The sequence below is a fragment of the Pseudomonas sp. AC355 genome, from assembly GCF_979258205.1.
On the sequence record NZ_OZ409843.1, the window covers coordinates 3291978 to 3406424 of the forward strand.

At 62.1% G+C, this 114447-nt stretch carries 104 protein-coding genes, 1 pseudogene and 1 riboswitch (1 of these 106 cut by a window edge); of the genes and pseudogenes, 51 read left to right on the top strand and 54 right to left on the bottom strand.

The window, feature by feature from the left end; all coding sequences use genetic code 11:
- Positions 1-30: 30 nt before the first annotated feature.
- A complete protein-coding gene (locus tag ACZ0AI_RS15590; RefSeq protein WP_463562648.1) occupies positions 31-303 on the bottom strand; it encodes a hypothetical protein in 273 nt (90 codons plus the stop codon).
- Positions 304-600: 297 nt separating this feature from the next.
- Here ACZ0AI_RS15590 and ligB point away from each other — a divergent pair, with 297 nt between their 5' ends.
- The gene (ligB, locus tag ACZ0AI_RS15595; protein ID WP_463562649.1) at positions 601-2268 is read left to right on the top strand and encodes an NAD-dependent DNA ligase LigB; all 1668 of its coding nucleotides are present in this window, start codon (positions 601-603) and stop codon (positions 2266-2268) included.
- A gap of 37 nt (positions 2269-2305) precedes the next feature.
- On the opposite strand, the gene ACZ0AI_RS15600 is transcribed toward ligB, so the two are convergent.
- Positions 2306-2695, bottom strand: a complete 390-nt coding sequence (locus ACZ0AI_RS15600) for an acyl-CoA thioesterase (protein WP_463562650.1) — start codon at positions 2693-2695, stop codon at positions 2306-2308.
- A gap of 213 nt (positions 2696-2908) precedes the next feature.
- A riboswitch (S-adenosyl-L-homocysteine riboswitch) is annotated at positions 2909-3060 on the top strand.
- 88 nt (positions 3061-3148) lie between these two features.
- Between ACZ0AI_RS15600 and ahcY the strand changes: the two genes are divergently transcribed.
- The 5 genes from ahcY (at position 3149) to ACZ0AI_RS15625 (ending at position 10200) form a co-directional block, all read left to right on the top strand.
- On the top strand, positions 3149-4543 hold the full coding sequence (ahcY, locus tag ACZ0AI_RS15605; protein ID WP_073263875.1) for an adenosylhomocysteinase: 1395 nt from the start codon (positions 3149-3151) through the stop codon (positions 4541-4543).
- 57 nt (positions 4544-4600) lie between these two features.
- A complete protein-coding gene (metF, locus tag ACZ0AI_RS15610) occupies positions 4601-5443 on the top strand; it encodes a methylenetetrahydrofolate reductase [NAD(P)H] (RefSeq protein ID WP_463562651.1) in 843 nt (280 codons plus the stop codon).
- A 377-nt stretch (positions 5444-5820) separates the two neighbouring features.
- Entirely contained in the window at positions 5821-7194 is a 1374-nt protein-coding gene (gene ppnN, locus ACZ0AI_RS15615; protein WP_463562652.1) for a nucleotide 5'-monophosphate nucleosidase PpnN, read from the top strand.
- Positions 7195-7380: 186 nt separating this feature from the next.
- Positions 7381-8127, top strand: a complete 747-nt coding sequence (locus ACZ0AI_RS15620; RefSeq protein ID WP_463562653.1) for a siderophore-interacting protein — start codon at positions 7381-7383, stop codon at positions 8125-8127.
- 228 nt (positions 8128-8355) lie between these two features.
- Complete coding sequence (locus tag ACZ0AI_RS15625; protein ID WP_463562654.1) at positions 8356-10200, top strand: DEAD/DEAH box helicase; 1845 nt, start codon at positions 8356-8358, stop codon at positions 10198-10200.
- 146 nt (positions 10201-10346) lie between these two features.
- Here ACZ0AI_RS15625 and ACZ0AI_RS15630 read toward each other — a convergent pair whose 3' ends face one another.
- Together ACZ0AI_RS15630 and ACZ0AI_RS15635 are read right to left on the bottom strand one after the other, a co-directional pair.
- On the bottom strand, positions 10347-10925 hold the full coding sequence (locus ACZ0AI_RS15630) for a YceI family protein (protein WP_463562655.1): 579 nt from the start codon (positions 10923-10925) through the stop codon (positions 10347-10349).
- A 61-nt stretch (positions 10926-10986) separates the two neighbouring features.
- Complete coding sequence (locus tag ACZ0AI_RS15635; protein ID WP_463562656.1) at positions 10987-11532, bottom strand: cytochrome b; 546 nt, start codon at positions 11530-11532, stop codon at positions 10987-10989.
- Between the two features lie 244 nt (positions 11533-11776).
- Here ACZ0AI_RS15635 and ACZ0AI_RS15640 point away from each other — a divergent pair, with 244 nt between their 5' ends.
- Positions 11777-13180, top strand: coding sequence for an adenosylmethionine--8-amino-7-oxononanoate transaminase (locus ACZ0AI_RS15640; protein ID WP_463562657.1), 1404 nt, complete (start codon positions 11777-11779; stop codon positions 13178-13180).
- A gap of 44 nt (positions 13181-13224) precedes the next feature.
- On the opposite strand, the gene ACZ0AI_RS15645 is transcribed toward ACZ0AI_RS15640, so the two are convergent.
- A complete protein-coding gene (locus ACZ0AI_RS15645; protein ID WP_463562658.1) occupies positions 13225-14535 on the bottom strand; it encodes an OprD family porin in 1311 nt (436 codons plus the stop codon).
- Positions 14536-14907: 372 nt separating this feature from the next.
- Between ACZ0AI_RS15645 and ACZ0AI_RS15650 the strand changes: the two genes are divergently transcribed.
- Together ACZ0AI_RS15650 and ACZ0AI_RS15655 are read left to right on the top strand one after the other, a co-directional pair.
- Positions 14908-15627 carry a 16S rRNA (uracil(1498)-N(3))-methyltransferase gene (locus ACZ0AI_RS15650; RefSeq protein WP_463562659.1) on the top strand — a complete coding sequence of 240 codons (720 nt, stop codon included), beginning with the start codon at positions 14908-14910 and terminating at the stop codon, positions 15625-15627.
- Positions 15628-15796: 169 nt separating this feature from the next.
- Positions 15797-16321, top strand: coding sequence for a cytochrome b (locus ACZ0AI_RS15655; protein WP_463562660.1), 525 nt, complete (start codon positions 15797-15799; stop codon positions 16319-16321).
- Between the two features lie 145 nt (positions 16322-16466).
- Here ACZ0AI_RS15655 and ACZ0AI_RS15660 read toward each other — a convergent pair whose 3' ends face one another.
- The 8 genes from ACZ0AI_RS15660 to pilG form a co-directional block, all read right to left on the bottom strand.
- Positions 16467-16937: a chemotaxis protein CheW gene (locus tag ACZ0AI_RS15660; RefSeq protein WP_463562661.1), complete on the bottom strand. Its 471-nt coding sequence runs from the start codon at positions 16935-16937 to the stop codon at positions 16467-16469.
- Positions 16938-16987: 50 nt separating this feature from the next.
- A complete protein-coding gene (locus ACZ0AI_RS15665; RefSeq protein WP_463562662.1) occupies positions 16988-18007 on the bottom strand; it encodes a chemotaxis protein CheB in 1020 nt (339 codons plus the stop codon).
- Complete coding sequence (locus tag ACZ0AI_RS15670; RefSeq protein ID WP_463562663.1) at positions 18004-25563, bottom strand: hybrid sensor histidine kinase/response regulator; 7560 nt, start codon at positions 25561-25563, stop codon at positions 18004-18006. Before ACZ0AI_RS15670 ends, ACZ0AI_RS15665 begins: the two co-directional genes overlap by 4 nt.
- Before the next feature lie 14 nt (positions 25564-25577).
- Positions 25578-26426 carry a CheR family methyltransferase gene (locus ACZ0AI_RS15675; RefSeq protein ID WP_463562664.1) on the bottom strand — a complete coding sequence of 283 codons (849 nt, stop codon included), beginning with the start codon at positions 26424-26426 and terminating at the stop codon, positions 25578-25580.
- A 68-nt stretch (positions 26427-26494) separates the two neighbouring features.
- Positions 26495-28543, bottom strand: a complete 2049-nt coding sequence (locus tag ACZ0AI_RS15680; protein WP_463566156.1) for a methyl-accepting chemotaxis protein — start codon at positions 28541-28543, stop codon at positions 26495-26497.
- An 85-nt stretch (positions 28544-28628) separates the two neighbouring features.
- A complete protein-coding gene (locus ACZ0AI_RS15685) occupies positions 28629-29165 on the bottom strand; it encodes a chemotaxis protein CheW (protein WP_463562666.1) in 537 nt (178 codons plus the stop codon).
- Positions 29166-29207: 42 nt separating this feature from the next.
- Positions 29208-29573, bottom strand: coding sequence for a twitching motility response regulator PilH (gene pilH, locus ACZ0AI_RS15690; protein ID WP_225837492.1), 366 nt, complete (start codon positions 29571-29573; stop codon positions 29208-29210).
- Positions 29574-29621: 48 nt separating this feature from the next.
- On the bottom strand, positions 29622-30029 hold the full coding sequence (gene pilG / locus ACZ0AI_RS15695) for a twitching motility response regulator PilG (protein ID WP_225837490.1): 408 nt from the start codon (positions 30027-30029) through the stop codon (positions 29622-29624).
- 228 nt (positions 30030-30257) lie between these two features.
- On the opposite strand from pilG, the gene gshB reads away from it, so the two are divergent.
- The 8 genes from gshB to ACZ0AI_RS15735 all read left to right on the top strand — a co-directional run bounded on the left by gshB (position 30258) and on the right by ACZ0AI_RS15735 (position 36413).
- Positions 30258-31220 (top strand): glutathione synthase, encoded by a 963-nt coding sequence (gene gshB, locus ACZ0AI_RS15700; protein ID WP_463562667.1) that lies wholly within the window; start codon positions 30258-30260, stop codon positions 31218-31220.
- Between the two features lie 105 nt (positions 31221-31325).
- Complete coding sequence (locus ACZ0AI_RS15705; protein WP_463562668.1) at positions 31326-32222, top strand: energy transducer TonB; 897 nt, start codon at positions 31326-31328, stop codon at positions 32220-32222.
- 71 nt (positions 32223-32293) lie between these two features.
- A complete protein-coding gene (locus ACZ0AI_RS15710; protein ID WP_463562669.1) occupies positions 32294-32863 on the top strand; it encodes a YqgE/AlgH family protein in 570 nt (189 codons plus the stop codon).
- Positions 32863-33306: a Holliday junction resolvase RuvX gene (gene ruvX, locus ACZ0AI_RS15715; protein ID WP_463562670.1), complete on the top strand. Its 444-nt coding sequence runs from the start codon at positions 32863-32865 to the stop codon at positions 33304-33306. The genes ACZ0AI_RS15710 and ruvX overlap by 1 nt, the downstream gene beginning before the upstream one ends.
- Positions 33307-33334: 28 nt before the next feature.
- Complete coding sequence (gene pyrR / locus ACZ0AI_RS15720) at positions 33335-33856, top strand: bifunctional pyr operon transcriptional regulator/uracil phosphoribosyltransferase PyrR (RefSeq protein ID WP_463562671.1); 522 nt, start codon at positions 33335-33337, stop codon at positions 33854-33856.
- The gene (locus ACZ0AI_RS15725) at positions 33853-34857 is read left to right on the top strand and encodes an aspartate carbamoyltransferase catalytic subunit (protein WP_463562672.1); all 1005 of its coding nucleotides are present in this window, start codon (positions 33853-33855) and stop codon (positions 34855-34857) included. The genes pyrR and ACZ0AI_RS15725 overlap by 4 nt, the downstream gene beginning before the upstream one ends.
- Positions 34857-36128 (top strand): dihydroorotase, encoded by a 1272-nt coding sequence (locus tag ACZ0AI_RS15730; protein ID WP_463562673.1) that lies wholly within the window; start codon positions 34857-34859, stop codon positions 36126-36128. Before ACZ0AI_RS15725 ends, ACZ0AI_RS15730 begins: the two co-directional genes overlap by 1 nt.
- A 42-nt stretch (positions 36129-36170) precedes the next feature.
- Positions 36171-36413, top strand: a complete 243-nt coding sequence (locus ACZ0AI_RS15735; RefSeq protein ID WP_463562674.1) for a helix-hairpin-helix domain-containing protein — start codon at positions 36171-36173, stop codon at positions 36411-36413.
- A gap of 147 nt (positions 36414-36560) precedes the next feature.
- On the opposite strand, the gene ACZ0AI_RS15740 is transcribed toward ACZ0AI_RS15735, so the two are convergent.
- Positions 36561-36959: an NINE protein gene (locus tag ACZ0AI_RS15740; RefSeq protein WP_463562675.1), complete on the bottom strand. Its 399-nt coding sequence runs from the start codon at positions 36957-36959 to the stop codon at positions 36561-36563.
- Positions 36960-37099: 140 nt separating this feature from the next.
- Here ACZ0AI_RS15740 and ACZ0AI_RS15745 point away from each other — a divergent pair, with 140 nt between their 5' ends.
- Together ACZ0AI_RS15745 and ACZ0AI_RS15750 are read left to right on the top strand one after the other, a co-directional pair.
- A complete protein-coding gene (locus ACZ0AI_RS15745; RefSeq protein WP_463562676.1) occupies positions 37100-38311 on the top strand; it encodes a putative DNA modification/repair radical SAM protein in 1212 nt (403 codons plus the stop codon).
- Positions 38311-39168 (top strand): TIGR03915 family putative DNA repair protein, encoded by an 858-nt coding sequence (locus tag ACZ0AI_RS15750; RefSeq protein ID WP_463562677.1) that lies wholly within the window; start codon positions 38311-38313, stop codon positions 39166-39168. The genes ACZ0AI_RS15745 and ACZ0AI_RS15750 overlap by 1 nt, the downstream gene beginning before the upstream one ends.
- 52 nt (positions 39169-39220) lie before the next feature.
- On the opposite strand, the gene ACZ0AI_RS15755 is transcribed toward ACZ0AI_RS15750, so the two are convergent.
- On the bottom strand, positions 39221-40366 hold the full coding sequence (locus ACZ0AI_RS15755) for a PilT/PilU family type 4a pilus ATPase (RefSeq protein WP_463562678.1): 1146 nt from the start codon (positions 40364-40366) through the stop codon (positions 39221-39223).
- Between the two features lie 108 nt (positions 40367-40474).
- Entirely contained in the window at positions 40475-41509 is a 1035-nt protein-coding gene (locus tag ACZ0AI_RS15760) for a type IV pilus twitching motility protein PilT (protein ID WP_070880353.1), read from the bottom strand.
- 136 nt (positions 41510-41645) lie between these two features.
- Here ACZ0AI_RS15760 and ACZ0AI_RS15765 point away from each other — a divergent pair, with 136 nt between their 5' ends.
- From ACZ0AI_RS15765 to ACZ0AI_RS15815, 11 genes are all read left to right on the top strand, one after another.
- A complete protein-coding gene (locus tag ACZ0AI_RS15765; RefSeq protein WP_463562679.1) occupies positions 41646-42332 on the top strand; it encodes a YggS family pyridoxal phosphate-dependent enzyme in 687 nt (228 codons plus the stop codon).
- Positions 42333-42369: 37 nt separating this feature from the next.
- On the top strand, positions 42370-43188 hold the full coding sequence (gene proC, locus ACZ0AI_RS15770; RefSeq protein ID WP_463562680.1) for a pyrroline-5-carboxylate reductase: 819 nt from the start codon (positions 42370-42372) through the stop codon (positions 43186-43188).
- An 11-nt stretch (positions 43189-43199) separates the two neighbouring features.
- Entirely contained in the window at positions 43200-43790 is a 591-nt protein-coding gene (locus tag ACZ0AI_RS15775) for a YggT family protein (protein ID WP_463562681.1), read from the top strand.
- A 4-nt stretch (positions 43791-43794) separates the two neighbouring features.
- A complete protein-coding gene (locus tag ACZ0AI_RS15780; RefSeq protein ID WP_463562682.1) occupies positions 43795-44091 on the top strand; it encodes a DUF167 domain-containing protein in 297 nt (98 codons plus the stop codon).
- A 110-nt stretch (positions 44092-44201) separates the two neighbouring features.
- Positions 44202-46184: a dynamin family protein gene (locus ACZ0AI_RS15785; protein WP_463562683.1), complete on the top strand. Its 1983-nt coding sequence runs from the start codon at positions 44202-44204 to the stop codon at positions 46182-46184.
- A 159-nt stretch (positions 46185-46343) separates the two neighbouring features.
- Positions 46344-47483, top strand: coding sequence for a homoserine O-succinyltransferase MetX (gene metX / locus ACZ0AI_RS15790; RefSeq protein WP_463562684.1), 1140 nt, complete (start codon positions 46344-46346; stop codon positions 47481-47483).
- 2 nt (positions 47484-47485) lie between these two features.
- Positions 47486-48106, top strand: a complete 621-nt coding sequence (gene metW / locus ACZ0AI_RS15795) for a methionine biosynthesis protein MetW (protein WP_463562685.1) — start codon at positions 47486-47488, stop codon at positions 48104-48106.
- Between the two features lie 15 nt (positions 48107-48121).
- A complete protein-coding gene (locus tag ACZ0AI_RS15800; RefSeq protein ID WP_463562686.1) occupies positions 48122-48526 on the top strand; it encodes a DUF4426 domain-containing protein in 405 nt (134 codons plus the stop codon).
- Entirely contained in the window at positions 48523-49116 is a 594-nt protein-coding gene (gene rdgB, locus ACZ0AI_RS15805; protein WP_463562687.1) for an RdgB/HAM1 family non-canonical purine NTP pyrophosphatase, read from the top strand. The genes ACZ0AI_RS15800 and rdgB overlap by 4 nt, the downstream gene beginning before the upstream one ends.
- 44 nt (positions 49117-49160) lie before the next feature.
- Positions 49161-50357, top strand: a complete 1197-nt coding sequence (hemW, locus tag ACZ0AI_RS15810) for a radical SAM family heme chaperone HemW (protein WP_463562688.1) — start codon at positions 49161-49163, stop codon at positions 50355-50357.
- A gap of 54 nt (positions 50358-50411) precedes the next feature.
- Complete coding sequence (locus ACZ0AI_RS15815) at positions 50412-50735, top strand: DUF3392 domain-containing protein (RefSeq protein WP_463562689.1); 324 nt, start codon at positions 50412-50414, stop codon at positions 50733-50735.
- A gap of 7 nt (positions 50736-50742) precedes the next feature.
- On the opposite strand, the gene ACZ0AI_RS15820 is transcribed toward ACZ0AI_RS15815, so the two are convergent.
- The 3 genes from ACZ0AI_RS15820 to rph form a co-directional block, all read right to left on the bottom strand.
- Positions 50743-51750, bottom strand: coding sequence for a hypothetical protein (locus ACZ0AI_RS15820; RefSeq protein WP_463562690.1), 1008 nt, complete (start codon positions 51748-51750; stop codon positions 50743-50745).
- A gap of 130 nt (positions 51751-51880) precedes the next feature.
- Positions 51881-52255, bottom strand: a complete 375-nt coding sequence (locus tag ACZ0AI_RS15825; protein ID WP_463562691.1) for a DUF4870 domain-containing protein — start codon at positions 52253-52255, stop codon at positions 51881-51883.
- Positions 52256-52281: 26 nt separating this feature from the next.
- Positions 52282-53004, bottom strand: a complete 723-nt coding sequence (gene rph, locus ACZ0AI_RS15830) for a ribonuclease PH (protein WP_463562692.1) — start codon at positions 53002-53004, stop codon at positions 52282-52284.
- Positions 53005-53191: 187 nt separating this feature from the next.
- Between rph and ACZ0AI_RS15835 the strand changes: the two genes are divergently transcribed.
- The 5 genes from ACZ0AI_RS15835 to ACZ0AI_RS15855 all read left to right on the top strand — a co-directional run bounded on the left by ACZ0AI_RS15835 (position 53192) and on the right by ACZ0AI_RS15855 (position 57797).
- Positions 53192-54055, top strand: coding sequence for a YicC/YloC family endoribonuclease (locus ACZ0AI_RS15835; protein WP_225837440.1), 864 nt, complete (start codon positions 53192-53194; stop codon positions 54053-54055).
- A 56-nt stretch (positions 54056-54111) separates the two neighbouring features.
- The gene (gene gmk, locus ACZ0AI_RS15840; protein ID WP_463562693.1) at positions 54112-54732 is read left to right on the top strand and encodes a guanylate kinase; all 621 of its coding nucleotides are present in this window, start codon (positions 54112-54114) and stop codon (positions 54730-54732) included.
- Positions 54733-54923: 191 nt separating this feature from the next.
- Entirely contained in the window at positions 54924-55187 is a 264-nt protein-coding gene (rpoZ, locus tag ACZ0AI_RS15845; protein ID WP_463562694.1) for a DNA-directed RNA polymerase subunit omega, read from the top strand.
- 60 nt (positions 55188-55247) lie between these two features.
- Entirely contained in the window at positions 55248-57356 is a 2109-nt protein-coding gene (gene spoT, locus ACZ0AI_RS15850) for a bifunctional GTP diphosphokinase/guanosine-3',5'-bis pyrophosphate 3'-pyrophosphohydrolase (protein WP_463562695.1), read from the top strand.
- A 60-nt stretch (positions 57357-57416) separates the two neighbouring features.
- Positions 57417-57797 carry a RidA family protein gene (locus ACZ0AI_RS15855; RefSeq protein WP_463562696.1) on the top strand — a complete coding sequence of 127 codons (381 nt, stop codon included), beginning with the start codon at positions 57417-57419 and terminating at the stop codon, positions 57795-57797.
- 41 nt (positions 57798-57838) lie between these two features.
- Here ACZ0AI_RS15855 and ACZ0AI_RS15860 read toward each other — a convergent pair whose 3' ends face one another.
- The gene (locus tag ACZ0AI_RS15860) at positions 57839-58696 is read right to left on the bottom strand and encodes an SDR family oxidoreductase (RefSeq protein WP_463562697.1); all 858 of its coding nucleotides are present in this window, start codon (positions 58694-58696) and stop codon (positions 57839-57841) included.
- A 636-nt stretch (positions 58697-59332) separates the two neighbouring features.
- Between ACZ0AI_RS15860 and exbB the strand changes: the two genes are divergently transcribed.
- The 6 genes from exbB (at position 59333) to ACZ0AI_RS15890 (ending at position 65834) form a co-directional block, all read left to right on the top strand.
- Positions 59333-60013, top strand: a complete 681-nt coding sequence (gene exbB / locus ACZ0AI_RS15865; protein ID WP_463565952.1) for a tonB-system energizer ExbB — start codon at positions 59333-59335, stop codon at positions 60011-60013.
- Between the two features lie 4 nt (positions 60014-60017).
- Entirely contained in the window at positions 60018-60446 is a 429-nt protein-coding gene (exbD, locus tag ACZ0AI_RS15870; protein WP_225837417.1) for a TonB system transport protein ExbD, read from the top strand.
- Positions 60443-61189: an energy transducer TonB gene (locus ACZ0AI_RS15875; protein ID WP_225837415.1), complete on the top strand. Its 747-nt coding sequence runs from the start codon at positions 60443-60445 to the stop codon at positions 61187-61189. Before exbD ends, ACZ0AI_RS15875 begins: the two co-directional genes overlap by 4 nt.
- A 138-nt stretch (positions 61190-61327) precedes the next feature.
- Positions 61328-62251 (top strand): hydrogen peroxide-inducible genes activator, encoded by a 924-nt coding sequence (locus ACZ0AI_RS15880; protein ID WP_225837413.1) that lies wholly within the window; start codon positions 61328-61330, stop codon positions 62249-62251.
- A gap of 8 nt (positions 62252-62259) precedes the next feature.
- Positions 62260-64335, top strand: a complete 2076-nt coding sequence (gene recG / locus ACZ0AI_RS15885) for an ATP-dependent DNA helicase RecG (protein WP_463562698.1) — start codon at positions 62260-62262, stop codon at positions 64333-64335.
- A 95-nt stretch (positions 64336-64430) separates the two neighbouring features.
- Positions 64431-65834: an HDOD domain-containing protein gene (locus ACZ0AI_RS15890; protein WP_463562699.1), complete on the top strand. Its 1404-nt coding sequence runs from the start codon at positions 64431-64433 to the stop codon at positions 65832-65834.
- 54 nt (positions 65835-65888) lie between these two features.
- Here the strand turns inward: ACZ0AI_RS15890 and ACZ0AI_RS15895 are convergent, their stop codons facing one another.
- The 10 genes from ACZ0AI_RS15895 to glcD all read right to left on the bottom strand — a co-directional run bounded on the left by ACZ0AI_RS15895 (position 65889) and on the right by glcD (position 76887).
- Entirely contained in the window at positions 65889-66278 is a 390-nt protein-coding gene (locus tag ACZ0AI_RS15895) for an SCP2 sterol-binding domain-containing protein (protein WP_463562700.1), read from the bottom strand.
- 189 nt (positions 66279-66467) lie between these two features.
- Complete coding sequence (locus ACZ0AI_RS15900) at positions 66468-66740, bottom strand: HU family DNA-binding protein (RefSeq protein WP_225837397.1); 273 nt, start codon at positions 66738-66740, stop codon at positions 66468-66470.
- Between the two features lie 171 nt (positions 66741-66911).
- Complete coding sequence (locus ACZ0AI_RS15905) at positions 66912-68060, bottom strand: FAD-dependent oxidoreductase (RefSeq protein ID WP_463562701.1); 1149 nt, start codon at positions 68058-68060, stop codon at positions 66912-66914.
- A 35-nt stretch (positions 68061-68095) separates the two neighbouring features.
- Positions 68096-68263 carry a rubredoxin gene (locus tag ACZ0AI_RS15910; protein ID WP_463562702.1) on the bottom strand — a complete coding sequence of 56 codons (168 nt, stop codon included), beginning with the start codon at positions 68261-68263 and terminating at the stop codon, positions 68096-68098.
- A gap of 140 nt (positions 68264-68403) precedes the next feature.
- Positions 68404-70104, bottom strand: a complete 1701-nt coding sequence (locus ACZ0AI_RS15915) for an L-lactate permease (RefSeq protein ID WP_463562703.1) — start codon at positions 70102-70104, stop codon at positions 68404-68406.
- Between the two features lie 265 nt (positions 70105-70369).
- Positions 70370-72553 (bottom strand): malate synthase G, encoded by a 2184-nt coding sequence (locus ACZ0AI_RS15920; RefSeq protein WP_463562704.1) that lies wholly within the window; start codon positions 72551-72553, stop codon positions 70370-70372.
- Positions 72554-72632: 79 nt separating this feature from the next.
- A complete protein-coding gene (locus tag ACZ0AI_RS15925) occupies positions 72633-73031 on the bottom strand; it encodes a heme-binding protein (protein ID WP_463562705.1) in 399 nt (132 codons plus the stop codon).
- 60 nt (positions 73032-73091) lie between these two features.
- The gene (gene glcF, locus ACZ0AI_RS15930; protein ID WP_463562706.1) at positions 73092-74309 is read right to left on the bottom strand and encodes a glycolate oxidase subunit GlcF; all 1218 of its coding nucleotides are present in this window, start codon (positions 74307-74309) and stop codon (positions 73092-73094) included.
- 2 nt (positions 74310-74311) lie between these two features.
- The gene (gene glcE, locus ACZ0AI_RS15935) at positions 74312-75388 is read right to left on the bottom strand and encodes a glycolate oxidase subunit GlcE (RefSeq protein WP_463562707.1); all 1077 of its coding nucleotides are present in this window, start codon (positions 75386-75388) and stop codon (positions 74312-74314) included.
- Complete coding sequence (glcD, locus tag ACZ0AI_RS15940) at positions 75388-76887, bottom strand: glycolate oxidase subunit GlcD (protein ID WP_463562708.1); 1500 nt, start codon at positions 76885-76887, stop codon at positions 75388-75390. The genes glcE and glcD overlap by 1 nt, the downstream gene beginning before the upstream one ends.
- A 252-nt stretch (positions 76888-77139) precedes the next feature.
- Here glcD and glcC point away from each other — a divergent pair, with 252 nt between their 5' ends.
- The 6 genes from glcC (at position 77140) to ACZ0AI_RS15970 (ending at position 83019) form a co-directional block, all read left to right on the top strand.
- Positions 77140-77910 (top strand): transcriptional regulator GlcC, encoded by a 771-nt coding sequence (gene glcC, locus ACZ0AI_RS15945; protein ID WP_463562709.1) that lies wholly within the window; start codon positions 77140-77142, stop codon positions 77908-77910.
- A gap of 82 nt (positions 77911-77992) precedes the next feature.
- Positions 77993-78547, top strand: a complete 555-nt coding sequence (locus tag ACZ0AI_RS15950) for a chorismate--pyruvate lyase family protein (protein ID WP_463562710.1) — start codon at positions 77993-77995, stop codon at positions 78545-78547.
- Between the two features lie 29 nt (positions 78548-78576).
- Positions 78577-79467, top strand: a complete 891-nt coding sequence (gene ubiA, locus ACZ0AI_RS15955; RefSeq protein WP_463562711.1) for a 4-hydroxybenzoate octaprenyltransferase — start codon at positions 78577-78579, stop codon at positions 79465-79467.
- A gap of 88 nt (positions 79468-79555) precedes the next feature.
- Positions 79556-80245, top strand: coding sequence for a phosphate regulon transcriptional regulator PhoB (phoB, locus tag ACZ0AI_RS15960; protein WP_463562712.1), 690 nt, complete (start codon positions 79556-79558; stop codon positions 80243-80245).
- Between the two features lie 51 nt (positions 80246-80296).
- Complete coding sequence (phoR, locus tag ACZ0AI_RS15965) at positions 80297-81604, top strand: phosphate regulon sensor histidine kinase PhoR (protein WP_463562713.1); 1308 nt, start codon at positions 80297-80299, stop codon at positions 81602-81604.
- Positions 81605-81675: 71 nt separating this feature from the next.
- Positions 81676-83019 (top strand): hemolysin family protein, encoded by a 1344-nt coding sequence (locus tag ACZ0AI_RS15970; protein WP_463562714.1) that lies wholly within the window; start codon positions 81676-81678, stop codon positions 83017-83019.
- Between the two features lie 21 nt (positions 83020-83040).
- On the opposite strand, the gene ACZ0AI_RS15975 is transcribed toward ACZ0AI_RS15970, so the two are convergent.
- Together ACZ0AI_RS15975 and ACZ0AI_RS15980 are read right to left on the bottom strand one after the other, a co-directional pair.
- Complete coding sequence (locus ACZ0AI_RS15975) at positions 83041-83874, bottom strand: citryl-CoA lyase (protein ID WP_463562715.1); 834 nt, start codon at positions 83872-83874, stop codon at positions 83041-83043.
- Positions 83871-85070, bottom strand: coding sequence for a CaiB/BaiF CoA transferase family protein (locus tag ACZ0AI_RS15980; protein WP_463570037.1), 1200 nt, complete (start codon positions 85068-85070; stop codon positions 83871-83873). The genes ACZ0AI_RS15975 and ACZ0AI_RS15980 overlap by 4 nt, the downstream gene beginning before the upstream one ends.
- 150 nt (positions 85071-85220) lie before the next feature.
- Between ACZ0AI_RS15980 and ACZ0AI_RS15985 the strand changes: the two genes are divergently transcribed.
- Positions 85221-85898 carry an IclR family transcriptional regulator gene (locus ACZ0AI_RS15985; RefSeq protein WP_463562717.1) on the top strand — a complete coding sequence of 226 codons (678 nt, stop codon included), beginning with the start codon at positions 85221-85223 and terminating at the stop codon, positions 85896-85898.
- Positions 85899-85904: 6 nt separating this feature from the next.
- Here the strand turns inward: ACZ0AI_RS15985 and ACZ0AI_RS15990 are convergent, their stop codons facing one another.
- Together ACZ0AI_RS15990 and ACZ0AI_RS15995 are read right to left on the bottom strand one after the other, a co-directional pair.
- Positions 85905-86600: an RraA family protein gene (locus ACZ0AI_RS15990; RefSeq protein WP_463562718.1), complete on the bottom strand. Its 696-nt coding sequence runs from the start codon at positions 86598-86600 to the stop codon at positions 85905-85907.
- The gene (locus ACZ0AI_RS15995; RefSeq protein WP_463562719.1) at positions 86597-87586 is read right to left on the bottom strand and encodes a hydroxyacid dehydrogenase; all 990 of its coding nucleotides are present in this window, start codon (positions 87584-87586) and stop codon (positions 86597-86599) included. The genes ACZ0AI_RS15990 and ACZ0AI_RS15995 overlap by 4 nt, the downstream gene beginning before the upstream one ends.
- Positions 87587-87685: 99 nt before the next feature.
- Here ACZ0AI_RS15995 and ACZ0AI_RS16000 point away from each other — a divergent pair, with 99 nt between their 5' ends.
- Positions 87686-88588, top strand: a complete 903-nt coding sequence (locus ACZ0AI_RS16000; protein ID WP_463562720.1) for a LysR family transcriptional regulator — start codon at positions 87686-87688, stop codon at positions 88586-88588.
- Positions 88589-88623: 35 nt separating this feature from the next.
- Here ACZ0AI_RS16000 and ACZ0AI_RS16005 read toward each other — a convergent pair whose 3' ends face one another.
- From ACZ0AI_RS16005 to ACZ0AI_RS16025, 5 genes and pseudogenes are all read right to left on the bottom strand, one after another.
- Positions 88624-89655, bottom strand: coding sequence for an AbrB family transcriptional regulator (locus ACZ0AI_RS16005; protein ID WP_463562721.1), 1032 nt, complete (start codon positions 89653-89655; stop codon positions 88624-88626).
- A 4-nt stretch (positions 89656-89659) separates the two neighbouring features.
- Positions 89660-91177, bottom strand: coding sequence for a tripartite tricarboxylate transporter permease (locus ACZ0AI_RS16010; RefSeq protein ID WP_463562722.1), 1518 nt, complete (start codon positions 91175-91177; stop codon positions 89660-89662).
- 3 nt (positions 91178-91180) lie between these two features.
- A complete protein-coding gene (locus ACZ0AI_RS16015) occupies positions 91181-91654 on the bottom strand; it encodes a tripartite tricarboxylate transporter TctB family protein (protein WP_463562723.1) in 474 nt (157 codons plus the stop codon).
- A 72-nt stretch (positions 91655-91726) separates the two neighbouring features.
- Positions 91727-92991 (bottom strand): annotated as a pseudogene (locus ACZ0AI_RS16020) (OprD family porin).
- A gap of 139 nt (positions 92992-93130) precedes the next feature.
- Positions 93131-94105, bottom strand: a complete 975-nt coding sequence (locus ACZ0AI_RS16025; RefSeq protein WP_463562725.1) for a Bug family tripartite tricarboxylate transporter substrate binding protein — start codon at positions 94103-94105, stop codon at positions 93131-93133.
- A 419-nt stretch (positions 94106-94524) separates the two neighbouring features.
- On the opposite strand from ACZ0AI_RS16025, the gene ACZ0AI_RS16030 reads away from it, so the two are divergent.
- Positions 94525-95280 carry a hypothetical protein gene (locus ACZ0AI_RS16030; protein WP_463562726.1) on the top strand — a complete coding sequence of 252 codons (756 nt, stop codon included), beginning with the start codon at positions 94525-94527 and terminating at the stop codon, positions 95278-95280.
- On the opposite strand, the gene ACZ0AI_RS16035 is transcribed toward ACZ0AI_RS16030, so the two are convergent.
- The 6 genes from ACZ0AI_RS16035 to ACZ0AI_RS16060 all read right to left on the bottom strand — a co-directional run bounded on the left by ACZ0AI_RS16035 (position 95277) and on the right by ACZ0AI_RS16060 (position 102676).
- The gene (locus ACZ0AI_RS16035) at positions 95277-96908 is read right to left on the bottom strand and encodes a GMC family oxidoreductase (protein WP_463562727.1); all 1632 of its coding nucleotides are present in this window, start codon (positions 96906-96908) and stop codon (positions 95277-95279) included. The genes ACZ0AI_RS16030 and ACZ0AI_RS16035 overlap by 4 nt on opposite strands.
- 1 nt (position 96909) lies before the next feature.
- Positions 96910-97713 (bottom strand): ABC transporter ATP-binding protein, encoded by an 804-nt coding sequence (locus tag ACZ0AI_RS16040; RefSeq protein WP_463566270.1) that lies wholly within the window; start codon positions 97711-97713, stop codon positions 96910-96912.
- A gap of 17 nt (positions 97714-97730) precedes the next feature.
- The gene (locus tag ACZ0AI_RS16045) at positions 97731-98534 is read right to left on the bottom strand and encodes an ABC transporter permease (RefSeq protein WP_463570039.1); all 804 of its coding nucleotides are present in this window, start codon (positions 98532-98534) and stop codon (positions 97731-97733) included.
- A 113-nt stretch (positions 98535-98647) separates the two neighbouring features.
- Positions 98648-99634 carry an ABC transporter substrate-binding protein gene (locus ACZ0AI_RS16050; RefSeq protein ID WP_225837376.1) on the bottom strand — a complete coding sequence of 329 codons (987 nt, stop codon included), beginning with the start codon at positions 99632-99634 and terminating at the stop codon, positions 98648-98650.
- A gap of 136 nt (positions 99635-99770) precedes the next feature.
- Positions 99771-101144: an aspartate aminotransferase family protein gene (locus ACZ0AI_RS16055; RefSeq protein ID WP_463562728.1), complete on the bottom strand. Its 1374-nt coding sequence runs from the start codon at positions 101142-101144 to the stop codon at positions 99771-99773.
- 41 nt (positions 101145-101185) lie between these two features.
- Complete coding sequence (locus tag ACZ0AI_RS16060; protein ID WP_463562729.1) at positions 101186-102676, bottom strand: aldehyde dehydrogenase; 1491 nt, start codon at positions 102674-102676, stop codon at positions 101186-101188.
- Positions 102677-103316: 640 nt separating this feature from the next.
- On the opposite strand from ACZ0AI_RS16060, the gene ACZ0AI_RS16065 reads away from it, so the two are divergent.
- A complete protein-coding gene (locus ACZ0AI_RS16065; protein WP_463562730.1) occupies positions 103317-104060 on the top strand; it encodes an endonuclease/exonuclease/phosphatase family protein in 744 nt (247 codons plus the stop codon).
- Positions 104061-104117: 57 nt separating this feature from the next.
- On the opposite strand, the gene ACZ0AI_RS16070 is transcribed toward ACZ0AI_RS16065, so the two are convergent.
- The 9 genes from ACZ0AI_RS16070 to ACZ0AI_RS16110 all read right to left on the bottom strand — a co-directional run.
- Entirely contained in the window at positions 104118-105014 is an 897-nt protein-coding gene (locus ACZ0AI_RS16070) for a peptidoglycan DD-metalloendopeptidase family protein (RefSeq protein WP_463562731.1), read from the bottom strand.
- Positions 105015-105203: 189 nt separating this feature from the next.
- On the bottom strand, positions 105204-107177 hold the full coding sequence (locus tag ACZ0AI_RS16075; protein WP_463562732.1) for a GGDEF domain-containing protein: 1974 nt from the start codon (positions 107175-107177) through the stop codon (positions 105204-105206).
- A gap of 1 nt (position 107178) precedes the next feature.
- Positions 107179-108039: an endonuclease/exonuclease/phosphatase family protein gene (locus ACZ0AI_RS16080; RefSeq protein ID WP_463562733.1), complete on the bottom strand. Its 861-nt coding sequence runs from the start codon at positions 108037-108039 to the stop codon at positions 107179-107181.
- Positions 108040-108063: 24 nt separating this feature from the next.
- Positions 108064-108693 (bottom strand): thiol:disulfide interchange protein DsbA/DsbL, encoded by a 630-nt coding sequence (locus ACZ0AI_RS16085; RefSeq protein ID WP_463562734.1) that lies wholly within the window; start codon positions 108691-108693, stop codon positions 108064-108066.
- Positions 108694-108846: 153 nt separating this feature from the next.
- Positions 108847-109452, bottom strand: a complete 606-nt coding sequence (locus tag ACZ0AI_RS16090; RefSeq protein WP_463562735.1) for a c-type cytochrome — start codon at positions 109450-109452, stop codon at positions 108847-108849.
- Between the two features lie 440 nt (positions 109453-109892).
- Entirely contained in the window at positions 109893-110771 is an 879-nt protein-coding gene (tagQ, locus tag ACZ0AI_RS16095; RefSeq protein WP_463562736.1) for a type VI secretion system-associated lipoprotein TagQ, read from the bottom strand.
- Positions 110772-110927: 156 nt separating this feature from the next.
- Positions 110928-112628, bottom strand: a complete 1701-nt coding sequence (locus ACZ0AI_RS16100) for a formylglycine-generating enzyme family protein (protein WP_463562737.1) — start codon at positions 112626-112628, stop codon at positions 110928-110930.
- Entirely contained in the window at positions 112621-113817 is a 1197-nt protein-coding gene (locus ACZ0AI_RS16105) for an FtsX-like permease family protein (RefSeq protein ID WP_463562738.1), read from the bottom strand. The genes ACZ0AI_RS16100 and ACZ0AI_RS16105 overlap by 8 nt, the downstream gene beginning before the upstream one ends.
- Positions 113817-114447, bottom strand: the 3' portion of a protein-coding gene (locus ACZ0AI_RS16110) for an ABC transporter ATP-binding protein (RefSeq protein WP_463562739.1). 86 nt of this gene lie beyond the right edge of the window; only the last 631 of its 717 coding nucleotides appear in the window; the start codon falls outside the window, past its right edge; the stop codon is at positions 113817-113819. Before ACZ0AI_RS16110 ends, ACZ0AI_RS16105 begins: the two co-directional genes overlap by 1 nt.

Below are 114447 nucleotides of genomic sequence, written 5' to 3' on the forward strand. Positions count from 1 at the left end.
TTCATATCAGCACAGCAGATAGGCTTACGACTATTTGCCGAACAGCGAACCCAACCCTTTCAGGGTTTCAGCAGCAGCGGTGATGTTATCAGCCGTGCCGTTGCCTTGCGTTTGCGCGACAGCCTCACCGGACGTGCCGGCATTGGCGCCCAACTGACCGCAACCACCCTCCACCTGAGCGAGAGTGTCGTTGGCCTGCTGGTTGCCAAGCAGGCCGGCCAGTTGTTTGACCTGCGCCAGCTTCTCGGCGTTGGCGGAGAGCTTCTGATCGCACTTGGCCTGCATGTCATCAGCCGCCTGCACGAAGAGACTGCTGCATGCCAACGAAACAGCACAGAACAAAACGGAAAGACGCATTTAAGTAGACCCTTGAGAGATTAGGCCCGGCAATTGAATCCCGCCGCCGAGCAATTCCATTTGATACGCGGGAAGAAGCAGAACTTTATCACCCACAAATTGTATCGACCAAACTTGAAATAACCAAAATGTCGGCCAGTCGCTACTTACGACTCGCCCGCAGCCCTGAAGCGCTACGTTTGCGGCATGAGCGATCTGCGACTAGCCTGCAGAAATTATCGCCCGAGCAAGGATGCTCCGCCCATGAAACACTGGATCGCTGCTGCCCTTCCTGCCCTGCTGGTCGCGCTTGCCCAAGCCGACGAATGTCCCAAACCGACAACCGCACACAACCGTCAACTCAATGAGCTCTCCGCCCAGATAGCCCAATGGGATGACGCCTATCATCGCCAAGGCCGCTCGCTGGTCAGCGATGAACTCTACGATCAAGCCCGCGCCCGTCTGGAGCATTGGCAAGGTTGCCTGAGCGACACGCCCACGGCGAACCCTCTGAACGGCGCGGGCGGCCCAGTGCAGCATCCGGTGACCCAGACGGGCCTGCGCAAGCTGGCGGATGAACACGCCGTGAACCGCTGGATGGCTTCACGTCAGGCCTTGTGGATTCAGCCCAAGGTCGATGGCGTCGCGGTCACACTGATCTACCACCGCGGCTATCTGCAGCAAGCGATCAGCCGCGGCGACGGCAACACCGGCCAGGACTGGACATCACGCGCCACACGGATTGCGGCCATTCCCAAGCACCTCACTGATGACAGCGAACTAGTGCTGCAAGGCGAGCTGTACCTGCAGCGCCCTGCACACATTCAGGCCAAGCACGGCGGCGCTTCGGCGCGCAGCACGGTCGCCGGATTGATGGCACGAGAGGATTTGCAAGAAGCCCAAGCGAACGATATTGGGCTGTTCGTTTGGGACTGGCCCAATGGCCCGGACGATATGCAGCAACGTCTCGACCACCTGGCGCAGTTGGGTTTTGACGACAGCCGCCACTACAGCCACCCCGTCATTACCGCCACCGAGGCCAGGCAATGGCGCGAGCGCTGGTACCGTAATCCACTGCCCTTCGCTACTGACGGCGTGGTTCTGCGCCAAGGCCAGCGCCCATCCGGCGAACGCTGGCGCGCCGAGCCGCCACACTGGGCAGCGGCTTGGAAATACCCGGCCAGCGAGGCCCTGGCGCTGGTCAACGGCGTCGAGTTCAGCATCGGCCGTAGCGGTCGCATCACCCCGCTGCTGCGTCTACACCCAGTGAAACTCGACGACCGCACCATTCGCGTAGTCAGCGCGGGCTCACTGGAACGCTGGCAGCAACTGGATATTCGCCCGGGCGATCAAGTCGCCATCCGCCTTGCCGGGCAAACCATTCCGCAACTGACTGACGTGGTAGTGCAGACAGCAAAACGCCACGAGCTCGACGTTCCGTGCCGTGACGATTACCACGCGCTGAGTTGCCTGCGCGCCTCCGCTCCCTGCACCAGCCAGTTCCACGCCCGCCTTACCTGGCTCAGCAGCAAACAGGCACTAAACCTGCCTGACATCGGCGCTGGAACGTGGGAGAAGCTTTTGCAGGCCCAGCGTATCGACAGCCTGCTCGACTGGCTGGAGCTCAGCGAGGAGCAGCTACTCGCCGTACCGGGCATCGGCCAACAGACTGCTACCACGCTCAGAAACCGCTTCGCTGAAGCCCGGCAACGCCCATTCAATGCCTGGTTGCGCGCACTCGGCACACCCGTGAACCCGGACAGCCTGGCTGCCGCTGACTGGGCGCAGCTGCAGCAACGCAGTCTCGCCGACTGGCAGAAACTACCAGGGATCGGCCCAACCCGGGCCCTTCAACTGCAGGCATTCTTCCAGCATGAGGAAATCCAGGCGCTTGCCGAACAGCTGCGCCTGGCAGGGGCCAAGGGATTTTGAGCGATTAGGCTCGCAAGGATGCACAGTGCCCTTGGGCTCAATCCTTGAACTGATCCTTGATATAAGTGATCTCGGTTTTGCCGTGCGGCGCTGGCTGGCCATCCTCGCCGAGGTTGACGAACACCAGCTTGTCGATGGTCAGAATGCTCTTGCGGGTAATCTTGTTGCGCACTTCGCAGCGCATGGTGATCGAGGTGCGGCCAAACTCCGTAGCGGTGATGCCGAGCTCGATGATGTCGCTCTGACGGGCCGAAGCGACGAAGTTGATTTCCGAAATCAGCTTGGTCACCACGCGCTGGCTGCCAAGCTGGATGATGGCGTAGATCGCGGCCTCTTCATCGATCCATTTCAGCAGGCTGCCGCCGAATAGGGTGCCGTTGGGGTTGAGGTCTTCGGGCTTTACCCACTTGCGTGTGTGGAAGTTCATCTGCACTCCTTATCCATCGCTATCGTTCGCCGGCCATGATCGCAAAGCCCGGCGAAGGTTGTCGCGGCAACATTTTCAATCGGGCCGATAAAACCGGGCATTGAACACCTGTAAATAGCCGACAAGCGCGACGGAAAACCTTGGGCTCGCCCGCCGGCACGGCTATAATCGACAGGTTTCACACGCTCGGCACTGCCTGAGCGTTCCCGCCACCTGTCCGAGGGGCGCTGCAGCAACCTGAAAGATCTGTTTCGAATCCCAAGCCCCGCATTCCAGCAATGCTTCGCGGCAGATTCGAATCAGCCTTCCAGGCTGTCAGGCTCGGATGGGGCGTTATCCAAACGCATCAACGGCGCCCAATCGGACTGCGTGAAAACGTAGCGCGCCATGGCCATCGGCCTGGCACCGGTTTTCACCTATCTGATCACTGATCAACGATTGGAGAGCTTTTGCATGAGCGCTGCTTTTAACGACTTCAAAGTCGCCGATATTTCCCTTGCCGATTGGGGCCGCAAAGAACTGATCATCGCCGAGTCCGAAATGCCGGCACTGATGGGCCTGCGTCGCAAGTACGCCGCCAGCCAGCCGCTGAAAGGCGCGAAGATCCTCGGCTGCATCCACATGACCATCCAGACCGGCGTGCTGATCGAGACGCTGACCGCGCTGGGCGCTGAAGTTCGCTGGTCGTCGTGCAACATCTTCTCCACCCAGGATCAGGCCGCTGCCGCCATCGCCGCTGCCGGTATTCCGGTATTCGCCTGGAAGGGCGAGACCGAAGCCGAGTACGAGTGGTGCATCGAGCAGACCATCCTCAAGGACGGCAAGCCGTGGGACGCCAACATGGTGCTCGACGACGGCGGCGACCTGACCCAGATCCTGCATGACAAGTACCCGCAAGTGCTGGAGAACGTCCACGGTGTGACCGAGGAAACCACCACAGGCGTGCACCGTCTGCTCGACATGCTCAAGGCCGGCACCCTGAAAATCCCGGCGATCAACGTCAACGACGCGGTCACCAAGAGCAAGAACGACAACAAGTACGGCTGCCGTCACAGCCTCAACGATGCCATCAAGCGCGGCACCGACCACCTGCTGTCGGGCAAGCAGGCGCTGGTCATCGGCTACGGCGACGTGGGCAAGGGCTCAGCTGCCTCGCTGCGTCAGGAAGGCATGATCGTCAAGGTTTCCGAGATCGACCCGATCTGCGCCATGCAGGCCTGCATGGACGGCTACGAGCTGGTTTCGCCGTACATCGACGGCCGTAATGACGGCACCGACGCCTGCATCGACAAGGCCCTGCTGGGCAAGATCGACCTGATCGTCACCACCACCGGCAACGCCAACGTCTGTGACGCTGGCATGCTCAAAGCGCTGAAAGCCCGCGCCGTGGTCTGCAACATCGGTCACTTCGACAACGAGATCGACACCGCTTTCATGCGCAAGAACTGGGCATGGGAAGAGGTCAAACCGCAGGTGCACAAGATCCACCGCACCGGCGCTGGTCAGTTCGATCCGCGCAATGACGACTACCTGATCCTGCTGGCCGAAGGCCGTCTGGTGAACCTGGGCAACGCCACCGGTCACCCGAGCCGCATCATGGACGGCTCGTTCGCCAACCAGGTGCTGGCGCAGATCTTCCTGTTCGAGCAGAAATTCGCCACCCTCTCCGCCGAGAAGAAGGCCGAGCGCCTGACCGTCGAAGTGCTGCCGAAGAAGCTGGACGAAGAAGTCGCCCTGGAAATGGTGAAAGGCTTTGGTGGCGTGGTCACTCAGTTGACCAAACCCCAGGCCGATTACATCGGTGTTCCGGTCGAAGGCCCGTTCAAGCCAGACAGCTACCGCTACTGATTGGGTCGTGCACACCGCAGGCGCGCTGCCTGCGGTGTGCAGCCTCAAGGAACTCTCATGTCTCAGAAACGTGCAAACGTCAGTTTCGAGTTCTTCCCGACGAAGACCGATGCCGGCCACGAAAAACTGCTGAATACCGCGCGAGAGCTGGCCGGCTACAACCCGGACTTCTTCTCCTGCACCTATGGCGCCGGTGGCTCCACCCGCGACCGTACCCTCAATACCGTGCTGCAGCTCGATGGCGAAGTGAAGGTGCCGACCGCACCGCACCTGTCGTGCGTTGGCGACAGCAAGGCCGAGTTGATCGAGCTGCTCAATCTGTACAAGAGCAAGGGCATCACCCGTATCGTCGCTCTGCGCGGCGACCTGCCGTCAGGCATGGGCATGTCCAGCGGTGAGCTGCGCCACGCCAATGATCTGGTCGAGCTGATTCGCCAGGAAACTGGTGATCATTTTCACATCGAAGTTGCGGCCTATCCGGAGATGCATCCACAGGCGCGTAATTTCGAAGACGATATCGCCAACTTCGTGCGCAAGGCCAAGGCCGGCGCGAGCAGTGCGATCACTCAGTACTTCTTCAACGCCGACTGCTACTTCTACTTCGTCGAGCGCGTACGCAAGATGGGCGTCGATATCCCGGTGATCCCGGGGATCATGCCGATCACCAACTACAGCAAGCTGGCGCGCTTCTCCGACGCCTGCGGCGCCGAGCTGCCACGCTGGGTACGCAAGCAGCTGGAAGCCTATGGGGATGACACCCAGAGCATTCAGCGCTTCGGCGAAGAGATGATCACCGACATGTGCCGCCGCCTGCTCGACGGTGGCGCACCGAGCCTGCACTTCTATACCCTCAACCAGGCCGCCCCAAGCCTGGCGGTGTGGAAGAACCTGCAAGGCTGAGTAATGGGGTCTGTTGACGTCTCACGCACGGCCGCGCCGGAGCCCTGCGGGTTGTGCGGGAAATCTCGCCATGCGTCGTTGGAGGACTTGGCAAGGGAACAGCCATTCCCTGCGTCCTCCGCCTAGCCTGGCAAGATTTCTCGCGGCAACGCGGCTCGCGCTGAAACGGCAACAGACCCCTGACCGCGAAAGAGAGAACTTTCGCGGCCGGCCTCTTTCCTACCAGCGTGGCCTGTTGACCGAGCCCCCTCTGCTGGTCGACAGTACAGCGCCATTGCCCGCACGCCCCACTTTGGGTCGCCTTGCCGGGACTGAATTCTTTATCGCGCGATCAGCCAGGATCGGCTCGAGTTGTCGCGTTATCACGGGATGCCTGCATGCTCACTCGCCAAAAAATCAACGCTTCAGTCTCGCCCAAGGGCAGCCTGGAAACCCTCTCCCAGCGTGAAGTCCAGCAATTGCGCGAAACCGGTTCCGGGAGCGTCTACGCATTGTTCCGCCAGTGCGCCCTGGCGATTCTCAACACCGGCTCGCACAGCGACAACGCCAAGACCATCCTTGAGGCCTACCCGGACTTCGAAGTGAAGATCCACCAGCAGGATCGCGGTATCCGCCTGGAGCTGATCAATGCGCCGGCTGACGCCTTCGTCGATGGCGAGATGATCGCCAGCACCCGCGAGATGCTGTTCAGCGCCCTGCGCGACATTGTTTACACGCAGAGTGAACTGGAAAACAAACGCGTCGACGTGGACAGCTCCAGTGGCCTGACCGACTACGTTTTCCACCTGCTGCGCAACGCCCGCACCCTGCGTGCCGGCGCCGAGCCGAAGATGGTGGTGTGCTGGGGCGGCCACTCGATCAGCACCGAGGAATACAAGTACACCAAGAAAGTCGGCCACGAACTGGGGCTGCGCGCTCTGGACGTGTGCACCGGCTGCGGCCCGGGCGTGATGAAGGGGCCGATGAAAGGCGCCACCATTTCCCACGCCAAGCAACGCATCGCCGGTGCCCGCTACCTGGGCCTGACCGAGCCGGGCATCATCGCCGCCGAGGCGCCGAACCCGATCGTCAATGAGCTGGTAATTCTGCCGGACATCGAAAAACGCCTGGAAGCCTTCGTGCGCATCGGCCACGGCATCATCATCTTCCCGGGCGGCGCGGGCACCGCAGAAGAATTTCTCTACCTGCTTGGCATCCTCATGCACCCGGACAACGCCGAGCTGCCCTTCCCCCTCGTGCTGACCGGGCCGAAGAGCGCCGAAGCCTACCTGCAGCAACTGCACGCCTTCATCGGCGCGACCCTGGGTGTGGAGGCGCAGAACCGCTACGTGCTGATTCCCAACGACCCGGCCGAAGTGGCTCGCCACATGGCGGCAGGCATCAAGGCGGTGAAGCAGTTCCGCCGCGAACGCAACGACGCCTTCCACTTCAATTGGCTGCTTAAGATCGACGAGAGCTTCCAGCATCCCTTCGAGCCGACCCACGAAGCCATGGCCAGCCTCAACCTGACCCGCGAGCAACCCGTGCACGAGCTGGCCGCCAACCTGCGCCGTGCCTTTTCCGGCATCGTCGCCGGCAACGTCAAGGACAAAGGCATCCGCCTGATCGAGCAACATGGCCCGTACGAGCTGCGTGGCGACAAGACCATCATGCAACCGCTGGATCGCCTGCTGCAGGCCTTCGTCGAACAGCACCGCATGAAACTGCCGGGCGGCAGCGCCTACGAGCCGTGCTATCGGGTCGTCAGTTGAGAGCGCAAAGCGTGTCCACCTGAACCGTAGCCTGAGTTGAGCGAAGCGATACCCGGGTCGGATACCAAGGCTCGGGGATCGTGAAGAAGCAAGCGCCAGCGCCTCGCACTGGCAGCCACCGTCATTAAGTGATAATAATTCTCACATGAATGACGGCGATCACTGCCGTTGCAACAGGAGAGTTCAATGCCACGCCCTGCTCCCCGTACCTTGCGGGTCATTTCATCCACTCCCGTCACGCCGCACATGTTGCGCATCACCCTGGGCGGCGACGAAATCGACAGTTTTCCAGCCGATCAGGAAAGCGCCTACATCAAGCTGATTTTCCCAGCCCCAGGTAGCGACGGCACACTGATGCGTACCTACACAGTGAGCCACCAGCGTGCCGAGCAGTTCGACGTCGACTTCGTGCTGCACGACGACGCCGGCCCGGCTTCCCAGTGGGCCAAGGACGCCAGGCCGGGCGACAGCATCGTCGTCGGCGGCCCCGGCCCGAAGAAGCTGGTCGACAACAGCGCGGACTGGTTCCTGGTGATTGGCGACATGACGGCCCTGCCGGCACTCAGCGTCAACCTGGAACAACTGCCGGCTGACGCCCGCGGGCACGCCATCATCGAGGTGATCGACGAACGCGATATCCAGCCGCTGCAACATCCTGCTGGCGTCGAGCTGCACTGGCTGATCAACCCGCATCCCGGCGAAGACAGCCAACTGCTGGTCAGTCGTGTGCGCGAGCTGGCATGGCTGCCAGGCCGACCGAGCATCTGGGCTGCCTGCGAGTTCAGCAGCATGCGTGCCCTGCGCCAGCATTTCAGGGAGGAACGCCAGGTCGAACGCGGCAACCTGTACATCTCCAGCTACTGGAAGCTGGGCAACAGTGAAGATCAGCACAAACTTGCCAAGCGCGAGGATGCCGACGCCCTGGCCGATTGATCCACATCATCCCTCGCCGCGGAGTACGGGAAAGCCCGTATTCCGCCCGGTCGGCGGCAAGTTGTGCCGATTCTCACCAATCCTGTTACACTCGGGCCTTCCCGCCAGGCTTGCGCCCGGATGCTGACCCCAGAGGCCAGCAGTACCGGACGGGATTGCGCGCCCCACGTGCGATTCAAGCCAGGCACTACACCTATAGGGCCACGCCCTCACCAGACAGGATTGCACATGTCCTTTGCCTCCCTCGGTCTCTCCGAGGCTTTAGTCCGTGCGGTCGAAGCCGCCGGCTACACCCAGCCTACTCCGGTGCAACAGCGGGCCATCCCCGCCGCGTTGCAAGGTCGCGACCTGATGGTGGCGGCCCAGACGGGTACAGGTAAGACAGGCGGTTTCGCACTGCCGATCCTCGAGCGACTGTTCCCGAACGGTCACCCGGATCGCGAACAACGCCACGGCCCAAAACAACCGCGCGTACTGGTGCTCACGCCCACCCGCGAACTGGCCGCCCAGGTGCATGACAGCTTCAAGCTGTATGCCCGTGATTTGAAATTCGTCAGTGCCTGCATCTTCGGAGGCGTTGGCATGAACCCGCAGGTACAGGCGCTGGCGAAAGGCGTCGACGTACTGGTGGCCTGCCCCGGTCGACTGCTAGACCTGGCTAACCAGCGCGCTATCGACCTGTCGCACGTAGAAATCCTCGTCCTGGACGAAGCCGACCGCATGCTCGACATGGGCTTTATCCATGACGTGAAAAAGGTGCTGGCCAAGCTCCCTACGCAGCGTCAGAACCTGCTGTTCTCGGCGACCTTCTCGAAGGACATCACCGACCTGGCTGGCAAGCTGCTGCACAACCCAGAGCGCATCGAAGTCACGCCACCGAACACCACGGTCGAACGTATCGAGCAGCGTGTATTCCGCCTGCAGGCCAGCCACAAGCGTGCCCTGCTCGCTCACCTGATCACCGCGGGCGCCTGGGAACAGGTTCTGGTGTTCACCCGTACCAAGCACGGCGCCAACCGCCTGGCCGAGTACCTGGACAAGCACGGCCTGCCCGCTGTGGCAATCCATGGCAACAAGAGCCAGAACGCCCGCACCAAGGCCCTGGCCGACTTCAAGGCGAACAAGGTTCGCATTCTGGTCGCCACCGACATCGCTGCACGCGGCCTGGACATCGACCAGCTGCCCCACGTGGTCAACTTCGAGCTGCCCAACGTCGAAGAAGATTACGTGCACCGTATCGGCCGTACTGGCCGTGCCGGGCGTAGCGGTGAAGCGATCTCCCTGGTTGCTCCGGACGAAGAGAAACTGCTCAAGGGCATCGAGCGGATGACCAAGCAGAAGATCGCCGACGGTGATCAACTGGGCTTCGACGCCAGTAAGGTCGAGGCAGAACGCCCGGAAGTGCGTGAACCGCAGAAACCACGACCACCTCGCGGCGCCAAGCCAGAAGGCGGCGGTCGCAAGGACAAGGGTAAGGATGGCGGCAAAGCCAAGACCCAGAGCAAAGCCAGACCGGCTCGCGAGCAACAACCTCGTGGCACGGCCCGCGCCAGCGCACCCGCCGTGCCTGCATTGCCTCCGGATCGCGCCCCCGATGAGTTCCGCGACGACGAGATCGACAACTTCGGCAACCGTGCCGACTACGTGAGCCCGAACCAGAACAATGGTCAGGGTCGCGGCCGCCGCCCCGGCGCTGCCGCTAGCGGCCCAAGCGCCAGCAACGGCGTTGGCCAGGGTCCTCGCGGTCAAGGCAAAGGCCCACGCAGCGGTGGCGGCGCTGCCGGTGCTGGTGCCGGTAAACGACAAGGTCAGGGACAGGGCGCCGGCAAAGGCCGCAGCGGTGCGGGTAACCGTGGTCGTGGCCAACAGCGCGATACCACGACCTCGCTCAATCGTGATGAGCTGCCACGTCAGGAGCCAGCCGTGCGCAGCAGCCACGACAAGCAGCCCGTCATCGTGCACAAGAGCTCACGCAGCGATCGCCTGCCGACGCCCGAGCAGCTCGACCAGCTACAAAGCAGCCGCCCACGCGGCGAGAAGCCTGCCCTGCTGACCCGCAATCGCGACAGCTGAGCACTGGCTCATTGAAAACGCCGGCCTAGTGCCGGCGTTTTCATTTGTGCGGCCCAGACTTTTCACGTCGCAGGGTACAAGCCAGGAAAACAGGGCACAAAAAAACGCCGACTCAAGCGTCGGCGTTTTTCATGCAGCGCTCAGGCTTACTTACGCACGCCTTCCACGGAGATGATCAGCTCGACTTCCTGCGAAGCCGGGCCCAGATCCTTCTCGATGTTGAAGTCTTTCAGCTTCAACTTGGTGCTGCCTTCGAAGCCGGCACGGTAACCGCCCCACGGATCGTCGCCCTGACCCAGGAACTTGGCCGCGATGACTACCGGCTTGGTCACGCCGTTGAGGGTCAGGTTGCCGGTGATATCAGCGGTATCCTTGCCAGTCGATTTGACGGCGGTGGACGCGAAGGTTGCAGTCGGGTTCTTGCTGACGTTGAGGAAGTCGGCACTGCGGATGTGCTTGTCGCGCTCAGCGTGGTTGGTGTCGACGCTTTCGGTCTTCAGGGTAACGTTGACCTTGCTGGCTTCCGGGCTCTTCTCGTCGTAGCTGAAGCTGCCGTCGAAATCCTTGAACGTACCGTACAGCCAGCTGTAGCCCAGGTGGCTGATCTTGAAATTGACGAAGGCGTGTTGGCCTTGCTTGTCGATGGCGTAGTCAGCAGCCATTGCATGGCCAGCGCCCAACAGTGCGGTGCCCAGTGCCAGTGCAGCGAAAGTCTTCTTCAACATGGGAATTCCTTGAGAGATGAAATGAACAGCATTGCGGTGCAATGCCGAAACAGCTGAAGGATCAACGTCCGAAGATACGCAACAACGTGCGATCACGGTCGATGAAGTGGTGTTTAAGTGCAGCCAGACCATGCAGGACAGCAAAAATCACGATAGCCCAGGCTAGGTACTCGTGGATCAAACCGGCGACATCCCCCTGATTGGGGATGCTGGTCACGCTTGCCGGTACATCGAACAGCCCGAACACGCTGATCGGACGGCCATCGGCCGTGGAGATCAGGTAGCCGGAAATCATCAGCACGAACAGGCCGAGATAGAGAAAACTGTGGCCCAGCTTGCTGGCCACTCGCGTCAGCCGACCATGCTCAGGGAGCGCCGGTGGCGGCGGGCTGATCCAGCGCCATAACAAACGGGCAGCCATGACGATGAAAAGTAGGATGCCGATGCTCTTGTGAATATTCGGTGCAGTCTGGTACCAGCCACTGTAATAGCTAAGCCCGACCATCCAGAAGCCAAGCGCGAACAGACCGAATACGGCAATGGCGACCAGCCAATGCAGGGAGACGCTGACAAGACCGTAACGAAACGTTGAATTACGCCACTGCATGGCCTGATTCCAGAATGTGAGAGAACAGAGATTAGCAACAAACCTATCGACTTAAAGCAGAAATTGTTGCTTTGAAATATCGATAAAGGCGATATCTCCATGCGAATAAGCGGCGCAACCAGATTAGTGAAACGCCCACTGACAGAGTTCAACACCACCTACGCGAGCGGTTGATTGGCGGTGATCAACGGCCGCCGACCTGCATCTGGTAGGCTTGCCCGCTGATGATTGGGAGAGCAAGTCGATGAGTAACCAACACTGGATGCAGCGTGACCTGGAAGTTCTCTGGCACCCCTGTACGCAGATGAAGGATCACGAGCGGCTGCCGCTTATTCCCATCCGGCGTGGTGAAGGCGTCTGGCTGGAAGACTTCGAGGGCAAGCGTTACCTGGATGCCGTCAGTTCCTGGTGGGTCAACGTCTTCGGCCATGGCAACCCGCGTATCGGCGAACGCATCAAGGCGCAAGTCGATACGCTTGAACACGTGATGCTGGCGGGCTTCAGCCATCAACCCGTGATCGAGCTATCCGAGCGTCTGGTGCGCATTACGCCCGAAGGCCTGAACCGCGTGTTCTACGCTGACAACGGCTCCTCGGGGATCGAAGTGGCGCTGAAGATGAGCTTCCATTACTGGCTCAACAGCGGCAAGCCGGCGAAGAAGCGCTTCATCACCCTGAGCAACAGTTATCACGGCGAAACAGTGGCCGCGATGTCGGTGGGCGACGTGGCGTTGTTCACCGATACCTACAAGGCGCTGCTGCTCGACACCCTCAAGGTGCCCAGCCCGGACTGTTACCTGCGCCCGGACGGCGTGAGCTGGGAAGACCACTCGCGGACGATGTTCGCGGCGATGGAGCAAACCCTGGCCGATCATCACCACGAAGTCGCGGCGGTGATCGTCGAGCCGCTGATCCAGGGCGCGGGCGGTATGCGCATGTATCACCCCATCTACCTGACTCTGCTGCGCGAAGCCTGCGATCGTTATGGTGTGCACCTGATCCACGACGAGATCGCTGTCGGCTTCGGGCGCACCGGCACCATGTTCGCCTGCGAGCAGGCGGGCATCACGCCGGATTTCCTGGTGCTGTCGAAGGCACTCACCGGCGGCTACCTGCCGATGGCGGCCGTGCTGACCACCGATGATGTTTACAGCGCCTTCTACGACGATTACGCCACCTTGCGCGCCTTCCTCCACTCACACACCTACACCGGCAACCCGCTGGCTTGTGCGGCGGCCCTGGCGACGCTGGATATCTTTGAAGAGGACGGCGTGATCGAGGCCAACAAGGCGCTGGCCACACGTATGGCCAGCGCCACTGCACATTTGGTCGATCATCCGCATGTGGCTGAGGTACGCCAGACCGGTATGGCCCTGGCCATCGAAATGGTTCAAGACAAGGCTGGCAAGGTTGCCTACCCCTGGCAGGAGCGGCGCGGCCTGCAGGTTTACCAGCACGCCCTGAGCCGCGGTGCGCTGCTTAGGCCGCTGGGCAGCGTGGTGTACTTCCTGCCACCCTACGTGATCACCGAAGAGCAGATCGACTTCCTCGCCGAAGTCGCCAGTGAGGGCATCGATCTGGCCACTCGCACGTCGGTCAGCGTGGCCACTGGCGATACCCGCTACCCGGGCTTTCGCGACCCGGGCTGAGCGATGCGGCAGGCGGGTTTTCCCCGCCTGCCATCATGTCGCCCTCAGAGCACGCTCAGCGGATACTCGACGATGAAGCGCACCTGGTCGGAGTCCACATCCGAAGTTCCGGAGATGCGGTGCGTCGCCTGACGCAGACGGAACTTGAGATCCTTGGCCGCGCCACTCTGCACCACGTACTGGACGTTCACGTCACGCTCCCAGTGCTTCTCGTTGTCGGCGTAATAGGCGTAGGGGCTGGACGCATCCATCTTGCTGCCATCGACATTGTCGCCACGGATGTACGAGACGTAGAACGACAGCCCCGGCACCCCGTAACTGGCCAGATCCATGGCGTAGGTGGCACGCCAGGAGCGCTCGCCCGGCCCGTTGAAGTCCACCAGCTGCGAAGAGTTGGCCAGGTAGATGGAATCCTGCGCGCCGCCACCACCGAGCGTCAGGTAGTCGAATGGCTGATCGCCATGAACCCGCTGGTGGGCAATGGTGAAGGTGTGTGCGCCCACCGAGTAGGCGGTTGCCAGCGACCAGGCGGTGACGTCGATGTCGCCAGCCACGGACTTGCCCTCGTCCAGCGTACGGTAGATGTTGAAATCGAAATTCAGTGCCTGCTCGTCACTGAGCGGCAGGTTGTAGATGGCATTGCCGTAGTACTGACGCCACAGGTCTTCATAGCGCGAGGCGTAGGCGCTGAAGCTCAAGGCATCGGTGGCGACCCAATTGGCTCCCAGATAATCGACATTGCCGCCTTCCACACCCGGCGCGTAGGTACTGTAGAAGCCGTCGCGACTACCGGCCTGATTGAAATCCTTGGACGACGTGAAATGACCGGCGTCAATGATCAGCCCGTCGATCTCGGCGCTGGTCAGCTGGAAACCGGTGGCGGTGGCGGGTACCAGGCGGGCATCGGCAACCGCGATGACCGGGTTGTAGGGGCGCAGTTGGCCGTACTTGAGCTCCGAATTGGAGAGACGCATTTTCACCGCGCCGCCCAGAGTGCCGAATTCGTCATCGGCACGCCCGGTGGATGAATCCACCGGCAGCAGCCCAGATCCCGAGCGCCCGCGACCGCTGTCCAACTTGATGCCCATGTAGGCATTCAGATCGACACCGAAGCCGACGGTGCCCTGCGTGTAGCCCGAGCTGTAATTCAGATGAAAGCCCTGCCCCCATTCACGATTGTCTTGGGCGCCCGTGGCGTGGCGATCCATGTGCCAGTAGACGTTGCGAGCAAGCAGATCCAGCGTGCTGTCTTCGAGAAACCCTTTGGATTCGGCCTGGCTTGCCTGAGCGGTGGAAATGGCCAGAACGCTGGCGCTTAGCGCCATCAACGATAATCCGGTACGTTGCACTTTCATTATTATTCCCTATGCGTGGAATGTGTCGGCGGATACTCCGCCCTTGGAACGGGGCAGGCTGCAGCGCCCACGACGATGCACGGCAACAGGTCTCCCCAGCCTGACGTGCGTACGTGTGAGCCACCTACCCCTTTAATCAGCCCTGCCGTGTTGAAGCACCCCGGGAATGCAGCCCGGGAACAGAGCCGTTCTCTTTTTACCCTAGGGCTTATCGGCGCCTTACCGCAACCCCTGCACCAGCCGAAGAAGCCCTGATTGGTCTCTAATACGCCCCACCGCACGGTCTGTAGCCGCCCAGGAAAAATCTGCCGACCTGCAGAAAAAACCTCAGGCGGTTATGCTTGCCCACCCACAGCCATACCCATTACCGCCATGCGCCTCTCCCGCTTTTTTATCGACGCCCCTCTTGCCCTCGGCCAACACGAGTTGCCGGAAGCCCAGGCTCACTACATTGGTCGCGTGCTACGCCATTCAGCGGGCGATGCGGTGCAACTGTTCGATGGCAGCGGGCAGGAGTTTCGCGGCGAGCTGATCGAAGTCGGCAAGAAAGTGGTGCGTGTCGAGCTAAACGAACAATTTGACGGGCAGCCCGAATCACCGTTGCACATCCATTTGGGGCAGGGACTTTCCCGTGGCGAACGTATGGATTGGGCTATCCAGAAAGCCACTGAACTCGGCGCCCAGGTCATCAGCCCGATCATCAGCGCGCGCTGCGAGGTGCGTCTGAAAGATGAGCGCGCCGACAAACGCATGGCCCATTGGCGTCAGATAGCGATCAGCGCCTGCGAGCAATGCGGGCGTTCGGTGATCCCACTGATCCACTCACCCATTACCCTCGACGAGTGGCTGCGACAAAACCAGGCCGACCTGAAACTGGTACTGCACCCGGTCGCCGAGCCGCTGACCAGCCATGCCAGACCACAGTCGCTGGCTTTTCTGATTGGCCCCGAAGGTGGTCTGAGCGACGCAGAAGTCGAACATGCGCAGAACGCCGGCTTCCAGGCTGCCCGCCTCGGGCCGCGGGTGCTGCGCACGGAAACGGCCCCCGTGGCAGCACTGGCGATAGCCCAGCATCTATGGGGCGATTACTGAGGACTGACGCACCGCTCACTTTATCAAGCACAGGGCTGTCGCTTTGACAGCCCCCGGTTGCAGCCGCTATGAATCAATGGCGACAAAACCACAAAAAACGTCTGGCCAAATGGGTATGATCGCGCGGTCAGAGTCGGCACGCTGTGGGTGCCTGATGAGAGGCGAAACCATGAAAGATCGCTATTCGCGCACCCAGATCAGCCTGCACTGGCTCACTGCCGTGCTGGTGCTCTGCACGCTGTTCCTTCCCTATGGTCAGGATCTGGTCGCCGACTTGCTCGGCGGTACGGGCGGCGTGTTCACTCTGCATAAATCTCTGGGGCTGACCATTCTGCTGCTTACCGTGCTGCGCCTACTGGTACGCGCTCGCCACGGTACACCACACCTGCTGCGCGATAGCCCAGCCTGGCAGCGCCGCGCGGCCAAGACTGGTCACCTCGCACTCTACTTGCTGCTACTGCTGATGCCACTGAGCGGCCTGCTATTCGGCAGACGGCCCGTGGAACTGTTCTGGCTGGTGCAGATCGACCCGCTGCCCCTTTCCGACGCAGCACGGGCACTCGCCCGTCAGTTCCACCTGACGGCCAAATACCTGTTGTTCGCACTGATACTCGGCCACACCTTCATCGCGCTCTGGCACCACTATCGACTGCGCGATGGCGTGCTCAAGGCGGTGCTACCCCGCCGCGGCTGATACCCGCCCTGCGACTCGTTAAGCAGCCTGTCGGCCGGGTAACGCTCGGTAATCTCGTCGCCTTCAATAGGCTAGCGAGCGGCGACACTTAATTATGAGTCTTAGCGAGAAAGAGCAGACGATCTATCACCTGGCGTAAGCCTGACTAGATCAGCTCGGCGTCGGCAAGCAGCTGTTCCAGCCCTTCCAGGTCAGGGATGCGCAGCACCATGTCGTCCACCTTGACCGCAGCTAACTCCAAAGGCGCCAACGGCACATCCGCCCGTGGCAGATCCTCTGCAACCCGCAGCGAACGCGGAATACCCTGTACCAACAAGGCGATGAACTTGACGTTCGCACGCCCGCCCAACGCATTGAGAATAGCGATCCGTGGGCTATCACCGACGACCGCCTGGCCACCGGACGCCGCCTCGAACGACAGCAGTGGCAAGCTCAGGTCACGCCAGGCCACCTGACCGAGAAACCAACTGGGCAGGCCATGCATGGCTGGCGGGGCGCGGTAGGGAACCAGCTCGGCTACGGCCACGTTGGGCAGCAGCAGCGTGCGATCGGCCAGCGGCACGACCAGACCGGTCAGGCTGCTGACGCTGTTCTGGGTAACGACGGCTTGGCTCATGAAAAAATCCTGTTATGCAGCGAAAATCAATGAAGGGAAGCCGAAGCCTATCAACGGCACTGCTCGGCGAGGTAGTCGACCAACGCAGCGGCTAGCTCTCGCGGGTCAGCACTGAAGCTGCTGTAGCCACCCTCGCGCAGACTATCGGGCATGCTCGAGCACACGCAGCTGTCGGCACGCTGCGTCCAGATCACCCCACCCTGGCGTTTTACGTAGGCGGCTGCCGCGCTGCCATCGCTGCCCATACCGCTGAAGGCAATAACACCACTGCACGCAGCGTAGTGCTGGGCAAGGTTGAGCATCATCTGGTCGATCGATGGACTGTAAGGATCCGGCCAAGGGCGATCCGTGACCTGTAGATCGCCGTCATCGCTGAAGGTCAGCTCGTTACTGACCGGCACCACCACCACCTCGCCGCAGCGCACACTGTCGCCTGCGCGCACGGTACCGACACGCCACTGGCTGTGACGGCCGACGGCCTGGGGCAGCGTCGTTTCAAAGCTGGGATCGATATGCTGGGCGTAAAGGAAACCCACTGGCAGACCACCTGGCAATGCATCGAGAAAGGCTTTTACCGCCGCTGGGCCGCCAAGCGACGCCGCCAGCAACCAGACCTGCTTGGCCGGCTCACCAGCTTGCAGGGGCGTATTGGCCAGTACCGATGGCAACTCTATGCGCCCAGGGCGCTGCGTTTCAGCGAGCAGACCATCCAGGCTGGCACCCGCTGATAAAGCTGGATCACCCACCAGCTTTTTCAACTTCCCAACCAGGCGGCGCTCCCAGCGCGGATAGTGCTCAGAGCTGCGCTCAGGCGCATGGCCTTCACCGAACAGTACCGGCACAGAGGAGTCCGCCATCAGTGCATTGATCAATGGCAGATCATCGGACTGCGCCAGGTCGACCACCCACAGCTCGGCCTCGCACGTCCGCAGCGCTGCATCGTCAAGGCGCGCCGGATCGCTATTGAGTACCACCTGATAACCATTGCTGCTCAACGCCTGCTGCAGCACATGGCGCTGCAGCGACGTGTCGGCAATCACGGCGATACGGGCCGCGCTGCGCTCGCTCATGAGCGCTTGGTCCATTTTTCGATAGCGCCCAGCAACAGCGATTCCTGATACGGCTTGCCGAGGTATTCGTTGACCCCAATGCTCATCGCACGCTCTCGGTGTTTCTCACCGGTACGCGAGGTAATCATGATGATCGGCAGATCCTTCAGTCCTTCGTCGTGGCGAATCAGGTTGGCGACCTCGAAACCATCCATCCGCGGCATCTCGATATCCAACAACATGATGTCGGGGCGATGTTCCTGAAGCTGGGCGATAGCGTCGACCCCGTCCTTGGCAGTCAGCACGTTCATGCCGTTACGCTCCAGCAGGCGACTGGTAACCTTGCGTACGGTCACCGAGTCATCCACCACCATGACCAACGTTGGGCGCTCCACCTCAACCTCAGGGACTGCACCAAAATCGGCAGACAGCCGTGGCCGAACCAAGTGCTGCAAGTGCGCATGCAATTCACGGATGGTCGCCAGTAGATCGAGAATCACCACCACGCGACCGTCACCGAGAATGGTCGCGCCGGAAATACCGTGCACGGCGGCGAACTGCGGCCCCATGCTCTTCACCACAATTTCCCGCGAGCCCGCCAGGGAGTCCACCTGAACGGCCACCGCGTGCTCACTGGAGCGCACCAGAATGACCGGCAGTGGCAGGCTCTGGCCAACCAGTTTGGGATGCTGCCCGTTATTGAGTAGATCACCCAGATAACGCAGTTCGTAGGCCTGACCGGCATACTCGAAGCGCGGGGCGTCCGGCCCGTAGTAGGCCTCCAGCTCATAAGGCGACACCCGCACGATACCTTCGATGGTGTTCAGCGGAATGGCGTACAAATCCTCGCCGGACAGCACCATCAACGCACGGTTGACCGACACGGTGAACGGCAGACGGATGCGGAATGTAGTGCCCTGTCCTGCCGTGGAGTCGATGCTCATGGAGCCACCGAGCTGCTTGACCTCGGCATTGACGACGTCCATACCGACACCACGCCCGGAAATCTGCGTGACCTTCTCGGCCGTGGAGAACCCTGCCTCAAGGATGAACTGTAGAATCTCGTGCTCGCTAAGGTCGGAGCCGACATCCATCAGGCCCCGCTCGATGGCCTTACGGCGTACCGCATCAAGGTTGATCCCGGCACCGTCATCACTGAGAGTCAGTACGATATCACCGCCTTCGCGGGTAAGGCCCAGGCGGATATTGCCCTGCTCTGGCTTGCCGGCCTCACGGCGTGCGGCGGCGCCTTCAATGCCGTGGTCAACGGCGTTGCGCAGCATGTGCTCAAGCGGTGCAACGATGCGTTCGAGCACCGTACGATCCATCTCGCCGTCAGCGTTGCCGACGATGAATTCGACTTGTTTGCCCAGCTCGCTGGCGACCTGCCGGACGATACGCCGCAGGCGCGGCACCAGGCGGTCGAAAGGCACCATGCGCGTACGCATGAGGCCTTCCTGCAGTTCGGTGTTGACCCGCGCCTGTTGCAGTAACAGGGTTTCCGCATCGCGGTTACGCGAGGCCAGGGTTTCCTTCAAGTCCAGCAAGTCGGACGCCGACTCGAAGAGTGCACGCGAAAGTTGCTGCAACTGCGAATGGCGATCCATTTCCAGCGGGTCGAAATCTTCGTATCCCGCCCGCTCGGCCTCGGCCTGATAGCGGCTGAGAATCTGCGCCTGAGTCTCGGTATCGAGGCGGCGCAACTGATCGCGCACCCGGTCGATGGTCGCTTCCATCTCGCTCAGGGTGAAACCGAAGTCGCTGACCTGCTGCTCGACACGGCCGCGGAAGATCGAGGTTTCACCGGCCAGGTTGACCAGCCCCTCAAGCAGATCCGCCGGGACCTTGACCAGCTCCTGCGGGGCACGGCGAGATGCAGCCTCTTCAGCGGCTACCTCGGCACGCTTTACGAAGGGCAACACACGGCGTTGCGACTGCGCGGCGGGCTGCTCGCTAGCCGCGACGATGGAGGTCAGCGCACGAGCGGCAACGGGCTCCGGCTCGGCCGGGCGCTCGTCCAGCGGCTGTTGCTGCAGGCGCAGACGCAACTCGTCGAGGTTCTTCTGCAAGCCTTCGAAACCGGATTGCACATCGAGGTACAAACTTTCCGGCCAGGGCGCGCCCTGCGTCTGGGCTTCAGTCAGGTGCTGCTCAAGATCATGGCTCAGGTCACCCAGGTGTTTCTGACCTGCCAACCGTGCGCCGCCTTTCAGTGTATGCAACACGCGCAGTAGGTCATCGATGGCGCTGGCGTCATCACGGCGTTCTTCCCAACGACCGATCCCCTCCTCCATGGCTTCGAGCAGCTCATCGGCTTCCTCGAGGAAGATATCGAGAATGTCCTCCTCGGTATCGAACGCCTCGTCCTGAACGGCACGCAGCGGCACCGCTGTGGGCATGCTCAGTTGTTCATCGGGGTTGGCGCGCAGCCGGCGAATGGTTTCGATCAGTTCGTCGCCACCAGGTATCGGCCGATGAGCACGCACAGCATCGAGCATTTCCGCCAGGCGGTCATGGCAAGCCTGGAGCAGCTCGAACAGCATTGGGCTGGCGCGCAGGCGGCCATTGCCAAGATCCTCATAGAGGAATTCCAGCTCATGAGCCAGGTCACCAATCTCACGGATTTCGGCCATCCGCGCACCACCCTTGAGGGTGTGCAGATCACGCTGTAGAGATTCCAGATCGAGGCTGTTGTCGACGTCGTCCATCCAGTGCGACAGCGCCGCACCGGCACTGTCGATGATGTCGAAGCCTTCTTCGAGGAATATTTCCACCAGCTCGGGGTCACGATTATCGTCCACCGGAACCTGCTGCAACGGCGGGGTTGCTTCAGCCATGCTCAGTGGCTCGATGACCGGCTCGTCAACTACCGGTGCCTCAGCAACCGGCACGCTGTCCGGCTGCGTACCCGGCAGCTCGATCAGCTCGGGCAACACTGGCACGTCGTGCTCTAAGGGCTGTTCATCCTGCCCGCCACGCTGACGGAACTGGCGAATTGCCGCGACCAGCTCATCCGCATGCTGCGCGGGCTGACGCTGTTGCAGGCTGTTGAGCATGGTGACCAGAAGGGCATGACCCTGCTGCAGACTGTCGGTAACGAAGGGGGATACACCATAACGACGATCTACCAGGCCCTCGTAAAGCGCTTCGAGCTCATGGGCGAGCTCGCTGATCGGGGCTATCCCGGCCATGCTCGCGCCACCTTTGAGGGTATGCAAATCACGTTGTAGCGAGGACAGCGCGGTACGGTTTTCCGGCTCCGCCAACCAGCGCTCCAGGGCGCGACCGGCACTGTCGAGAATGTCCACGGCCTCTTCGAGGAAGATGGACACCAGCTCGTCATCGGCTGCGTCTACTGACGGTGCCGATTCGCTGACTTCATCATTGGCCGCGTCGACGACCAGCGACTCTTCAAGAGCACGAGTGGCTTCATCGAGCTCGACGATTTGCAGGCCGGACACGTCACCCGACAACAGGGCCAGCTTGGCGGGATCAAGGGCTTCGCCGAGCAACGCACGCAAGGCGGCGACACGCTCAGGACTGGCACTGACTTCCAGACCTGCAGCGACCTGATCCATCATGCTGACCAGCGCTTCATGAGCCTGCTCGGCTTCATCGAAGAAACGCTCGCTGACGGCCAGGCTACCCTCTTCTACTGCACCGTATAGATCAAGCAATGCCTCGCACAGCTCGTCGATCTGCGGCAGTTCGGCCATCTCCGCACCACGGCCGAGCGTGGTCAGCTCCTCCAGCAGAGCGCTGAGCTCCTGACGCTCGGACGGATGCTCGCGCCAGCTGCGCAGCAGATCTTCGGCGTCCAACAGGATGTCCATACCTTCGGCGAGGAAGATACTGATCAACTGAGGGTCGCGGCTTTCGCCTTGCATGTCCTGACGCTGGTTCTCGGCGTGTTCGAGGCGCTTGTTGTGTAGCTGCCGCACTCGCTCCAGGTAATCATCGATACCAGGAAGCGGCCGCAGTGGGTCGCTTTCCAACTGCGCCAGACCTTGGCCGAATAGCCCCTGCGCCTCGACGAGTACTTCGGCCTCGGCCAGATCCAACGGCAGCAGATTGGCCTTGAACTCCTTGACCATCTTCTCCAGCGGCGCGGCGACTTCCGCCATCGGCAGGATTCCGGCCATGTAGGCGCTGCCTTTGAGCGTGTGCAGAGCGCGTTGCAGGTCATCGGTCACCGGCTGCGGCAGTTCCCGAGCGCAATCGTCGAGAAACGCAGACAAGGTTTCGAGGTGGGCTTGCGCCTCGTTGCGGAAAATCTCCAGCAACTGCGGATCCAGCACTTCGCTCTCTTCGATTACCGGCGCGGCAGCCTCGATCTCGCCCGCGGGCTCGGCTACCGCAGCAGCCGGGGCGTCATGCTTTGGGAGGTTCAGCCCCTTGGCCAGCGCATGAGCATTGGCGGCAAGACGGTCGACGTCATCACGCTGACGCTGGGCCTGGGCGGCAAACTCGTCAACCAGTTCCGGCATCAAGGCAACGACCTGGCCGATCACCTGCTGTACCTCGGCACCCGGCTGGATGCTACGGTCGAGCACGCGATTGAGCAGGTTCTCGATCGACCAGGCCAGCTCGCCGATAACCAGTGCACGCACCATGCGACCACTGCCCTTGAGGGTGTGGAAGGCGCGCCGCACTTCGATTAGAGCGTCCTTGTCCTCGGTATTGGTAGACCAGCGCGGCAGGAACTCGGCGATGGTTTCCAGCACCTCGCCCGCCTCTTCGATAAAGACTTCACGCAGCTCTTCATCAATAGGTTCTTCGTCAGCGGGGGGCGGCAGCAGGCTCGGCGGCACATCCAGCGCGGGCGGGTTGATAGCCTGCACCGGGGCGGCCATCACATCGGCCATCGAGATGGCTTTCTCCACCGCTGGCTCTGCATCCGCGGCGGGCTCGGGCATGCCGGGCAGTTCGACTTCCGGCAGTTGCAGATCCGCCAGGTCGACTTCATCCCACTGCACGTCGCCGTCTGCGTTGAGCTGCAGCGATTCGAGATCGAGCGGCTGGTCTTGGAAGCCCTCGGAGGGCAGATCCAGAAGTGGCAATTCATTGGCAGGAGGGTCGATATCGACCAGATCCAACCGGGTCTCCAATTCCTCGAGCGACCACAACGTGTCGTCTGCAGCGCCTTGTGGCTGTTGCAGATCAGGTGTTTGCGATTGGGCTGTGGGTTGTTCTTCGAGATCGAACGACCAGTCGTCATCAGCCAACGACGGCTTTCGATCCGCGGCAGGCAGAGCGTCGAGCTCGCCAAGATCCACAGGCTCGGCTGCAGATAGCGGCGCGTCATCCAGGGTCAAGGGCACGCGAGCAGTCTCGTCGACGAGCAGATCACTGTCGTCCAGTGACCAGCTGTCGTCGGCGACCGACGCCTTCGCATCGGCGTATGGGTCTTCGTCCCGTTCGCCAAAGTCGATGGTCTCCAGAGCAGCCTCGGGCTCGACAGAAAGCGTTGCCTGAGGCAGCTCGTCGCTGTCCTTCGGCCAGTGGCTGTCGGCCACCGGTGCCTGCGCGTCAGCGTACGGATAATCAGTTTGCTCGTCCGATTCGGTGAGTTGCGTAGCGGGCGACTGCGCCACCTCGGGCTCAACGGAGAAAGGCGCCAGAGGCTGTGCGTCATCGCTCTGCGGCCAGCTGTCGTCGGCCACCGATGGGCTGCCGTCGGCAGGCGAAGCTGTGGTGGACTCGCCAAACTCGAGCGACTGGTCACCGGATACAGGCGCTTCGGCGCTCTGCGGCTCTTCGTAATGGGGTGAGGATTGATCTGCGACAGCGCTATCGAGAACTGGTGCGGCTAGCACGTCAATGTCGTGCAGCGGGTCATCGAGCGGCGCGGGCTCTTCCTCGCCCGGCGCGGCATCGAGAATCGATGGTTTTTCCTGCAGTGGGTAGCCAAGAGCGGCGAGGCTTTCTTCGGCGACATCGAGAATCAGGTCGCCCTGGGTCGCGTGATCCTCGGAGAGGCGCTCCAGGTAATATTCGACGCTGGTGATGGCGTCGGCCAGGGTATCGAGGCTCTGCCAGTTCGGCACTGCTTTGCGAGCCAGCAGTTGCTCCTGGATATAACGGTTGCAGGCATTGAGCAGTGCGGCGGCACGCGCCAGCGGAATCATTGCCAGCCCGCCGCGCACCTGGGTCAACAGCTCCGGCACACGGGCCAGGTGCTCGTGATTCCACTGCGAGGCGATGAATTCGATGATCGCGTCCTTGGCCTGTTCCAGGCCATTACGCGCTTCCTTGATCACCAGTTGGTGAATCTGCCCCACATCGGTGGTGGGCAGATGACTTTCTTCACGCTTGGCGCTGTCGTTTTGACCGACCATGCCGGTCAGTGTCGCCTCGACGTACAGCAGCGCACCGGCCACATCCATCAGCACCGCATCGCTGGGTTCCTGGGCACCCTGAGCCAGGGCACGAACCACATCAAGCTGGTCGACGATAACCTTGCGCGGCTGAGCGAAACCCAGCACGGCGAGGGTATCGGCGATCTGCTTGAGCGGTACCAGCAGGGCGTCCAGATCCGCGACCTGCGCGCGGTCACTGCGCACGAACAGATCGAGGCTGTCCTTGACCCGCACCAACTCTTCGCAGAGCGCGCCAACCACCGAACGCATCGCATCGCGATCCGGACCGGCCAGACGGGCACGCTCCTCATCGACGACATCGTGGTCAGGCAACGCGTCGTCAAGGCTGTAGCGGTCACGCAGCACGCGATTGCGCGGTGACTGCGACGATGCCTTGGCTACATAAAACAGTAGATTCTTGGTGAGTTCGTCCGGCGCGGGCTGGTTGATACCGTCGGCGCCCTGTTCGGCCAGACGTTTGAGCTCTTTGTCTACCTGGCGCAACAGGGTACGAACGGACGTACCGTTGGCCACGCTGCCATTGGAAAGCCCTTCGACGACGCCCGAGGCAATCTGCCAGAGCGACTCCTGCGGGGAGTCCTTGCACAAGGTTTCCAGGCGCGCGAAAACCCGTGCCATATAGCCGAGGTTAGTGGGTAGATCCTGCTGACGGATAACGCCAACCAGTGCAACCTGAAGCATCTGCCGCAACTTGCGCAGCAAGGCTGGCAGCTCGGCGGTGCGCAGCTGGGTTAACGACTCCGGCGACAACGCGACGGCTCGAGCAGACAGATCGGGAGAGAACAGGCTCGTTTCCGACAGCAGCTTCTCGCCCCGCGCAGCGCGCAGGTCGTTGAGCAACGGCAGCACGACCATCGGTAGGTCGCGACGGGCAGTCTGGATACGATCCAGATATACCGGCAGTTGCAGAATCGCCTGCATCAGCACTTCCAGAGCCTCGCCCTGGTTGGTCACACGACCGTCGATCAGCGCCTGGGACAGGTGCTCCATTTCCTCGGCGAGCAATGCCGCGCCGAAGAACTCGACCATCTGCAGAGTGCCGTGAACCTGATGCACATAGGTCTGGCAGAAACGCATGCGCGTCGAATCCTGCGGATTTTCGACGAACGCCTCCAGAGCCTGTCGCGCCTGCTTCAGGGTTTCTGCGATTTCGCCCTTGACCCACTCCAGGGCGACATAGTCGTGCCGATCACCCATACACACTCCGTCTCTTAGCCCTTGCGGGTATACGCCAGCACTCGCTCATCGGCCACCGGAAGCATGTCCGGGTGCTGCCAACCGACCACCTCGCCCACTCCGACCACCAGCAAGCCCCCAGGCGCCAGGCACTCGGCCAGGCGGTTGAGGATCTCGCGGCGCCGCCAGCGGCGAAAATAAATCAGCAAGTTTTGGCAAAAAATAACGTCCATACCGGTCATTGGCGCTTTATCCAATTCCAGCACATTGAGCTTGGCGCAACACAGTCGCGCGGCCAGCTCTGGTAATACCTTGAAGCGTCCATCGGCCTGCTGCTGGAAATAGCGTTCGCGCAGGCTTTCATCCATCTGCTGCAATCGGCGCTCGTCGTACAGCCCCTCTCGCGCCTTGCTCAGGGCACTGCGACTGATGTCTGTGCCGGTGACACCGAACAGCCCTTCAGCGCCCAGTACCTCACTGGCACCAATGGCCAGCGAGTAGGGTTCTTCACCACTGGAGCAACCCACACTCCAGATCGCCAGCGGCGCATTCAGCCCCTGCTCGTCGCGGCGGGCGACGTAGGCTTGGTAAACCTCGAACGAGGGCGGATGCCGATAGAAGCGGGTTTCCTGTACGGTCAGCCGATCCAGCAGATTCGCCCATTCCACCGCTCCGCGTGGGCCATCCGTGACTTGCCGGTAATAGCTGGCGTAATCACTGATGCCCAGTTCACGCATGCGGGTGCTGAGGTTGGTCTGCAGGAAGATCCGGCGCTGCTCGTTTAACACCATGCCGAGCCGCGACTCCAGCAACTGTTGCCAGTCACGGAACTCCGTGGCGGACATGTCCGCCAGCGGTTGCAGGGCCCAGACGCCTGACTGCATGTCGTGCACCTCGCTCACGCCTACGTCTGCCGCGCAGCGCATCGTTCAATGCGCCGCCCGGCAGTCGATCAGGCCTGCTCGCCGTCTTGTGGCAGGGTGAAGCCGGATACCGAGTTACGCATCTCACTGGCCATCTTGGCCAGGTTACCAATGCTCTTGGCGGTGGCCGTGGTACCGGACGACGTCTGCGAGGTGATCTCCTGAATCACGTTCATGGTGTTGGAGATGTGGCCAGCGGACGACGCCTGCTGACGTGCAGCGTTGGAAATGTTCTGGATGAGCGCCGCGAGGGTCTTGGATACCTTCTCGATCTCTTCCAGTGCCACACCCGCATCCTGTGCCAGTCGAGCACCACGTACCACTTCGGAGGTGGTCTGCTCCATGGAGATAACGGCTTCGTTGGTGTCGGTCTGAATGGTCTTTACCAACGCCTCGATCTGCTTGGTCGCGCCCGACGAACGTTCTGCGAGGCGCTGTACCTCGTCCGCTACCACGGCGAAGCCTCGGCCTGCATCACCGGCCATGGAGGCCTGGATCGCGGCGTTCAGTGCGAGGATGTTGGTCTGGTCGGCGATGTCGTTGATGAGGCTTACGATGTCACCGATCTCCTGGGACGATTCACCGAGGCGTTTGATCCGCTTCGAGGTGTCCTGGATCTGCTCACGGATGTTATCCATGCCGGTGATGGTGTTGTGTACGACTTCGTTGCCCTTGTTGGCGATGGCTACGGAACGTTCCGCTACCGCGGAGGACTCCGAGGCGTTCGCCGATACTTGGTCAATCGACACGGCCATTTCGTTGATCGCCGCGGAAGCACCGGCGATTTCCTGAGCCTGGTGCTCGGAAGCCTCGGCCAGGTGCATGGCCGTAGCCTGAGTTTCCTGGGCAGCGCCCGCTACCTGAACGGCGGTCAGGTTGATCGTGGCTACCAGGTCACGCAACTGGTCGATGGAGTAGTTGATGGAGTCGGCGATGGCACCGGTGAAGTCTTCGGTTACCGTCGCGGCTACCGTCAAGTCGCCGTCGGCGAGGTCGGCGATCTCATCGAGCAGACGCAGAATCGCAGTCTGGTTACGTTCGTTCTTCTCGGCGGTTTCGGCGAGACGGCGGTTGGTCTCACGCACCATCACCAAACCGATGATCAGAATCGAGCCCAGGGCCAGGGCACCCAGTACGTAGCCGGCGACAGTGTTCAGAGAGCGACTGCCCGCCAGGCCTTCGAAGCCTTCGGACAGCGTGGATGCCTTATCCAACAGGGTTTGCGACAGGGTGAAGATGGTGTTGGCCGATTCACGAACCTGAAACAGCTCTGGCGAGGTTTCCAGAATCTCGTCCACGGAACCGGAAACGAATTCGAACAGCTCGGAAATTTCCGCCAAGCGCTCGAGGGCTTCCTGGTCGCTCACCTTGGCGATTTCCATCGCCGCGTTACCTTCCTGCATGGCGCTGAGTACACGGCCGAACAGGCTGGCATCACGACCGAACATGTCGGCGGCCTGTACCGAATCCTGATCACCGGCCAGCACTTTATTCACCGAACCGAGAATCCGCTCGGCTAACAACGACTGACGCTGTGCCACCGAAACCTGGGCAGCCGGGGCACCACTTTCCAGCAGGATGTCGACAACCTCTTCGTACTCGACCTGCAACTGAGGGATGGTTTCCGCCAGCGTGGCGGCAACCTGGTGCAGCGACAGAACGGTCTGCTCGCTGGTCAGGATGGCATCGGCGTTCTGACGCAAACCGTCCCAGTCCTGCTGCACGGCAGCCATTTGTTCCTGAACCGCTGCAGGCGCTGCCGGCAGACCACTTTGCGCATTGCCGTCGGTCAGGTAAGACCAACGTTGCTCGAAGTCGTTACGCGCATCGCGCAGCAATGCGAAAGCGGCGGGTGTACCCGTGGCAGCTTCGGTGGCGTTCTTGGCGATACGCTGAGACAGCACGCGCAGCTCACCCGCGTGACCGATGTACTCGGTATCGTAGTTACTCTGCGTATTAACGTACGCAAAGTTGGCGAACAGCATCACGATCGAGATGATCAGGGCGACGAACAGCCCCGCCACGAGTGCGCCAACACGTGTCCCCGCCAGCACATTGTTTGAGACTACTTTTTTCATTATCTGACCCCCGCCTGGGCCCTACCGCACTTCGAATTCCATATAACGTCAGAAGGCTGGCTAAGCCGCCCCCACCGAAAAGCTCTCAAAACGCAACGTCGATAAACTCTGGAGCCTGTGCCAGCGCGTGAGGGCTGAACACCAGCCAGGGCTGCTCGCGCTGAAACACACCATGAATGAACGGCTGAATGGCCGACTCGAGCGGTGGCAGCTGCTCGGAGAAGGTATCCACCGCGAAATGCTGCATACCGAACACCTCATCGACCGTTAGGCCGGCGAAGATGTCCTGATGGTCGACCACCAATACCCGTCGTTGCTTGCGCAGCGGTGACAGCTCACTGCCGAAGAAACCGCACAGATCCATCACCGGCAGCAATCGCCCACGCACGTTGGCCACGCCCTTGACCCAGCTCTTCACGCCCGGTAGCAAGGTATGTCGCGGCTCGTGCAGCACCTCACCGACCTCCCCCATCGGTGCGACAAACAGACGTTCGCCCATACGAAAACCAATACCACTCCAGGTCTGCACCGCGATCTTTTGCGATGGCAAACCAGCCGCAACCGTACGGCAGCGCTGCTCGATACCGAGAAGAATCTGAAAAGGGGTGCGTGTCTCTGACATGCCTGCCGTGACCTTCTTTTTATGCCGCCGTGCTGCCCGGCCTCAGCCGGCCAGCACCGCGTTCAGGGTTTTCAGCAGAGTAGCTTCATCTACCGGCTTGGTCAGGTAATCCTTGGCGCCTTGGCGTTTGCCCCAGACCTTGTCGGTTTCCTGATCTTTAGTGGTGATGATGACCACCGGAATGTGGCTGGTCTCGGCATCCTTGGTCAGTTGCCGAGTCGCTTGAAAACCGTTGAGCCCAGGCATGACGATGTCCATCAGCACTGCGTCAGGCTTTTCCTGGCGCGCCAGAGCAACACCATCGGCACCATTTTCGGCCTTGAGTACCTGATGCCCGTGCTTTTCCAGCATGGCGGTCAGCTTGTACATTTCGGTCGGCGAGTCATCAACAATCAGAATTCGAGCCATGATGTTTCCCAATACATGAAGAAGAGGCGTTTTGGCGTCAGCCGGACATCACGATGCTTGTTCGACCGGTGAGAAATTCGGCACATGGGTCTTGATTGCGCCGAGCAACTCTTCCTTGCTGAAAGGCTTGGTCAGATATTGATCAGAACCAACAATTCGCCCCTTGGCCTTGTCGAACAGGCCGTCCTTGGACGACAGCATGATAACTGGCGTGGACTTGAAGGCACTGTTGTTCTTGATCAGGGCACAGGTCTGATAGCCATCGAGACGCGGCATCATGATGTCGACGAAAATGATGTTCGGATGGGTGTCGGCAATCTTCGCCAGAGCATCGAAGCCGTCCACCGCCGTGATCACCTCACAACCCACCTTTTTCAGCAAGGTTTCCGCTGTACGACGAATCGTTTTCGAATCGTCGATCACCATCACCCTCAAACCTTCGGAATGCTGTTCCATGTCTGCCCTGCCACCACTTCGGTGAGTCGTTGTGTTACGCCATATACAGTGTGCCCGAGGCCCTGAAACCAATGGGCCCGGCCTATCGCAGGGCCTTTTTAGCACACTCTCCCCATGCAAGCTATCAGCCCGGTTTTCCTTGACCGCCGGGCCCGGTCAGCGCCAACCTTGGCGCCATCCCTTTACCTCTGCGGCTGCTTTTTCACCGCCCTTCACGGAGACACCTCAATGAGCGTTCGCCTCGGCATCGTCATGGATCCCATCACGCAGATTTCCTACAAGAAGGACAGCTCGCTGGCCATGTTGCTGGCTGCCCAGGCTCGCGGCTGGAGCCTCTTCTATATGGAGCAGAAGGATCTCTACCAGGCCGCGGGTATTGCCCGGGGCCGTACACGCCCCCTTCAGGTATTCGCCGATCCGCAACGCTGGTTCGAGCTCGGCGAAGAGCAGGATCTACCGCTGGCCGAGCTGGATGTGATCCTGATGCGCAAGGATCCGCCCTTTGATAACGAATTCGTTTATTCCACCTACCTGCTCGAGCAGGCCGAAGAAGCCGGCACGCTGATCGTCAACCGACCTCAGAGCCTGCGCGACTGCAACGAGAAATACTTCGCCACCCGGTTTCCGACGCTCACGCCGGAAACGATTGTCAGCCGAAGACCCGACATTATCCGCGATTTTGCGCAGCAGCACCGTGACATCATTCTCAAACCCCTCGATGGCATGGGCGGTTCGATGATCTTTCGTCACCGCGAAGGCGACCCTAACCTGTCAGTGATCCTCGAAGCCCTGACCGCCCACGGCAGTCAGCAGATCATGGCGCAGCGCTACCTGCCGGCCATTCTCGACGGTGACAAGCGCATTCTGATGATAGACGGTGAGCCGGTGCCTTATTGCCTGGCGCGTATTCCTGCCAGCGGCGAAACCCGTGGCAACCTGGCTGCAGGCGGCCGTGGCGAAGCTCGTCCACTGACCGATAGCGACCGCGAAATCGCCGCGGCAGTCGGCCCCAGCTTGCGTGAGCGTGGTCTGCTATTCGTCGGTCTGGACGTGATCGGCGACCGCCTCACCGAAATCAACGTCACCAGTCCGACCTGTATCCGCGAGATCGATGCCGCCTTCGGTACACGCATTGGCGAACAGTTGATGGACAAGATTGCCGAAAAGCTCAATGCGCGGAGTGCTTCATAGACTTTTATCAGACGCCTCGGCAGACTGCGCGGCAACCTAGGGTCTGCTGACGTTTCAGCACGACCGCGCCGAAACGTTAACAGCCCCTGAACTGACAGAATCGCGATGAACGCAACAAACACCCCACCCGATATCACACCCTCCGGCGTTCGCCCGGCGGATCGCCTGGGGTTTACCCTGTTCCTCGCGGCGGTGCTGCATGCTGCGCTGATCCTCGGCGTGGGCTTTACCTTCATCGAACCTGGGCAGATCAGCAAAACCCTGGAAATCACCCTGTCCACCTTCAAAAGCGATGAAAAGCCCAAGGAGGCAGACTTCCTCGCCCAGGATAACCAGCAGGGCAGCGGCACCCTGGAGAAAAAGGCAGCGCCCACCACTACCGAACAGGCGCAGTTCCAGGACACCGAAGTACGCAAAGTAACGCCTGCGGCCGCTCCGCCACCGCCCGCAGTCGAGCCGCAAGCGCCAAAGGCGGTCGTCACCACCAAAGCACCCCAGCCCCAAAAAGCACCCGCAAAACGCGAGGAAAGCAAACCCACACCGCCAGCACCGACTGCGCACGCCTTCGACAGCGCTCAACTCTCTGCCGAAATCGCCAGCCTGGAGGCAGAGCTGTCCAACGAGGTGCAGCAGTATGCCAAACGGCCGAAGATCCACCGTATCAACGCTGCGTCGACCATGCGCGACAAGGGCGCCTGGTACAAGGACGAATGGCGCAAGAAGGTCGAGCGCGTTGGCAACCTCAATTATCCGGACGATGCGCGACGCCAGCAGATTCACGGCAGCCTGAGACTGCTGGTATCGATCAACCGCGACGGTAGCCTCTATGAAGTACTGGTACTGGAATCGTCCGGCCAACAGGTACTCGACCAGGCCGCCATGCGTATCGTCCGCCTGGCCGCGCCTTACGCCCCCTTCACCGGCGACCTGGCCGACATCGATCGCCTGGAAATCATCCGCACCTGGCGCTTCGAGCGCGGCGACCGCCTGTCAAGCAACTGACCGCGTACGCCCATCACCCGAAGGTGCTTTTTGGCTATGCGACCCCGGCCGCAAGCTTTAAGCTAGCGGCCATGAAAGACGCCAGCCCGAGCATCCTCAAACATCACTTTCTGATCGCCATGCCACACATGGCCGATCCGAATTTCGCGCAAACTGTCATCTATCTGATCGAGCACAACGACCAGGGCGCCATGGGATTGGTGATCAACCGTCCCAACGGCTTGAACCTGGCCGATGTGCTTGAGCAGTTGCGCCCCGACAGCGAGCCTTCCGTGCTCTGCCAGAGCCTGCCGATCTTCCGTGGCGGCCCAGTGCAGACAGACCGCGGCTTCGTGCTGCACCCCAGCGGCCCACAATTCCAGGCGACCCTCGATCTGGGCGACCTCGGCTTGTCGACATCTCAGGATGTGTTGTTCGCCATCGCTCAGGGCGAAGGCCCGGCCAAGCACCTTATAGCCCTCGGCTATGCCGGTTGGGGCGCGGGACAACTGGAGGAAGAGTTGGCCGACAATGCGTGGCTGACCTGCCCAGCCGATCAAGCGATCCTCTTCGAAACACCTTACGACAAGCGCCTTGGCGCCGCCGCCGCGCTGCTAGGTGTGGATCTCAACTTGCTCACCGCCCAGGCGGGGCACGCCTGATGGCCGAGACGAGCAGCAAACCGCTGCGCCTGCTGCTCGGTTTCGATTACGGCAGTAAGCAGATTGGCGTCGCCGTGGGCCAGCCGATCACCGGTTCGGCCCGCGAGCTGTGCATCCTCAGGGCGCAGAATGGCGTGCCGGATTGGCAGAAGGTCGAAGCGCTGATGCGCGAATGGCAGCCTGATGCCTTGGTCGTCGGCCTGCCGCTGAACATGGACGGCACACCCAGCGAGATGAGCGAGCGCGCCGAGAAGTTCGCCCGCCGCCTGAACGGGCGCTTCAACCTGCCGGTTTTTACCCACGACGAACGCCTGACCACTTACGCCGCCAAGGGCGAACGCCTGCAACAGGGCCAGACTGGCAGCTACCGCCAGCGCCCGGTTGACGCCCTAGCCGCAGCCCTGTTGTTGCAGGGCTGGCTGGAAGAAAATAGCCCGAGCTGAATCAGCCAAGGCCACAAGGAGCTTTTCGATGAGTCTACCCAACCCCGCCGAACTGCTGCCGCAGATGGCGTCCTCGCTGATCGATCACCTGAACCGGCGGCAGATCGCCACGCCACGCTTCATCGGTATCCGCACCGGCGGCGTATGGGTCGCTCAGGCGTTACTGGAAGAGCTGGGCCGTGACGAGCCGCTGGGCATCCTCGACGTCTCCTTCTACCGCGACGATTTCACCCAGAACGGCCTGCACCCGCAGGTTCAGCCCTCCGAGCTGCCGTTCGAGATCGAAGGCCAACACCTGGTGCTGATCGACGACGTGCTGATGAGCGGGCGCACCATCCGTGCCGCCCTTAACGAGCTGTTCGATTACGGCCGCCCGGCCAGCGTGACCCTGGTCAGCCTGCTCGACCTGGATGCCCGCGAACTGCCAATCCGCCCGGATGTGGTCGGCGCGACGCTGTCGCTGGCGCCTGATCAGCGGGTAAAATTGTCCGGCCCCGCGCCTTTCACCCTCGAACTCCAGACGCTTTCTGACCCAGGCCGTCCGCAATGACCCCACTCGATGCCAAGCGCCCGCTGCAACTAAACGACCAAGGCCAACTGCGCCACTTTCTGTCCCTCGATGGCCTGCCCCGCGAGCTGCTGACAGAAATTCTCGATACTGCGGACTCGTTTCTCGAGGTCGGCGCCCGTGCGGTAAAGAAAGTCCCGCTACTGCGCGGCAAGACCGTGTGCAACGTGTTCTTCGAGAACTCCACGCGCACCCGCACCACCTTCGAATTGGCTGCCCAGCGCCTGTCGGCCGACGTGATCAGCCTCAACGTGTCGACCAGTTCGACCAGCAAGGGCGAAACGCTGTTCGATACCCTGCGCAACCTGGAAGCCATGGCCGCCGACATCTTCGTGGTGCGCCACGGTGACTCCGGCGCCGCGCACTTCATCGCCGAGCACGTGTGCCCCAACCTGGCGATTATCAACGGTGGCGACGGCCGCCACGCGCACCCGACTCAGGGCATGCTCGACATGCTGACCATCCGCCGCCACAAGGGCGGCTTCGAGAACCTCTCGGTGGCCATCGTCGGCGATATCCTGCATTCGCGGGTGGCGCGCTCCAACATGCTGGCGCTGAAAACCCTCGGCTGCCCGGACATCCGCGTGATCGCGCCAAAAACCCTGCTGCCCGTGGGCATCGAGCAATACGGCGTGAAGGTCTACAGCGACATGACCGAAGGCCTCAAGGATGTCGACGTGGTGATCATGCTGCGCCTGCAGCGCGAGCGCATGACCGGCGGCCTGCTGCCTAGCGAGGGCGAGTTCTATCGCCTGTTCGGCCTCACCGAGCAACGCCTCAAACTGGCCAAACCGGATGCCATCGTCATGCACCCGGGGCCAATCAACCGCGGCGTGGAGATCGAATCCGCAGTGGCCGACGGCGAACGGTCAGTAATCCTCAATCAGGTCACCTACGGTATCGCCATCCGCATGGCCGTACTGTCCATGGCCATGAGCGGCCAGAACACGCAACGACAACTCGACTCCGAGGAGCACAACTGATGCGTACTCGTATCCTCGGCGCCCGCGTCATCGACCCGAGCAGCGGCCTCGATCAGGTCGCGGATCTCTATATAGAAGGCGGTAAGCTGAGCGCCATCGGCCAGGCACCAGGCGGTTTCGAAGCCGATCAGACACTGGATGCCCAGGGGCTGATCGCCGCGCCCGGCCTGGTAGATCTGTCCGTCGCCCTGCGCGAGCCCGGCTATAGCCGCAAAGGCAGCATCGCCAGCGAAACCCTGGCCGCCGCTGCCGGCGGGGTTACCAGTCTGTGTTGCCCGCCCATCACCAAACCGGTGCTGGACACATCAGCGGTCGCCGAACTGATCCTCGACCGCGCCCGTGAAGCCGGCCACACCAAGGTGTTTCCCATCGGTGCACTGAGCAAGGGCCTCGATGGCGAACAACTCGCCGAACTGGTCGCCTTGCGTGACGCCGGCTGCGTGGCGTTCGGCAACGGCCTGAACAACTTCCGCAACGCGCGCACGCTGCGTCGCGCGCTGGAATACGCGGCGACCTTCGACCTCACGGTGGTTATCCACTCCCAGGATCACGACCTCGCCGAAGGCGGCCTGGCCCACGAAGGCGCCATCGCCAGCTTTCTCGGCCTGTCGGGGATTCCGGAAACCGCCGAAACGGTGGCCCTGGCTCGTGATCTGCTGCTGGTCGAGCAGAGCGGTGTACGCGCCCATTTCAGCCAACTCACCAGTGCACGTGGCGCACAACTGATCGCCGACGCTCAGGCACGCGGCCTGCCGGTCACTGCTGACGTGGCGCTTTATCAGTTGATCCTCACCGACGAAGCGCTGATCGACTTCTCGAGCCTCTACCACGTGCAACCGCCACTGCGCACCCGCGCCGACCGCGATGGCCTGCGTGAAGCGGTGAAGAGTGGAGTGATCAGCGCCATCTCCAGCCATCACCAGCCCCATGAGCGCGACGCCAAGCTAGCGCCCTTCGGCGAGACCGAGCCTGGCATGAGTGGCGTTCAGTTGCTGTTGCCGCTGGCCATGACACTGGTGCAAGACGGCCTCCTCGATCTGCCCACCCTGCTCGCCCGTCTGAGCAGTGAGCAGGCCGAGGCGCTGCGCCTGCCGGCCGGCCAACTGCAGGTCGGCGGGGCGGCGGATATTCTGCTGTTCGATGCCCAGGCCTCCACCGTCGCTGGCGAGAGCTGGTACTCCAAAGGCTGCAACAGCCCCTTCCTCGGCCACTGCCTGCCCGGCCAGGTGCGTTACACGCTGGTCGATGGGCATATCAGCTACCAGAGCTGATTGGCTCGCACCTAGGACGGTAGCCATACCTCAGGAGGAGATATGCCGTTCAATGAAGCAGAACGCGCCAGCATGCTGGCGCTCAAGGGCGTTGGCGCCACCGTGATCGGCCGCCTGGAGCAGATCGGTTTCTCCTCACTTGCCGAACTGCGTGAGCAGCAGGCCGCCGATCTGACCTTACAAATCTCGCGAATGATGGGCTCGACCTGCTGGCACAACAGCCCACAAGCGCGCAACGCCATTCAGGCGATCATCGACCTGGCACAGGTATCCGCGCACGATTGAGGCGCAGGACGAAATCGCCAACTCCCCCCATCGCTTACCGCGCAACAGACTGGCACCGCACCTTCCCATCCTGAACCCCATCAATATGCTGACGGTGTTCACCTGCGCGCCCCGCCCCAGGCTACGACTTGAAGCTTGTGGCTTGGCCTAGCCCTCGCGCGCATTCTTGATCGACACTTGGTTATTCAACGTCCAGAAGTCGTACAGAACGCCGACCAAAAACAGCCCGCCGGTGAACAGATACAGGATGCCGGTGATCCACTTGCCTTGGTACATGCGGTGCACGCCGAAGATGCCGAGGAACGTCAGCAAAATCCAGGCGATGTTGAAGTCTGTCTTGCCGGCGGTGAAACGCAGATCCGCTTCACGATCCATGGCCGGAATCAGCAACAGGTCGATAATCCAGCCAACGAACAACAAACCCAGGGTGAAAAACCAGATGGTGCCGGTGACCGGCTTGCCGTAATAAAAACGGTGCGCGCCGAGGAAACCGAAAATCCATAACAGATAGCCGATGATCTTGCTGTGGGTGTCAGGACGCTGCATCGAGGTCTCCAGGAATAATGTCTCAAGCGCTTTGATCAATAACCACGCCGCAGGTTCTCCCCATGCGGCGACGAGACGATCTTGCATGTCAGGTAAGCTTATCCAATACTGTATATAAATACAGTTACCGAGCATTACCCATGGAACTGATCGACAAGCTTACGGTACTCGCCGACGCTGCCAAATACGACGTCTCCTGCGCCAGCAGCGGCGCGCCCAAGCGCAGTTCCAAGGGCCAGAGCGGCATGGGCGCTACGGACGGCATGGGCATTTGCCACAGCTTTACACCGGACGGCCGTTGCGTCGCCCTGCTCAAGGTGCTGCTGACCAATTTCTGCCTGTACGACTGCCAGTACTGCGTCAATCGTCGTTCCAGCGACGTGCCGCGCGCACGCTTCACGCCCGAGGAAGTGGTCACGCTGACCCTGGATTTCTACCGACGCAACTGCATCAGCGGGCTGTTTCTCAGCTCCGGGATCATCCGCTCGGCCGACTACACCATGGAGCAACTGGTGCGGGTCGCCAAGCTACTGCGCGAAGAACACGAATTTCGCGGCTATATCCATCTCAAGACCATTCCCGATGCATCGCCGGAGCTGATCGCCGAAGCGGGTCGCTACGCCGACCGCCTCAGCGTCAATATCGAGCTCCCTACCGAAAGCAGCCTGATCCGCCTCGCGCCGGAGAAAAGCGTGGCGCCAATCAAGCTGGCCATGGGCACCATTCGCGACGGCGTCGAGGAGGCGGACAGCGAAAAGCGCGCGCCAGCATTCGCACCCGCCGGGCAGAGCACGCAGATGATCGTAGGGGCCGATGCCACCGACGACAGCACCATTCTGCACACCGCCCAGTCGCTGTATGGCGACTTTCGCCTCAAACGCGTTTATTACTCGGCGTTCAGCCCTATCCCACAAAGCCCCAAGAGCGTGCCCTTCGAGGCGCCGCCGCTACTGCGCGAGCACCGCTTGTATCAGGCGGACTTTCTGATGCGCGGTTACGGCTTCAAGGCATCAGAGTTACTCGATGGCCCCGGCAATCTGGCTCTTGATATCGACCCCAAACTGGCCTGGGCGCTGAACAACCGCCAACACTTTCCCGTCGACCTGAATCGCGCCGATGTGTCCCTGATCGCCCGCATACCCGGCATTGGCGTGCTCAGTGCCCAACGCCTGATCGCCCTGCGTCAGCAAAAACGTATCCGCTTCGAGGATGTTGGCCGCCTGCGCTGTGCTCTGGAGAAAGCCAAACCCTTCATCGTCACCCAGGATTACCGCCCCGCTCAGGCCACCCGCGAATCCTTGCTGCTGCGCCAGCAACTGAGCGAGGCACCCCGGCAGATGGGGCTGTGGTGATGTATCAGGTTTGTTTCGATGGCAGCTTCGCCGGTTGGCGCGAGGCCGCGCGTAGCCAACTGCGCCGTGGACTGGCCCCACACCAGTTGAGCTGGGTGCAGGACAGCCAGGAGAATCAGGATCTTTTCGGCCAACTGGATGAGCCGCAACAGCCCATGGGCCGTGATCGCCCGGTGCGCGTGCCGCGTACCCTGCTCGATCAGCTGGAAAGTGCCGCGCGCTTTCGCTGTGCGCGGCGCTGGGCACTGCTCTATCGCATTCTCTGGCGCGTTGCCGCAGGCGATCAGGCCGCCATGCTGGCCGGAGATATCGACGGTAGCGAACTGCATGGGCGCCTCAAGGCCGTGCGCCGTGAGGCTCACCATCTGCATGCGTTTCTGCGCTTCAAGCCGCGCGATGCAACGGCCGGAGGCCCGCAACTGGTGGCCTGGCACGAGCCCGCGCATGACATCCTGGCCAGTGCCAGCATGCACTTCGCCGAACGCTTGGGTCGGCAAACCTGGCTGATCGCGACACCCGACGATGGCGTGTATTGGGATGGTGAAAACCTGCATTACACCACCCCCTGCCCACCCGAATGGCAGCAACTGGCGCAGGGTACCGATGATCGCAACGAAGCGATGTGGCTGGCGTATTACGGCAGCACCTTCAACCCGGCGCGGCTCAATCGCAGCGTGCTGGAAACCAATATGCCGGTGCGCTTCTGGCGAAATCTGCCAGAAGGCCCGCTGATTCCCAGGTTGATGAGCCAGGCCCGGGCAGGCGCCCAGGCCGATGGGCAGGCCCTGGCTGTTGCGGTCAAGCCTGGAAAGCGTATCCAGGCTGACGCCGAGCAGGTACTGCCGGTTCGGCAGTGAGCCTGCGTGGCTCCGAGCGACCTATCCAGCAGCCCGGCAGATTACGTGCTGATCAGCGGAAGCGCTGCCCCGGATTCTCGTCAGTGACTTCCAGGGACAGCCCTTGGGACATGTTGGTCAAATGCTCGCCATCGGTTTCCGAGCCCAGTTTGATCATCAGGCGCAGGTCGTTCGCCGAGTCGGCGTACAACAAGGCATCCTCATAGGTGATCTCGCCCTGGCTGTAGAGGTTGTACAGCGCCTGGTCGAAGGTCTGCATGCCCAGCTCGGAAGAACGCTTCATCAGCGCCTTCAGTTCGTGCACATCGCCCTTGCGGATCAGGTCGGCAGCCAGCGGGGTATTGATCAACACCTCGATCACCGCACGACGACCTTTGCCATCCGGCGTGGGAATCAGTTGCTGGGCGACGATGGCCTTGAGGTTCAGCGACAGATCCATCCACACCTGATTCTGCCGGTTCGCCGGGAAGAAGTTGATGATCCGATCCAGCGCCTGGTTGGCGTTGTTGGCGTGCAGTGTGGCCAGGCACAGGTGACCGGTCTCGGCGAAGGCTACGGCATGATCCATGGTTTCTCGGGTGCGCACCTCACCGATCAGAATCACATCCGGCGCCTGGCGCAGAGTGTTCTTCAGCGCCACTTCGAAGGAATCGGTGTCGATACCCACTTCACGCTGGGTCACGATGCAGTTCTGGTGCTGGTGGATGTACTCGATCGGGTCTTCGATGGAGATGATATGGCCACTGCTGTTCTTGTTGCGGTAGCCGATCATCGCCGCCAGCGAGGTGGATTTACCGGTACCCGTGGCGCCGACGAACAGCACCAGGCCGCGCTTGGTCATTGCCAATTTCTTGAGAACTTCCGGCAGCTTGAGGTCATCCAGTGTCGGGATGTTGGTCTCGATACGACGCAGCACCATGCCAGCCAGGTTGCGCTGGTAGAAGGCACTGACGCGGAAGCGGCCGATGCCCCGGGCGCTGATCGCGAAGTTGCACTCGTGGTTCTCGGCGAAGTACAAGCGCTGCTGCTCGGTCATCACCGAGTGCACGGTTTCACGGGTCATTTCCGGGGTCAGCGGCGTCTTGGTCACGGGCATGATCTTGCCGTTGACCTTCATCGACGGCGGCACGCCAGCGGTGATGAACAGATCGGACCCGCCTTTTTCGACCATCAGGCGCAACAGTTTTTCGAATTCCATGGGTGCCTACCTACATGCGCTGGAGCGACGTTCAGCTACCGGGCGAGGGTTCGCCGGTGACCAGGAGCGCGGGCGATCACGGGATCGCCCGGCATGACGAGAATGATCTCAGAAGTTTTCAGGTGTCTTGGCTTTTTCCCGCGCACTCTCGCGGCTGACCAGCCCTTTGGAGACGAGGGTTTTCAGGCACGCATCCAGGGTTTGCATGCCCAGCGCACCGCCGGTCTGGATGGCCGAGTACATCTGCGCCACCTTGTCCTCGCGGATCAGGTTACGGATCGCCGGGGTGCCGATCATGATTTCGTGGGCGGCCACGCGGCCACCGCCGATCTTTTTCAGCAGGGTCTGGGAAATCACCGCCTGCAGCGATTCGGACAGCATGGAACGCACCATGGATTTCTCTTCGGCAGGGAACACATCGACCACCCGGTCGATGGTCTTGGCCGCCGAGGTGGTGTGCAGAGTGCCAAACACCAGGTGACCGGTTTCCGCGGCGGTCAGCGCCAGGCGGATGGTTTCCAGGTCGCGCATCTCGCCGACCAGGATGATGTCCGGGTCTTCACGCAACGCCGAGCGCAGGGCTTCCGAGAAGCCCAGGGTGTCGCGGTGCACTTCACGCTGGTTGATCAGGCACTTTTTCGACTCGTGAACGAATTCGATCGGGTCTTCGACAGTAAGGATGTGGTGGTACTTGTTGCTGTTGATGTAGTCGAGCATCGCCGCCAGGGTGGTGGACTTGCCCGAGCCGGTAGGCCCGGTCACCAGCACCAGCCCGCGCGGCACGTCGGAGACCTTCTTGAAGATCTCGCCCATGCCCAGGTCTTCCATGCTCAGCACCTTGGAAGGAATGGTACGGAACACCGCACCGCTGCCACGGTTCTGGTTGAAGGCGTTGACCCGGAAGCGCGCGACACCCGGCACTTCGAACGAGAAGTCGGTCTCCAGGAACTCCTCGAAGTCCTTGCGCTGCTTGTCGTTCATGATGTCGTAGATCAGCGCGTGCACCTGTTTGTGATCCAGGGCAGGCAAGTTGATCCGGCGCACGTCGCCGTCGACCCGAATCATCGGCGGCAGGCCTGCCGAGAGGTGCAGATCCGACGCGCCTTGCTTGGCGCTGAAGGCAAGCAGCTCGGTGATATCCATGGGACTCCCTAATGACGGTAGAATGCCGCGTAACTCAGGATAGGGGGCCTTGGGGGATCACCATGCGGCTGCGCGAGCACGCCCTTCGGAGACCACCGTCAAGCCCGCAGAAACGCTCAGGCGGCAGGCGCAGGTAATGTCCACGATAGCAGAGAATATTGCAAAGGTCGGTGTGCGTATCCGTGAGGCGGCGCAAGCCTCGCAGCGAGATTTCGCCACAATTGGCCTGTTGGCGGTGAGCAAGACCAAGCCAGCCGAGGCGATTCGCGAGGCTCATGGGGCCGGCCTGCACGATTTTGGCGAGAACTACCTGCAGGAGGCACTGGACAAGCAGGTGCAGTTGGCCGACCTGGCACTGACCTGGCATTTCATCGGCCCCATCCAGTCGAACAAGACCCGTCCCATTGCCGAACACTTCGCTTGGGTGCATTCGGTGGATCGCCTGAAAATCGCCGAGCGTCTGAGCGACCAGCGTCCACCAGAATTGCCGCCACTGAACATCTGCCTGCAGGTCAACGTCAGCGGCGAGGACAGCAAGTCCGGCTGCCAGCCCGACGAGCTCCAGGCGCTGGCACAGGCGGTTACACAACTGCCCAACCTGCGCCTGCGCGGATTGATGACAATTCCCCAGCCCACCGACGACGTCGCCATGCAGCGCGCGGCCTTCGCCCGTCTGCGGGCGCTGCGCGACGGCCTGAACCTCGATCTCGACACCCTGTCCATGGGCATGAGCCACGACCTCGAGGCGGCTATCGCCGAAGGCGCGACCTGGGTGCGCATCGGCACGGCGCTGTTTGGTGAGCGTGACTACAGCAAGACCTGAATCACCCGATCTCGACTCTCTAGATAGGAAACTCACCATGACCACTCCCCGCATCGCCTTTATCGGTGCCGGCAACATGGCCGCCAGCCTGATCGGCGGGATGCTCGCTCAGGGGCTGCCAGCCAGCGCGATCCGCGCCAGCGACCGCGGCGCCGAGCAACGCGAGAAGATCAACCGGGAACACGGTATCGAGGTACTGGCGAGCAATGCCGAGGCCTGTCGCGATGCCGATGTGATCGTTCTGGCGGTCAAACCCCAGGTGATGAAGGACGTATGCCTCGACCTGGCGCCACACCTGCAGGCGGGCCAGCTGATCGTTTCCATCGCCGCCGGTATCACCAGCGCCAGCCTGGAAAACTGGCTGGGCCCGCGCGCCGTGGTGCGCTGCATGCCCAACACGCCGTCGCTGCTGCGCCTGGGCGCCAGCGGCCTGTACGCCAACGCGCGAGTCAGCGCCGAACAGCGCCAGCAAGCCGAACAATTGCTCAACGCCGTCGGCCTGGCCGTGTGGCTGGACGAGGAAAAACTGATCGATGCGGTCACGGCCGTATCCGGCAGTGGCCCGGCTTATTTTTTCCTGCTGATCGAAGCGATGACCGCCAGCGGCGAAAAGCTCGGTCTTCCTCGCGACATCGCCGCCAAACTCACCCTGCAGACCGCCCTGGGCGCCGCACAGATGGCACTGAACAGTGATGTGGACGCCGCCGAGCTGCGTCGCCGCGTGACCTCTCCGGCAGGCACCACCGAAGCGGCCATCAAGACATTCCAGGCAGGCGGCTTCGAAGCGCTGGTCGAGCAGGCCGTAAAGGCCGCCGATCACCGCTCGGCCGAGCTGGCCGAACAACTGGGTCAATAAGGAGACAATCAATGATCGGTTTGAACACCGCAGCCGTTTACATCCTGCAGACCATCGGCAGCTTCTACCTGCTGATCGTGCTGCTGCGCTTCGTCCTGCAACTGGTGCGTGCGGACTTCTACAACCCGCTCAGCCAGTTCATCGTGCGCGCCACGCATCCGCTGCTAAAACCGCTGCGCCGCATCATCCCCAGTCTCGGCGGCCTCGACCTGGCCTCCCTGGTACTGGCGCTGATCGTGCAGTTCGTGCTGATGGCATTGACCCTGATGCTGATGGGCGTCGGCGTCGGCGATCCGCTGCTGATTCTGGTCTGGTCGATCATTGGCGTCACCGCCCTGCTGCTCAAGGTGTTCTTCTTCGCCCTGATCATCAGCGTGATCCTGTCCTGGGTCGCCCAGGGCTCGCACAACCCGGCGGCATTGCTGGTCAACCAGATCTGCGAACCGCTGCTGATGCCGATCCGCCGCATCCTGCCCAACCTGGGCGGCCTGGATCTGTCACCCATCGTGGCGTTCCTGCTCCTCAACCTGATCGACATGCTGGTGATTCGCAACCTGGCGGTCAGCACGGGCATGTTCAGCGGCTTGAGCCTGGCGATCTGAACCGATGAGCTTTCACCGCTGGGACGGTGATGCGCTGATTCTCGAGGTTCACCTGCAGCCTAAAGCGAGCAACGATATGTTCGCCGGGCTGCACGGCGAGCGCCTGAAGATCCGCCTAACCGCCCCGCCGGTGGACGGCAAGGCCAATGCCCACCTGCTGGCGTTCCTGGCCGATGCCTTCGGCGTTGCCAAGAGCCAGGTCACACTGGAAAGTGGCCAGCAGAGTCGCCAGAAACGGGTGCGCATCCAGGCACCCAGACTGCTGCCAGCCGATCTCGGCCTGACCGTTCGCCCTACCTGAACAACCATCAGCGCCATTGCTGCGCACCGGCCCATTGACGCCGCCGCCACCCGTCGCATAATGCTCGGCAGCCCGCATCGTCACCCGATGCCCCCGTCAGGGATCCCCCCATGAGCATGGAACGCCTCAGTGAACAGGTAGATGCCTACGTTGCCTGGAAGCGCGAGCTGGTTCGCGAGATCACCCGCTACCGCAGTTGGTTGGCGCACAACCGGCTGAGCAGTGAAGGGGTGGAAGCGCGCCTGGAGCGGGCGCTGCGCCTGCTGCGTACCGATCACATCACCCTGGCGTTCGTCGGCGAGTTTTCCCGTGGCAAGACCGAGCTGATCAACAGCCTGTTCTTCTCCGAATACGGCCAGCGCTTACTGCCCTCCCAAGCTGGGCGCACCACCATGTGCCCGACGGAAATTCTCTACGACCCAGGTGCTGAGCGCCCCTACATCCGCTTGCTGCCGATCGAAACACGTATCGCCGAGGCCAGTGTGGCGCAGTTCAAGCGCACGCCCCGTCACTGGGTGAACATTCCCTTGGATACCAGTGACGCGGACAACATGGCCAAGGCCTTCGCCCAGGTAGCGGCCAGCAAGGCCATGCCCGTCGAGCAGGCGATCGGGCTCGGCTTTCATCCGGACAACCTGGAAACCACCGACAAACCCGGGCAGGTGCTGGTGCCAGCCTGGCGCCACGCCATCGTCAATTTCGATCACCCACTGCTGCGTCAGGGCCTGCGCATCCTCGATACGCCTGGCCTGAACGCCTTGGGCAGCGAACCGGAACTGACCCTGTCGATGCTGCCCAATGCACAGGCGATCATCTTTCTGCTGTCCGCCGATACGGGTGTCACCGCCAGCGATCTGGACATCTGGCAGCAGCACGTCCAGCCCCTCGACGAAGAAACCCAGAGCTGCCTGTTCGCCGTGCTGAACAAGATCGATGTGCTCTGGGATGACCTTGCCGGTGATGCATTCGTCACCCACGCCATCGAGCGGGTTCGTCTGCAGGCCGCTCGTCATCTGGGCATCGCCCCTGAAGACATTCTGCCGCTTTCGGCCAAGCAGGCACTGCTCGCCAAGGTGCGCAAGGATCCGGCACTGCTCGCCCGCAGCCAGATGGCCAGCCTGGAGACGCTGCTCTGCGAACGCATCGTGGCGCAGAAGGAACGCCTGCTCGAAGAGCGCGTGGTTCGTCAGGTACTGGCCATGCTCAATAACAGCCAGCATGTGCTCGGTCTGCGTATGGGTAAGGTCAACGAGCAACTGAGCTTGCTCAATGAGCGCCGCCAGGATAACGGGCAGATGTTGCTGGAACTGACCGCCCGCACCAAGGACGACCACACCTTGCACCACAAGCGTCTGGTCGCCCTGAAAACCAACCAGCGCCTGCTGCGCAACCAGGGCGAGCGACTGAAGGCCGCCGCACAACCGGAAAAACTCGACGCTCACCTCAACCTGCTGCGCCGTCAGCTCAACGGCAGCTGGACGACGCTGGGCATCAATCAATCCATCCAGCAGTTCTTCCGCGCCGTCGAGGATGACTTGCACAGCCTGTCTCACGATGCCGAGATGGCCAACCGCATGGTCGATGCCATCTACCACCGGCACAACGTGGAGAATCCGCTGCAGGCCGTCGATGCACCGAGTTTCGAGCTGACACGTTACGTACGCGAGCTGCGCCATCTGCAGACAAAGGCCGACCGCTTCCGCCTGCGCCTCAAGACCCTGCTGACCGAACAGCGCAGCCTCAGCAGGCGCTTCTTCGCCACCCTCGTGCAGGAAGTCATTGGCCTGCACCGCCGCTTGCGCCGTGATGCCGAACAGTGGGCCGATGAAGCGCTGATGCCGCTGATGCAGCACACCCTGGAGCACAAGCAGTTATTGGAAGGCCATATGTTGCGCCTCAAGGCCCTGGCCCAGGACACCCAGAACGGCCGCCAGCGCCGCCAGCAACTGGCGCAATACGCGGAAGAACTGAAACAGCAACTGGGCCAGGCCAGCGACATGCTGCGCGTGATGCGCCGACCCGCACCGATACAGCGCCAAGGCAAGGTGGTGACGTTGCCTGGCATGCTGCGCCCTCAAGCCCGCTCCGAATGAGTCCTGCGGGCCGTGACTCGGCTCGCCAGGTTTCCTTCAACGATCCCCTCGCGATGCCCACCCCGGGCATCGGCGACGCGCGCTCTCCTTGCCGCTGACCAGTGCGCTCTTTAGACTGCTGCACTTTCCTTCGTACACTTTATTATCCGAGCAGGGTCGATGCCGACTGCCTTTCCTCACGACTCCGTTGGCCTGGTCACGCCACAGATCGCCCATTTCGCCGAGCCCCTGGCCCTGGCATGTGGGCGCAGCCTGGCTGATTACCAACTGACCTACGAAACCTATGGCGAGCTGAACGCCAACGCCAGTAACGCGGTGCTGATCTGCCACGCGCTGTCCGGGCATCACCACGCCGCCGGCTACCACAGCGCCGATGAACGAAAACCGGGCTGGTGGGACAGCTGCATCGGCCCCGGCAAGCCGCTGGACACCAACCGCTTCTTTGTCGTCAGCCTGAATAACCTCGGCGGCTGTAACGGCTCGACCGGCCCGTCCGACATCAACCCGGCAAACGGTAGGCCCTTCGGTGCCGATTTCCCAGTGATGACAGTGGAAGACTGGGTCAATAGTCAGGCCCGCCTGGCGGACTTGCTCGGCATCGGCCAATGGGCCGCCGTGGTCGGCGGCAGCCTGGGCGGCATGCAGGCCATGCAGTGGACAATCAGCTACCCGGATCGCGTGCGGCATTGCCTGGCCATCGCTTCGGCGCCCAAATTGTCGGCGCAGAACATCGCCTTCAACGAGGTCGCCCGCCAGGCCATCCTCACGGATCCGCAATTCCACGGCGGGCACTTTCAGGAGCAGGGCGTAATACCTAAGCGCGGCCTGATGCTGGCGCGCATGGTCGGCCACATCACCTACCTGTCCGATGACGCCATGGGTGAAAAATTCGGCCGCGGCCTGAAGAACGAAAAGCTCAACTACGACTTCCACAGCGTGGAATTTCAGGTCGAAAGTTACCTGCGCTATCAAGGCGAGGAGTTCTCCGGACGTTTCGATGCCAATACCTATCTGCTGATGACCAAGGCGTTGGACTATTTCGACCCGGCCGCCGAGCACGACGGTGATCTAGCCAAGACCCTGGCTCAGGTCAAGGCGGACTTCTGCGTGATTTCGTTCACCACCGACTGGCGCTTCTCGCCGGCCCGCTCGCGAGAAATCGTCGATGCACTAATCGCCGCGCGCAAGAAGGTTTGTTACCTGGAGATCGATGCCCCACAAGGCCACGACGCCTTCCTCATGCCCATTGCTCGCTACCTGCAGGGCTTTGGCAGCTACATGCAACGGATCGAGGTGTAAGCATGCGAGCCGACCTAGAGATCATCCAGAAATGGATTCCCGCTGGCAGCCGCGTCCTCGACCTTGGCTGTGGTGACGGCGACCTGCTCGCCTGGCTGAGCGCCAACAAGCAGGTCAGCGGTTATGGCCTGGAAATCGATCCGGACAAGATCGCCCTGTGCATCGGCAAGGGCGTCAACGTCATCGAGCAGAACCTCGACGAAGGCCTGGGCAACTTCGCCAGCGACAGCTTCGATGTGGTGGTCATGACCCAATCCCTGCAGGCGCTGCACTTTCCCGACAAGGTGTTGGCGGAAATGCTCCGCGTCGGCAAGACCTGCATCATCACCTTCCCCAACTTCGCCCACTGGCGCTGCCGCTGGTACCTGGCGAGCAAGGGCCGCATGCCGGTGTCGGACTTCCTGCCGTACACCTGGTACAACACGCCGAACATCCACTTCTGCACCTTCGAGGACTTCGAGCGCCTGTGCCGCCAGCAGGATGCCCAGGTACTCCAGCGCCTGGCGGTCGACCATCAACACCGACACGGTTGGGCCAGCCGCGCGTGGCCCAACCTGCTGGGCGAAATCGGCATCTACCGCATCAGCGGGCGTAATGCCCGCGACGTGCACATTGCCAACTGAGCAGCGCAATTGCCTATGCGCCTAGCCATTGCGCTGATCGCCCTGTGCCTGAGCCTGCCGGCAAGCGCGGCTGAACGCATGCAGCGCCTGGGTGATCTTGAGGTGCATTACAGCGCCTTCAACGCCAGCTACCTGCAACCGCAAATCGCCCAGGCCAACGGCCTGCTGCGCAGCGGCAAGCAGGGCGTGCTGAACATCAGTGTGCTGCGGGCGGGCAAATCCAGCCCGGTCACGATCAGCGGTGAAGTGAAAAGCGTGCTTGGCCACGGCCAGATGCTGACCTTCCTCGAGCAGCGCGAGGGCGAATTCGTCTCGTACCTGGCGCAGTTTCCCATCACCTCGCGCGAGGTGCTGCTGTTCAACCTGCTGGTGAACGGCCAGCGCCTGGACTTCAACCAGGAACTCTTTCCGGAGCCATGATGCTTTTCCCAGAACTCGTCCTCGCCAGCCACAACGCCGGCAAACTCAAGGAACTGCAGGCCATGCTCGGCGCCAGCGTGCGCCTGCGCTCTGTCGGTGAATTCAGCCAGGTGGAACCGGAGGAAACCGGCCTGTCGTTCGTCGAGAACGCGATCCTCAAGGCCCGCAATGCCTCGCGCCTGTCCGGGCTGCCAGCGCTGGCCGATGACTCGGGCCTGGCAGTCGATCATCTGGGCGGCGCACCGGGCATCTACTCCGCCCGCTACGCCGATGGCCAAGGCGATGCCGCCAACAACGCCAAGCTGCTGAGCGCCCTGAAGAACGTGCCGGACGCCGAGCGCGGCGCCCAGTTCGTCTGCTGCCTGGCCTTGGTGCGCCACGCCGACGATCCGCTGCCGATTCTCTGCGAAGGCCTGTGGCACGGCAGCATTCTGCATGAAGCCCGTGGCGAACATGGCTTCGGCTACGACCCGCTGTTCTGGGTCGAAGAACACCAGTGCTCCAGCGCCGAGCTGTCGCCGGTCGACAAAAACCAGCTCAGCCACCGCGCCATCGCCATGGCGCTGCTCAAGCAGCGTTTGGGCCTGTAAACAGCGCCACCAGCAGGGGCGTTTCGTCCGCGAACGTTGGAGCTTTGCCCAAGTCGTGCCACGATAGCGCCCCGCAATTACCCTGCCGTGACCCAACGCCTGTGTTCCAGCTGCCTCCCCTGGCCCTGTACGTCCATATTCCCTGGTGCGTGCGCAAGTGCCCTTACTGCGACTTCAACTCCCACGCCGCCGGCCCAAACCTGCCGGAAGAGGCCTATGTCGACGCACTGCTCGCCGACCTCGACTGCGACCTGCACCAGGCCCACGGTCGCCCGCTGACGTCGATCTTCTTCGGCGGCGGCACGCCCAGTCTGTTTTCCGCCAAGGCTCTTGGGCGCTTGCTCGAAGGCGTGGAGCAGCGCATTCCGTTCGCCAGCGACATCGAGATCACCCTGGAAGCCAACCCGGGCACCTTCGAGCAGGAGAAATTCGCCGCTTACCGGCGCCTGGGCATCAACCGGCTGTCGATCGGCGTACAGAGCTTTCAGGCAGAGAAGCTCAAGGCCCTGGGGCGCATCCATGATGGCGATGAAGCGATTCGCGCCGCTGACATGGCCCGCGCTGCCGGCTTCGATAACTTCAACCTGGACTTGATGCACGGCCTGCCGGATCAGTCGCTGGACGACGCACTGGGCGACCTGCGCATCGCCATCGCCCAGGCTCCGACCCACTTGTCCTGGTATCAGCTGACGGTGGAACCGAACACTGTGTTCTGGAACCAGCCGCCGGTGCTGCCGGAAGACGACACCCTGTGGGACATTCAGGAGGCAGGCCAGGCGCTGCTCGCCGAGCATGGTTACGCTCAGTACGAGGTCTCGGCCTATGCCCAGCCCGGCCGCCCGGCGCGGCATAACCTGAATTACTGGACGTTCGGCGACTTCCTCGGCATTGGCGCCGGCGCCCACGGCAAACTGAGCACGCCGGACGGGCGCATCAGCCGCACCTGGAAAACCCGCCTGCCCAAGGACTACCTCGATCCCGCCAAGCACTACAGCGCGGGCGAGCGCGTCCTCAGCGCCGAGGAGTTGCCCTTCGAGTTTCTGATGAACGTGCTGCGCCTCAGTGATGGCTGCGCCGCCGAGCTGTTCAGCCAACGCACCGGATTGCCGCTGCAGCAACTGGCCAGCGCACGGCAGCAGGCGGAGCAACGCGGCCTGCTGGAAAAAGACCCGGCGCGCCTGGTGGCAACCCGCGAAGGCCAGCTATTTCTCAATGATCTGTTGCAGTATTTTCTGCCGTAAGTGCAGCGCCTGGACGGACGCAGCGATGGCTTTACCAACCGACAAGGAACCCCTATGGATTTGCTGCTGGATATGATCGCCACCGTATCGCGCTGGAGCCGCGGTCACCTCTACGAGATTTCAATGGCGCTGATGGCCACCCTACTGGTGCTGTTCGGCCCCGGCATCAACGCCTGGATACAGGGCCGCATCGGCAGCCTCAACTTCGTCCTGCGTACGCTGATCTTCGTCATGGTCTGCGCTATCGGCTACGGTCTGGCGATGGTCTACCTCACGCCGCTACTGGCGCAGATTCTCGGCCACTTCAACAACTACACCCTGGCGCCGGTGTTGCTGTTGGTGTTCTTCCTCATCGGTGTACTGGCCGATCGCAGCTAAAGCAGCGTCAGGGCACCACCAGGATGTCCCAGTCGATCACCCCGACATCGCCATTCTGATGGATGCCCAACACCTCGCCAGCGGCACTCTGCTGTACCGATTGGCCAAGCTCGATAGGCTTATCCTGGCGTTTATCCAAAGCAGGTGCATCAGCATTCGGGCTGAAGAGCAGATTGCCCTGGTAAGTGCGAACGCGGGTTCCAACCGGGTAATACATAGGCCCTAACTCGAGGGAGTTTGCCAGCTCACCCGACCAGGCCTGAACCTCGCTGCCCGGGCCATCCAGCCATAGGTTCAACCTGCTGATATCCAATGCACGAAAACGGATTGGCGTGCTGTCGCCCGACAACTGCCAGCGCCCTCGCTCAATGGCTCGCACCGTCACACTCCCCGGCCACGCAACGCCTGCAGCCTCGCTGCCAGGTAGCAGCGCGCAGCTATCCAGGCGCCAATCCGCGAACACGAACGGTGCATTGAACGGATAGTCGACACTGATACTGACTTCTGGCGAGCAGCTCCAACCCTGCAGGTTGGCCGCCTCGAGCAGCTGCACCTCTGCGGTGCCCCGGCCTGCATCCAATTTCAGGCTGCGCACGCGCATGCCGAGCATCACACCAGGCGCGCGATCGAACTCGGCCCGCTTCAAACTCTGCAAGCCATAAGGCAGTGGCTCACCACTCAGATCGCGCATGGGCTCCAGGCTCTCCAACCACACCCGTGTACCAGCAGGCAAGGTCAGATCGCCCAGCACCTCCTCATGCTCCAGGCGAGGGTTGAGCGCGCGCCGTTCGAGCCAATCATCCAGCTGCCACTTCATGAACGCGAGAGTCGGCAAACTGCCAGCGGCCAGGAATACTGCCAACAGCCCAAACCACCAGCGGCGAGCCACCATGAAACGCCTGGCACGCGAATGCAGACAGGCCGCCAGCAACACCGCCAGCCCGCCCAGGCACACAATGGAAACCAGCAGGAATAACGAACCGAGCATCATGGCCAGGGGATTGACGGGGATCATGGGTGTCCTTGTGAGCGCCAAATGCCAGTATCGCGGCAGCTTATAGAGTCGCTGGCACCTGAATCAATAGCGGGCGCACCACTACGAAAAAGCCAGCATTCAGCTGGCTTTTTCGTCAATCAGGTGGCGATCATTTAATCAGGCGCAAACAGAACGGGTAACGGTAAGGCCGCCCCTCGCCTGCCTTGATACCGGCAATGATGGTCAGCACGATGGTGCCAATGCACAGCAGCCCCATCAGCAGAAAGCCAATCAACACCAGCATCAACAACAGGCAAACAATGCCGGCAATGGCCACGGTCAGCTGGAAGTTGAGGGCTTCCTTGCCTTGCTCGTCGATGAACGCGTCTTGGTCTTTCTTGATTTGCCAGACGATCAGCGGGCCGATCAGATTGCCAAAGGGGAAGATGAAACCGAGGGCCGCGGCGAAGTGACAGATCATCGCCCACTGGCGCACTTCCTTGCTGGGCTCGGGCGCAGGCGTCAACAGGTTGCTGTCATTCATCACGGTTCTCCTCGGTCAGCGACCGGTCACTCGGCCAGAGCAGCCTGCTGCAGGGCGAACAGATCGTTCATGCCTTGCTGCGCCAGGGCCAGCATGGCATTCAGCTCGGAGGGCTGGAAAGGCGCGCCTTCGGCGGTGCCCTGAACTTCGATGAAACCCCCAGTGCTGGTCATCACCACGTTGAGGTCGGTTTCGGCAGCGGAGTCTTCCAGGTAATCCAGATCGAGCACCGGCTCACCCTGATAGATGCCCACGGAAACGGCAGCGATCATTTGCTTAAGTGGGTCGCCGCCCTTCAGGCCGCCACGCTTCTTCATCACCTTGAGCGCATCGACCAGCGCGACCATGGCGCCGGTGATCGAAGCGGTACGGGTACCACCATCGGCCTGGATCACGTCGCAGTCGACGTACAGGGTGTTTTCACCGAGCTTGCTCATGTCCAGCGCGGCGCGCAGGGAGCGGCCGATCAGACGCTGGATTTCCAGGGTACGACCGCCCTGCTTGCCCTTGCTGGCCTCACGCTGATTACGGTCACCGGTAGCACGCGGCAGCATGCCGTACTCGGCGGTCACCCAGCCCTGGCCTTGGCCCTTGAGGAAGCGCGGGACGCCCTGCTCGACGCTGACGGTGCAAATCACCTTGGTATCGCCGAACTCCACCAGCACCGAACCTTCGGCGTGCTTGGTGTAGTTGCGGGTGATGCGGATCGAGCGCAACTGATCGGCCGCGCGGCCACTGGGACGTTTCATCAAGGAATACCTGCTCGTGCTCTATATGGAATCGGGAATCTGCCGCGCATTATAGGGGCTGTTACCGTCTGGCCGCGACCGCCCCCGTCCGACAGGCACGGTCGCGATTGGGAGCCGTCGCCGCACTGCGCTACAATCGCCGCCTTTGGCCAACGCCAAACCGGCAGAACTTCACGAGGTAAGCAGCATGATCCACAGCATGACGGCCTTCGCCCGCACCGAGCAGGCAGGAGCCAACGGCACCCTGAGCTGGGAGCTGCGCTCGGTCAACCACCGCTACCTCGAGCCCCATCTGCGCCTGCCGGAAGCCTTTCGCGACCTCGAAGGCGCGGTACGTGAAGCGCTGCGTCAGGGCCTGTCGCGCGGCAAGGTGGAATGCACCCTGCGCTTCACCGAAGACAGCGCCGGCAAACCGCTGCAGGTCGACCGCGACAAGGCCACGCAACTGATCGCCGCCGCAGAAAGCGTCGCCGCACTGATCAAGCAGCCGGCCCCGCTCAACCCACTGGAAGTACTCAGTTGGCCCGGCGTGCTGGTGGCCGATAGCAGCGACCCGCAAGCACTCAACAAGGCCGCCCTGAAGCTGTTCGGCAGCGCACTGGATGAATTGAAGGCCGGGCGCAGCCGCGAAGGCGCCGAGCTGGCCAAGCTGCTCAACGAACGCCTCGACAGCATGCTCGATGAAGTGGCCGCCCTGCGCGAGCTGGTGCCGCAGATGCTCGACGTGCAGCGCCAGAAGATCCTCGAGCGCTGCCGCGAGATGCAGGCCGACCTCGACCCACAGCGCCTCGAACAGGAACTGGTGATGCTCGCACAAAAGAGTGATGTGGCCGAAGAGCTGGATCGCCTGAACACCCACGTTACCGAGGTGCGCCGCGTGCTCAAGGCGGGCGGCGCGGCAGGCCGACGCCTGGACTTCCTGATGCAGGAACTCAACCGCGAAGCCAACACCCTGGGCTCCAAGGCCTTCGACCCACGCAGCACTCAGGCGGCGGTCAACCTCAAGGTATTGATCGAGCAGATGCGCGAACAGGTACAGAACATCGAATAATCGTCGCCCGGCCTCTGCTGCGCGAATTCCCGACCCAACCGTTTCAGGATCGATCCATGAGCACCACCACCGGCACGCTCTACATTATTTCCGCCCCGTCGGGCGCAGGCAAAAGCAGCCTGGTCAAGGCATTGATCGACAGCGAACCGCATGTTCGCGTGTCGGTATCACACACTACCCGCGCCATGCGCCCGGGTGAAAGTGACGGCGTGCACTACCACTTCGTGGATCACGCGCAGTTCACTGGCATGCTCGAACAAAGCGAGTTTCTCGAGCACGCCCAGGTGTTCGGCAACTATTACGGCACCTCGCAACGCTCGCTGGAGAAGACCCTGGCCGAGGGCATCGATCTGATTCTGGAGATCGACTGGCAGGGCGCTCAACAGGTACGCCGCCTGATGCCGCAATCGAAATCGATCTTCATCCTGCCACCGACCCTGGAAGCGCTGCGCCACCGCCTGACCAGCCGCGGCCAGGACAGCGGCGAAGTGATCGAGCAACGCATGCACGAAGCGGTCAGCGAGATGAGTCACTACGTCGAGTACGACTACATCGTGATCAACGATGACTTCTCCCACGCGCTCAGCGACCTGAAGGCGATCTTCCGGGCCAATCAGTTGCTGCAGCCGGCCCAGCAGCAACGCCATCTGGGGTTGTTGAACGAACTGCTGGCGTGAACTGAAGCGGGACTGGCTCACGCCAGATCAGCTCTGCGAAGGTCGCTTGAGCACCGAAAATCGCGCCCTGCGTTGCGATCTCGTGCCTTCTAGCGACTTTCTCTTCCCTTAATGCTGGCGTTTTTCTAGACTATCCAGTCCGCTCGCCCATTTGGGCCCAGCTTATTTTTGCATTCGCTACGAGGAACACCATGGCTCGCGTTACCGTTGAAGATTGCCTGGACAACGTCGATAACCGCTTCGAGCTGGTCATGCTTGCCACCAAGCGCGCTCGCCAACTCGCTACCGGCGGCAAAGAACCTAAAGTGGCATGGGAAAACGACAAGCCAACCGTGGTCGCGCTGCGTGAAATTGCCAGCGGCCTGGTAAACGCCGACGTTATCGCCCAAGAAGACATCATCGAAGAAGAGCCGCTGTTCGCTGCCTTCGACGAAGAGGCTAACGAGCCTCTGTAAGCCTATGCCTGGTCGAAAACGTAGGTCGCGGGTGCACAAGGCCTGGCAAGGGAGCCTCCCATGCCGAGCATAGACGCCCTCGCCGATCGACTTTCGACCTATCTGGGTGACGACCAGGTCAACCTGGTTCGTCGCGCGTACTTCTACGCCGAACAAGCGCATGACGGGCAACGCCGCCGCAGTGGCGAAGCATACGTCACCCATCCGCTGGCCGTGGCCAGCATCCTCGCCGACATGCACATGGATCATCAAAGCCTGATGGCCGCGATGCTGCATGACGTGATCGAGGACACCGGCATCGCCAAGGAAGCCCTGCACGCGCAGTTTGGCGAGTCAGTGGCGGAACTGGTGGACGGGGTCAGCAAGCTGACCCAGATGAATTTCGAGACCAAGGCCGAGGCCCAGGCCGAGAACTTCCAGAAGATGGCCATGGCCATGGCGCGCGATATTCGCGTGATCCTGGTCAAGCTGGCCGACCGCCTGCACAACATGCGCACCCTGGAAGTGCTGTCCGGCGAAAAACGCCGGCGCATCGCCAAGGAAACCCTGGAAATCTACGCCCCCATCGCCAACCGCCTGGGCATGCACAGCATGCGCGTGGAATTCGAAGATCTCGGCTTCAAGGCCATGCACCCGATGCGCTCCGAGCGTATTCGTGCCGCCGTGCGCCGCGCCCGTGGCAACCGCAAGGAAATCGTCACCCGCATCGAAGAATCGCTGCTCCACTGCCTGGAGCGCGAAGACATGACAGGCGAGGTGATGGGCCGCGAGAAGCACCTGTACAGCATCTACCAGAAGATGCGCGGCAAACGCCGCGCATTCAACGAAATCATGGATGTGTACGCCTTCCGCATCGTGGTCGACAAGGTCGACACCTGCTACCGCGTGCTCGGCGCCGTGCACAACCTGTACAAACCGCTGCCGGGCCGCTTCAAGGACTACATCGCGATTCCCAAGGCCAACGGCTACCAGTCGTTGCACACCACCCTGTTCGGCATGCATGGCGTGCCCATCGAGATCCAGATTCGCACCCGCGAAATGGAAGAGATGGCCAACAACGGCATCGCCGCGCACTGGCTGTACAAATCCAACGAAGATGAAACGCCGAAGGGCAACCATGCCCGTGCGCGTCAGTGGGTCAAGGGCGTGCTGGAGATGCAGCAGCGCGCCGGCAACTCGCTGGAGTTCATCGAGAGCGTGAAGATCGACCTGTTCCCGGACGAGGTCTACGTGTTCACGCCCAAGGGCCGCATCATGGAGCTGCCGAAAGGCTCCACGGCCGTGGACTTTGCCTATGCGGTGCACACCGATGTCGGCAACACGTGCATCGCCTGTCGCATCAATCGTCGCCTGGCACCACTGTCCCAGGCGCTGGAAAGCGGCTCCACGGTGGAAATCGTCAGCGCGCCTGGCGCACGCCCCAACCCGGCCTGGCTGAACTTCGTGGTCACCGGCAAGGCGCGCACCCATATTCGTCACGCCCTCAAGCAACAGCGCCGCTCGGAATCCGTCAACCTTGGCGAGCGCCTGCTCAACAAGGTACTGACCAGCTTCGAAAGCAACCTGGACAAGCTGCAACCCGAGCGCCAGCAGGCAGTGCTCAACGAATACCGCCTGGAGACCTTCGACGACTTGCTCGAAGATATCGGCCTGGGCAATCGCATGGCCTATGTCGTCGCGCGCCGCTTGCTAGCAGGCGAGGGCGAAGAGTTGCCCAACGCCGAAAGCCCGCTGGCGATTCGCGGCACCGAAGGTCTGGTGCTCAGCTACGCCAAATGCTGCACGCCGATTCCGGGCGACCCTATCGTCGGTCACCTGTCGGCAGGCAAAGGCATGGTGGTGCACATGGACACCTGTCGCAATATCAGCGAAGTGCGCCACAACCCGGAAAAATGCATCCAGCTGTCCTGGGCCAAGGACGTGACAGGTGAGTTCAATGTCGAGTTGCGTGTCGAACTGGAGCACCAGCGAGGGCTCATCGCCCTGCTGGCCGGCAGCGTCAATGCTGCTGACGGCAACATCGAAAAGATCAGCATGGACGAACGCGACGGTCGCGTCAGCGTGGTACAACTGGTGGTCAGCGTACACGACCGCGTGCACCTGGCCCGAGTGATCAAGAAGCTACGCACCCTGCCCGGCGTCATGCGCATCACCCGCGTCAAGGCCTGACCGACTCGCTCAGGCCGCCCATGACCGATGCGCCTCGCGCATCTCCACCAAGGAGCCTCTATGAGCAAAACCGTTATCAACAGCGACGAAGCCCCGGCCGCTATCGGCACATATTCCCAAGCCATCAAGGCCGGTAATACCGTTTACCTGTCCGGACAGATCCCTCTGGATCCAAAGACGATGGAGCTGGTCGAAGGCTTCGAAGCGCAGACCGTACAAGTCTTCGAGAACCTTAAATCGGTCATCGAGGCCGCCGGCGGCTCGTTCAAGGACGTGGTCAAGCTGAACATCTTCCTCACCGACCTCTCCCACTTCGCTACCGTCAACGAGGTCATGGGCCGCTACTTCCAGCAGCCCTATCCTGCCCGCGCCGCCATTGGCGTGGCCGCCCTGCCAAAGGGCGCACAGGTTGAGATGGATGGCATCCTGGTCATCGACTGATCAGCGCCAATGCCCGGAGCGAACGCTCCGGGCGACTCGCTTTACCCTTCGCGCAATACCGCGGCATAGCCCTCGCGATAGCTGGGATACTGCGGTGACCAGCCCAGCGCTCGGGCACGCGCATTAGTGCAGCGCTTGCTGCCAGAGCGGCGCACGGTCGACTCCTCCGACCAATGCTCGACACCCAATTGCTGACGCAACCAACCCATCACCTCGTGCAGCGGCGCCGGCTCGTCATCCACGCCGATATAGCAGTCATCCAGCGGCTTGCCTGCCGAATCCGCCTGCAGCAGGAAGGCCAGCAGGCCTGCGGCATCATCGGCATGAATGCGATTGCCATAGAGCGGCGGCTCCACCGATACCCGATAGCCCATGCGCACCTGCTTGAGCAGCCATTCGCGACCCGGGCCGTAGATACCGGTCAGACGCACCACCGTGGCGGGCACCTCAGCGCTCCACGCCACCTGCTCTGCCTCGCGTATCACACGCCCCGAGTAGCTCTGTGCCTCTGCAGGCGAGGTTTCGTCGATCCACTCGCCATCCGCCTGGGCGTATACGCCACTACTGGAAACGAACAGCAGACGCTTCGGGCACTGTCCTCGCGATTTCAGCCAGCTCAGCACATGGCGTAGGCCGTCGACGTACGCCTGCCGATAGCCCGGCTCATCGTGCTGGGTAGCGGCTGCGCTATACACCAGATAATCCAGCTCACCCTGCGGCCATTGCTCGGGGCAGCCAGGCTCGTGCAGGTCACCCGCCACCGGCAGGATGCCTGCGGGCAACTCGGATACCGTTCGGCGCATGCCATAGACCTGCCAGCCCGCGTCATGCAGACGCACCGCAAGACGGCCTCCGACATCACCGCAGCCAGCAATCATCACGCTCGTAACTCTACTCATCACTGCCCTCTCTCACCCCGGCAGGCGCTCTAACACGACGACCAAAATGTAATATAGTTACACTAACGCTTTCATAAACAAGAATTACTTGCAATAATGTTCAGCCTTTTTTGCCGCGCAGCGTTTCGCCTGCGCAGGTCACCGTCATCACACTTAGGTTCGGCAAGCATGAACTCTACCGCCCATAGCGCTAAGCCAACCACTGTCGCCGCTCGGCCGCAACGCCTCGGCGCGCTCCTCGCTCTGCTGCTCAGCCTGACGCTGGCTCCGACCGCGAGCTTCGCCGATCAGTCGGCTCCTGCGCCAGCCGAACCAGCCGCTGCAACGCAGCAGGCCCCCGCCAACACCGGCCCGGCTGCCACCGCACCACAACTGCAGGCTGCGCCGCTGTCGCCGGAAGCCACCGCTCAGGTCGATGCGCTGGGTGACAAACTCGAGGCACTGGGCCCGCAGGCTACTCCAGAACAACTCAACGAAGCCCGTCAGCAGTTCTTCAGCGAAAACAACATCGCTCCTGAAGATGCCGCAAAACTGCAGCAGGCCCTCGCCGCTCAGCAGAGTGCAGACGCACAGGCAATGGGCGAAGACTCCGCCGCCGAAGCGGAAGTGGTGTTCCACGATCTGTCCCCATGGGGCATGTATCAAGGTGCCGACGTAGTGGTCAAAACGGTGATGATCGGTCTGGTACTGGCGTCGATCCTGACCTGGACTATCTGGATTGCCAAGACCATCGAACTGGTCGGTGCACGTCGCCGTCTGCGCCGTGAAATCCTCGAGTTGAAGGGTGCTCGCAACCTGGCCCAGGCCAGCGATCAGGCGCGCGCCAAGCACAGCTTCAGTGAAATCCTCATCGAAGACGCCCGCGAAGAACTGAAACTCTCGGCCACCAGCCGCGAGAAGGAAGGCATCAAGGAGCGTGTCAGCTTCCGCCTCGAGCGTCTGGTCGGTGCTTGCGGTCGCGACATGAGCAAAGGTACCGGGGTACTCGCCACCATCGGTTCCACCGCACCCTTCGTCGGCCTGTTCGGCACCGTGTGGGGCATCATGAACAGCTTCATCGGTATCGCCAAAACCCAGACCACCAACCTTGCCGTGGTCGCTCCCGGTATCGCCGAAGCGCTGCTGGCGACCGCTCTGGGTCTGGTTGCTGCGATTCCTGCGGTGATCATTTACAACGCCTTCTCGCGCTCGATCAGCGCCTACAAGGCGCAGGTCGCCGACGCATCCGCTCAGGTGCTGCTGCTGGTCAGCCGTGACCTGGACATGCAGCCGAGTGGCGATCGCTCCCAACAGCCTCACATGGTCAAGGCGGGTTAAGGCCATGGGTCTTCATCTCAACGAAAACGGCGGCGACGATCTCCAGGAAAACCACGAGATCAACGTCACGCCCTTCATCGACGTGATGCTGGTGCTGTTGATCATCTTCATGGTCGCCGCACCATTGGCCACCGTCGACGTGAAGATCGACCTGCCCGCGTCCAGCGCCAAACCGGCGCCAAGGCCGGACAAGCCGATCTACCTGAGCATCAAGGACGACAAGAAGCTGTTCATCGATAACGACGAAGTACAGCCGGCCATGCTCGGCGCGGCGCTGGACAAGCTGACGCAGAATGACAAGGACAAGACCATCTTCGTACGCGGCGACAAGGGCGTCGAATATGGCGACCTGATGGAAGTCATGGACACCCTGCGTGGCACCGGCTATCTGAAGATCGGCCTGGTAGGCCTGGAGACGGTCGGCGCGCAATGAAGAAATCCAGCCGCACGTTCTCCTGGTTCGCTAGCCTGGTCATCGTGGTTGGGCTGCACATCGGTCTGTTCCTCTGGGCCATGTACTGGCAGCCCCAAGCGACGCCCATCGAGCTGCCTCCCGCAGCCATGATCGTCGAACTGGAACCACTGCCCCCAGCCGCGCCCAAGCCTGCTCCGCCGCCGCCACCGGAAGTCGTTCCGGAGGAGCCCGAGCCTCAGCCGAAACTGGTAGAAGCGCCCAAGCCGACGCTGGCAGTAACGCCGCCGAAACCCAAGCCGAAGCCAAAACCCAAGCCGCCGAAGCCCAAGCCACCCGAGCCGAAGCCGCCAGAGCCTCAGGACGAGCCGCCAGAAGACGCCCCACCCGCGCCTCCTGCACCGGCTGAAGCCAAACCGGCAGCGCCACAACAGGCACCGGTCAGCTCGCCGAGCAAGGCCGAAGTCACCTGGCAAAGTCAGTTGCTGACGCACCTGGCCAAGTACAAGCGTTACCCGGAAGACGCGCGCCGTCGCGGCCTCGAGGGCGTCAACCGCTTGCGCTTCGTGGTCGATGCCAATGGCATGGTGTTGTCGTACACGCTGGTCGGCAAATCCAGCAGCGCCTCCCTGGACAGGGCCACGCTGCAGATGATCCGCCGCGCGCAGCCGCTGCCCAAACCGCCACCTGAAATGCTCAAGGATGGCAGCGTGGAAATCGTCGCGCCGTTCATCTACTCGCTGGAGCGCGGCCGCGGTCGCTGATGCACTTGTCCGCCCCAGGCCAAAAAGCCCGGGGCGGATACCTTTCCCCCAGCAATATCCCTCTCGCAGACACACCTCAGTGGTTGGTTACATAGAAGACAGCGGCTATGCTTGGCTCCATCTCAATGGACTAAGACTATGACCCTCACTGAACTGCGCTACATCGTGACGCTCGCTCAGGAACAACACTTTGGCCGAGCCGCCGAGCGCTGCCATGTTAGCCAGCCCACCCTGTCGGTCGGCGTGAAGAAACTCGAAGACGAACTCGGCGTGCTGATCTTCGAGCGCAGCAAGAGCGCAGTGCGCCTGACGCCAGTCGGTGAAGGCATCGTCACCCAGGCACAAAAAGTCCTGGAACAGGCTCAAGGCATCCGCGAGCTGGCCCAGGCCGGCAAGAACCAGTTGGCAGCACCGTTGAAGATCGGCGCCATCTATACGGTCGGCCCGTATCTGTTCCCTCATCTGATCCCACAGCTGCATCGCGTGGCCACCCAGATGCCGCTGTACATCGAAGAGAACTTCACCCACGTGCTGCGCGACAAGCTGCGCACCGGAGAGCTGGACGCGATCATCGTCGCGCTGCCGTTCCAGGAAGCGGACGTGCTGACGCTGCCGCTGTACGACGAACCCTTCTACGCCCTGCTGCCTGCGGATCACCCGTGGACAGCGATGAAGACCATCGACACCAAACTGCTCAACGACAAGAGCCTGTTGCTGCTCGGCGAGGGCCACTGCTTCCGCGATCAGGTGCTGGAAGCCTGCCCGACTCTGCGCAAGGGCGAGGAGCAAGCACGGCACACCACGGTGGAATCCAGCTCCCTGGAAACCATCCGCCATATGGTTGCCTCGGGCCTTGGTGTTTCCATCCTGCCGTTCTCGGCAGTCGACAGCCACCACTATGCCCCTGGCGTCATCGAAGTACGCCCGCTCAGCCCGCCGGCACCATTCCGCACCGTAGCCATCGCCTGGCGCGCCAGCTTCCCTCGGCCGAAGGCCATCGAGGTGCTGGCTGACTCCATCCGCCTGTGCTCGGTCGCCAAACCCCTGCCGCGTAGCGTCTGAGAGCAACGATGAGCGAGCTGTCGACGGTTTCCGTTACCGACCTCAAAGGCGTCGGCGCGGCCCTGGCGGAGAAACTCGCCAAGGTCGGCCTGGAAACCCTGCAGGACATCCTTTTCCATCTACCCCTGCGCTATCAGGATCGCACCCGGATCGTTCCCATCGGCGCCTTGCGGCCCGGCCAGGACGCGGTGGTCGAGGGCACCGTTTCCGGCGCGGATGTGGTGATGGGCAAGCGCCGCAGCCTGCTGGTTCGCTTGAATGACGGCAGTGGCACGCTCAGCCTGCGTTTCTACCATTTCAGCAATGCGCAGAAGGAAGGTCTCAAGCGTGGCACCCAGGTGCGCTGCTACGGTGAAATCCGCCCCGGTTCGTCTGGCCTGGAAATCTACCACCCTGAGTATCGCGCGCTGTCCGGCGATGAACCGCCGGCCGTTGAGCAAACCCTGACACCGATCTATCCGACCACCGAAGGGCTGACCCAACAGCGCCTGCGTCAGCTCAGCGAACAGGCCCTGGCTCGCCTCGGCCCGCACAGCCTGCCGGACTGGTTACCCCGCGAATTGGCCAACGATTACCAGCTAGCGCCGCTGGATCAGGCGATTCGCTACCTGCACCGGCCACCACCGGATGCCGACCTCGAGGAACTCGCCGAAGGTCGCCACTGGGCTCAGCACCGGCTGGCCTTCGAGGAGCTGCTCACCCACCAACTGTCGATGCAGCGTCTGCGCGAAAGTGCCCGTGCTCAGCGCGCGCCTGTACTGCCGGTCGCCCAGACACTGCCGGGGAAATTCCTCGCCAACCTCGGCTTCAAGCCGACCGGCGCGCAGCAGCGGGTCGGCGCCGAGATCGCCTATGACCTGAGCCAGGACGAGCCGATGCTGCGTCTGGTGCAGGGCGATGTCGGCGCCGGCAAGACCGTGGTCGCGGCGTTCGCGGCACTGCAGGCGATCGAGGCGGGTTATCAGGTGGCGCTGATGGCACCCACGGAAATCCTCGCCGAACAGCATTACCTGAACTTCACCCGCTGGCTGCAGCCACTGGGTCTGGAAACCGCCTGGCTGGCCGGAAAGCTCAAGGGCAAAGCGCGTGTCGCTGCCCTGGAGCAAATCGCCGCTGGTGCGCCCATGGTGGTCGGCACGCACGCGCTATTTCAGGAAGAGGTGCGCTTTCACAATCTGGCCCTGGCGATCATCGACGAACAGCATCGCTTCGGCGTGCAACAGCGCCTGGCGCTGCGCCAGAAAGGCGTAGGCGGCAAGCTCAGCCCACACCAGTTGATCATGACCGCGACGCCCATCCCACGCACACTGGCGATGAGCGCCTATGCGGATCTGGACACCTCGATTCTCGACGAGCTGCCGCCGGGCCGCACACCGGTGAACACCGTACTGGTAGCAGACAGCCGTCGCTTCGAGGTGGTCGAGCGAGTGCGCTCGGCCTGCAACGAAGGCCGTCAGGCTTACTGGGTCTGCACGCTGATCGAGGAATCCGAAGAGCTGACCTGCCAGGCAGCGGAGACGACTTATGAGGATCTGTCTGCTGCCCTCGTTGGTCAGCAGGTCGGGCTGATCCACGGGCGTATGAAGCCTGCCGAAAAAGCCGCGGTGATGGATCAGTTCAAGCAGGGCCAACTCCAGTTGCTGGTAGCCACCACGGTGATCGAGGTGGGCGTCGACGTCCCCAATGCCAGCCTGATGATCATCGAAAACCCCGAGCGCCTTGGTCTGGCACAACTGCACCAGTTACGCGGGCGGGTCGGCCGTGGCAGCGCTGCCAGTCATTGCGTGCTGCTCTACCACCCGCCGCTGTCACAGATCGGTCGCGAGCGGCTGGGCATCATGCGTGAAACCAGTGATGGCTTCATCATCGCGGAAAAGGATCTGGAGCTGCGCGGCCCCGGAGAAATGCTCGGTACTCGACAAACCGGCCTGCTGCAGTTCAAGGTAGCTGATCTGATGCGTGATGCCGACCTGCTGCCGGCGGTTCGCGATGCGGCTCAGGCACTGCTGGAGCACTGGCCACAGCATGTCAGCCCGCTGCTGGAACGCTGGCTGCGTCATGGTCAACAATATGGGCAAGTTTGAGCGTTACACAGGACGATGGTCGACTCACGAGGTCCCATTGTCAGCTTGCTGGTTATACTTGGGGAGCTGCGTCCCCCTTTACGACGGAACACGTCATGACTGAAGTAGCCATCGCCGACCTCTCTCCCCAACCACCTCTGGTGATTCGTCAGTTGCTGGAAAAGCTCGGGCTGAATTATCAAGTGCGCATCGAGCAGCCCGGCCTGGCTGCTGCTCAGCGAGTGCAAACTGCGTTACTCGACGACGCGGTGGGAGCTCTGCTGGTGCTGTTTCCGCAAAGTCAGTTGCTCGACCTCAACCGGTTGGCGGAGCTGACCGGACGGAAACTTATCGCGGTCAAACCCGAGCGCCTGGAGCGTATGCTCAGCAAGCATGAGCTGAAGCTATTGCCTGGCATCCCGGCGCTAACCAGTTCGCCTTGTCTGTACGATGAACGCCTGCTCGATGTGCCGAGCCTGTTCATCCAGTCCGGTGAGCCCGGCGTGCTGCTGGAACTGAGTAACGAGACCTTCAAAAGCTTGTTGGCCAAAGCCAGCGCCGCGCGTTTCGGCGAGCCTCTGAGTAAGGTTAGGCCCAACCTCAATCGCCCAGACGATGATCGAAACGAGATCAGCCATGCGGTGCAAGCCTTTACTGCGCGGCGTATCCAGCAACGTCTGGAAGAGACCATTGAAATTCCACCGCTGCCGGAAACCGCACAGAAAATCATCAAACTGCGCGTCGACCCCAATGCCACGGTAGACGACATCACTGGCGTGGTCGAAACCGATCCAGCGCTCGCCGCACAAGTAGTGAGCTGGGCGGCATCGCCCTACTATGCTGCGCCCGGCAAGATCCGCTCGGTGGAAGACGCCATCGTTCGCGTGCTGGGCTTCGATCTGGTGATCAACCTGGCACTGGGCCTGGCATTGGGCAAGACCCTCAGCCTGCCAAAGGATCAGCCGCAGCAGACCACGCCCTACTGGCAGCAGGCGATTTACACCGCCGCAGTGATCGAAGGGCTGACCCGCGCCATGCCCCGCGCCCAGCGCCCGGAAGCAGGGCTGACCTACCTGGCTGGCTTGCTGCACAACTTCGGCAACCTGGTGCTGGCTCACGTATTCCCGCCACACTTCTCGCTGATCTGCCGGCACCTGGAGGTCAACCAGCACCTGCCGCACAGCTACATCGAGCAGCACCTGCTCGGTATCAGCCGTGAACAGATTGGTTCCTGGCTGATGCGTTACTGGGACATGCCCGAGGAACTGGCGGTGGCCCTGCGCTTCCAGCACGACGCGACCTACAGTGGTAACCACGCCACCTACCCGAACCTGGTGTATCTGGCGGTCAGCATGCTGCGCAACCGCGGTATCGGTACCGGGCCCGAGCGCGAGATCCCGCAGAGCCTGCTCGACAACCTGGGAATCACGCGGGACAAAGCCGAAGACGCACTGAGCAAGGTGCTGGCTGCCGAAGTTGCCCTGCGCGATTTGGCTTCGCAGTTCGGCTCGCCTAACTGACGACGTACCCGTGGCCAGTCACTTAACGAGTGGCCACGGGTACGCCTTGCTGAATCAGGCTGCTTTCTTGTCGGTCTTGCGCTTGGGGCGCAGGTATTTGGTCAGCCCCTGGAACCACATCACCAAAGCCGTGTTGCCTTGGATCTGAATATCCTTGTTCTGGATGCCCTGCATGAAAGCCAGTTGCTTGTTTTTCGCCGTCAGGGTGGCGAAACCATAGGCCGCATCCTTGAAGCCAATAGCAAAGGCCGGCTCGCTGACCGTGCCGCGCTTACTGCTGACACGCTGGTCTTTGACGATGAAGTGGCGGGTAATCCTACCGTCCAGCGTATGCAGCTGGAACACCAGATCACGCCCCTCCAATTGCTGGCGAAACGCTGGATTATCACGACTTGCCTTGGCCATAAGACGGCCCAGCATCCACAGAAGAAAACGAAATTTCATGGCATGGCCTGTTGGCGAGGAAGCAGAGGCCGCGCATTGTAGCGCCTTGCCAGAAGCCTGACAGCCAGCCTTATGGAGGGCGGCTAGCGCGGACGCTGAGGAGGAGGGTCTGCTGACACTTCACACGACTGCCAAAACAGCCGTGTTGATTACCGGCAGGTTGCGCTGAAACGTCAACAGACCCTGGGCTCAGTTGACCGAATCCTTGAGGGCTTTGCCTGGCTTGAAGGCGACGGTGTTGCTGGCCTTGATGGTGACGGGTTGCCCGGTCTGCGGGTTCTTGCCGGTGCGCGCGCCACGGTGGCGCTGCACGAAGGTACCGAAGCCAACCAACGTCACACTGTCCTTGCGGTTCAGTGCACCGGTGATTTCTTCAAGAACGGCGTTGAGTACACGATTAGCCTGATCTTTGGTCAGATCAGCTTTTTCCGCGATAGCAGCGGCGAGTTCCGGTTTGCGCATAAATGCCTCATTCTACGGTTTGTTGTTGTTGTGTTCCGTGCCCTGCAGCGCCAAGGCGCCGCGACAGCTCTACGCTGCGGGTGGCCTGGGGGAGAATGGCACGCTCTAAAGGGCTTCGCCAGCCCTGCTTCTAGCTAAATCCGGCATTTTGTCGACCACGCGACAGAACGCTCAGGGCAGCACGGCCGGCAGTTGACGATTGAGCGTCAGTTTTTCCTGTACCGCTGTCCCCGTCAGCGCGTAGCCCAGCAAGGCGCCAGAGGCGTCGTGACACAGTGCCTTGATATCGCCGCCACTGCCTTCGACCGTCCAGCGACCTTGGGTTCCACGCGCAGGTGGCGACACGATCAGCGGGCATGCGGGTGTTTTAACTGTGACGGGCATGGCCCCGTAGGCGACCTCGCTTGCTGTGCCGCTGAGCGTCTTCGCCAGCGTACGGGCGCAGGCCATGAGCGGCATGACATAGAGCAGGTTGAGGCCGTCGACTTCGGCGCAATCACCCAGCGCATAGATATTGGCGTGCGAGGAGCGCAGCTCGCGGTCGACCATGACACCGCGGTTGACGGCCAGGCCGGCAGCCGCAGCCAGGTCGATGCGTGGGCGCAGGCCAATGGCCGAAATGACCAGGTCACAGGCGATTACCCGGCCGTCGGACAGATGCGCCTCCAGCCCGTCATTCCCGTGCTCCAGCCGGCTGAGCACCGGCCCCAGGTGCAGACGCACCCCCAACGCTTCCAGCCCAGCTTGCACGGCAGCGGCCGCCTCGACCGGCAACAGGGCCGGCATCAACTGTTCGCAGGGCGCAACCAGATCGACCTCGTAGCCACCGAGCGACAAGTCGTTGGCGAACTCGCAGCCGATCAGCCCGGCACCGAGAATCAGCACGCGGCGCTTGGCCTGCGCCGCCTGGCGAAAACGCGCATAACCTTCGAGGTCGTTGACCGTGAACAACTCATCCCGGGCGTCGCCCTCGATAGGTACTTGCAGCACCTCGGCGCCCCAGGCAAGCACCAGATCACGATACGGCACGGCCTCCTCGCCGATCCACAGGCGTTTGTGCCCCGGGTCGATGCCAGTAACCCGCGTATGCGTCCACACCTGGGCACCCAGTTGCTCGGCCATTGCCCCGGGCTCGGCCATGCACAAGCCGTCGGCATCCTTGTTCTTGGCGAAGCCGGTGGACAGCATCGGCTTGGAGTAGGAGCGACCGTCATCGGCGGTAATCAGTAACAGCGGCGTTTCGCTGTCCAGCTTGCGAAATTCGCGCGCCAGGTTGTAGCCGGCCAGGCCGGTACCGATGATTACCACGGGGTCGCTCATTGCTCGTTCCTGTTGGGTTGGGCCCTTGAGTGGGCTTAGTTGATCTCGATCATCTCGAAATCCATCTTGCCCACGCCACAGTCGGGGCATAGCCAGTCTGCTGGCACATCTTCCCAGCGGGTGCCGGGTTCGATGCCGTCATCCGGCCAGCCGTCACGTTCGTCGTAGATCAGTCCGCAGACCACACATTGCCACTTCTTCATAAACGCTCTCCGGCGTAATCACGGTCATTGCGCGGGCACGCTACCGCAAATGCGCAGGAGCGCCAAGCCGGCGGGCAGCGAATGCCGTGCCGGTTGGGCAGCTAAGGCCGGGGCAGCCCACCACTCGGTGGGCTGCACGCTCACCGCACAGCTAGCAGGGGATCACCAATACCCATGACATACATGGCGAACATCGTCAGGCTACCGGCGGCCACGAGGTAGTACAACGTTGGCAGGATGGTTTTGCGCAGAGTGATGCCTTCGCGCCCGAGCAAGCCGACAGTCGCCGAGGCTGCTACCACGTTGTGGATGGCGATCATATTACCGGCAGCCGCACCGACCGACTGTGTGGCCACCATCATCGCCCCAGAGACACCGAGCAGCTCTGCCGCATTGAACTGGAACTGCGAGAGCATCAAGTTGGACACGGTGTTGGAACCGGCAATGAAGGCCCCCAGCGCCCCGACGGCCGGGGCGAAGAAGGGGTACACGCCGCCCACGCTGTCCGCCACCAGTTGCGCCATGGCAACGGGCATCGACATCAGGTCAGAGCCATTGACCCCGGAGTTGATCAGAATCCGCACCATCGGGATGGTAAAGATCAGTACAAAGCCGGCGCCCAGCAGGGTTTTGCTCGATTCGCTGATCGCCGCCGTCAACTCGCGCATGCGCATGCGGTGCAGGAAGAATGTCAGGGCGACCACGACGCAAAGGATCCCGCCAGGCAGGTACAGCGGCTCGATGCTGCCCGACACACCGGTCTCACCGAGAATGTCCTTCCAGCCGAAGGTCAGCGCCATCATCGCCGCCTTGAGCTCGGGAAACACCCGCGACAGCACCAGAAATATCGCCAGAAGCAGATACGGTGCCCAGGCCATCGGTACGGAAATCGGCGTTTTACCTGCGACATCCTCGATCTTCATTTCAATCTTGCCCATCCACTCGGACGGCCAGTCTTTGGCGGGAGCAAAGTCCCAATGCTCCTTGGGCAGCAAGAAGCCTGCCTTGGCAGCCGGCACCACGATAGCCAGCCCGACCAGCGCACCGATCATCGACGGAAATTCAGGGCCGAGAAACACCCCCGCGGCTATGTAAGGCACGGAGAAGCAGATGGCGGTAAAAATGGCGAATGGAGCGACGGCCAGGCCTTCCTTCCACGACTGATTCTTGCCGAAGAAGCGGGTCATGATCATCACCATGATCAACGGCATGAGCAGGCCGATCAGCCCGTGGGTAATGGCCACGCGCGAGTAGATCAGGTGAAAGAACACCTCCCAGTTACTGCCCACGGCCACCAGTTGCTCACTGATGCCGGTTTTGTCCAAACCAGAGCCCACACCAACCAGAATCGGTGTGCCCACGGCGCCGAACGACACCGGCGTGGACTGCACCATCATGCCCAGCACCACCGCCGCCAGTGCCGGAAAGCCCAACGCCACAAGCAGCGGCGCGGCGACCGCCGCCGGCGTACCAAAGCCTGATGCCCCCTCGATGAAACAGCCAAACAACCAGGCCACGATCAACGCCTGCACACGGCGATCCGGCGTGATGCTGGCAAAGCCACGCCGAATGGCACTGATACCACCGGAGTGTTTGAGGGTGTTGAGCAACAGGATCGCACCGAAGATGATCCACAGGATCGCCGCGGTGAGAATCAGCCCTTGCAGACTGGAGGCGATGACCCGGTTCAGGGACATGTCCCACGCCGTCAAGCCGATAATTGCAGTGAGCAGGAAGACCACCGGCATGGCGTACTTGGCTGGCCAGCGAAAGCCGATCAGCAGCACACCTGCCAGCACCAGCGGCACGAAGGCCAGGATGGAGAGCAGCGTTTGACTCATGGGTTGGTTCCTTTTTCTTGTTGTGAACCACAATTTCCCGGGGGTACCCGGCGCCACGCAACGGGAGCGCTCCGACTGCAGCGCTCCGTGAGCCACGGCGGCAGGGATCGCCCAGCACCGCGCTCATGCTCGAACGCCCCGGCCGCCATAGCTGCCGGGGCAAGCTGTACTCCTTCTACCGGTCGACCTGGATCGACGGGGATGCTGTTTATAAGGTCGCAGAGCGAGGCGCTAACCCGAACAGCCAGGGAGCGCCCTTACGCCGCTACTGGTCGTTCTCCTGTTTGAAACGCAAACGCCAAGCGTGCAACAACGGTTCGGTGTAGCCGCTGGGCTGCTCACGCCCCTTGAAGACCAGGTCGCTGGCCGCCTGGAACGCCGCCGAAGCGGCGTAGTCCTGCGCCATCGGGCGGTACAACGGATCGCCGGCGTTCTGCCCATCGACCACCTTGGCCATCCGCTCCAAGGTCTCGCGTACCTGAGCCTCGCCGACCACCCCATGGTGCAACCAGTTGGCGATGTGCTGGCTGGAGATACGCAGGGTGGCGCGATCTTCCATCAGGCCGACATTGTGGATATCCGGCACCTTGGAGCAGCCGACACCCTGCTCGACCCAACGCACCACATAGCCGAGGATGCCCTGGCAGTTGTTATCCAGTTCCTGCTGAATATCCGCAGCGCTCCATACAGGATCACTAGCCACCGGTACCGTCAGCAGGCCATTGAGCAGGCTGTCACGCTGGCTATTGAGGTCGATCAGCTCCAGTTCGCGCTGCACCGTTTGCACATCGACTTGGTGATAGTGCAGCGCATGCAGCACCGCCGCGGTCGGCGACGGTACCCAGGCAGTGTTGGCACCGGCCTTGGGGTGAACGATTTTCTGTACCAACATATCGGCCATCAGATCCGGCATGGCCCACATGCCTTTGCCGATCTGCGCCTTGCCGCGCAGCCCGCAGCTCAGGCCCACCAACACGTTGTTACGCTCGTAGGCCTGGATCCACGGCGTGGCCTTCATATCGCCCTTGCGCAACATCGCACCGGCTTCCATCGCGCTGTGCATCTCGTCGCCGGTGCGGTCGAGGAAGCCGGTATTGATGAACGCCACCCGAGCGCTGGCCGCCGCAATACAGGCTTTGAGGTTGATGCTGGTGCGCCGTTCCTCGTCCATGATGCCGATCTTCAGGGTATTGCGCGGTAGCCCCAGCAGGTCTTCGATACGCCCGAACAGTTGATCAGCAAAGGCCACCTCGGCCGGGCCGTGCATCTTCGGTTTGACGATGTACACGCTGCCGGTGCGCGAATTACCGCGGCGCTGCAGATCGTGCAGGGCGATCAGGCTGGTCATCACGCCATCGAGAATGCCTTCGGGAATCTCGTTACCGTCGCCGTCGAGAATCGCCGGATTGCTCATCAGGTGGCCGACATTGCGCACGAACAGCAAAGAGCGGCCATGCAGGGTCAACTCCCCTCCTGCCGGCGTGTTGTACTGGCGATCCGGGTTGAGTCGACGGGTAATGCGCTTGCCGGCCTTTTCCAATTCCTCGCTGAGGTCGCCCTTCATCAGGCCGAGCCAATTGCGGTAGATCAGCACCTTGTCGGTGGCATCGACGGCGGCCACCGAATCCTCGCAATCGAGGATGGTCGACAGCGCGGCCTCCAGCAGCAAATCCTTGACCCCGGCGACATCGGTACTGCCGATCAAGCTCGTCGGGTCGATCTGAATTTCTATGTGCAGACCGTTGTTCTTCAGCAAGACAGCCTGCGGCTCCTCGGCTCGGCCCTGATAGCCGACAAACTGTTCAGGCGCTTGCAGGCCAGTGCTGCGCCCATCGACCAGGCCGACCTGCAATTGCCCCTCGACCACCTGATAGCACTGCGCATCCACATGGGAGCCACTGGCCAACGGCGCAGCCTGGTCGAGAAAGGCCCGGGCAAAGGCAATCACCTTGGCGCCGCGCACCTCGTTGTAACCCGTACCCTTGGTGGCGCCATCGGCTTCGCTGATCGCATCGGTGCCGTACAGCGCGTCATACAACGAGCCCCAACGAGCGTTGGCGGCGTTCAGCGCGTAGCGCGCATTCATCACTGGCACCACCAGTTGCGGCCCTGCCTGGCTGGTAATTTCGCTGTCGACGTTGGCCGTAGTGGCTTGCACGTCGTCGGGTTGTGGCAACAGGTAGCCAATCGACTCGAGGAAAGCGCGGTAGGCCGGCATGTCGGTGACCGGGCCTGGATTGGCGCGGTGCCAGGTATCCAGCTCGGCTTGCAAGCGCTCGCGCTCGGCCAGCAACGCGCGGTTCTGCGGTGCCAGGTCGTGGATCAACGCCGCGAAGCCGGCCCAGAAGGCCTCGGCCTGGATATTGGTACCTGGCAATACGTCCTCGTCAACGAAACGTTTGAGTTCGCTGGCTACTTGCAAACGCTGGCAGTGCACACGTTCGGTCATCACTTATCTCTCCTAATCAGCTTGCTCTCCAGCTCTGCGAAAGAGCGGGAGAAAAGACTCAACAGCCCAGCCTTACATCTCAAAGCGCGGCAATACCTGCCTTGGCCACTTGGGCATCCTGATCGGCCTTGACCCCGGACACACCGACCGCGCCGATGACATGGCCGTCGACCACGACCGGCACGCCGCCCTCCAGGGAGGTGAGCAGCGGCGCGGACAGAAACGCACTGCGCCCGCCATTGACCATCTCCTCGTAGCCCTTTGTTTCCCGGCGACCCAGCGCCGCGCTGCGGGCCTTTTCGGTGGAGATGTAGGCCCCAATCGGCGCACAGCCATCGAGGCGTTCCATGGCCAGCGGATGTCCGCCGTCGTCCACCACGGCAATCGACACGGCCCAGTTGTTGCGCTGGGCTTCTGCACGGGCGGCAGCCAGGATGCGACTGACTTCGGTCTGGCTGAGTACGGCTTTGCTTTGCATGTGTTTTTCCTCTCAATGAATTCGGTTGCTCGGCCTAGGGCCGCTTTTCTTAGCTGTGTGTCAGCCCATGGCCTCTTCGACCAGTTCTATCCAGTGCCGCACCGGCGTGCGACCGGCGCCGTCGAGGTGGGTCTGGCAGCCGATATTGGCAGTGACGATGACCTCTGGCTTACCGCTTTCCAGCGCATTGAGTTTGTTGTCGCGCAGCTGTTTGGACAGCACGGGCTGGGTCAGCGAATACGTCCCGGCCGAACCGCAGCACAGGTGGCCATCGGGCACATTGGTCAAGTGGAAACCAAGCCGCACCAGCACATCTTCGACGGCGCCGCCAAGCTTCTGCGCATGCTGCAAGGTGCACGGGCAATGGAAGGCCAGGCGCATGCCGCCATCGATCTTCAATTGTTCCAACGATTCGCCACGTAACACCTCGACCAGATCTTTGGCCAACGCACTGACCCGCTCAGCCTTGCTGGCATAGGCAGGATCACCCGCCAACAAGTGGCCGTAATCCTTGACGAAAGCACCGCAGCCACTGGCGGTCTGCACGATGGCTTCGGCGCCGGCCTCGACCGCCGGCCACCAGGCATCGATGTTTTGCCGGGCACGCAGCAAGCCTTGTGCCTGGGCATTCAAGTGATAGTCGACAGCGCCGCAGCAGCCCGCCTCACGGATCGCCGCGACGCTGATGCCAAGGCGATCCAATACCCGTGCAGTGGCTGCATTGGTGTTCGGCGACAAACTCGGCTGCACGCAACCTTCGAGCATCAATACCCGCCGCGAATGCTGGTTTACCGGGCGCGGCTTGGCGATGCGAACCTGGCGCGGCAACTTGTTTTTCAGGCTGGCCGGCAGCAGCGGGCGGAACACCTGGCCCGCCTGAGTCAGCGCCTTGAACAGGCCCGGGCGCGGTACCAGCAGCCGCAGGCTCTCACGCAACATGCGCTCGGAAAATGGCCGCGGCACCGCCTGCTCGACCATGGCGCGGCCGATATCCAGCAGGTTGTGGTACTGCACACCGGACGGGCAGGTGGTCTCGCAGTTGCGGCAGGTCAGGCAGCGATCCAAATGCTCCTGCGTCTTGGCCGTAACCTCGTTGCCTTCGAGCACCTGCTTGATCAGGTAGATGCGCCCGCGCGGGCCGTCCAGTTCATCACCGAGCAACTGATAGGTCGGACAGGTTGCGTTGCAGAAGCCGCAGTGCACGCAGGCGCGCAGAATGCTTTCCGCTTCTTCGCCGCGTGGCAGTTGCAGGGCCTGTTCACTCAAATGGGTTTGCATGGCTAAACCTCTGCGTACAGGCGGCCGACGTTGAAAATCCCTTGCGGGTCGAGCTGGGCTTTCAACTGCCGGTGGTAACGCAGCAACGGCGTGGCCAATGGCTGGAACGGGCTGTCGCAGTAGCCGGCCGTGAAACAGGTGGCATGACCACCAACGGCCATGACTTGCTGACGGATATGCGCAGCCTCGGCCGTGGATTTCAGCCAGCGCTGCGCACCGCCCCAATCGATCAACTGCTCGCCCGGCAGTTCCAGCGCCCGGCAATTATTCGGCACGGACACACGCCACAGCGGACGCGGATCAGCGAAAAAATCCAACCGCTGCTCGTTAAGATCGCGCCAATAGGCCGCCTCCAGTAGCTCACCCCCGAGACGCTGACGGGCTGCTGCCACCGAGCCTTCACCGCCTTCCAGGCGCAGGTGCAGGACACGGCCATCATGGCTGGCGGCGCTGATCGGCAGCGGCTGCAGGCCCCACTCGGCGAGTTTTTGAAGCGCCGTGAGCGCGTCCATTTCCAGGCGCAGGCTGACGCACTGGCGGGGTTTGGGCAGCACCTTGAGCGACACCTCGGTGATCACCCCCAGGCAACCAAAACTGCCAGCCAGCAAGCGCGACAGGTCGTAACCGGCGACGTTTTTCATCACCTCGCCGCCAAAGCGCAGTTGCTTGCCAAAGCCGGTAATCAGCCGTGTACCCAACACCAGATCGCGCACCGCGCCAGACCAGGGACGCCGTGGGCCGGACAAACCCGCGGCGACCATGCCACCGACCGTGGCGCCTGATGAGCCTGCAGCGGCAAAACGCGGCGCCTCGCAGGTGAGCATCTGCCCCGCTTCCTCCAGCGCCGCCTCCAGCTCGGCCAGCGGCGTGCCGGCGCGGGCGGTGATCACCAGTTCGGTCGGGTCATAGCTGACGATACCGCGATGGCTGCGCGTATCGAGCACCTCACCCTCGACCTTGCGGCCGAGAAACGCCTTGCTGTTGCCGCCCTGGATGCGCAACAGGGTGGAAGTGTTGAGGGCGTGATTGACCTGCTCCAGCAGCGCCGCACTGGCGTCGATGTCCTGAGACATGCCCATCAGAAGCGCTCCAATTCGGGAAATGGCAACTGCCCGTGGTGAACGTGCATGGCGCCGAATTCGGCACAGCGGTGCAGGGTCGGAATGTTCTTGCCGGGATTGAGCAGGCCACTCGGGTCGAAGGCCGCTTTCACCGCGTGGAACAGGGTCAGCTCGTCACTGTTGAACTGCGCGCACATCTGATTGATCTTCTCGCGGCCGACACCGTGCTCGCCGGTGATGCTGCCGCCGACCTTGACGCAGAGCTCGAGGATCTTGCCGCCGATGGCCTCGGCGCGCTCCATCTCACCGGGCTGGTTGGCGTCGAAGAGAATCAGCGGGTGCATGTTGCCGTCGCCGGCATGGAACACGTTGGCCACGCGCAGGCCGTACTCCTCGGAGAGTGCGCTGATGCCCTTGAGCACCCCGGGTAATTCACGGCGCGGAATGGTGCCGTCCATGCAGTAGTAATCCGGCGAAAGGCGCCCGACCGCCGGGAAGGCGTTCTTGCGCCCAGCCCAGAACTTCACCCGCTCGGCTTCATCGCGGGCCTGACGCACCTCGGTGGCGCCGGCCTTTTCCAGCACCGCCCGAACGAGCGCGCAATCATCGTGCACATCGGCTTCGACGCCGTCGAGCTCACACAGCAGAATCGCTTCGGCGTCGACGGGATAACCCGCATGAATGAAGTCTTCGGCGGCGCGGATGGCCAGGTTGTCCATCATTTCCAAGCCGCCGGGAATGATCCCCGCAGCGATGATATCGCCCACCGCACGACCGGCCTTTTCCACCGAGTCGAAACTGGCCAGCAGCACTTTGGCCACCTGCGGCTTGGGCAGCAGCTTGACCGTCACCTCGGTGACGATACCGAGCATGCCTTCGGAGCCGGTGAACAACGCCAGCAGGTCGAAACCTGGCGAGTCCAGCGCGTCAGAACCCAAGGTCATCGGCTCGCCTTCGACCGTGAGCACCTCGACCTTGAGCAGGTTGTGTACCGTCAGTCCGTACTTCAGGCAATGCACACCGCCGGCATTCTCGGCCACGTTGCCGCCGATGGAACAGGCGATCTGCGAGGACGGATCCGGGGCGTAATACAGATCGAACGGCGCGGCGGCCTGGGAGATCGCCAAATTGCGCACACCGGGCTGCACCCGGGCGAAGCGCCCGGCCGGGTCGATCTCGAGAATTTTATTGAAGCGCGCCATCACCAGCAGTACGCCCTTCTCCAGCGGCAATGCGCCGCCGGACAAACCCGTACCGGCACCCCGCGCTACCACCGGCACCTGGCGGCGATGACAGAGTTTGAGCAGCGCCTCGACCTGCTCCAGACGCTCAGGCAGCGCCACCAGCATTGGCGTGGTGCGATACGCCGACAGGCCATCGCACTCATAGGGTTTGAGGTCTTCCTGGGCATGCAGGATGTGCAGATCAGGCAAGCTGGCGTGCAACTCATCCAGCAGGGCCGCTTTGTCGACACTGGGCAGTACGCCGTCAACACGTTCGTCGTACAGAATGCTCATGGCAGGCTCATTCAGGCAGCGTTGTTGTTATAGGCATGCCGGGCATCGAGGCCCAGGCTGCTGGTGCGTGCTGCATGTTTAGCCCCCGGATTGCCGAGCGTCCACCCTAAAAACCACTGGTACGACCAGTTTCTTTCAGCAGACTTTCGAAGCAAATATGCCGTAGAGCCTTTAAATACTGACCAATAGGCCTATATTCAAAAAATTCCGAGCAGCTCGAAACGACTGGTCATACCAGTAAAAGGTGAGCGCATGACAGAACCCAACACCCCCCGCCGGCAGGTCAGCGACGTGGTGGCCGAGCGCATCGAGCGGCTGATCGTCGATGGCGTGCTCAAGGTGGGCCAGCCGCTACCGTCGGAACGCCGTCTGTGCGAAAAGCTCGGCATCTCACGGTCGGCACTGCGTGAGGGGCTGCAGGTTCTGCGCGGCCGCGGCATCATCGAAACCGCCCAAGGTCGTGACTCGCGAGTGGCCACACTCAATGGCCCGCGCGATGCCAGCCCGCTGATGCACCTGTTCAGTTCGCAACCGCGTACGCTGTTCGATCTGCTCGAGGTACGCGCACTGCTGGAGGCCGAGTCGGCACGCCTGGCGGCGCAGCGCGGCACGGACGCTGACTTCGTCCTGCTCACCCGCCGCTACGAGGAAATGCTCGCCGCCCACAACGCCCCGCAGGCTTTCGAGCCGCGTGAACAGGCGCGTCTCGACCACGCCTTTCACCTGGCGATCTGCGAGGCCTCGCACAACCCGGTGTTGCTGCACACGCTGCAATCACTCACCGACCTGATGCTCAATTCGGTGTTCGCCTCGGTCAACAACCTCTATCACCGGCCCTTGCAGAAGCGCCAGATCGACCGCCAGCACGCGCGCCTGTACCACGCGGTGATCGAGCGCCTGCCGGAACAGGCGCAACGTGCTGCCCGCGAACATATCCACAGCATCCGCGACAACCTCAAAGACATCGAACAGGAAGAGCAACGCCTGGTGCGCGCGACCATGCGCCTGGAGGGCTGGTCGTAGCGCGAACCATCGGCGCCTGCCCTGATCGCCCTGGAGCTCCGTGCTAGACTCGCGCGTTCTCAATTTACGACGAATGCTTGCCGTGCCCCACGCCGCCCCTGCCCCTCATTGGCTGACCGCCGACCAGCTGCAGCCAACAGCTGTGCGCGACTGGCTGTTCAATGAAGACTCCCTGACCCGACGCCTGACCGCGCTGTCCCGCGACGGCTTCAGCGTCACCCCGCTTACCGAGGGCTGGCAGCCCCTGCGCAGCGATGAGTGCGCGGCCCTTGGCGTGGCCGACGGCAGTCAGGGCTGGGTACGCGAGGTGTACTTGCTCGGCCATGGCCAGCCCTGGGTATTCGCCCGCAGCGTGGCGGCGCGCAGCGCACTGCAAGGCTCCGGCCTGGCACTTGAGCAACTCGGCAGCCGTTCCCTCGGTGAATTGCTGTTCAGCGACCACGCATTCGCGCGCGGCGCTCTGCAAGTCTGCCAATATCCGGCCGCCTGGCTGCCGGCAGGCAGCGCACAGGAAAAACTCTGGGCACGCCGCTCCTGCTTTCGACGCGGCGACCTGGCGGTGCTAGTCGCCGAAGTATTCCTGCCGGCCTTCTGGCAAGCCGCAGAACAGAGCACACCACCCGTCCCGTCCGTATAATCCGCGCACCTCGCCAGGAGAAACGCACGATGTACACCCGCCTGCTGCAATCACTCAATCGCCTGCACCCTCGCGCATGGGACTTCGTGCAGTTGACGCGCATGGACAAGCCCATCGGCATCTACCTGCTGCTGTGGCCGACCCTATGGGCGCTGTGGATCGCAGCTGAAGGTGTGCCGAGTCTCAAGAACCTGGTGATCTTCGTGGTCGGGGTAATTCTGATGCGCGCGGCGGGCTGCGTGATCAACGATTACGCCGACCGCAACTTCGACGGCCATGTCAGCCGCACCAAGGCGCGCCCGCTGGCCAGTGGACGGGTTACCGCCCGCGAAGCGCTGGCCCTGTTCGCCGTGCTGATCGCCCTCAGCTTTGGCCTGGTGCTGCTGACCAATGCCACCACCGTCTGGCTGTCGTTCGGCGCGCTGGGCGTGGCCGCGCTCTACCCGTTCATGAAGCGCTACACCTATTACCCGCAGGTGGTACTGGGCACCGCGTTCTCCTGGGGCATGCCGATGGCGTTCACCGCCGAGACCGGTAGCGTACCGATGGCCGCCTGGTTGCTGCTACTGGCCAACGTGATCTGGACCGTCGCCTACGATACCTACTACGCCATGGCCGACCGTGAGGACGACCTGAAGATCGGCGTGAAGTCCACCGCTATCCTGTTTGGCGATGCCGACCGGGTGATCATCCTCGGCCTGCAGGGTCTGGCGCTGCTCTGCCTGGTGCTGGCCGGTGCGCGCTTCGAGCTGGGCCTGTATTTCTACTTTGGCTTGTTGGTCGCCGCCGCCTGCTTCGCCTGGGAATTCCACATGACCCGCAAGCGCGAGCCGATGGTCTGCTTCCAGGCCTTCCTGCACAACCACTGGGCCGGCCTGGCAATCTTCATTGGCATCGTGTTCGATTACGCCCTGCGTTAGGATCGCCTGCCGCACAGCTGTCATATCGCTGCAATAATTCCGTTATCTAATGCGCCGCATGACAGTTGAATGAACCGAGGCTCGATCCATGGCTGGCAAGAACATCCTGATCGTCGATGACGAAGCGCCGATCCGCGAAATGATCGTGGTGGCGCTGGAAATGGCGGGTTACGAGTGCCTGGAAGCGGAAAATACCCAGCAGGCCCACGCCATCATCGTCGACCGCAAACCCGACCTGATCCTGCTCGACTGGATGCTGCCCGGCACCTCCGGCATCGAACTGGCACGACGCCTCAAGCGTGACGAGCTGACCGGCGATATCCCGATCATCATGCTCACCGCCAAGGGCGAAGAGGACAACAAGATCCAGGGCCTGGAGGTGGGTGCCGATGACTACATCACCAAGCCCTTCTCGCCCCGCGAGCTGGTCGCCCGCCTCAAGGCCGTGCTGCGCCGTGCAGGCCCGGCGGACAACGAGGGGCCAATCGAAGTCGGCGGCCTGCTGCTCGACCCGATCAGCCACCGCGTGACCATCGACGGTAAACCGGCAGAAATGGGCCCCACCGAATACCGCCTGCTGCAATTCTTCATGACCCACCAGGAGCGCGCCTATACCCGCGGCCAGTTGCTCGACCAGGTGTGGGGCGGCAACGTGTATGTAGAAGAACGTACCGTCGACGTGCATATCCGCCGCCTGCGCAAGGCGCTCGGCGAAGCCTACGAAAATCTGGTGCAGACGGTGCGCGGCACCGGTTATCGTTTCTCCACCAAGGGCTGACCGTAAGCCTGCAACGCACATGACAGGGACACGCTGGCGGATGAACGAAACGTGACGAGCCACTGGCGTGGCGCCATAACCCGCCGTTTGCTGCTGCTGGTCGCAGCCTGCCTCACCTTGGGCGTGATCACCGGCCACTATGCCTGGGCACTGGCTCTGGGGTTGGCCATCCACCTGGCGTGGACACTCAGCCAGTTGCTGCGCCTGCACGCCTGGCTCAAGGATCACCAGCCTGACGAGCCCCCGCCCGATGGCTATGGCCTGTGGGGTGAAGTGTTCGACAGCATCTATCACCTGCAACGCCGCAACCAGCGCGCCCGTGGCCGCCTGCAAGCGGTGATCGACCGTGTTCAGGAATCCACAGCGGCCCTGCGTGATGCAGTGATCATGCTCGACAGCAACGGCAACCTGGAGTGGTGGAACAAAGCCTCGGAAACCCTGCTGGGCCTGAAAACGCCCCAGGACAGTGGCCAGGCAATCACCAACCTGATGCGTGACCCACGTTTCAAGGAGTACTTCGAGCGCGGCAATTACCTCGAGCCGCTCGAGCTGCCCTCGCCGGTCAATCCGCGCAAACAGCTACAACTGAACATCACCCGCTACGGCAATCAGGAACACCTGATGCTGGTGCGCGACGTCACCCGGTTGCACCAGCTGGAGCAGATGCGCAAGGATTTCGTCGCCAACGTTTCCCACGAACTGCGCACCCCGCTCACGGTCATTTCCGGCTATGTGGAAACCCTGCAGGACAACGTCGAAGAGATCAATCCGCGCTGGCGTCGTGCCCTGCAGCAGATGCAACAGCAGGGCGCGCGCATGCAAGGTCTGCTCAACGATCTGCTCCTGCTGGCCAAACTGGAAGCCACCGACTATCCGTCCGATAATCAACCGGTGCCGGTCGATCTGTTGCTGCAGTCGATCAAGGCCGATGCCCAGGCGCTGTCCGCCGAGCGCAACCACCGCATCAGCCTGGAAGCCGATGCTGGGGTCAGACTCAAGGGCAGTGAGCCGGAGCTGCGCAGCGCCTTTTCCAACCTGGTGTTCAACGCCGTCAAATACACGCCGGCAGAAGGCGAGATTCGCATTCGCTGGTGGCAGGACGAACAAGGCGCGCACCTGTCGGTACAAGACACCGGACCAGGCATCGAGGCCAAACACCTGCCACGCCTGACCGAGCGTTTCTACCGGGTCGACTCCAGCCGAGCCAGCAACACCGGCGGCACCGGCCTCGGCCTGGCCATCGTCAAACACGTGCTGCTGCGACATCGTGGCCAGTTGGCAATTACCAGCGTGGTTGGCAAGGGCAGCCTGTTCACCTGCCATTTTCCGGCGACTCAGATAGCGCAGCGCGACCGCTAAGTCTTTAGGCCTATTGCAAAGCACTGCCCCAAGCCCCACCCTTTAGCAATATCTGGTCACACGAAACCCCCATGGATCCCTCTACGAGCGTCTCCTTCTCATCCTATTTCGCCGATTTCGGCCTCGTTTTGTTCGCCCTTCTCCTGGTTCTACTTAACGGTTTCTTCGTCGCCGCCGAGTTCGCCATGGTCAAACTACGGGCCACCAAAGTCGAAGCACTGGCCCAGGAGAACGGCTGGCGCGGGCACATCCTGCGCACCGTGCACAACCAGCTCGACGCCTACCTGTCGGCCTGCCAGTTGGGCATCACTCTGGCCTCCCTCGGCCTTGGCTGGGTCGGCGAGCCGGCTTTCGCTCACCTGCTCGAACCGCTGCTGACCTCAATCGGTATCGAATCGCAGAAGCTGATCCACGGCATCGCCTTCTTCACGGCCTTCTTCATCATTTCCTACCTGCACATCGTGATCGGCGAACTGGCGCCCAAGTCCTGGGCGATCCGCAAGCCAGAGCTGCTGTCGCTGTGGACGGCAGTTCCGCTGTACCTGTTCTATTGGGCCATGTACCCGGCGATTTTCCTGCTCAACGCCAGCGCCAACGCCATCCTGCGCATCGCCGGCCAGGGCGAGCCAGGTGGGCACCACGACCACCATTACAGCCGTGATGAACTCAAACTGATCCTGCACTCCAGCCGCGCCAGCGACCCCTCCGATCAGGACATGCGTGTGCTTGCCTCGGCCGTGGAGCTGGGCGAACTGGACGTGGTGGACTGGGCCAATTCTCGTGAAGACCTGGTCTATCTGGAACTCAACGCCTCGCTGGATGAAGTGTTCAGCGTGTTCCGGCGCCACAAGTACAGCCGCTACCCGATCTATGACGAAGCGGCTGGCGAGTTCGTCGGCGTGTTGCACATCAAGGATCTGCTGCTGCACCTGTCGCTGCTGGAAATGTTGCCCTCAACGCTGCGTCTCAGCGAACTGATGCACCCGCTGGAGAAGGTCAATCGAAACCTGCCGCTCTCCGAATTGCTGGAGCAGTTTCGCAAAGGCGGCGCGCACTTCGCCTTGGTCGAAGAAGCCGACGGCAAAGTAATTGGCTACCTGACCATGGAAGACGTACTTGAGGCACTGGTCGGCGATATCCAGGACGAACACCGCAAAACCGAACGCGGCATACTCGCCTACCAGCCGGGCAAACTGCTGGTACGCGGCGACACGCCGCTGTTCAAGCTGGAACGCCTACTCGGCGTCGACCTCGATCATATCGAGGCGGAAACCCTCGCCGGCCTGATCTACGAAACCCTCAAGCGGGTGCCCGAGGAAGAAGAATCGCTGGAAGTCGCAGGCCTGCGCCTGATCGTCAAGAAAATGAAGGGCCCGAAGATCCTCCTGGCCAAGGTCATCAAATTGGGTGAGTGACCGGCTCGCGGCCGGCCGAACTCAGTCCTCTTTCGGCACGGGCCGCGGCGCCTGACCGTCATAGTCCCAGATGAACTGACGCGGAATCGGCCCCTTGTTACGCCCACCCTGTTGGGTCTGCTCCCAAGCGTGAGCAAGGATGCCGACCGAACGCGACAGGCAGAACAGCCCGCGCGCCAGGGGTGCCGGAAAGCCCAATTCGGCGTAGATCACCGCCGTGGCGCCATCGATGTTCATCGGAATACGCTTGCCCTTGCGTGCCTGCAGGCGCTCTTCGATACCCCGCGCAATCTGCGCAAAACGCCCACTTACCACACCCTCAGCAGCAGCCTGATCGACAGCTGCCAATAGCGGCGCCGAGCGCGGATCGACCGGGTGGAAACGGTGGCCGAAACCGGGGATGAACTTGCCATTGATCTCAATGAAAGCGTCCAGAACGGCGTCGGTAGCCTGCTCCTGCGCAACGCCCGCCTCCATACGTGCGGCGATCTCCTGGTAGAGGCCAACGGCTTGCTCGCCAGCACCTCCATGCACATCGCCGAGCACGTTCAGCGCTGAGGCCATGGCGCTGTTGAGGCCCACACCGCAAGTGGTGGCCATACGTGCGATGGCGATGCTCGGTGCCTGTGGGCCATGGTCAACGGCCGACATCAGCGCGGTTTCCAGCAGGCGTCCTTCGGCCGCACTGGGTAACTCGCCACGCAGCATCAGCCAGATCATCTGGGCAAACCCGACATTGCCGATCAGCTCTTCGATGGCATAACCGCGGTAGCGGATCTCACCCGGTTGCATCTGGATGATGGAGGTCGTCCACCACTGCTCACTCATGCGGCGTCCGTCGATGGCGTCGGTCATAGTGCGTGCTCCTCGCGCAGGCTTTGGATCTGTTCATCGCTGTAGCCGAGTTCGGCCAGGATGCTCTCGGTATGCTCGCCAAGCATCGGCGGTGGCGTGCTTACCGACGGTGCCTGATGGTCAATCTTGATGCCGGTGCGCAACAGGCTCACCGGGCGCTCGACACCGGGCACCTGGTCGAAATGGGCAATCATGCCGCGGTCACGAATCTGCGGATGTTCGAGCACCTCCGGCACCTGATAAACCGGCCCGGACGGCACACCCGCCTCTACCAGCAAGGCCCACCACTCGTCCGCCGGGCGCGCCAGCAGCGCCTCCTCGAGCAGGCGGGTCAGCTCGGCGCGGTGTTGCAGGCGGGCCTGACGCTTGGCGAAACGCGGATCGGCGATCAACTCATCGCGCCCCACCACTCGGCACACCGCCTCGAATTGTTCCTGCTTGTTGGCGGCGATATTCAACGGCCCGCTGGCAGTACGGAAGGTACCCGACGGGCTGGCGGTGACGTTGTCGTTACCCATCGGCTGCGGTACGCGACCGGCGACCAGGAAGTTCGACACCGCCCAGCCCATGGTGGCCAGAGAGGCTTCGAGCATGGAAATATCGAGGAAGCAGCCCTCGCTGCGCTGATGGTCGGCCAGCACGCTGGTGATGGCGAACGCAGCGGTGATACCTCCGACGGTATCGGAGATCGGATAGCCCACGCGATACGGGGCATTCTCCGGCGCACCGGTGATGCTCATCACCCCAGACATACCCTGGATAATCTGATCGTAGGCCGGCAGGTCATGCAGCGGGCCGTCCTGGCCGAAACCGGAAATGGCGCAATAAATCAGTTTGGGATTGACCGCCTTGAGCGTTTCGTAACCCAGGCCCAGGCGCGTCATTACCCCGGGGCGGAAGTTCTCCACCAGCACATCGGCACTGTCGACCAGCTTGAGGAACACCTCGCGGGCCGAGGCATTCTTCAGGTTCAGAGTCAGCGAACGCTTGCCTGGATTCTGCGCCAGGAAGGACACCCCCATGAGTTTCTGGTTGAGCTCGGCATCGGCTCCCAGTTGGCGGGCTAGGTCGCCGCTGCCAGGCACCTCGACCTTGATCACGTCAGCGCCCATATGGGCCAGTTGATGGCAACAGAATGGACCGGCCAATACGTTGGTCAGATCCAGCACACGGATGCCTTTCAGCGGGCTGATCATGCCGACAAACTCCTTTAACGAGACATTATTATTCTACTAGATAGAACTAGTTTCCATTATATAGAATATCGACGCGTGTTCAACGCATCACTGCAGCTCCCCCCACCCGCTGGATTAGAATGGGCGGATTCGCCCGCACAGGAATGCCCCATGACCAAGAACCGTGTCGAAGCCGTCGACCGCGCACTGTCGATCGTCGGCGCTTTCGCCAATGGCCCGAGCCGCCTCAACCTGCGTGACCTGGCCGAGAAGACCGGCCTGTACAAGAGCACCATCTTGCGCCTGTGCGGTTCGCTGGAGCACTTCGGTTACCTGGTGCGCGACGAGCATGGCGCCTTTCGCCTGGGCCCGACCATCGGCCAACTTGGCTCGCTGTATCGCCGTGAACTCGGTGACCTGATTCGCCCCTCGCTGCGCCAACTGGCCGATGACCTCAACGAAACCGCCTCCTTCTATGTGCGTGAAGGTGAGGTGCGGGTTTGCCTGTTCCGCCACAACTCGGCCCAGGAAATCCGCCACCACCTCGAAGAGGGTGTGCGCCTACCGCTGCGTATCGGTGCGGTTGGCCAGGTATTACTGGCCTTTGCCGACGAGCCCGGCGAACTGTTCGACATGATTCGCCAGCGCGGTCACCATGTGTCCCTGGGCGAGCGTGCCCCGGATGTGGCGGCAGTAGCCGTGCCACTGTGCCTGCCCAATGGCACGGTGCGCGGTGCGCTGTCGGTGTCCGGCCTGAAAAGCCGCTTCACAGAAGACTTCCAGGCGAGCGCCGTGCAGCGCCTGAAGCAGGAAGCCGCCGGCCTCGCAGCCCTGATCGAAAACAGCTGACCGGCTTCAGACCGGGCAGCCTTTCGCACGCAGTAGCGCGTTGAAGCGCTCTGGATCGGCATTGCCCTGCTGATTGGTCTGGCGGATGCGTGCTTCCTTTTCGGCATGCGCCAGTACCTGGGGCAGCAGGCTGGCCAGGCGCGCGGCGGGAATCGCCACTACGCCATCGGCATCGCCGAGAATCAGGTCGCCCGGCGACACCATCAGTCCCGCACAAGAAACCGGCACGTTGACTTCACCCGGCCCCTCTTTGCTCGGGCCACGATGCACGTGCCCCAAGGCATATACGGGAATCTCGCCTTCGGCCCACTCCGCCACATCGCGGATCACGCCATTGACCACAAAACCACCCAGGCGCTTGGTCAGGGCCGAGGTGCGCATCAAGCCGCCAATCACCGCCTGGGTCAGGTCGCCAGAGCCGTCGATGACGATTACATCGCCTGGCTCGGCCATCAGCATCGCCTTGTGGATCATCAGGTTGTCGCCCGGGCGCACGCGCACGGTCACGGCAGGCCCACACATCACGGTGTCCAGCGAACCGTGGTAAGCACGCAGGCCAAGGCCACCGACCGCGCGGCCCATGCAATCACTGACATGGGCGACCGGGACACTGCGAAACGCCTCGACCAGTGCCGGATCGGGTGACGCAGCACGCTCGTTGACAGCAAAACCTGCAGGCCAGGTGGGACTTGATTGACTCATGATGCGGACTCCTCGAAGGGCAAAATATGGGCATTGACGCAGGCGTTGCGCAGCACCGGCTCGGCATTCAGCCAAGCCAGCACATGGCGCGCCGCGCCCTCGGCCATGGCACCCAGCGCATCGGGCGTGGAACCGCCGATATGTGGGGTCATGACGATATCGGGGTGAGCGAACAGCGGATTGCCGGGGAGTAACGGTTCCTGGCAGAAGGTATCGAGACCAGCAGCGGACAGTTGGCCGCTGGCCAGGGCATTGAGCAGGGCCGCTTCATCGACCAACTCACCACGGGCGGTATTGATCAGCAGAGCACCCGGCCGCAGCCGAGACAACTGGGCATGCCCGAGCAAACCGTGGGTCGCCGGGGTCAGCGGGCAGTGTAGGCTGAGCACATCGCAGTCGGGCAGGAGCGCATCCAGCGAACGGCGCACGTCAACGCCAGCCAGCGGGCTGACGCCGCCCAACGCGGGATCGAACGCCAGCACGCGCATATCCAGGGCCAGCGCCACACGGGCCACGCGCTGGCCGACATTGCCGAAACCAACCAGCCCCAAGGTGCGCCCGGCCAGTTGCTGGCCATCACCGGCACGCAGCCACTTTCCGGCGCGAATCTCACGGTCGAAGCGGGCGATGCGCCGCGCGGCGGCCAGCATCAGGCCGATGCTCAGCTCGGCAACCGACTGGGCGTTGGCCGCCGGCGTGACGAACACCGGGATGCCCTGCCGGCTGGCGGCCTCGACGTCGATATTGCTCACGCCCACACCATGCTTGGCGATCACCTTCAGGCTCGGGCAGGAAGTCATCGCAGCTGCGTCCAGGGTCATGGTACGAGAGATGATGCCGTCCACTGCCTCGCTGGCCAGCAGGCGCGCAATCGCCTCGGCGTCAGTCTGATCCTCGACGAACAGCAACCGGCATCCAGCCTGTTCGAGCACCTCGATACCGGCAGCAGCCAGCGTCGGTGCGGTGATGAGAATGGTGTGGGGCATGCTGGGCACCGTCCTGTGAGTAGATGGTGGGGATTATTGACAGGCAAAATGATGAAGTCTATTTTCCGTTTTTAATCAAATAATAACTCTGAGTAATCAATGGACTTGCGTGACCTGCGCTACTTCGAAACCATCGCCGACAGCCAGAACATGCGTCAGGCCGCCGAGCGCCTGCACGTCACTCAGCCGGCGCTGACCAAGTGCATCCACCGCCTGGAAGAACAACTCGACGCCGAGCTGTTCGAGCGCATCGGCCGTGGCATTCGCCTGACCGCCGTCGGCCAGGTGCTGCTGGCCAGGGCTCGCTACCTGCGCAATGCCATGGAAGAAACCCGCCGCGAAGTACGCGACTTCGCCCAGGGCATTGCCGGGCATGTGCGCATCGGCGCGGCCGCGACCGTGGCCCAGCATTTGCTGCCGACGCTGTGCCGCGAACTGCTGGCCCAGGCCCCGCAGGTAACCCTGGAAATCGTCATCGGCATGAACGATGTACTGCGCGAATCCCTGCGCAGCGGCCAGCTCGATCTGATCGTCGGGCCGCTTCCGGACAACGACGAATTCGCCACACAGCCGATCGTCGAGGACGAGGTGGTGGTGGTCGCCACCCGCAGCCACCCGCTGATGAACAGCACGGTCAGCCTGCGCCAGTTGTGCGAGTACCGCTGGGTGCTGCCGGCGGCCACGGTGGCGACTCGGCATTGGCTCGACCGCGCCTTCGAGTCGCACGGCCTGGCCAAGCCGAATGTGCAGATCGAAGCCAACTCGATCATCCTGCTGCCACGCCTGATCGCCGAAACCGAGCTGCTCAGCTTCATCTCCCGGCGTAACCTTGGCCCCAGCGGCGCCGGCGATTCCCTGGCCGAGATTGCCCTGCAAGAAACCACCATGCAGCGGCGCTTCGGCACCCTGTACCGGCACGACGGCTACCTGTCGCCTGCGGCCCAGCATCTGCTCGGCCTGCTCAGCCGGCGCGGCGCACAGATTCTCGATGCAGCGCATTGAGCACACATATCGAACGCCGGCATGCCGGCTATCAATCACCGCTGACATGACAACGACCAGCGCCGCCAGAGACGAAACACGCGCTCAGCAAGAAATACCACCAGTACGAAACGCAGCACCTGGATCGCGGTCACCAGCGCCACCGACTGGTTGAGCGCTTCGGCAGTCAGGCTCAGCTCACTGATGCCGCCGGGCATCATGCCGAGCATGGTCGCCGCGACCGGCAGGCCACCGAGCTGCGCCAGGCACCAGGCCAGGCCACTGGTGCCGAGCACCATCAGCACGGTGAACATCAGCACGCGCATCAGGAAGGCTGGCGCCGAACGGAAAAACGGTCGGTCGAAGTAACTGCCCAGTGAGCAGCCCATCAGCCATTGCCCGGCTTCGCCCAGACCCGGCGGCAGGCCGATGTGCAGATCCATCCACACCGCGCACGCCGCGCAGACCAACAACGGGCCGAGCATCCATGGATTGGGCTGGCGCAAGCGCTGCCAAACCCAGGCGACCAAGGCGCCAAGCGGCAACAGCAGGGCCAGCCAGCGCCAGTCGACCGGCAGTGCTGCCGGGGCGCTGGGTGTGGGGATGCCCAGCGTGAACAGCGCCGGGATGCACAACACGATCAGCACCATGCGTAGGCTCTGTCCGGCGGCAACGCGATCCAGCTGGCCGGCGCCGTGGCGCGCAGCCAGATTGATCATTTCACTGGCACCACCGGGCATGGCGGCGAAATAGGCGGTCACCGGGTCGTTGCCGCCACGGCGAAAGATGATCACACCGATCACCGACAGCAGCAGCGTGACCAGGGCGCACAGCAGGATCAACAGCGCGTGACTGCCGACCTGCTCCACCACCTCGCGGGTGAAGTGCAAACCCAGCCCCGTGGAGATGATCCACTGCCCGCATTTGCGCCCGTGAGGGATGTCTTCGATGCGCCATCCGCTGCAGCGCACCAGAATCACCGCCAGCATCGAGCCGACGATCCACGGCAGCGGCCAGCCCACCAGGCTCGCCAACCAGCCGCCGAGCAAGCCGACGAAAGGCGTGGCCAACCAGCGTGAGCCCAGCATGCGCTTACTCGGCCGCCGCCATGGCGCGTCGCACCTCACGGCGACGACGCAGGGTGCGCCAGATCGGGAACAGGATCATTCCGGCGATCAGTACCCAGACCACCCAGGTGATCGGGCTGGCGAACAGAATGCCCAGCTCACCGTTGGAGATCGACAGCGCCCGACGCAGGTTCTGCTCCATCAGGCCGCCGAGGATGAAACCAAGCAGGATCGCCGACAGCGGGAAATCCATCTTGCGCAGGATGTAGCCGACCACGCCGATACCGATCATAAGGAACAGGTCAAAGGTGGTGGCATGCACCGCATAGACGCCGATCGAGGTGATGATGGCGATCACCGGCACCAGCGCCCAATACGGCACGGCGAGCACCTTGGTGAAGATCCTGATCATCGGCACGTTGATCACGATCAGCATCAGGTTGGCGATGAACAGCGACGCGATCAGGCCCCAGACGATATCCGGTTGATCGCGGAACAGCAGCGGGCCGGGCGTGATGTTATAAAGCGTCAGCGCACCGAGCATTACCGCGGTGGTGCCGGAGCCGGGAACACCGAGGGTCAGCATCGGCACCATGGAACCGCAGGCCGAGGCGCTGTTGGCGGTTTCCGGAGCAGCCAGGCCGCGCAGATCACCCTCACCGAACTTGTTGTCCTTCACGGCCATGCGCTTCTCGGCCATGTAGGCCACGGCACTGGCCAAGGTCGCGCCGGCGCCCGGCAGAATGCCGAGAAAGAACCCCAGCACACCGCTACGCAGGTTGGTGGCCAGTACCGAGGCGCCTTCCTTGAGATTGAACAGCATGCGGCCGCTGGCCTGGATCGCCTTCTGACCCTTGTGCGTGCGTTCGAGCAGCACGAGGATTTCGCTGACCGAGAACAGGCCGAGCACCAGTACCACGAACTGGATGCCATCGGCCAAGCCGAGACTGCCGAAGGTGAAGCGGTACACGCCGCTGTTCGAATCGATGCCGATGCATGACAGCAACAGGCCGATGCAGGCGGCGATGGCGGTCTTCATCGGTTTGTTGCCGGCCATACCGGCCAGACAGGTGATGGCGAAGACCATCAACACGAAATATTCCGCTGGGCCGAAAGCCACCGCCCACTTGGCCAGCAGCGGCGCAAAGATCACCATACCGCAAGTAGCCATCAGGCCGCCGACGAAGGAGCTCCAGGCAGAAATCGACAGCGCCACGCCTGCTTTGCCCTGACGCGCCAGCGGGTAGCCATCGAGCGTGGTCATCACTGCCGAGGCTTCGCCTGGGATGTTCAGTAGGATCGAGGATATACGACCGCCGTATTCGCAGCCCAGGTACACGGCGGCGAGCAGGATCAGCGCACTTTCCGGTGGCAAGCCGAGGGCGAACGCGATCGGGATCAGCAGCGCCACGCCGTTGATCGGACCCAGGCCCGGCAGCAGGCCGACGATGGTGCCGAGCAAGGTGCCGCACAGCGCAGTCACCAGGTTGTAGGGGGTGAGCGCAACGCCGAAGCCCTGGCTCAGGTAGCTAAGAGTTTCCATCGATCAGTTCTCCAGGAGTTCCAGCACGCCCAACGGCAACGGCACGTCGAGCACGTAATCGAACAGCAGGTAGAGGCCGATTGAAGCGACCACGCTGATCACCGCGCACTGCCACCAGCGCGCGCCGTACAGGCGGGCGATAAAGAACCCGAACAGTAGGGTGCTGAGGACGAAGCCGAGGTTCTCGAACAGCGCGGCATACACCACCAGCAGGCCGACACAGGTGCTGACCTTGATCAGCATGTGCCGATCCATCGGCACGTCCTCGTCATGGCCCGGTTGTGGTGGCGCCAGGCTGATCGATGCGGGCTTGACCAGCAGGTACAACGCACCCGCCATGATCAGCACCAGCAATAGCAGCGGGTATGCACGCGGCCCCACCGGCTCGTAGGAAAACGGCGCCTGGTAACCCCAGGCGACGGCGACCAGGCCGACGCAGATCGCCAGCAGAATCGCCCCCAAAATGCGTTGATACATGAAACACCCCTCGCGGACGTTGCTCGCGCGTTCCGCTGCATGAAGGCCGCCAGCGGCAGCCAGGTTTGCTGATTACCAGATCGGCAGGCTGTAGCTGACAATCAGACGATGCTCGTCCGCGCCACGGGTGAAATTGGCGCGGTGACTGGCGTGCCGCCAACGCACGCCGACGTTCTTCAACGCCCCGCTCTGCACCTTGTATTGCACGTCGATGTTGCGCTCCCACTCGCGGCCGCTTTGGTTGCTACCGGTGACTTGGGCGTGGGAACCGCTGACATAGCGAGTCATGAAGGTCAGGCCCGGCACACCCAGCGCACTGAAGTCGTAGTCGTAACGCGCCTGCCAGGAACGCTCTTCGGCCTGGGCGAAATCGTTGAGCTGGAGGAAGTTGACCAAGTACGGGTTGGTGCCATTGATGTAGGCATAACCAGTATCACCGAACATACGCTGGTAACCGGCGCCGATGCTGTGCCCGGCCTGGCTGTAGGTAAGCATGCCGTTGAGGGCACGGTTATCGACCTCACCACCCAGGGCGCGGCCCTGGTCGTCACTGACCGACAGACGCAGATCGGTCTTCAGCTTGCCCTCGCCTAGCGGCAACGAATGCTGCAGGCCGAGAAAATGCTGGTTATACACATCGTCCAGTTGGCCGAAGTGATAGCTGCCGGTCAGCGCCGAGGTGAAGCGGTAATCGGCCCCTGCGAAATCGAAATGCGCAGACTCCGCCGCACCGCCACTGAAACGACGATTCTTGTTATTCAGCGCCAGGCGCTCTGAGTGGCTGGCATCACGGGCGGTGACCCGCTCCAGGCGACCAAGGTTGACGGTCAAGCCATCCAGTTCGTTAGCAGTCAACTGCCCGCCACGAAACACCTGCGGCAGGATACGACCGTCATTGGGCTGCACGGTGGGCAGTTTGGGAATCAGCGTGCCGACCCTCAGTTCGCTCTTGGACACGCGCACCTTGGCGGTCAGGCCCAGCTTGGAATACTCGTCAGCGGCGCGCCCATCGTCGTGGGTCGGCAGCAGCCCGGTGCCGGCCGGCCACGCCCCGAATCGAGCTTGACACCGAGCATGCCCAGAGCGTCCACGCCGAAGCCAACGGTGCCGTCGGTATAGCCGGAACGCATGTCGAGGATAAAGCCCTGCGCCCACTCTTCGCGCTTGGACTGGCCGCTGCCGTCACGGAAATCGCGATTCAGGTAGAAGTTGCGCAGGTCGAGCTTGGCCGAGCTGTCTTCGATGAAGGCAGCCTGGCTGCCGAAGCTCGCGCAGGCCAGCAGGGGGAACGAGGTATAGAGCGTCGCACGCAGCGGCACGGAACGAAAAACGGGCATTGCCAGCCTCCCTTGTTGTTATTTGCAGGATGCGTCGTACAACCGACATCGGCGCGATGACGGTTGAAATCTTCACAGGTGGTATCGAGTGCGCCCGCTGCCCGCCCTACTCTGCGAGGAGGCTGCAGCGGGCATCAGGTCACTGCACCAGGCCAAACTCGCTGGCCAGTTGCTTGTAGTCGGCGACTTGCTTCTTTACGTACTCGGTCAGCTCATCACCGGTCAGCGTGAAGGCATACATTTCCCGCTGATCGCGCAGGCGCACGAACTCTTCGGTCTGCATCAACGTGTCGAAGGAGGTGAGCCACCAGGCGTAATCTTCGTCCTTCACTTTCGGCCCCATGAAGAAACCGCGAATCACCGGCCAGGAGACGTCGTAGCCTTGTTCTTTTGCAGTGGGGATATCGGCCAGCTTGCCATCCAGACGCTCATCGGCCAGCAGCGCAAGCACGCGCACATCGCCTGACTCGACATAAGGCGCGGCCACGGCGATGTCGCCGCTGATCACGCCGACGTGGCCGCCGAGCAAGGCCGTGAACACATCACCATTGGTGTCGAAGCCGACATAACGCAGCTTGCGCGGGTCGATGCCGCCTTCGCGACTGACCAACGCGGCCTGCATCCAGTGTTGGCTGCCAACCGTACCGGCAGCGCCCAGCGGGGTGATGGCGGGGTTTTCCTTGAAGGCGGCGATCAGGTCGTCGAGGTTCTGATAAGGGGAATCCTTGCGTACGGCGATCACGCCGTAACTGGCGCCTACTGCCGCCAGCCAGCGCACGTCATTCTCGTTGTAACGTCCGAACTTGCCCTGCGCCAGGTTGAGCAGGGAACCGCTGGAGAACGCCACGATGGCGCCGGCATCGGCAGGACGCTGGGCAACCATCGTGTTGTAAGCCACTGCACCGATCCCACCCGGCATGTAGGTGACACGCATGGGCGCCTTGAGCAGTTCGATGTCCTTCAGGCCGCTTTGCGCCAGCTTGCAGGTCAGATCGAAGGCGCCACCTGGGCTGGAGGGTGCAATGCACTCAGGGCGACGCGGCTCAGCCTGCAGGCTGCCGGCGATCAATAAAACGCTCAGCCCGAGCGCGCAACGCTTACTCATACGCAACATGGGAATTCCTCTTTGTTTTTATTGGAAAGTGCAGCGAAAAACATCAGCATCCGTTCTATCTAACAGAACGACGTTCTGATTGATGACCAGATTAAGAAATAAAAAGTCACCTGTCCACCTTTCAGTGGCCAATACGCATGCCATCAGCCGGTGAAACTGACTGTAAGGGGGTCATAGAAATAGCTTTCGTTCTGCAGAGCAGAACGAAAAATCGAAGAGGGTGGCGCCGCACCGCGCCAAATAATATTGACCGAATGGTCATTTTTTAGATTATTTTTATCAAACATAATCAACTTAAACAATTACTTACGACCGTTCGTCTAGCTACTCGAATAACGCCAGCTAGTACGCAGTCCATCGGCGTGCACCTATGCAAAGGGTGTACGCCATCACATGAACAGACTGCCAAGGATTCAGCCATGCAACTCAATGGAATCACTTCAAAAACCGCACTCGCCCTCTGCCTGGCCGGCGCTTCTCACGCTTACGCCGACTCCATCACCGACCCGATCTCCACCATCGGTGTCATCGGCTCGCACAACCAGTACAAACTGACCGTGAACGATGACAGCGACAAGGAACGCCTCAACCAGGGCGGCCTGTTCTACACCTTCGGCAACAAGCTGACCGGTCAGGAAGGCCTCATCTATCAGGCGGGTATCGAAGCTCAGTACCGCGACAAGGATGATGTCGAATACAAATCGGCGCGTGCGGATATCGACCTGGGTCTGCGCGCCGCGCTGAGCAGCAACCAGTATGTCGATGTGATCGTGGGCGGCGGCTACGATTGGGGCCGTATCGAGCAGGATGACGTCGGCCCGTTCGACTCCAACGTCAAGCTGACCAGCAAATCACCGTTCGCCAAAGCCGGCCTGGGCTACAACTACCTGACCAACGACTACACAATGCGTCTGGAAGTCGGGGCACGCTACTCCGTGGACGCCGAGTCGCGCCTGAAGGTCGACGGTGAAAGCGAGTCCGTTGACCTGAAAAACAAGGTCAACCCGTACGGCGAACTGAGCGTGCTGTGGAACAAAGGCATCAACAACCTGCCGATCAGCACCAGCCTGTACTACACCCAAACCCGCTACGAGCTGGACAGCAACTCCGAGCTGGCTCAGCGCAGCAAGCTCAAGCAAGAGCAAATTGGCCTGAAAGTCGGCCTGGCGTTCTAAGCCTCCTGCACAAGCGAGTGCCTGGTCGTCAGACTGGGTACCTCGCTGCTCAGGATGAAATCCGCCGCACGCTCGCCGATCATGATGCACGCCGCGTTGGTGTTACCGCTGATCAGCGTCGGCATGATCGAAGCATCGGCAACCCGCAAGTTCTCCATACCGCGTACCTTCAGTGTGGGTGTCACCACCGCCATCTCGTCAGTGCCCATCTTGCAGGTACCAACCGGGTGAAACACGGTGGCCGCGCACTCGCGCAAATGCGCCAGCAACTGCTCATCCGTCTGCACCTCTGACCCTGGCAACATCTCGACGCCACGCGAACTATCGAAGGCTGGCTGGGCAAGAATCCTGCGCGCCAGTTTCACACCCTCGATCAATACGCGCGCGTCCGCTTCATCGCTGAAGAAGTTGAAGTCGACAAGCAGGCTGCGTCCCGCCCCCAGACGCACCTCACCGATGCTCTTCGGGCGCAGCACGCAGGTATGGATGGCGTAGCCATGGCCCCACTCGAACAGCCGGCCACGGTGGCTGCGATAACCGGGTACGAAATGCATCTGCACATCGGGCAACGCTTCGGCCAACGGCGTACGGGCAAAGCCGCCGGCCTCGACGTAGTTGGTGGTCAGCCAGCCCATCTTCTGCGCCAGGTACTTGAACGGCGACACCAGCACCTTGGGCAGCGAACCGAGGGAGAAGCCCAGCGATAGCGGGCTCTTCGAGCGCACGGTAACCAGGCCATCAACATGATCCTGGAGGTTCTTGCCAACACCGGCCAGATTAACCCGGCAAGCCACACCGGCGGCCTCCAGCTCGGCCTTGGGGCCGATGCCGGACTTCAGCAGCAGATGCGCTGAACCAAGGGAGCCGGCACACAGAATGGTCTCACGACGGCACCGCAAGGTACGCCACTGTTCGCCCTGCTGTAGCTCTACGCCGGTGACGCGGTCGCCCTCGAGGATCAGCCGCTCCACCTGGCAGCCCGTGAGCACAGTGAGGTTACTGCGTTCACGCACCGGATGGACGAAGGCCCGATAGCTGGACAGGCGCTTGGCGTTCTTCTGGGTCACGTTGTAGATACCCACGCCCTCCAGGGTACCGCCATTGAAATCGTCGTTTTGACGCAGGCCCAACTGCTCCGCTGCGCGGATATAAACCCTGGACAGCGGGTTGGGATCGCGCGGCTTGTCCACCAGCAACTCGCCCTGAGTGCCGTGATACAGCAACGACTGACCGAGACGGTTACCTTCCGAGCGCTTGAAATACGGCAGCACGTCCTGCCAGCTCCAGCCGGGGCAGCCCGCCGCCTGCCAACGCTGGTAATCGCTGGCATCGCCGCGGATGTAGATCATGCTGTTCATCGAGCTGGAGCCGCCGAGCACCTTGCCGCGCGGCGTGTGCAGGCTGCGCCCGGCCAGATGCTGCTGCGGTGTGGAAAAGTAGTTCCAGCTGAACGCGCGGCTCTTGTACAGGGTGATGGTGCCGGCCGGCACCTGTACGCGCGGACTGGCGTCGCTGCCGCCCGCTTCGATCAGGCACACGCGCACGCTAGGGTCGGCGCTGAGGCGGTTGGCCAATACACAGCCGGCGGAACCGGCACCAACGATCAGGTAGTCGAAGCTGTCATCCATTTCAGTGCACCGCCTCCATGTCATCGTGCAGCAGGCCGAGGATATGCCGCTTCATGCGGATGAACTCCGGCTCCATGACCACGTCCAGATTGCGCGGCCGGTCGATGGGCACGTCGAGAATTTCCTTGATCCGCCCAGGGCGCGCGCCCATCACGTAGATGCGGTCGGCGAGCAGGATGGCTTCGTCGATATCGTGGGTGACGAACACCACGGTCTTCTTGCTGTTGCCCCACACCTGCAGCAGCAATTGCTGCATCTGCAGACGCGTCTGGCTGTCGAGCGCACCGAAGGGCTCGTCCATTAGCAGGATCTGCGGGTCGTTGGCCAAGGCGCGGGCAATCGCCACACGCTGCATCATGCCGCCGGACAATTGCTTGGGGTAATGCCCGGCGAACTTGGCCAGTCCCACCTCACCCAGATAGTAATCGACGATGGTATTGATCTCGCCACTGGCGAGCCCACGGCGTTTGAGGCCGAACTCGATGTTCTGGCGTACCGTCAGCCAGGGGAACAACGTATAGCCCTGGAACACCATGCCGCGGTCGGCGCCGGGGCCCTCGACCTTCTTGCCACCGACGTAGATGTCGCCATCGCTGGGCTCGTTGAGGCCAGCGGTGAGGTAGAGCAGGCTCGACTTGCCACAGCCGGACGGACCGACGATCACCGCGAACTGTTGATCCGGTACCTCGAAGGAAACCCGATCCAGGGCGGTGAAGGTATCGCCGTTGGGCGACTGATAGCGCAGGCTGACGTTGTCCACACGCAGGCGTGCGGTGACCTCGGCGTACTCGCTGAGCGCGGGCATCACGTAGGGTTTCTTGGCTACTGCGCCCATGCGGTAATCCTCAGTCGAAGCAAGCGGAACAGTTGATCGGTGAGCAGCCCGAGCAGGCCGATGATGGCGATGGCCAGGAAAATCACGTCCACCTGGAAGCCGCGCATGGCCTTGAGGCTGATGTAGCCGAGGCCACTCGAGGCCGCGACCAGCTCGGCCACCACCAGGTAGGTCCAGGCCCAGCCCATGGTGACTCGCAGGGTATCGAGTATGCCCGGCAGTGAGGCCGGGCCGAGTACGTGCAGCACGACGTCGCGGCGACTTGCACCGAGGGTGTAGCTGGCGTTGATCAGATCTCGCGGCACGCCCTTGGACACGTCGGCAATCATCACCAACTGCTGGAAGAACACACCAAAGATGATGACCGCCACGCGCTGCTCCAGACCGATTCCGATCCACAGGATGAACAGCGGCACGAAAGAGGTCACCGGCAGGTAGCGGATGAAGTTGACCAGGGGCTCGAGGAACGCCTGGACGATGCGAAAGCTGCCCATCAACAGGCCCAATGGCACCGAGACCAGAGACGAGACGGCAAAGCCGATCAGCACCACTTCCAGGCTGGCCAGCACATGCTTGCTCAGGGTGCCGTCACCGGCCAGGCGCACGCCGGCTTCGACGACCTGACCAGGGTTTGGCAGAAACATCGACGGCACCACGCCGCCGTAGGACAGAACGGCCCACAGTCCCAGCACCAGCAGCCAGCACAGGGCCCCCGTGCCGAGCACCAGCTTGCGTGGCAGCTCTACTTTCGGCGTCAGACAGCGCTGCGCCCAGGTTTTTTGCGTGGCCATGAACCACCTCGTGTTGCAGGTATTTGAGAAGCCCGTGGCTGCCACACCTCACACTGCGCGCGAATACCGGGAGGCATCGCGACAGTGGTGTGAACAGCCAGCGGGCGGAACGCTTACGGGGTAACGAACGAGGTATCCACTAAGTCCTCGTAGCTCACTGCGTAAGGCTTGCCCTGCAGGCTGGTCCAGGTTTCGTTGGCCAGGCTGATAACGCCGGCGATGTCGCCCGGTTTGCCCGGGGTACCGAGCAGTTTCTCGCTCATGGCCTGGTCATAGAACTTCACGCCCTTGGCTGCCTCGGCCAGATCCTTCGGATCGGACAGGTAGCCGCCGACGCCCTTGGCCATGATTTCGTAAGCCTCCTGCGGGTGGGTCTTGGTGTACTCGACCGCCTTGTACAGGCCAGCGACCAGCGCCTTCACATCGTCTGGCTGCTTCTCGATCACGTCGCAGGACAACGCCACCACGTCGACGATCACACCGGGCGTCTCGCTGCTGTCGATCAGCACCTTGCCCTGCCCTTTCGCCTTGACCAGCGACAGGTGCGGCTCCCAGGTCACAGCCGCCGGTATGCGGCCGGCGATGAATGCGGTGGCCGCATCGTCAGCCGTCATGTTCTGGATTTCCAGATCGCTCATGCTCATGCCCTTCTGCTTGAGCAGGTAGGACAGCCAGAACTGCGATACCGAACCTTCGTTGACCGCCACCGCCTTGCCTTTCAGCTGCTCCAGGCTGGTCACTTCGTTACCCACCAGTACACCGTCGCCACCGTGACTTTCGTCCAGCGCGGCAACCGCCTTGAAGCAAAAGTTCTTCGAGCGATACTTGAGGATTTCATCGATGGTCGATGCCGAGCCCGACAACTTGCCCGAGGCCTGAGCCGCCATGTACATGGCCGACTCCTCGATCACGGTGAACTCGACATCCAGCCCCTGCTCCTTGAAGTAACCGAGGTCACGGGCCAGATAAAGCGTGCCGTAACCGACCCAGGTGGTGTGCCCGAGGGTCAGGGTTCCGGCCTGGGCGCTGGCGGCCATGCCAGCGGCTACGGCGGTGCATGCAAAAGAGCGGACGATACGGTGGCGCAAGGACTTGTTCATGAAGCACTCCCACAGCCTGTTGGCTTGTTTTTGGTTTTCATGGGGCAGGGACAGGCCAAGGGCCAAGGGCGTATCGCAGGCCGGCCTCGTGGGGCCGGCACAGTAGTCTTCAGCGCTCTCTACGGAACACTTGGGTTTACAGCAGATTCAGTTCACGCCCGGTTCGATCCACCGCGCGGCGGGTCTTCTCCACCAGCTCATCCAGCTCGGCATGAGTGGCGACCAGCGCTGGCGCCATGATCATCCGGCCGAGGGTCGAGCGAATGATCAGGCCCTCATCGAAACCAACGGTGCGGCAGTGCCAGGCGATGTCGTTCTCGTTGGCGAAACGTTTGCGCGTGCCTTTGTCTTCGGCGAACTGCAACGCGGCAACCAGGCCGACACCCTGGATATCGCCGATCAGCGGATGCCCGGCAAAGGTCTCTCGCAGCAGTTTGTGCAGGTAGGGGCCGGTGTCGGTTTTCACCGTTTCGACGATCTTCTCGTCACGCAGCGCAGTGAGGTTGGCGATGGCCACTGCCGCCGCCACCGGGTGCCCGGCATAGGTCAGGCCGTGAGCGAACAGGCCACCCTGCTGCACCAGTACCTCAGCCATCCGCGCACTGAACACCAGACCACCCATGGGGATGTAGCCACTGGTCAGGCCCTTGGCGATGGTCAGCGTGTCCGGCTCGAAACCGAAATGCTGATGGGAGAACCACTCGCCCGTGCGGCCAAAGCCACCGATCACTTCATCGGCACACAGCAATACGTCGTACTGACGGCAGATGCGCTGTACCTCGGCCCAGTAACTGGCCGGCGGGAAGATCATGCCGCCGGCACCCTGGAAGGGCTCGGCCACGAAAGCGGCGACGTTTTCCGCACCCAGTTCGAGGATCTTCGCCTCGAGCTCGCGGGCGGCCTTGAGGCCAAACGCCTCCTCGCTCAGCTCGCCGCCTTCGACGAAATAGTGCGGCTCACCGATATGGGCGAAGTCCGGCAGCATGCCGCCCATCTCGTGCATGAAGCCCATGCCGCCAAGCGCGGTGCTGCCCAGGGTCGAACCGTGGTAACCGTTCCAGCGGCCGATCATCACCTTCTTCTGCGGCTTGCCGAGAATCTGCCAGTAACGGCGCACACTGCGAATCAATACCTCATTGGCCTCGGAACCGGAGTTGGTATAGATGGCGTGGCTGTAGTGCTCTGGCAGCAGGCTGAAGAGCAGCTCGGAGAGTTCCACGACCCGCGGGTGCGTGGTGTGAAAGAACAGGTTGTAGTACGGCAGTTCTTCGAGCTGCCGACTGGCAGCGGCATTCAGGTCGGCACGCCCATAACCGAGCGCAGTGCACCATAGCCCGGACATGCCATCCAGATAGCGTTTGCCATCGGTATCCCACAGGTTCAGGCCCTGCCCCTTGGCGATCACCAGCGCACCCTTCTCGTTCAGCGCTTTCTGGTCGAGGAAGGCATGGATGTGGTGGGCCGCATCCAGCGCCTGGTATTGCTGCGTGCTGTGTTTCGGGGCAGTCATGGCAAGGCTCCTGTGATCGGGTTCGGCGCGACTGGCACTGCTCAACGCAGCTGGAACCACGTGGTCTTCAAATGGGTGTATTTGTCGAACGAGTGCAGTGACAGGTCGCGACCGAAACCGGATTGCTTGCCGCCGCCAAACGGTACGCTCACGTCCAGGGCATCGACCGTGTTGACCGACACGGTGCCCGCCTTGAGGCGACGCGCCACGCGATGGGCACGATTGAGGTCGTCGCTCCACAGCGAGGCGGCAAGGCCATAGATGCTGTCGTTGGCCAGCTGCACGGCTTCGTCTTCGCTGTCGAAGGGCATTATCGCCAGTACCGGGCCGAACACTTCTTCGCGGGCCAGCCGGCTGGTGGGAGAAACCTTGGTGAACACCGTCGGCTCGATGAAATTGTCCGAGCCGTTGAAGCTGAGCTGGCGCCCGCCGCAAACCAGGTGCGCACCCTCACGCTGGGCGTCGTCGATAAAGGCCATGATCCGAGCGGTCTGCCGTGTCTCGACAATGGCGCCGGCGCGGCTGCTCGGACTCAGAGGATCACCCGGCTGCCAGTCGCGGGCCTTGCTCAGCAGGCGCTCGACGAATTGGTCATGGATAGAGCGTTCGACCAGCAAGCGCGAGTTGGCCGAGCAGACTTCGCCCTGATTGAAGAAGATGCCGAAGGCAGCTTTCTCTGCAGCCAGATCCAGATCCTGGCAGTCGGCGAACACCAGATTGGCGCTCTTGCCACCGCACTCCAGCCAGACTTGCTTGAGGTTGGACTGCGCCGAGTAAGCCATGAAGAACTTGCCGACCTCGGTGGAGCCGGTAAAGGCCAGGCAGTCGACATCCATGTGCAGACCGAGGGCCTTGCCGGCACTTTCGCCGAAGCCGGGCACCACGTTGAACACGCCTGGAGGAATGCCCGCTTCCAGCGCCAGCTCGGCCAGACGCAAGGCAGAAAACGGCGATTGCTCGGCGGGCTTGAGGATCACCGAGTTACCGGCGGCAAGGGCTGGCGCAAGTTTCCAGGCGGCCATGTCCAACGGGAAATTCCACGGCACCACCGCGGCAACCACACCCAACGCCTCACGCGTCACGGTGGCGAGCACGTTGCGGGCCGTCGGCGCGACTTCGTCGTACAGCTTGTCGAGGCTCTCCGCGTACCAGCGAAACACACCGGCGGCGCCGGGCACGTCGATGCTCCAGGCATCCATCACCGGCTTGCCCATGTTCAACGAGTCGAGCAGTGCCAGTTCATCTCGATTGGCCAGAATCAACTCAGCGAGCTTGAGCAGCACCTGCTTGCGCTCGACCGGCGCACGTTGCGACCAGTCTCCCGCCTCGAAGGATTGCCGTGCGGCGCGCACTGCCAGGTCGACATCGGCGGCATCACAGGCCGCGACGTTGGAAAGAAGTTGGCCGGTAGCTGGATTGATCGAAGCGAAGGTGGCACCGGATTGCGCTGCAACTCGGCGGCCTCCAATGATCGCCTGGCTGATGAAAGGTTGCTGCCGAGCACGTTGCTGCCAATCGCCGAGTCCGTACACCACCATCCCCTTTTTCGCCACTTGATTGCTGCTGCGAACCGATAGTGGCGTAAAGGATGGGCAATAGAAAAATATTAAAAATGTCATCGGGACATACGAAAAAGCTGGCTTAGAGAGCACCAACAGAGAGCGACGAGCACTACTTTCGCGCACTTTTCACGCATTTCTGCGGCACAGATGATCACTGTCAGTCGCAGCCCCTGATTCGGTGATAAAAACAGAGCATTAATGAGGCGCGAGCCAGCAGGCCAGGCGACAAGGGATAGGCAGATCGCACCACTATGGAGCGTCAAATATTCTATTGGAGCCTCTTTGATGCCGTTAAGAGACCTTGCTGTCGCAATGAACCTGGCTCAGAGACTCGTGTTCGTGACGGCAGGCGACAGCGTATTGAATCGTCTCAGTTTGAAATCCAAGAGCGCTGCTGCCAGAAGCTTGCGCTAAGCCATTCGCTACCCACGCCGACGTGCGGATGGCGCGAGAGGCACGCTTGAAGCCATCTCGATAGTGAGGGCGCAGGCCTTCTGCGACGGGCGTCTGGTATACTTCAGCATCCCTCGCGTAGATGTGTTTCATCGCTCGCGAAGCGCCTCATGCGTTCCCCTCGCTACCTTCCATGCCGTAATCGCCTACTGATCTCATGTCTCTGAACATCGCTTCCATCAATATCGAACGCTCCAGACACCTGCCGCGAGTCGAGGCTTTCGTTAATCGTGAACGCCCGGATCTGCTCTGCCTGCAGGAGCTCTGCGAGCGCGACATTCCATTCTTCGAAGCCCTGATGGGTGGCCGCATGTCCTTCGCGCCCATGGTGCGCTATCCGGGGGAAGGCCCTTCGGATGTGGTCGGCATCGGTATGATCGCCCGCGACGAAGCGTTGACGGACGTGGTCGCCGACTACTATTCAGGCAGCGCGCAAGGCATTCGCGAAATAACCTTTTTCAGCACGCAAGGCCAGCGCACCGCTGATCCGCTGAGCATCGCCGAGGTCATGCTGACGGCCACTGTCCGGGGCCTGCGCATCGCCGTGACCCATCTCAACGTGACACCACTCGGCACCTCCACGGCGTACCAGCGAGAAAGCGCCGGCAAGCTGATCCAGCTGGCTCAGGCGCAGGCACAACAGGCTGGCGACCTGCTGCTGGTAGGCGACTTCAACGCCCCGCGCGGCCGCGCTACCTTCGACTTGATCGCCGAGCACTTCATCGATGGCATACCGGCGCACTACACCAGCAGCATCGACGGTTCGCTGCACCGCGCCGGAGACATTCCGTTCATGGTCGATGGGCTGTTCCACACGCCGGGCTACCGGCTGGAAAACGCCAGCATGAGTACCGGCGTATCCGACCACTGCGCACTCAGTTGCCGCTTGAGCAAAGCCTGAGCCGGCCCTTGCCCACAGGGCACTTGAAGACAGATTGGACGCTGGGTTGCCGAGCGCTCAATCACCGCCCACGGCGAAGTTGGGCAGGCTGTCCACCGGCTGGCTGAACTCGAAAGGAATCGACTCCAGCGCCATGCCGACGTTGCGCTGCACCACGAAGTGCAGGTGCGGGCCGGTACTGTTGCCGGTATTGCCAGAACGGGCGATGGATGCGCCGGCGGCGAGGCGCTGGCCTTCACGAACGCTCACTGAGCCCTGCATCAGGTGCAGGTAGACGCCCATGGTGCCGTCGTCGTGGAGGATGCGTACGAAGTTGCCGGAGGGGTTGTCTCCGCGCCCGCTCTGGGCGTTCTCAGTCTTCACCACGATCCCGCTACGCGCGGCGACAATCGGCGTGCCCTCGGGCATGGCGATGTCCAGGGCGTAGCGCCCTTTGGGGGTGAAATGGCTGTACTGGCCATTGGCACCTTGAGTCAGGCGAAACGGTTCACCCTGCCACGGCAGTGGGTAGCTATTCTTGGTCGGCAGCAGCCGCGGGTCACCCAGGGCGTAACTCAGCTTCGGCGTATAGCGCAACGGCTTGGAGGGATCGAGCGGCGCCAGGGTGGCCAGACGTATCTCGCTACGCGGCGGCAGCACCCAACTGATCGGCCTTGCCGGTACGCCACTGGCGTTGGCGACCTTCTCGAGTTTGAGCTCCACCTGAACCGGCGCGTACAGATCGTTACGCACCAACAGCGTCTCGCCGGCAGCGTGCTTGCGAGTTTCCAGCTTCACCTGGTTATCGAGTTTCTCGACCATGCGGTCGCTGAACACGAACACCTTCGCACCGGGCGCAGCCTGATCACTGTAGGTGACCACGCCATTGGCATCGGTGTACTTGTAGACGGTCAGCGCACTTGCCTGACAGGCAAACGCACAGAGTCCCAGGAAAAGAAAGAAGCGCCCTAGCATAACGACTCGAGTCGATTTGATTATGTGTAAGTGTTCGGCGAAGCAAGACTAGCAGCGTCTCGCTGGCCGGGCGACAGGCACCTGCGCGCTTTGCGACAACCGGCACAAGCCTACCGTGCCTGCTGCACAGAACGCGCTTCAAGGGGATAAATCCCAGAGGGGTGAACAGTCAGTGACCGCGTTGCCGGCCTAGCCCTGCTCGATACGGTTGCGGCCGCCCCGCTTGGCCCGGTAGAGCGCCTGGTCGGCACGCTCGAACACCTGCTCGCTACGCTCCGCAGCACTGAACGAGCTGATGCCGCCAGACAGGGTGATGGTCACGCGCTCACCCTTGAAGTGGAACGGGCAGTTCTCGATCGCCGTACGCAGGGTATCGAGCAGTTTCAGGCCACCGTCCATGGGCGTAGAGGGGATCAACAGAACGAACTCCTCACCACCGAAACGGGCAATGAAATCGGTCTTGCGCAGCCGCTTGAACAGTTCGCCAGCGATGATCTTCAGCACCTTGTCACCGGCCAGGTGACCGAAGTCGTCGTTGATGCGCTTGAAGTGATCGATATCCACCACGGCCAGCAGCAGATCGCCGCCATAACGCTGCCAGCGCGACAATTCGAGCTCCAGGCGCTCCGTCCAGGCAGCGCGATTGGGCAATCCGGTAAGTGGGTCGAGTAGCGCTTTCTGCCGCTGTTCTTCGAGGTGATCGCGAAAGCCCTTGGCTTCAAGCTCCATGCTCGCTACCCGTTCGACCAGGGTCTGCAGGCGCTCACCCACCTGTTGTTCACGGTCGTCACGCTGCTGCTGATACTGCTCCATGGTGCCGAGCAGACCGCTGAGGCGGTTTTCCACCAGGTTCTTGAGGCTGTCCAGATCGGTGGCTTCAAGCACACTGCTGTGCAAGCCATCGACCTGCTGACGCAGTTCGCTGTCCAGGCTGCGGGCCGCCTGGGTCGAGTCGGCATAATCGGCGTGCACGTCACGCAGGCTGCCCTGGAAAGCCGCAAGGCGCTGATTGAGCTGCTTGAGATAGCCTTCGAACTCGCGCTGACCGACGTCGGCGATCGCCAGCATCAGTACGCCCAAGTCGTCCAACACCGGTACCAGCTCGTACATATTGAGACCGGCGGTGATGCGCTGACGCAGCACGTCGGCCTGGGCCTGATGACGATCAGGCAACGGCAACTCGTCGAGCAAACCGAGCAAACTGCTTTCGACGTGGCTGGCAATAGCGCTGTAGCCAGGCTCAGGTGCAGCCGGCAGCGCATAGGCAGGGTCGGACAGTGGCGCCTCTTCTGTCACCGCAGTGTCGAGCGTGGCGGCTTCTGCCACTTCAGCGACCGGCTCACGAGCAGGCTGGGCAGCAGGCGGCGGCATCAGCAACGAGGACAGCAACGGCAGGCTGTCGAGCAATACCGCGCTGTTGGCAGCGGCGGCATTGACCGTTACGACCGCGGGCTTAGCCACCTCAGGCTGTGGCAGCGGCTCGGCCGCCAACGCAAGCGCGGGCTCAGGTGCTGGTGCTGGTGCTGGTGCAACAGGCTGCTCGGCCAACGCAACAGCGACAGGCGCGTTTTGCACCGGTAAGGGCAGCGCAACCAGCACAGGCTCTACCGCGGCGTCAGGTGACGTAGGCGGGGTCGTCCCATCACGGTTGCCAAACAGACGCTCGATAAACCCCGGTCGCTCGACCTGCTCCGCTCCCAAAGCACCCAACGCCTGCTGCTGCAGCTGGCTCAGTTCAGCCAGTAGCGCAGGCAGCTCACGGGATTGCCGCGCTCGCTCGGCAACCTGCTTGGCATAACGCTTGAGCGGTTTGCGCACGTCGTTCGGCAGATCCATCTTCAGCAACTGCGTGACCAGGTTCGACAGCCCACTGGCGACCTGCTCGATCCGTTGCTGACGACGCTGCTCGGAATCCAGCACGGTCTTTTCCAACCGCGGAATCAGCGCGCTGAGCCCGGCATCCATATCGTCACGACGAAGGATCTCGCGCAGATCCTGCATACATTGGTCGACTAACTTGTCAGCCCCCTCGGCCGCCAGGCTACTACGCACCAGTCCGCGCCGCAGCAGGTCGACGCGCGAATCCCAACGGCGCTCAAGCTTTTCCTGCTGCTCAAGATTGGACAGATACTTTTCGCGCCAACGCTGGGCGTCGTCAGACATGCTAAGCCTCCCGTATCGCGGGAGGCAGCGGCCCCAATGTATCGGGAAGGCGGATTTCAACGGCCACCGGCAGGTGATCGGAAATCGGTTGAGCCAGTACTTCGAAACGCTCCAGGTGCAGACCCGGACTGAGCAGGATGTGATCCAAACAACGCTGCGGGCGCCAACTCGGGAAGGTCGCTTCGACCTGCGGCGCGATCAGGCCGAGATCGCGCAGTGGCGAATGCTCAAGCAGGTCGGCAGCGTGGGTGTTCATGTCGCCCATCAGAATCTGATGGCGGTAGCCGCTGATCAACTCGCGGATATAGGCCAGTTGCCGAGTACGGGTACGCGGCCCCAACGCCAGGTGCATCATAACCACGGCGATGGCGTCATCACCCTCGCCGATGCGCAGCAGGATCGCGCCACGGCCGGCAGGGCCGGGTAGCGGATGATCCTCGAGTATCGAGGGGCGCAAGCGGCTGAGCAGCCCATTGCTGTGCTGACCGAAGCGGCCAAGATTGCGATTGAGCTGCTGATACCAGTAGGGAAAGGCGCCCAGGCGGGCCAGGTGTTCGATCTGGTTGACGAAGCCGGAGCGGACGCTGCCGCCGTCAGCTTCCTGCAGGGCCACGATATCGTAATCACCAAGCAGATCACCGATACGCTGCAGATTGCCAGCGCGCCCCCGATGCGGCAGCAAGTGCTGCCAGCCGCGGGTCAGGTAATGATGATAACGCTCGGTACTGATACCAACCTGAATGTTGAAGCTGAGCAGACGCAAGCGCCCGTTCTGCGGCCAATCGCCGTCGGGGGTGCAGTCCGGGTTGACCTGTGGATCACACAGGCCAGCCTGACGGGGCATCGAACGGCGGCGCAACATGGCGGGGCGCTCCGGATAGGCCGATTACTTGGCTGCGCGCTCTTTGGCGATCAGGTGGTCGGCGACCTGCAGGGTCTGCTCCGGACCACCCGAGCTGGAGATGTCGAAACGGTATTTGCCGTTGACGATCATCACCGGTACGCCGTTGATCTGGTAGGCCATGGCCAGTTTCTTGGCCTTTTCCATCTGGCTCTTCACCCCGAAGGAGTTGAAGGCTTTGAGGAAGGCGTCACGGTCGATGCCCTGGGTGACCAGGAAATCAGCCATTTCGTCTGGAGTGGCCAGCTTGCGACCTTCCTGGTGGATGGCACGGAACACTTCGTTGTGCACCTTGTGCTCGACTTTCATGCTTTCCAGGGTCAGGAACATCTGCCCGTGGGCGTTCCATACGCCACCGAACAGAGCGGGGATACGGATGAAGTTAACGTCGTCCGGAAGCTTTTCGACCCATGGGTTGAGCGTCGGCTCGAATTGGTAGCAGTGCGGGCAGCCATACCAGAACAGCTCGACGACTTCGATCTTGCCGGGTTTGGAAATTGGTACCGGATTGCTGAGCTCGACATACTGCTTGCCAGCTTCGATTTCGGCGGCATGAGCAGCAACGCCGAACAGGCTGGCACCAGCCAGAACCGCGGAAAGGATCAGATTACGCATGCATGACTCCTTGCTATGAGGGTACTGCGGACAGCTTCGCTTCGACTGGATAGCCACCCGGCAGGTTCCGTCCATTGTAGCCGCCTCGCAAACGGAAAAGGGCAGTCAAGACCACCCTTTTTCGTTACCGGTATGTAAACGCCGATCAATGCCTCAGTGCAGGCCCTGGACGTAGCTGGAGATGGCCTGAATGTCCTTGTTACTGAGCTTGGCGGCGATGTCGCGCATGATCATGCTATCGCCATCGTTGCTGCGCTCGCCTTCACGGAAGGCGGTCAACTGCTTGGCGATATAGTCAGCGTGCTGCCCACCCAGATGAGGGTAGCCGGCAGTACTGATGCCGCTGCCATCCGGCGAGTGGCAGCCGATACAGGCCGGCATGCCCTCCGCCAGCTTGCCGCCACGAAAAAGATCCTGACCGCGCGCCACCAAGGCTGGATCAGCGGCGCCGACGGAGATTTTCTGGCTGGCGTAATAAGCCGCCACATCGGCCATGTCCTGGTCACTGAGCGGCTCGAGCATGCTGGTCATCTCGACCACTGGCCGGGCGCCTGACTTGATGTCCTGCATCTGCTTGAGCAGATAGCGCTCGCCCTGGCCGGCCAGTTTCGGGAAGTTCGGCAGAGGGCTGTTACCATCCTGCCCATGGCAGGCACCGCAGACGATGGTCTTCGCCTGCCCCGCAACCGGATCGCCTGCAGCCTGAACAGCACCGACCAGACCCAGCGCCACCAGCAGACTCACTATCATCTTGTTCATCAGCTAATCCAAAACGGCTAAGAGAGAAGTGTTATTAACCGGGCGATTCGCCCGCCGTGTGATGCACGGCAGTGCGCAGAGACTCAAACCGTGCGTTTCTGCACGAACTCTGGGACGGTATGCATTCACCGGGGGACGCCTCCATCAGCACGTCGCCCTGCCCCCAACAGCCTGGTCACCCACTCGGCACCCGCCATGATTGCCCAGTGCCGCGCAGCCGATAGTGACCGGCATCAATCCCCCGTGCACATTCATGATGAGGGAGCCGTCAACGGTGTGCTGTTGTCGTGCTGTCGAAGCAGTCTATACGAACGCCGTTGCAGGCCAGGGCCGTGGGTCGCTCGGCAGGGGAGCTACAGACAAACGAAATTTTCTGCCTGGCAGCTAGCAGGCAGGCATAAAAAAACCGCGCCAGGCGCGGTTTTTCATACAGCCAAGTGTCAGGCCTTGCAGCTGGCCGGCGCCCAGTCACCCATATCCGGGTTGTTGCACACATCGCTCACCAGCGTGCGGCCTCGGCTGGCCACCTGCTGGCTTTCCTTCTGCTTGGCCTGGGCCTTCTGCAGCGATTGCTCGGTGTTGATGACTTCCTTGGTGACCTTGGTGGTCGCCTTAGGCTGCTTGGCAGTGGCCACCTTGGTCACTTCCTTGCGCTCGACGCCAACGGTCTGCAGATCCTTCTCGTATGCCTGGGTGTAGGTGCTGACGTTCTCGCCAGTACGGCCGTCCACCTTGGCCAGCAGCGCATTGGTTTCGTTCAGACCACTGACGATTTCCGCCAGGCGCGTACGACCATCGGCGTCGCTGATCTTGTTCGCCTTGCGATCAGCACGCAGTTGAGTGAACGCCTGCTGGTAGCAGCTCTGTGCAGCGCTGGCGTAACGGATGTTGCGGTCGATGTTCTGGTTGTTGGTGTCGATGTCGGCGGCATAGGAAGCCAGCCGCGCGTTGTCGTCGGTGATCTGCTGCTGACGCTGGTTGTAGTAGGCCACCGCACCACCGGCCAGGGCACCACCTGCTGCACCGATGGCGGCGTTGCGACCACGCTTCTCATCGTCGACCAGAGCACCACCGAGGGCGCCCATCAGGCCGCCGGTCACGGCGCCGATGGCGACACTGCGACTCATCGCGTCTTCCGAGCTGCGCAGTTGCTTCACAGGTTCGTAGCATTGCGGAAAGAACTCCGCCTTGGTGGTCGCGGCGACCTGGGAGCTCGGCGAGCCGGCGCAACCGACCAGCAGCACACTGGCGCAGGTGACGGCGGAAAGCAGCGCAGTGCGTATCGAGGAAAAAGCGGGGACCTTGTTGGGATTTTGCATCGTCGTCGATCTCGTACTTGAGTGAGTGTTTATTCCATTCAGGCTGCGTCGCATGACAACCGCCTGCTTGATCACGGCAAAAGCCGTCAGAGTTACTTTCAAAACTCGCTAGGTCAATAACCCATATCGGCTATCCCTCGCTGCACGCTGGTGTCGTCAGGGTGCCAATAGCTGTTTCAGAATCACGTCCGCGTCGGCCTTGCGGTTCTTGCGGTATTCGCCGACATGTCGCACGAACAGCGTAGCCCGGTTCACCAGACTTTTACCCAGCACCGGCTTGCGCGCCAGCTCCTCCTTGGTGCGCTGGAACTGCGCCTGGATGACCGCATTGCTGTAACGCGTGCCGTTGTCCAGGTTGTCGATGTAGATCGCCAGCGCACCGTCCAGCGCACTGCGCCCATTGGCCATCGCCGCTTCGAACAGTTTCGCCGAGGCTTCATCCTTGGCACTGCGAGCTTCGTCACGGCTCTTGCGTAAATTGGTCAGGCGAATGTTGTAGTTGTTGATCGTCTCGGCTACCAGCGCCGCCGACTGGATCAGGTTGCCTGCCGCATCCTCGCGCTGCTTGGCAATCAGCGACACGCTGCGCTTGAGCTCCTCATTGACGATCGCCAGACGATCACGCAGCTGCGGATCGTCGCTGTTGGCGATCAGGCCATCGAGTAGTTTGGTGGCGTCCTGTTCTTCGTCGATCTCGTCGGTGAGCGTACTCACTCGTCCTTCGTCCTTCCATTGCGCAAACAGTTCCTTGTAACGCGAACGTGGTGCCGACAAGGCACCGATGGAGACACGGAAGCCGGTGGTTTCGTTACGTTGCTCGGTACCGTCGGCAGCGAATAGCGGGTACTCGCGGCGCATGCCGGTAAAAAGGGTCATCTCCCCTTCCAGGTAGTTGCCGCCCTTGACCACGAAGCCGCCGTAGGTGCCCTGACGACGTCCCGCGTGCACCAGCTGGAACGACTCCTGAACCATCTCCGCAGCGTTGCCGACCACGTCGAACAGACCGACCGGATTGGGCTTTTTCAGGCCAATGGGCAACAGCCGCGCGTTCTGCCCGGTGCCGCCGGATACCTGATTGAACACCGCCCAGTCGCCAAGCGGCCCGTCGCTGTCGCTGCCCTCCACCGGGCGTGGAAACAGGCGCGCCTCGAGTTGCTGGCGGCTGACCGCATGGCCGCCTCGGGCAGCGTATTCCCACTCCACTTCGGTAGGCAGGCGCACGAAGCCCTGGCCACCGTCTTCGCGATTGCCGCTACGACCACTGACCGGCAGCAGGTCACGGTGGTGCTTGAGCAACCAGGCACTGTAGACCGCCGCGAAACGCTCGGCGTCGAATCGCGACAAATTGACTTTGGGCAGCCGCCCCGCCATTCCGGCAGGCGCCTCGCAGGCTGGGGCCTCGCCCTCCCCAGCCAGCGCAGGGGCCTGGGCCATGACCAGATCGTACTGCCGCTGGGTCACTTCGTACTTGCCGATGAAGTACAGCATCGGCTTGAGCGGCGTCACCCCGTCGGCCTTGGGCAGCTCACCGCGGACGTTGGCCTGCCAGTCCTTGGATAGGTCGCTGAGGGTGAACTGGCCATTGATGTAGTCGCGTCGGTAGCCGGAGATGAAGGACTGTTGATAGCCCGGTTCACCTTCGCTGAAGGGGTAGCCGAGGGTCACCTCACGGTCGTCCAGCGAGCCCTTGGCGAGCACGTAGACATGCCGGAAGACCATCTGCCCCTCGCAGGGCAGCGGCAGACTGACGTCGCCTTTCAGCGGCTTGGGATTGTAGAGCGGATCGGCATCCGCCTCGGCCCGGGCGACACCGGTGAAACAGCTTAGAACCAGCGCGGCACTCAGCACCTTATACATGACGCAATCCTTCCGAGGCTTCCAGGTAGGCCGCCCGCCAGCCACCAGCGGCTGCCGCAAGCATGCAGCACAGCAGCGTTGCCAGTGCCGCCAGCAGGTAATGAGAGAACAACAGTCGGCAAGCATATTCGCCGGACGCCGACTGGAAAAGCAGATTCAGGCCGCTCGCCGCGATGCCGTACAACAGCGCCGACAGCAGCAAGCTGGCAATCCCGGTGTACAGCGCCTGCAGAACCACGAAAGCGACCAGCGCTGCTGCGGGGAAACCCAGCAGGCGCAGCACCGCCAATTCATGACGCTTGCGCTCCACTGCGCCCAAGGTACTGGCGGTAAGTGCGGCGAAAGCTCCGGCCAGGGACAGGCAGGCCACCGACCAGAAAATCCACGCCAGGTTGCGGCTCAGGGTGCGAACCTGAGCCACTGCCTCGGCCTGGGTCACCACGGCCTGCCGCGCCTGCTGGAAATGCAGGCGTAGGCTTTCCACACCATCGAGATCACGGGCATACAGGCGAAAGCCGGGGTAAACCCGCTCCGACCGCGCCGTGGACTGCGCTCCCGGCCAGCCGAAATCAGTGACCGCCAGGCCATCACGATAATCCTCCACCGCCTCCAGCAGCGGCAACGAGGCGAACAGTGCGTCGCGCGAGAATGCTGCCAGCGGCAGTACCGCCTGCACCTGCAGGCGGGCACGCGCGTATTGCGGCACGCCCTGCACGGTACGCCCGAAGCCTGCCTCGAGGGGATCCCCCGCTGTGACGCCGAGCTTCTCCGCCGCGCTCTGGCTGAGCAGCACGGCGTCTCTGCCGGCCGGCGCAGGCAAGGTGCCGAGCAGCGGATCGCCAAATGCAGTGGGCAACATTTCCACGGTGATGGCCTGCCCCGCGCCCTGCAACTCGGCGGTGGCGGCTATCTGCCGGGTTCGCGGGATCACGAACGCCACGTCGTCACGCAGGGCCAGTGCCTCGATGGCCTGCAGGCTGTAGCGGGCACCGCCGAGCGGAATGACTTCGCGAACGCCGGGGTCACGCTCCAGGCGCTCGGTAAGCGTCGTCACCAGGCCGAACTTGAGGCCGAACAGCACCAGCAACGGGGCGATGACGGCCGCCAGCGCGAGGATCGCGCACCAGGACAGGCGTGCATCGCAGCGATAATCCTGCCATGCGAGCCGCGCGAACAGACCCAGACGCATCACCCCGCCTCCCCCAGCCGTGCAGCCACCACGCCGTCGCTGCGCTGCTCCACCGTCAGGCGCATGGGTGTCAGCCCGTAGCGTACGGCCAGCGCTTCGTCGTGGGTGGAGATCACCAGGCACAAGTCGCGCACCGCCGCCTGCTCGACCAGCAGTTGCATCACCCGCTCGGCGTTCAGAGGGTCGAGCGATGCAGTCGGCTCGTCGGCCAACACGATGGCGGGACGATGAGCCAGGGCACGGGCGATACTGACACGCTGCCGTTGACCGACTGAAAGCCGTCCTGGCTGCCGGTCGAGCAGATCGACAATTCCCAGTTGCTCGGCCAGCTGCTCGACCGCACCGTCCATTGGCAGCCCCAGGAGTTCGCGGGGTAGCTGAATATTGCCGCGTACATTCAGAAAGCCGAGCAGCCCACCGGTCTGCAGCACATAGCCGAAGGCGCGAGCGCGCAGCTTTGCCAGCTCGTCATGCCGGCCAAGACGCCACAGCTCGGCGAGATCGAGAGACTGCACGCTGTCGTCCCAGTGCAGGCTGCCGCCCGAGTCAGGCGACAAGGCCAGCGCCAGCAGATCGAGCACCGTGCTCTTGCCGCTGCCGCTGGGGCCGATCAAGGCGACCCGCTGTCCG

Excerpts from the sequence above, each read along its gene's own strand:
- ACZ0AI_RS15910 (WP_463562702.1), bottom strand. The coding sequence starts at position 68,263 with ATGAAGAAGTGGCAATGTGTGGTCTGCGGACTGATCTACGACGAACGT.
- gmk (WP_463562693.1), top strand. The coding sequence starts at position 54,112 with ATGAGCACCACCACCGGCACGCTCTACATTATTTCCGCCCCGTCGGGC.
- metF (WP_463562651.1), top strand. The coding sequence starts at position 4,601 with ATGTCTCAGAAACGTGCAAACGTCAGTTTCGAGTTCTTCCCGACGAAG.
- glcD (WP_463562708.1), bottom strand. The coding sequence starts at position 76,887 with ATGAGCATTCTGTACGACGAACGTGTTGACGGCGTACTGCCCAGTGTC.
- ACZ0AI_RS15890 (WP_463562699.1), top strand. The coding sequence starts at position 64,431 with ATGACTGAAGTAGCCATCGCCGACCTCTCTCCCCAACCACCTCTGGTG.
- ACZ0AI_RS15670 (WP_463562663.1), bottom strand. The coding sequence starts at position 25,563 with ATGGGTGATCGGCACGACTATGTCGCCCTGGAGTGGGTCAAGGGCGAA.
- ACZ0AI_RS15835 (WP_225837440.1), top strand. The coding sequence starts at position 53,192 with ATGATCCACAGCATGACGGCCTTCGCCCGCACCGAGCAGGCAGGAGCC.
- ACZ0AI_RS15905 (WP_463562701.1), bottom strand. The coding sequence starts at position 68,060 with ATGAGCGACCCCGTGGTAATCATCGGTACCGGCCTGGCCGGCTACAAC.
- ACZ0AI_RS15915 (WP_463562703.1), bottom strand. The coding sequence starts at position 70,104 with ATGAGTCAAACGCTGCTCTCCATCCTGGCCTTCGTGCCGCTGGTGCTG.
- ACZ0AI_RS15985 (WP_463562717.1), top strand. The coding sequence starts at position 85,221 with ATGACCAAGAACCGTGTCGAAGCCGTCGACCGCGCACTGTCGATCGTC.
- pilG (WP_225837490.1), bottom strand. The coding sequence starts at position 30,029 with ATGGAACAGCATTCCGAAGGTTTGAGGGTGATGGTGATCGACGATTCG.
- phoB (WP_463562712.1), top strand. The coding sequence starts at position 79,556 with ATGGCTGGCAAGAACATCCTGATCGTCGATGACGAAGCGCCGATCCGC.
- metW (WP_463562685.1), top strand. The coding sequence starts at position 47,486 with ATGCGAGCCGACCTAGAGATCATCCAGAAATGGATTCCCGCTGGCAGC.
- ACZ0AI_RS15675 (WP_463562664.1), bottom strand. The coding sequence starts at position 26,426 with ATGCAGTCAGGCGTCTGGGCCCTGCAACCGCTGGCGGACATGTCCGCC.
- ACZ0AI_RS15650 (WP_463562659.1), top strand. The coding sequence starts at position 14,908 with ATGCGCCTCTCCCGCTTTTTTATCGACGCCCCTCTTGCCCTCGGCCAA.
- ACZ0AI_RS15645 (WP_463562658.1), bottom strand. The coding sequence starts at position 14,535 with ATGAAAGTGCAACGTACCGGATTATCGTTGATGGCGCTAAGCGCCAGC.
- ACZ0AI_RS15735 (WP_463562674.1), top strand. The coding sequence starts at position 36,171 with ATGCCGTTCAATGAAGCAGAACGCGCCAGCATGCTGGCGCTCAAGGGC.
- ACZ0AI_RS15660 (WP_463562661.1), bottom strand. The coding sequence starts at position 16,937 with ATGAGCCAAGCCGTCGTTACCCAGAACAGCGTCAGCAGCCTGACCGGT.
- exbD (WP_225837417.1), top strand. The coding sequence starts at position 60,018 with ATGGGTCTTCATCTCAACGAAAACGGCGGCGACGATCTCCAGGAAAAC.
- ahcY (WP_073263875.1), top strand. The coding sequence starts at position 3,149 with ATGAGCGCTGCTTTTAACGACTTCAAAGTCGCCGATATTTCCCTTGCC.
- ACZ0AI_RS16010 (WP_463562722.1), bottom strand. The coding sequence starts at position 91,177 with ATGGAAACTCTTAGCTACCTGAGCCAGGGCTTCGGCGTTGCGCTCACC.
- ACZ0AI_RS16025 (WP_463562725.1), bottom strand. The coding sequence starts at position 94,105 with ATGTTGCGTATGAGTAAGCGTTGCGCGCTCGGGCTGAGCGTTTTATTG.
- ACZ0AI_RS16040 (WP_463566270.1), bottom strand. The coding sequence starts at position 97,713 with ATGCCCGCGCTCAGCGAGTACGCCGAGGTCACCGCACGCCTGCGTGTG.
- ruvX (WP_463562670.1), top strand. The coding sequence starts at position 32,863 with ATGGCCGAGACGAGCAGCAAACCGCTGCGCCTGCTGCTCGGTTTCGAT.
- ACZ0AI_RS16065 (WP_463562730.1), top strand. The coding sequence starts at position 103,317 with ATGTCTCTGAACATCGCTTCCATCAATATCGAACGCTCCAGACACCTG.
- ACZ0AI_RS15880 (WP_225837413.1), top strand. The coding sequence starts at position 61,328 with ATGACCCTCACTGAACTGCGCTACATCGTGACGCTCGCTCAGGAACAA.
- ACZ0AI_RS15745 (WP_463562676.1), top strand. The coding sequence starts at position 37,100 with ATGGAACTGATCGACAAGCTTACGGTACTCGCCGACGCTGCCAAATAC.
- ACZ0AI_RS15680 (WP_463566156.1), bottom strand. The coding sequence starts at position 28,543 with ATGAAAAAAGTAGTCTCAAACAATGTGCTGGCGGGGACACGTGTTGGC.
- ACZ0AI_RS16090 (WP_463562735.1), bottom strand. The coding sequence starts at position 109,452 with ATGAACAAGATGATAGTGAGTCTGCTGGTGGCGCTGGGTCTGGTCGGT.
- ACZ0AI_RS16085 (WP_463562734.1), bottom strand. The coding sequence starts at position 108,693 with ATGCGTAATCTGATCCTTTCCGCGGTTCTGGCTGGTGCCAGCCTGTTC.
- ACZ0AI_RS15630 (WP_463562655.1), bottom strand. The coding sequence starts at position 10,925 with ATGTTGAAGAAGACTTTCGCTGCACTGGCACTGGGCACCGCACTGTTG.
- ACZ0AI_RS15765 (WP_463562679.1), top strand. The coding sequence starts at position 41,646 with ATGTCCACGATAGCAGAGAATATTGCAAAGGTCGGTGTGCGTATCCGT.
- ACZ0AI_RS16050 (WP_225837376.1), bottom strand. The coding sequence starts at position 99,634 with ATGAACAAGTCCTTGCGCCACCGTATCGTCCGCTCTTTTGCATGCACC.
- ACZ0AI_RS15875 (WP_225837415.1), top strand. The coding sequence starts at position 60,443 with ATGAAGAAATCCAGCCGCACGTTCTCCTGGTTCGCTAGCCTGGTCATC.
- ACZ0AI_RS15640 (WP_463562657.1), top strand. The coding sequence starts at position 11,777 with ATGAGTAACCAACACTGGATGCAGCGTGACCTGGAAGTTCTCTGGCAC.
- ligB (WP_463562649.1), top strand. The coding sequence starts at position 601 with ATGAAACACTGGATCGCTGCTGCCCTTCCTGCCCTGCTGGTCGCGCTT.
- ACZ0AI_RS15725 (WP_463562672.1), top strand. The coding sequence starts at position 33,853 with ATGACCCCACTCGATGCCAAGCGCCCGCTGCAACTAAACGACCAAGGC.
- ACZ0AI_RS15705 (WP_463562668.1), top strand. The coding sequence starts at position 31,326 with ATGAACGCAACAAACACCCCACCCGATATCACACCCTCCGGCGTTCGC.
- ACZ0AI_RS16015 (WP_463562723.1), bottom strand. The coding sequence starts at position 91,654 with ATGTATCAACGCATTTTGGGGGCGATTCTGCTGGCGATCTGCGTCGGC.
- ACZ0AI_RS15655 (WP_463562660.1), top strand. The coding sequence starts at position 15,797 with ATGAAAGATCGCTATTCGCGCACCCAGATCAGCCTGCACTGGCTCACT.
- ACZ0AI_RS15900 (WP_225837397.1), bottom strand. The coding sequence starts at position 66,740 with ATGCGCAAACCGGAACTCGCCGCTGCTATCGCGGAAAAAGCTGATCTG.
- ACZ0AI_RS15855 (WP_463562696.1), top strand. The coding sequence starts at position 57,417 with ATGAGCAAAACCGTTATCAACAGCGACGAAGCCCCGGCCGCTATCGGC.
- ACZ0AI_RS15730 (WP_463562673.1), top strand. The coding sequence starts at position 34,857 with ATGCGTACTCGTATCCTCGGCGCCCGCGTCATCGACCCGAGCAGCGGC.
- exbB (WP_463565952.1), top strand. The coding sequence starts at position 59,333 with ATGTATCAAGGTGCCGACGTAGTGGTCAAAACGGTGATGATCGGTCTG.
- ACZ0AI_RS16030 (WP_463562726.1), top strand. The coding sequence starts at position 94,525 with ATGCAACTCAATGGAATCACTTCAAAAACCGCACTCGCCCTCTGCCTG.
- ACZ0AI_RS15620 (WP_463562653.1), top strand. The coding sequence starts at position 7,381 with ATGCCACGCCCTGCTCCCCGTACCTTGCGGGTCATTTCATCCACTCCC.
- ubiA (WP_463562711.1), top strand. The coding sequence starts at position 78,577 with ATGTACACCCGCCTGCTGCAATCACTCAATCGCCTGCACCCTCGCGCA.
- ACZ0AI_RS16005 (WP_463562721.1), bottom strand. The coding sequence starts at position 89,655 with ATGCTGGGCTCACGCTGGTTGGCCACGCCTTTCGTCGGCTTGCTCGGC.
- ACZ0AI_RS15820 (WP_463562690.1), bottom strand. The coding sequence starts at position 51,750 with ATGATCCCCGTCAATCCCCTGGCCATGATGCTCGGTTCGTTATTCCTG.
- ACZ0AI_RS15800 (WP_463562686.1), top strand. The coding sequence starts at position 48,122 with ATGCGCCTAGCCATTGCGCTGATCGCCCTGTGCCTGAGCCTGCCGGCA.
- ACZ0AI_RS15970 (WP_463562714.1), top strand. The coding sequence starts at position 81,676 with ATGGATCCCTCTACGAGCGTCTCCTTCTCATCCTATTTCGCCGATTTC.
- pyrR (WP_463562671.1), top strand. The coding sequence starts at position 33,335 with ATGAGTCTACCCAACCCCGCCGAACTGCTGCCGCAGATGGCGTCCTCG.
- ACZ0AI_RS15990 (WP_463562718.1), bottom strand. The coding sequence starts at position 86,600 with ATGAGTCAATCAAGTCCCACCTGGCCTGCAGGTTTTGCTGTCAACGAG.
- ACZ0AI_RS16035 (WP_463562727.1), bottom strand. The coding sequence starts at position 96,908 with ATGGATGACAGCTTCGACTACCTGATCGTTGGTGCCGGTTCCGCCGGC.
- ACZ0AI_RS16100 (WP_463562737.1), bottom strand. The coding sequence starts at position 112,628 with ATGTATAAGGTGCTGAGTGCCGCGCTGGTTCTAAGCTGTTTCACCGGT.
- spoT (WP_463562695.1), top strand. The coding sequence starts at position 55,248 with ATGCCGAGCATAGACGCCCTCGCCGATCGACTTTCGACCTATCTGGGT.
- glcC (WP_463562709.1), top strand. The coding sequence starts at position 77,140 with ATGACAGAACCCAACACCCCCCGCCGGCAGGTCAGCGACGTGGTGGCC.
- glcF (WP_463562706.1), bottom strand. The coding sequence starts at position 74,309 with ATGCAAACCCATTTGAGTGAACAGGCCCTGCAACTGCCACGCGGCGAA.
- ACZ0AI_RS15815 (WP_463562689.1), top strand. The coding sequence starts at position 50,412 with ATGGATTTGCTGCTGGATATGATCGCCACCGTATCGCGCTGGAGCCGC.
- ACZ0AI_RS15740 (WP_463562675.1), bottom strand. The coding sequence starts at position 36,959 with ATGCAGCGTCCTGACACCCACAGCAAGATCATCGGCTATCTGTTATGG.
- rdgB (WP_463562687.1), top strand. The coding sequence starts at position 48,523 with ATGATGCTTTTCCCAGAACTCGTCCTCGCCAGCCACAACGCCGGCAAA.
- ACZ0AI_RS15755 (WP_463562678.1), bottom strand. The coding sequence starts at position 40,366 with ATGGAATTCGAAAAACTGTTGCGCCTGATGGTCGAAAAAGGCGGGTCC.
- ACZ0AI_RS16080 (WP_463562733.1), bottom strand. The coding sequence starts at position 108,039 with ATGTTGCGCCGCCGTTCGATGCCCCGTCAGGCTGGCCTGTGTGATCCA.
- ACZ0AI_RS15780 (WP_463562682.1), top strand. The coding sequence starts at position 43,795 with ATGAGCTTTCACCGCTGGGACGGTGATGCGCTGATTCTCGAGGTTCAC.
- ACZ0AI_RS15925 (WP_463562705.1), bottom strand. The coding sequence starts at position 73,031 with ATGCAAAGCAAAGCCGTACTCAGCCAGACCGAAGTCAGTCGCATCCTG.
- ACZ0AI_RS16070 (WP_463562731.1), bottom strand. The coding sequence starts at position 105,014 with ATGCTAGGGCGCTTCTTTCTTTTCCTGGGACTCTGTGCGTTTGCCTGT.
- recG (WP_463562698.1), top strand. The coding sequence starts at position 62,260 with ATGAGCGAGCTGTCGACGGTTTCCGTTACCGACCTCAAAGGCGTCGGC.
- ACZ0AI_RS15685 (WP_463562666.1), bottom strand. The coding sequence starts at position 29,165 with ATGTCAGAGACACGCACCCCTTTTCAGATTCTTCTCGGTATCGAGCAG.
- gshB (WP_463562667.1), top strand. The coding sequence starts at position 30,258 with ATGAGCGTTCGCCTCGGCATCGTCATGGATCCCATCACGCAGATTTCC.
- ACZ0AI_RS15785 (WP_463562683.1), top strand. The coding sequence starts at position 44,202 with ATGAGCATGGAACGCCTCAGTGAACAGGTAGATGCCTACGTTGCCTGG.
- pilH (WP_225837492.1), bottom strand. The coding sequence starts at position 29,573 with ATGGCTCGAATTCTGATTGTTGATGACTCGCCGACCGAAATGTACAAG.
- ACZ0AI_RS15635 (WP_463562656.1), bottom strand. The coding sequence starts at position 11,532 with ATGCAGTGGCGTAATTCAACGTTTCGTTACGGTCTTGTCAGCGTCTCC.
- proC (WP_463562680.1), top strand. The coding sequence starts at position 42,370 with ATGACCACTCCCCGCATCGCCTTTATCGGTGCCGGCAACATGGCCGCC.
- ACZ0AI_RS15625 (WP_463562654.1), top strand. The coding sequence starts at position 8,356 with ATGTCCTTTGCCTCCCTCGGTCTCTCCGAGGCTTTAGTCCGTGCGGTC.
- ACZ0AI_RS15600 (WP_463562650.1), bottom strand. The coding sequence starts at position 2,695 with ATGAACTTCCACACACGCAAGTGGGTAAAGCCCGAAGACCTCAACCCC.
- ACZ0AI_RS15975 (WP_463562715.1), bottom strand. The coding sequence starts at position 83,874 with ATGACCGACGCCATCGACGGACGCCGCATGAGTGAGCAGTGGTGGACG.
- ACZ0AI_RS15710 (WP_463562669.1), top strand. The coding sequence starts at position 32,294 with ATGAAAGACGCCAGCCCGAGCATCCTCAAACATCACTTTCTGATCGCC.
- ACZ0AI_RS16045 (WP_463570039.1), bottom strand. The coding sequence starts at position 98,534 with ATGGCCACGCAAAAAACCTGGGCGCAGCGCTGTCTGACGCCGAAAGTA.
- ppnN (WP_463562652.1), top strand. The coding sequence starts at position 5,821 with ATGCTCACTCGCCAAAAAATCAACGCTTCAGTCTCGCCCAAGGGCAGC.
- tagQ (WP_463562736.1), bottom strand. The coding sequence starts at position 110,771 with ATGCAAAATCCCAACAAGGTCCCCGCTTTTTCCTCGATACGCACTGCG.
- ACZ0AI_RS15665 (WP_463562662.1), bottom strand. The coding sequence starts at position 18,007 with ATGAGCGAGCGCAGCGCGGCCCGTATCGCCGTGATTGCCGACACGTCG.
- metX (WP_463562684.1), top strand. The coding sequence starts at position 46,344 with ATGCCGACTGCCTTTCCTCACGACTCCGTTGGCCTGGTCACGCCACAG.
- rpoZ (WP_463562694.1), top strand. The coding sequence starts at position 54,924 with ATGGCTCGCGTTACCGTTGAAGATTGCCTGGACAACGTCGATAACCGC.
- ACZ0AI_RS15980 (WP_463570037.1), bottom strand. The coding sequence starts at position 85,070 with ATGATCAGCCCGCTGAAAGGCATCCGTGTGCTGGATCTGACCAACGTA.
- ACZ0AI_RS15920 (WP_463562704.1), bottom strand. The coding sequence starts at position 72,553 with ATGACCGAACGTGTGCACTGCCAGCGTTTGCAAGTAGCCAGCGAACTC.
- rph (WP_463562692.1), bottom strand. The coding sequence starts at position 53,004 with ATGAAACGTCCCAGTGGCCGCGCGGCCGATCAGTTGCGCTCGATCCGC.
- glcE (WP_463562707.1), bottom strand. The coding sequence starts at position 75,388 with ATGGGCATGTCTCAGGACATCGACGCCAGTGCGGCGCTGCTGGAGCAG.
- ACZ0AI_RS16105 (WP_463562738.1), bottom strand. The coding sequence starts at position 113,817 with ATGCGTCTGGGTCTGTTCGCGCGGCTCGCATGGCAGGATTATCGCTGC.
- ACZ0AI_RS16000 (WP_463562720.1), top strand. The coding sequence starts at position 87,686 with ATGGACTTGCGTGACCTGCGCTACTTCGAAACCATCGCCGACAGCCAG.
- ACZ0AI_RS15825 (WP_463562691.1), bottom strand. The coding sequence starts at position 52,255 with ATGAATGACAGCAACCTGTTGACGCCTGCGCCCGAGCCCAGCAAGGAA.
- ACZ0AI_RS15895 (WP_463562700.1), bottom strand. The coding sequence starts at position 66,278 with ATGAAATTTCGTTTTCTTCTGTGGATGCTGGGCCGTCTTATGGCCAAG.
- ACZ0AI_RS15760 (WP_070880353.1), bottom strand. The coding sequence starts at position 41,509 with ATGGATATCACCGAGCTGCTTGCCTTCAGCGCCAAGCAAGGCGCGTCG.
- ACZ0AI_RS16075 (WP_463562732.1), bottom strand. The coding sequence starts at position 107,177 with ATGTCTGACGACGCCCAGCGTTGGCGCGAAAAGTATCTGTCCAATCTT.
- ACZ0AI_RS15775 (WP_463562681.1), top strand. The coding sequence starts at position 43,200 with ATGATCGGTTTGAACACCGCAGCCGTTTACATCCTGCAGACCATCGGC.
- ACZ0AI_RS15860 (WP_463562697.1), bottom strand. The coding sequence starts at position 58,696 with ATGAGTAGAGTTACGAGCGTGATGATTGCTGGCTGCGGTGATGTCGGA.
- ACZ0AI_RS16055 (WP_463562728.1), bottom strand. The coding sequence starts at position 101,144 with ATGACTGCCCCGAAACACAGCACGCAGCAATACCAGGCGCTGGATGCG.
- ACZ0AI_RS15995 (WP_463562719.1), bottom strand. The coding sequence starts at position 87,586 with ATGCCCCACACCATTCTCATCACCGCACCGACGCTGGCTGCTGCCGGT.
- ACZ0AI_RS15750 (WP_463562677.1), top strand. The coding sequence starts at position 38,311 with ATGTATCAGGTTTGTTTCGATGGCAGCTTCGCCGGTTGGCGCGAGGCC.